At 36.4% G+C, this 115343-nt stretch carries 110 protein-coding genes and 1 pseudogene (1 of these 111 running past the window's edge); 101 read left to right on the forward strand and 10 right to left on the reverse strand.

Going from position 1 to position 115343, the window contains the following annotated elements; translation table 11 throughout:
- The 13 genes from LCM23_RS06515 to mutL form a co-directional block, all read left to right on the forward strand.
- Positions 1-199, forward strand: a 199-nt coding sequence (locus tag LCM23_RS06515) for a hypothetical protein (RefSeq protein ID WP_224936213.1), incomplete at its 5' end; no start/stop codon positions are given.
- Between the two features lie 238 nt (positions 200-437).
- Positions 438-1478: a recombinase RecA gene (gene recA / locus LCM23_RS06520; RefSeq protein WP_095369461.1), complete on the forward strand. Its 1041-nt coding sequence runs from the start codon at positions 438-440 to the stop codon at positions 1476-1478.
- A 461-nt stretch (positions 1479-1939) separates the two neighbouring features.
- A complete protein-coding gene (gene rny, locus LCM23_RS06525; protein ID WP_095369460.1) occupies positions 1940-3499 on the forward strand; it encodes a ribonuclease Y in 1560 nt (519 codons plus the stop codon).
- 146 nt (positions 3500-3645) lie between these two features.
- Positions 3646-4443: a TIGR00282 family metallophosphoesterase gene (locus LCM23_RS06530; RefSeq protein ID WP_095369459.1), complete on the forward strand. Its 798-nt coding sequence runs from the start codon at positions 3646-3648 to the stop codon at positions 4441-4443.
- A gap of 151 nt (positions 4444-4594) precedes the next feature.
- Positions 4595-4855 carry a stage V sporulation protein SpoVS gene (spoVS, locus tag LCM23_RS06535; RefSeq protein WP_095369458.1) on the forward strand — a complete coding sequence of 87 codons (261 nt, stop codon included), beginning with the start codon at positions 4595-4597 and terminating at the stop codon, positions 4853-4855.
- 134 nt (positions 4856-4989) lie between these two features.
- On the forward strand, positions 4990-5916 hold the full coding sequence (locus tag LCM23_RS06540) for a dipeptidase (protein ID WP_224936214.1): 927 nt from the start codon (positions 4990-4992) through the stop codon (positions 5914-5916).
- Positions 5917-6108: 192 nt separating this feature from the next.
- Complete coding sequence (locus LCM23_RS06545) at positions 6109-7842, forward strand: 2-oxoacid:acceptor oxidoreductase subunit alpha (RefSeq protein WP_224936215.1); 1734 nt, start codon at positions 6109-6111, stop codon at positions 7840-7842.
- On the forward strand, positions 7843-8709 hold the full coding sequence (locus LCM23_RS06550; RefSeq protein ID WP_095369455.1) for a 2-oxoacid:ferredoxin oxidoreductase subunit beta: 867 nt from the start codon (positions 7843-7845) through the stop codon (positions 8707-8709).
- 217 nt (positions 8710-8926) lie between these two features.
- Complete coding sequence (miaB, locus tag LCM23_RS06555) at positions 8927-10471, forward strand: tRNA (N6-isopentenyl adenosine(37)-C2)-methylthiotransferase MiaB (RefSeq protein ID WP_224936216.1); 1545 nt, start codon at positions 8927-8929, stop codon at positions 10469-10471.
- A 1-nt stretch (position 10472) separates the two neighbouring features.
- A complete protein-coding gene (locus tag LCM23_RS06560) occupies positions 10473-10898 on the forward strand; it encodes a RicAFT regulatory complex protein RicA family protein (protein WP_095369453.1) in 426 nt (141 codons plus the stop codon).
- Positions 10899-11936: 1038 nt separating this feature from the next.
- Complete coding sequence (locus LCM23_RS06565; protein WP_095369452.1) at positions 11937-12479, forward strand: outer spore coat protein CotE; 543 nt, start codon at positions 11937-11939, stop codon at positions 12477-12479.
- 161 nt (positions 12480-12640) lie between these two features.
- Entirely contained in the window at positions 12641-15241 is a 2601-nt protein-coding gene (gene mutS / locus LCM23_RS06570; protein ID WP_224936217.1) for a DNA mismatch repair protein MutS, read from the forward strand.
- Positions 15242-15262: 21 nt separating this feature from the next.
- Positions 15263-17122: a DNA mismatch repair endonuclease MutL gene (gene mutL, locus LCM23_RS06575; RefSeq protein WP_224936218.1), complete on the forward strand. Its 1860-nt coding sequence runs from the start codon at positions 15263-15265 to the stop codon at positions 17120-17122.
- Positions 17123-17242: 120 nt separating this feature from the next.
- Here the strand turns inward: mutL and mreBH are convergent, their stop codons facing one another.
- Positions 17243-18253: a rod-share determining protein MreBH gene (gene mreBH, locus LCM23_RS06580; protein WP_095369449.1), complete on the reverse strand. Its 1011-nt coding sequence runs from the start codon at positions 18251-18253 to the stop codon at positions 17243-17245.
- Positions 18254-18561: 308 nt separating this feature from the next.
- Between mreBH and miaA the strand changes: the two genes are divergently transcribed.
- The 3 genes from miaA (at position 18562) to spoVK (ending at position 21026) form a co-directional block, all read left to right on the forward strand.
- A complete protein-coding gene (gene miaA, locus LCM23_RS06585; protein ID WP_224936219.1) occupies positions 18562-19527 on the forward strand; it encodes a tRNA (adenosine(37)-N6)-dimethylallyltransferase MiaA in 966 nt (321 codons plus the stop codon).
- A gap of 28 nt (positions 19528-19555) precedes the next feature.
- Complete coding sequence (hfq, locus tag LCM23_RS06590) at positions 19556-19786, forward strand: RNA chaperone Hfq (protein WP_095369447.1); 231 nt, start codon at positions 19556-19558, stop codon at positions 19784-19786.
- Between the two features lie 289 nt (positions 19787-20075).
- Positions 20076-21026 (forward strand): stage V sporulation protein K, encoded by a 951-nt coding sequence (gene spoVK, locus LCM23_RS06595; protein WP_224936220.1) that lies wholly within the window; start codon positions 20076-20078, stop codon positions 21024-21026.
- Between the two features lie 135 nt (positions 21027-21161).
- Here spoVK and LCM23_RS06600 read toward each other — a convergent pair whose 3' ends face one another.
- Positions 21162-21770, reverse strand: coding sequence for a trimeric intracellular cation channel family protein (locus tag LCM23_RS06600; protein ID WP_095369445.1), 609 nt, complete (start codon positions 21768-21770; stop codon positions 21162-21164).
- Between the two features lie 241 nt (positions 21771-22011).
- Between LCM23_RS06600 and hflX the strand changes: the two genes are divergently transcribed.
- The 7 genes from hflX (at position 22012) to LCM23_RS06635 (ending at position 28346) form a co-directional block, all read left to right on the forward strand.
- Complete coding sequence (hflX, locus tag LCM23_RS06605; protein WP_224936221.1) at positions 22012-23268, forward strand: GTPase HflX; 1257 nt, start codon at positions 22012-22014, stop codon at positions 23266-23268.
- A gap of 18 nt (positions 23269-23286) precedes the next feature.
- Positions 23287-24561 (forward strand): methionine gamma-lyase family protein, encoded by a 1275-nt coding sequence (locus LCM23_RS06610; RefSeq protein WP_224936222.1) that lies wholly within the window; start codon positions 23287-23289, stop codon positions 24559-24561.
- A gap of 180 nt (positions 24562-24741) precedes the next feature.
- Entirely contained in the window at positions 24742-25152 is a 411-nt protein-coding gene (locus LCM23_RS06615) for a MerR family transcriptional regulator (protein WP_095369443.1), read from the forward strand.
- A gap of 41 nt (positions 25153-25193) precedes the next feature.
- Entirely contained in the window at positions 25194-26528 is a 1335-nt protein-coding gene (glnA, locus tag LCM23_RS06620; RefSeq protein WP_224936223.1) for a type I glutamate--ammonia ligase, read from the forward strand.
- A gap of 300 nt (positions 26529-26828) precedes the next feature.
- Positions 26829-27131 carry a hypothetical protein gene (locus LCM23_RS06625; RefSeq protein ID WP_224936224.1) on the forward strand — a complete coding sequence of 101 codons (303 nt, stop codon included), beginning with the start codon at positions 26829-26831 and terminating at the stop codon, positions 27129-27131.
- Between the two features lie 258 nt (positions 27132-27389).
- Positions 27390-27731 carry a hypothetical protein gene (locus LCM23_RS06630; RefSeq protein WP_095369439.1) on the forward strand — a complete coding sequence of 114 codons (342 nt, stop codon included), beginning with the start codon at positions 27390-27392 and terminating at the stop codon, positions 27729-27731.
- A 267-nt stretch (positions 27732-27998) separates the two neighbouring features.
- Positions 27999-28346, forward strand: coding sequence for a hypothetical protein (locus LCM23_RS06635; protein ID WP_224936225.1), 348 nt, complete (start codon positions 27999-28001; stop codon positions 28344-28346).
- 702 nt (positions 28347-29048) lie between these two features.
- Here LCM23_RS06635 and LCM23_RS06640 read toward each other — a convergent pair.
- Both LCM23_RS06640 and lexA read right to left on the reverse strand, forming a co-directional pair.
- A complete protein-coding gene (locus LCM23_RS06640) occupies positions 29049-29333 on the reverse strand; it encodes a DUF4257 domain-containing protein (protein WP_224936226.1) in 285 nt (94 codons plus the stop codon).
- A 195-nt stretch (positions 29334-29528) separates the two neighbouring features.
- Positions 29529-30176, reverse strand: a complete 648-nt coding sequence (lexA, locus tag LCM23_RS06645; protein WP_251166477.1) for a transcriptional repressor LexA — start codon at positions 30174-30176, stop codon at positions 29529-29531.
- Between the two features lie 131 nt (positions 30177-30307).
- Here lexA and yneA point away from each other — a divergent pair, with 131 nt between their 5' ends.
- The 31 genes and pseudogenes from yneA to LCM23_RS06800 all read left to right on the forward strand — a co-directional run.
- On the forward strand, positions 30308-30640 hold the full coding sequence (gene yneA, locus LCM23_RS06650; protein ID WP_224936228.1) for a cell division suppressor protein YneA: 333 nt from the start codon (positions 30308-30310) through the stop codon (positions 30638-30640).
- 14 nt (positions 30641-30654) lie between these two features.
- Positions 30655-31320 (forward strand): YneB family resolvase-like protein, encoded by a 666-nt coding sequence (locus LCM23_RS06655; protein ID WP_224936229.1) that lies wholly within the window; start codon positions 30655-30657, stop codon positions 31318-31320.
- A gap of 448 nt (positions 31321-31768) precedes the next feature.
- Entirely contained in the window at positions 31769-31999 is a 231-nt protein-coding gene (locus tag LCM23_RS06660; RefSeq protein ID WP_224936230.1) for a DUF896 domain-containing protein, read from the forward strand.
- Between the two features lie 158 nt (positions 32000-32157).
- Entirely contained in the window at positions 32158-34155 is a 1998-nt protein-coding gene (gene tkt, locus LCM23_RS06665) for a transketolase (RefSeq protein ID WP_224936231.1), read from the forward strand.
- Positions 34156-34291: 136 nt separating this feature from the next.
- Positions 34292-34726 (forward strand): sporulation inhibitor of replication protein SirA, encoded by a 435-nt coding sequence (gene sirA / locus LCM23_RS06670; protein ID WP_095369431.1) that lies wholly within the window; start codon positions 34292-34294, stop codon positions 34724-34726.
- 84 nt (positions 34727-34810) lie between these two features.
- Positions 34811-35029 (forward strand): YneF family protein, encoded by a 219-nt coding sequence (locus LCM23_RS06675; RefSeq protein ID WP_095369430.1) that lies wholly within the window; start codon positions 34811-34813, stop codon positions 35027-35029.
- 210 nt (positions 35030-35239) lie between these two features.
- On the forward strand, positions 35240-36166 hold the full coding sequence (locus LCM23_RS06680) for a tyrosine-type recombinase/integrase (protein WP_224936232.1): 927 nt from the start codon (positions 35240-35242) through the stop codon (positions 36164-36166).
- 166 nt (positions 36167-36332) lie between these two features.
- Complete coding sequence (locus LCM23_RS06685) at positions 36333-37193, forward strand: hypothetical protein (RefSeq protein WP_224936233.1); 861 nt, start codon at positions 36333-36335, stop codon at positions 37191-37193.
- 24 nt (positions 37194-37217) lie between these two features.
- A complete protein-coding gene (locus LCM23_RS06690; RefSeq protein ID WP_224936234.1) occupies positions 37218-37364 on the forward strand; it encodes a hypothetical protein in 147 nt (48 codons plus the stop codon).
- 481 nt (positions 37365-37845) lie between these two features.
- Positions 37846-38457, forward strand: a complete 612-nt coding sequence (locus tag LCM23_RS06695) for a recombinase family protein (RefSeq protein ID WP_224936235.1) — start codon at positions 37846-37848, stop codon at positions 38455-38457.
- 843 nt (positions 38458-39300) lie between these two features.
- Complete coding sequence (locus LCM23_RS06700; RefSeq protein WP_224936236.1) at positions 39301-40539, forward strand: PBSX family phage terminase large subunit; 1239 nt, start codon at positions 39301-39303, stop codon at positions 40537-40539.
- Between the two features lie 59 nt (positions 40540-40598).
- A complete protein-coding gene (locus LCM23_RS06705; protein WP_224936237.1) occupies positions 40599-41984 on the forward strand; it encodes a phage portal protein in 1386 nt (461 codons plus the stop codon).
- An 86-nt stretch (positions 41985-42070) separates the two neighbouring features.
- Positions 42071-43060, forward strand: a complete 990-nt coding sequence (locus LCM23_RS06710) for a minor capsid protein (protein ID WP_224936238.1) — start codon at positions 42071-42073, stop codon at positions 43058-43060.
- 127 nt (positions 43061-43187) lie between these two features.
- Positions 43188-43781 carry a DUF4355 domain-containing protein gene (locus LCM23_RS06715; RefSeq protein ID WP_224936239.1) on the forward strand — a complete coding sequence of 198 codons (594 nt, stop codon included), beginning with the start codon at positions 43188-43190 and terminating at the stop codon, positions 43779-43781.
- 66 nt (positions 43782-43847) lie between these two features.
- Positions 43848-44609 (forward strand): phage major capsid protein, encoded by a 762-nt coding sequence (locus LCM23_RS06720; RefSeq protein ID WP_224936240.1) that lies wholly within the window; start codon positions 43848-43850, stop codon positions 44607-44609.
- Positions 44610-44814: 205 nt separating this feature from the next.
- Positions 44815-46368 carry a polysaccharide deacetylase family protein gene (locus tag LCM23_RS06725; protein ID WP_224936241.1) on the forward strand — a complete coding sequence of 518 codons (1554 nt, stop codon included), beginning with the start codon at positions 44815-44817 and terminating at the stop codon, positions 46366-46368.
- Between the two features lie 47 nt (positions 46369-46415).
- Positions 46416-46751: a phage head-tail connector protein gene (locus LCM23_RS06730; protein WP_224936242.1), complete on the forward strand. Its 336-nt coding sequence runs from the start codon at positions 46416-46418 to the stop codon at positions 46749-46751.
- 8 nt (positions 46752-46759) lie between these two features.
- Positions 46760-47059, forward strand: coding sequence for a hypothetical protein (locus LCM23_RS06735; RefSeq protein WP_224936243.1), 300 nt, complete (start codon positions 46760-46762; stop codon positions 47057-47059).
- Positions 47059-47403 (forward strand): HK97-gp10 family putative phage morphogenesis protein, encoded by a 345-nt coding sequence (locus tag LCM23_RS06740; protein WP_224936244.1) that lies wholly within the window; start codon positions 47059-47061, stop codon positions 47401-47403. Before LCM23_RS06735 ends, LCM23_RS06740 begins: the two co-directional genes overlap by 1 nt.
- 5 nt (positions 47404-47408) lie before the next feature.
- On the forward strand, positions 47409-47801 hold the full coding sequence (locus LCM23_RS06745; RefSeq protein WP_224936245.1) for a DUF3168 domain-containing protein: 393 nt from the start codon (positions 47409-47411) through the stop codon (positions 47799-47801).
- Positions 47801-48202, forward strand: a complete 402-nt coding sequence (locus LCM23_RS06750) for a phage major tail protein, TP901-1 family (protein ID WP_224936246.1) — start codon at positions 47801-47803, stop codon at positions 48200-48202. The genes LCM23_RS06745 and LCM23_RS06750 overlap by 1 nt, the downstream gene beginning before the upstream one ends.
- 131 nt (positions 48203-48333) lie before the next feature.
- Complete coding sequence (locus LCM23_RS06755; RefSeq protein WP_224936247.1) at positions 48334-48636, forward strand: hypothetical protein; 303 nt, start codon at positions 48334-48336, stop codon at positions 48634-48636.
- A gap of 82 nt (positions 48637-48718) precedes the next feature.
- The gene (locus LCM23_RS06760; protein ID WP_224936248.1) at positions 48719-48958 is read left to right on the forward strand and encodes a hypothetical protein; all 240 of its coding nucleotides are present in this window, start codon (positions 48719-48721) and stop codon (positions 48956-48958) included.
- Positions 48959-49022: 64 nt separating this feature from the next.
- Positions 49023-51401 carry a phage tail tape measure protein gene (locus tag LCM23_RS06765; RefSeq protein WP_224936249.1) on the forward strand — a complete coding sequence of 793 codons (2379 nt, stop codon included), beginning with the start codon at positions 49023-49025 and terminating at the stop codon, positions 51399-51401.
- Positions 51394-52842 (forward strand): distal tail protein Dit, encoded by a 1449-nt coding sequence (locus tag LCM23_RS06770; protein WP_224936250.1) that lies wholly within the window; start codon positions 51394-51396, stop codon positions 52840-52842. Before LCM23_RS06765 ends, LCM23_RS06770 begins: the two co-directional genes overlap by 8 nt.
- Positions 52843-52860: 18 nt before the next feature.
- Positions 52861-54363: a phage tail spike protein gene (locus LCM23_RS06775; protein WP_224936251.1), complete on the forward strand. Its 1503-nt coding sequence runs from the start codon at positions 52861-52863 to the stop codon at positions 54361-54363.
- A gap of 20 nt (positions 54364-54383) precedes the next feature.
- Complete coding sequence (locus LCM23_RS06780; RefSeq protein WP_224936252.1) at positions 54384-55691, forward strand: hypothetical protein; 1308 nt, start codon at positions 54384-54386, stop codon at positions 55689-55691.
- Positions 55692-55768: 77 nt separating this feature from the next.
- Positions 55769-58315 carry a DUF859 family phage minor structural protein gene (locus LCM23_RS06785; RefSeq protein ID WP_224936253.1) on the forward strand — a complete coding sequence of 849 codons (2547 nt, stop codon included), beginning with the start codon at positions 55769-55771 and terminating at the stop codon, positions 58313-58315.
- A gap of 11 nt (positions 58316-58326) precedes the next feature.
- Positions 58327-58854, forward strand: coding sequence for a DUF4376 domain-containing protein (locus LCM23_RS06790; RefSeq protein WP_224936254.1), 528 nt, complete (start codon positions 58327-58329; stop codon positions 58852-58854).
- Between the two features lie 72 nt (positions 58855-58926).
- Complete coding sequence (locus LCM23_RS06795) at positions 58927-59358, forward strand: phage holin family protein (RefSeq protein WP_224936255.1); 432 nt, start codon at positions 58927-58929, stop codon at positions 59356-59358.
- Positions 59359-59580: 222 nt separating this feature from the next.
- Positions 59581-59706, forward strand: a pseudogene (locus tag LCM23_RS06800) (YneF family protein); the annotation flags it as partial.
- 199 nt (positions 59707-59905) lie between these two features.
- On the opposite strand, the gene LCM23_RS06805 reads toward LCM23_RS06800, so the two are convergent.
- Positions 59906-60085, reverse strand: a complete 180-nt coding sequence (locus tag LCM23_RS06805; RefSeq protein ID WP_224936256.1) for an aspartyl-phosphate phosphatase Spo0E family protein — start codon at positions 60083-60085, stop codon at positions 59906-59908.
- A gap of 303 nt (positions 60086-60388) precedes the next feature.
- On the opposite strand from LCM23_RS06805, the gene LCM23_RS06810 reads away from it, so the two are divergent.
- From LCM23_RS06810 to LCM23_RS06820, 3 genes are all read left to right on the forward strand, one after another.
- The gene (locus LCM23_RS06810) at positions 60389-61096 is read left to right on the forward strand and encodes a cytochrome c biogenesis CcdA family protein (protein ID WP_095369428.1); all 708 of its coding nucleotides are present in this window, start codon (positions 60389-60391) and stop codon (positions 61094-61096) included.
- Positions 61097-61279: 183 nt separating this feature from the next.
- Complete coding sequence (locus tag LCM23_RS06815) at positions 61280-61639, forward strand: response regulator (RefSeq protein ID WP_095369427.1); 360 nt, start codon at positions 61280-61282, stop codon at positions 61637-61639.
- 82 nt (positions 61640-61721) lie between these two features.
- Positions 61722-62216 (forward strand): CcdC family protein, encoded by a 495-nt coding sequence (locus LCM23_RS06820; protein WP_224936257.1) that lies wholly within the window; start codon positions 61722-61724, stop codon positions 62214-62216.
- 77 nt (positions 62217-62293) lie between these two features.
- Here the strand turns inward: LCM23_RS06820 and LCM23_RS06825 are convergent, their stop codons facing one another.
- Both LCM23_RS06825 and LCM23_RS06830 read right to left on the reverse strand, forming a co-directional pair.
- A complete protein-coding gene (locus LCM23_RS06825) occupies positions 62294-62719 on the reverse strand; it encodes a DUF2621 domain-containing protein (RefSeq protein WP_224936258.1) in 426 nt (141 codons plus the stop codon).
- Between the two features lie 71 nt (positions 62720-62790).
- A complete protein-coding gene (locus tag LCM23_RS06830; RefSeq protein ID WP_224936259.1) occupies positions 62791-62988 on the reverse strand; it encodes a hypothetical protein in 198 nt (65 codons plus the stop codon).
- 171 nt (positions 62989-63159) lie between these two features.
- Between LCM23_RS06830 and LCM23_RS06835 the strand changes: the two genes are divergently transcribed.
- The 5 genes from LCM23_RS06835 (at position 63160) to LCM23_RS06855 (ending at position 68780) form a co-directional block, all read left to right on the forward strand.
- Positions 63160-63504 carry a DUF485 domain-containing protein gene (locus LCM23_RS06835; RefSeq protein WP_224936260.1) on the forward strand — a complete coding sequence of 115 codons (345 nt, stop codon included), beginning with the start codon at positions 63160-63162 and terminating at the stop codon, positions 63502-63504.
- Between the two features lie 2 nt (positions 63505-63506).
- Entirely contained in the window at positions 63507-65030 is a 1524-nt protein-coding gene (locus LCM23_RS06840) for a solute symporter family protein (RefSeq protein WP_224936261.1), read from the forward strand.
- Positions 65020-66282 (forward strand): alanine racemase, encoded by a 1263-nt coding sequence (locus LCM23_RS06845; RefSeq protein ID WP_224936262.1) that lies wholly within the window; start codon positions 65020-65022, stop codon positions 66280-66282. The genes LCM23_RS06840 and LCM23_RS06845 overlap by 11 nt, the downstream gene beginning before the upstream one ends.
- Complete coding sequence (locus LCM23_RS06850; protein ID WP_224936263.1) at positions 66279-67628, forward strand: D-arabinono-1,4-lactone oxidase; 1350 nt, start codon at positions 66279-66281, stop codon at positions 67626-67628. The genes LCM23_RS06845 and LCM23_RS06850 overlap by 4 nt, the downstream gene beginning before the upstream one ends.
- Positions 67629-67700: 72 nt before the next feature.
- Complete coding sequence (locus LCM23_RS06855; protein WP_263624160.1) at positions 67701-68780, forward strand: nitric oxide synthase oxygenase; 1080 nt, start codon at positions 67701-67703, stop codon at positions 68778-68780.
- A gap of 47 nt (positions 68781-68827) precedes the next feature.
- Here the strand turns inward: LCM23_RS06855 and LCM23_RS06860 are convergent, their stop codons facing one another.
- Positions 68828-69700, reverse strand: coding sequence for a TetR/AcrR family transcriptional regulator (locus tag LCM23_RS06860; protein WP_224936264.1), 873 nt, complete (start codon positions 69698-69700; stop codon positions 68828-68830).
- 177 nt (positions 69701-69877) lie between these two features.
- On the opposite strand from LCM23_RS06860, the gene LCM23_RS06865 reads away from it, so the two are divergent.
- The 12 genes from LCM23_RS06865 to LCM23_RS06920 all read left to right on the forward strand — a co-directional run bounded on the left by LCM23_RS06865 (position 69878) and on the right by LCM23_RS06920 (position 84376).
- Positions 69878-71404, forward strand: a complete 1527-nt coding sequence (locus LCM23_RS06865) for an MDR family MFS transporter (protein WP_224936265.1) — start codon at positions 69878-69880, stop codon at positions 71402-71404.
- Between the two features lie 161 nt (positions 71405-71565).
- Positions 71566-72501, forward strand: a complete 936-nt coding sequence (locus tag LCM23_RS06870) for an ATP-grasp domain-containing protein (protein ID WP_224936266.1) — start codon at positions 71566-71568, stop codon at positions 72499-72501.
- A 407-nt stretch (positions 72502-72908) separates the two neighbouring features.
- A complete protein-coding gene (locus tag LCM23_RS06875; protein ID WP_224936267.1) occupies positions 72909-74903 on the forward strand; it encodes an LTA synthase family protein in 1995 nt (664 codons plus the stop codon).
- Positions 74904-75199: 296 nt separating this feature from the next.
- A complete protein-coding gene (locus tag LCM23_RS06880) occupies positions 75200-76387 on the forward strand; it encodes a CaiB/BaiF CoA transferase family protein (RefSeq protein ID WP_224936268.1) in 1188 nt (395 codons plus the stop codon).
- A 14-nt stretch (positions 76388-76401) separates the two neighbouring features.
- Positions 76402-77619 (forward strand): acyl-CoA dehydrogenase family protein, encoded by a 1218-nt coding sequence (locus LCM23_RS06885; protein ID WP_224936641.1) that lies wholly within the window; start codon positions 76402-76404, stop codon positions 77617-77619.
- 14 nt (positions 77620-77633) lie between these two features.
- Positions 77634-77948: a DUF3870 domain-containing protein gene (locus LCM23_RS06890; protein ID WP_224936269.1), complete on the forward strand. Its 315-nt coding sequence runs from the start codon at positions 77634-77636 to the stop codon at positions 77946-77948.
- 17 nt (positions 77949-77965) lie between these two features.
- Entirely contained in the window at positions 77966-78430 is a 465-nt protein-coding gene (locus LCM23_RS06895) for a hotdog family protein (RefSeq protein WP_224936270.1), read from the forward strand.
- A gap of 5 nt (positions 78431-78435) precedes the next feature.
- Entirely contained in the window at positions 78436-79746 is a 1311-nt protein-coding gene (locus LCM23_RS06900) for a sigma-54 interaction domain-containing protein (protein ID WP_224936271.1), read from the forward strand.
- 227 nt (positions 79747-79973) lie between these two features.
- Positions 79974-81137: an acyl-CoA dehydrogenase family protein gene (locus LCM23_RS06905; RefSeq protein WP_224936272.1), complete on the forward strand. Its 1164-nt coding sequence runs from the start codon at positions 79974-79976 to the stop codon at positions 81135-81137.
- A 30-nt stretch (positions 81138-81167) separates the two neighbouring features.
- A complete protein-coding gene (gene menB, locus LCM23_RS06910; protein WP_224936273.1) occupies positions 81168-81968 on the forward strand; it encodes a 1,4-dihydroxy-2-naphthoyl-CoA synthase in 801 nt (266 codons plus the stop codon).
- Between the two features lie 24 nt (positions 81969-81992).
- On the forward strand, positions 81993-83603 hold the full coding sequence (locus tag LCM23_RS06915; RefSeq protein WP_224936274.1) for an AMP-binding protein: 1611 nt from the start codon (positions 81993-81995) through the stop codon (positions 83601-83603).
- Positions 83604-83635: 32 nt separating this feature from the next.
- Positions 83636-84376 (forward strand): SDR family NAD(P)-dependent oxidoreductase, encoded by a 741-nt coding sequence (locus tag LCM23_RS06920; RefSeq protein ID WP_224936275.1) that lies wholly within the window; start codon positions 83636-83638, stop codon positions 84374-84376.
- 131 nt (positions 84377-84507) lie between these two features.
- On the opposite strand, the gene LCM23_RS06925 is transcribed toward LCM23_RS06920, so the two are convergent.
- Complete coding sequence (locus LCM23_RS06925) at positions 84508-84966, reverse strand: DUF2188 domain-containing protein (protein WP_224936276.1); 459 nt, start codon at positions 84964-84966, stop codon at positions 84508-84510.
- A 195-nt stretch (positions 84967-85161) separates the two neighbouring features.
- Between LCM23_RS06925 and LCM23_RS06930 the strand changes: the two genes are divergently transcribed.
- The 14 genes from LCM23_RS06930 to LCM23_RS06995 all read left to right on the forward strand — a co-directional run bounded on the left by LCM23_RS06930 (position 85162) and on the right by LCM23_RS06995 (position 100310).
- Entirely contained in the window at positions 85162-85965 is an 804-nt protein-coding gene (locus LCM23_RS06930) for an alpha/beta fold hydrolase (protein ID WP_224936277.1), read from the forward strand.
- A gap of 83 nt (positions 85966-86048) precedes the next feature.
- On the forward strand, positions 86049-86825 hold the full coding sequence (locus LCM23_RS06935) for an IclR family transcriptional regulator (RefSeq protein WP_224936278.1): 777 nt from the start codon (positions 86049-86051) through the stop codon (positions 86823-86825).
- Positions 86826-87439: 614 nt separating this feature from the next.
- Positions 87440-88711 (forward strand): MFS transporter, encoded by a 1272-nt coding sequence (locus LCM23_RS06940; protein ID WP_224936279.1) that lies wholly within the window; start codon positions 87440-87442, stop codon positions 88709-88711.
- 131 nt (positions 88712-88842) lie between these two features.
- The gene (locus LCM23_RS06945) at positions 88843-89370 is read left to right on the forward strand and encodes a cupin domain-containing protein (protein WP_224936280.1); all 528 of its coding nucleotides are present in this window, start codon (positions 88843-88845) and stop codon (positions 89368-89370) included.
- 138 nt (positions 89371-89508) lie between these two features.
- Entirely contained in the window at positions 89509-90423 is a 915-nt protein-coding gene (locus tag LCM23_RS06950) for a VOC family protein (RefSeq protein ID WP_224936281.1), read from the forward strand.
- Between the two features lie 27 nt (positions 90424-90450).
- Positions 90451-91242, forward strand: coding sequence for an SDR family oxidoreductase (locus tag LCM23_RS06955; RefSeq protein WP_224936282.1), 792 nt, complete (start codon positions 90451-90453; stop codon positions 91240-91242).
- Between the two features lie 26 nt (positions 91243-91268).
- Complete coding sequence (locus LCM23_RS06960; RefSeq protein ID WP_224936283.1) at positions 91269-92990, forward strand: thiamine pyrophosphate-binding protein; 1722 nt, start codon at positions 91269-91271, stop codon at positions 92988-92990.
- A 29-nt stretch (positions 92991-93019) separates the two neighbouring features.
- The gene (locus tag LCM23_RS06965) at positions 93020-94465 is read left to right on the forward strand and encodes an aldehyde dehydrogenase family protein (protein ID WP_224936284.1); all 1446 of its coding nucleotides are present in this window, start codon (positions 93020-93022) and stop codon (positions 94463-94465) included.
- A gap of 16 nt (positions 94466-94481) precedes the next feature.
- The gene (locus tag LCM23_RS06970) at positions 94482-95264 is read left to right on the forward strand and encodes an aspartate dehydrogenase (RefSeq protein WP_224936285.1); all 783 of its coding nucleotides are present in this window, start codon (positions 94482-94484) and stop codon (positions 95262-95264) included.
- A gap of 59 nt (positions 95265-95323) precedes the next feature.
- Positions 95324-96625, forward strand: coding sequence for an aromatic ring-hydroxylating dioxygenase subunit alpha (locus LCM23_RS06975; RefSeq protein WP_224936286.1), 1302 nt, complete (start codon positions 95324-95326; stop codon positions 96623-96625).
- A gap of 28 nt (positions 96626-96653) precedes the next feature.
- Positions 96654-97163 (forward strand): aromatic-ring-hydroxylating dioxygenase subunit beta, encoded by a 510-nt coding sequence (locus LCM23_RS06980; protein WP_224936287.1) that lies wholly within the window; start codon positions 96654-96656, stop codon positions 97161-97163.
- A 33-nt stretch (positions 97164-97196) separates the two neighbouring features.
- Positions 97197-97982: an SDR family NAD(P)-dependent oxidoreductase gene (locus tag LCM23_RS06985; RefSeq protein WP_095373449.1), complete on the forward strand. Its 786-nt coding sequence runs from the start codon at positions 97197-97199 to the stop codon at positions 97980-97982.
- A gap of 18 nt (positions 97983-98000) precedes the next feature.
- The gene (locus LCM23_RS06990) at positions 98001-98960 is read left to right on the forward strand and encodes a VOC family protein (RefSeq protein WP_224936288.1); all 960 of its coding nucleotides are present in this window, start codon (positions 98001-98003) and stop codon (positions 98958-98960) included.
- A 150-nt stretch (positions 98961-99110) separates the two neighbouring features.
- Positions 99111-100310 (forward strand): NAD(P)-dependent malic enzyme, encoded by a 1200-nt coding sequence (locus LCM23_RS06995; protein ID WP_224936289.1) that lies wholly within the window; start codon positions 99111-99113, stop codon positions 100308-100310.
- A gap of 214 nt (positions 100311-100524) precedes the next feature.
- Here LCM23_RS06995 and LCM23_RS07000 read toward each other — a convergent pair whose 3' ends face one another.
- On the reverse strand, positions 100525-100806 hold the full coding sequence (locus LCM23_RS07000; RefSeq protein WP_095373446.1) for a phage holin family protein: 282 nt from the start codon (positions 100804-100806) through the stop codon (positions 100525-100527).
- 294 nt (positions 100807-101100) lie between these two features.
- Here LCM23_RS07000 and LCM23_RS07005 point away from each other — a divergent pair, with 294 nt between their 5' ends.
- The 13 genes from LCM23_RS07005 to LCM23_RS07065 form a co-directional block, all read left to right on the forward strand.
- Positions 101101-101319: a DUF1659 domain-containing protein gene (locus tag LCM23_RS07005; RefSeq protein WP_224936290.1), complete on the forward strand. Its 219-nt coding sequence runs from the start codon at positions 101101-101103 to the stop codon at positions 101317-101319.
- Between the two features lie 26 nt (positions 101320-101345).
- On the forward strand, positions 101346-101564 hold the full coding sequence (locus LCM23_RS07010; protein ID WP_224936291.1) for a DUF2922 domain-containing protein: 219 nt from the start codon (positions 101346-101348) through the stop codon (positions 101562-101564).
- Between the two features lie 139 nt (positions 101565-101703).
- Positions 101704-101823: a YvrJ family protein gene (locus tag LCM23_RS07015; protein WP_263624176.1), complete on the forward strand. Its 120-nt coding sequence runs from the start codon at positions 101704-101706 to the stop codon at positions 101821-101823.
- 173 nt (positions 101824-101996) lie between these two features.
- Positions 101997-102197, forward strand: a complete 201-nt coding sequence (locus tag LCM23_RS07020; protein ID WP_095373442.1) for a cold-shock protein — start codon at positions 101997-101999, stop codon at positions 102195-102197.
- Between the two features lie 944 nt (positions 102198-103141).
- Positions 103142-104287, forward strand: a complete 1146-nt coding sequence (locus tag LCM23_RS07025) for an exonuclease SbcCD subunit D (RefSeq protein ID WP_224936292.1) — start codon at positions 103142-103144, stop codon at positions 104285-104287.
- Positions 104284-107430: an AAA family ATPase gene (locus LCM23_RS07030; protein WP_224936293.1), complete on the forward strand. Its 3147-nt coding sequence runs from the start codon at positions 104284-104286 to the stop codon at positions 107428-107430. Before LCM23_RS07025 ends, LCM23_RS07030 begins: the two co-directional genes overlap by 4 nt.
- A 484-nt stretch (positions 107431-107914) precedes the next feature.
- Positions 107915-109276, forward strand: a complete 1362-nt coding sequence (locus LCM23_RS07035; protein ID WP_224936294.1) for an MFS transporter — start codon at positions 107915-107917, stop codon at positions 109274-109276.
- Positions 109277-109327: 51 nt separating this feature from the next.
- Positions 109328-109783 carry a GNAT family N-acetyltransferase gene (locus LCM23_RS07040; protein ID WP_224936642.1) on the forward strand — a complete coding sequence of 152 codons (456 nt, stop codon included), beginning with the start codon at positions 109328-109330 and terminating at the stop codon, positions 109781-109783.
- Between the two features lie 967 nt (positions 109784-110750).
- Positions 110751-111998 carry an MFS transporter gene (locus LCM23_RS07045; RefSeq protein WP_224936295.1) on the forward strand — a complete coding sequence of 416 codons (1248 nt, stop codon included), beginning with the start codon at positions 110751-110753 and terminating at the stop codon, positions 111996-111998.
- A gap of 115 nt (positions 111999-112113) precedes the next feature.
- Positions 112114-112794, forward strand: coding sequence for a Dph6-related ATP pyrophosphatase (locus tag LCM23_RS07050; protein ID WP_224936296.1), 681 nt, complete (start codon positions 112114-112116; stop codon positions 112792-112794).
- A complete protein-coding gene (locus LCM23_RS07055) occupies positions 112791-113747 on the forward strand; it encodes a ketopantoate reductase family protein (RefSeq protein ID WP_224936297.1) in 957 nt (318 codons plus the stop codon). Before LCM23_RS07050 ends, LCM23_RS07055 begins: the two co-directional genes overlap by 4 nt.
- Positions 113731-114552, forward strand: a complete 822-nt coding sequence (locus tag LCM23_RS07060) for an MBL fold metallo-hydrolase (protein WP_224936298.1) — start codon at positions 113731-113733, stop codon at positions 114550-114552. The genes LCM23_RS07055 and LCM23_RS07060 overlap by 17 nt, the downstream gene beginning before the upstream one ends.
- A gap of 447 nt (positions 114553-114999) precedes the next feature.
- Positions 115000-115343 carry the start of an acyl-CoA dehydrogenase family protein gene (locus LCM23_RS07065; protein WP_095373436.1) on the forward strand. 835 nt of this gene lie beyond the right edge of the window, so only the first 344 of its 1179 coding nucleotides appear in the window; it begins with the start codon at positions 115000-115002; its stop codon lies off the right edge, out of view.

Genomic DNA, 115343 nt, shown 5'->3' on the forward strand with positions numbered 1-115343 from the left:
ATGTATTTATTACTTCTATCCTAACTTCGAGTGGATGAGCTCTTTTAGACATAAATATACTCCCCTTTTAGTAGCCAGATTTTATTTTTTTATCTGTCTACCTAGAGGGGAGCATATCAGATTAACGTTGTTCGGATTTCTCACTTCTAAAGAAGCAATAGATGCTTGTTATGATCGCCCAGGGGGCAAATTTAGCTAAAGGAATAGTCGGAGATTAAAAGAAATTTGAAGGTTATACTGAGGAAGAGGTTTGATTATTGGATTTCTATCTGGCAAAACGATCATTTTTCCAAAAAAACCAACCGATAAAAAAAACGAATGGATGTTCGATTTTTTCCTCGACAAAGTCATAAAAAAAAGCTATAGTATAAATATGAAATCGCAAGACCTAATGATAAATTTATCATAGATAATCGAAATTTAAAGGAGGAAATAGCATGAGTGATCGTCAAGCAGCCTTAGATATGGCGTTGAAACAAATAGAAAAGCAGTTTGGTAAAGGCTCGATTATGAAGTTAGGAGAACAAGCAGAGCGTAAAATATCCACTATTCCAAGTGGTTCATTAGCTTTAGATACCGCTTTAGGAGTAGGTGGATATCCGAGAGGACGTATCATCGAAATTTACGGGCCTGAAAGTTCGGGTAAAACAACTGTTGCTCTGCACGCTATTGCTGAAGTACAAGCAGCAGGTGGACAAGCAGCATTTATCGATGCAGAGCATGCACTTGACCCTGTATATGCTCAGAACCTAGGGGTAAATATTGATGAGCTTCTTTTATCACAACCAGATACAGGGGAACAAGCCCTTGAAATAGCTGAAGCTTTAGTTCGAAGTGGTGCCGTTGATATTTTAGTTATTGACTCTGTAGCTGCTTTAGTACCAAAGGCAGAAATTGAAGGGGAAATGGGAGATTCTCACGTCGGCCTTCAAGCAAGATTAATGTCGCAGGCACTAAGGAAACTATCTGGTGCGATTAATAAATCCAAAACGATTGCGATCTTCATTAACCAAATTCGTGAAAAAGTAGGCGTTATGTTCGGTAACCCTGAAACAACACCAGGTGGTCGTGCATTAAAATTCTATTCAACGGTACGTTTAGAAGTGCGTAGAGCAGAAGCTTTAAAGCAAGGCAATGAGATTGTCGGTAATAAAACCAAAATTAAAATTGTAAAAAATAAAGTAGCTCCGCCTTTTAGAGTAGCGGAAGTTGATATCATGTATGGTGAAGGTGTATCAAAAGAAGGGGAAATTATTGATCTCGGATCAGAGATTGATATTGTACAAAAAAGTGGTTCTTGGTACTCCTATAATGATGAACGTTTAGGTCAAGGAAGAGAAAATGCAAAGCAATTCCTTAAAGAGAATACGGAAATTCGTTTGCAAATTCAAGAGAAAATCCGCGAGTACTATGGTTTAGACGTAGATAAATCTTCTAACAGCGATGATGAACAAGAGGAATTCGAACTCATCGATTAATTGAGAGAAAGCAGAGTACAGACTACTGTTGCTCTTGTTACTTCGAAAAGAGATATTCACAACTTATAAATATAGTTGAATATCTCTTTTTGTATAGAAAAATCATGCAGTGAAAATCGTCATCTTCTTGGGCTCGTGATTATACATAATAACAGGCATTGTGGACTTATACTCTACCTTCAAGTACTTGACAATGAAATTCTGCGGCTTTACAATTAAAACTGTATAATTTACATTTTTTATATGTTAATTTGCATATTTGTTAAGGGAAGGTAGAAATTACCTTTTCAGAAGATATCTCTGTTGCAAATGGAGAATGCTTCCAAATAACTGTATTATTTGCAAACAATAAGAAGAATGAAAGCGTTGAAAAGCTTAAGTGCAGTATATTGTTAAAACGGTATACATGCCAACACTTTAAAAACGTAACAAAAAAGTTTATAGCAAGAGGAGGTGAAATGATGGAACTAGGTTATATCATCTCCATTTTGCTTGGCCTAATCGTTGCTGCTTTTGTTGGCTATTTCTTTCGAAAATCCGTTACGGAAGCAAAAATCGCTGGTGCCCGAGGAGCTGCTGATCAAATATTAGAAGATGCAAAACGTGAAGCAGAAGCTCTAAAGAAAGAGGCATTACTTGAAGCGAAGGATGAGAATCATAAGCTTCGCACAGAGGCGGAACGTGAAATTCGTGAACGTAGGAATGAACTGCAAAAACAAGAAAATCGTTTATTGCAAAAAGAAGAGAATCTAGACCGAAAAGATGAAACGCTAGATAAGCGTGAAGCGGTTTTGGAAAAAAGAGACGACTCTCTTGGCAAAAGACAACAGCATATTGAAGAGATGGAAAGCAAAGTGGACAAAATGGTACAGTCTCAGCAAACTGAACTGGAAAGAATCTCCGGGTTAACTCGTGAGGAAGCTAAATCCATCATTTTAGATCGTACTGAACAAGAGGTTGCACATGATATTGCCATCATGGTAAAAGAGAGTGAATCAAGGGCGAAGGAAGAAGCGGATAAGCGTGCGAAAGAAATCTTATCATTAGCGATTCAAAGATGTGCTGCGGACCATGTAGCTGAAACAACGGTGTCAGTTGTTAACTTGCCAAACGACGAAATGAAAGGTCGTATTATCGGTCGTGAAGGGCGTAATATCCGTACACTTGAAACGTTGACAGGTATTGATTTGATTATCGATGATACACCAGAAGCCGTTATTCTTTCAGGATTTGATCCTATCCGACGAGAAACTGCTCGTCTTGCACTTGATAAACTTGTACAGGATGGAAGAATTCATCCAGCTCGAATCGAGGAAATGGTGGACAAGGCCCGACGAGAAGTGGATGAGCATATTCGAGAGATTGGAGAGCAAACGACATTCGAAGTTGGTGTCCATGGTTTACATCCTGACTTGATCAAAATATTAGGTCGCCTAAAATTCCGTACAAGCTACGGTCAAAATGTATTGAAACACTCGATGGAAGTAGCGCAGTTGTCCGGTATGCTTGCTGCGGAATTAGGTCAAGATGAGACATTAGCTCGCCGAGCAGGATTATTACATGATGTTGGGAAAGCGATTGACCATGAAGTAGAAGGAAGCCATGTTGAAATTGGGGTTGAACTAGCGACGAAATATAAAGAACACCCAGTTGTCATTAATAGTATCGCTTCCCATCATGGTGACACGGAACCAACATCCATTATCGCTGTTTTAGTAGCTGCAGCTGATGCACTTTCTGCTGCAAGACCGGGGGCAAGAAGAGAAACGCTTGAGAATTATATTCGACGTTTAGAAAAGCTCGAAGAAATCTCAGAGTCATATGATGGTGTTGAAAAATCATTTGCTATTCAAGCGGGTCGTGAAATTCGCATTATGGTTAAACCGGAGCAAATTGATGATTTGGAAGCACACCGTCTTGCAAGAGATATAAGGAAGAAAATCGAAGAAGAACTCGATTATCCAGGTCATATAAAAGTAACGGTTATTAGGGAAACAAGAGCCGTAGAATATGCGAAATAAGAGCCGTAGAATATGCGAAATAAGAGCGATGCCTTTTAGGCATCGCTTCCTTTTTTGAAGGGTAAAAAATCTTAAAGAGCTAACAATCTAGCTTAGAGCTTGATTGGCGTATGTATGAATACAAGTATTTTTAGAAGGGGAATTTTATGAGAATTTTATTTGTAGGGGACGTTGTTGGATCATTAGGCCGTGAAATGGTAGAAGAGTATTTACCGAAGTTAAAGGAAAAGTATCGACCGCAAATAACCATTATTAATGGGGAGAACGCTGCTGGTGGTAGAGGAATTACCGAAAAAATATACAGGGAATTTTTATCTGCTGGGGCACAAGCGGTGACATTAGGTAATCACACATGGGATAATAAGGAAATATTTGATTTTATTGAGGAAGCAAAGTATTTAGTTAGGCCTGCTAATTTCCCTGATAATAATCCAGGGAAGGGTTTAGTTTATTTAAAATATAATAGTGAAGAAATAGCTGTTATCAATCTACAAGGTCGAACATTTATGCAACCAAGTGATTGCCCTTTTGAGAAGGCAGAGCAACTTATTGAAGAGGCAAAGCAAAGAACTCCGGTTATTTTCGTCGATTTTCATGGTGAAACAACAAGTGAGAAACAAGCGATGGGCTGGTATTTAGATGGTAAAGTGTCAGCAGTCATTGGCACTCATACACATGTGCAAACAGCAGATCAACGCATTCTGCCAAATGGGACAGCATTCATGAGTGACGTAGGTATGACTGGACCATACGATGGTATTCTTGGGATGGAAAGAGAAGCTGTATTAAAGCGGTTTATTACGAATATGCCGGTTCGTTTTGAAGTACCGAAAAGTGGCAGAGGAATATTGAGTGCCGTAACCATTGACATTGATATGAAAACAGGAAAAGCGAAGAAGATAGAAAGCGTTTTAATTAATGATGATCACCCATTTTATAGCTAAAAAAAACCTCCTCATTTTCTAATTTTTCTGGTCAAGCTGGAATATGTCTTTTTCATTATGAATATAGTAGCAGTGGAAACATTTATTGAAACCTGATGAACTCTTTAAAAAAAGAGCATTCAGGAGGGGGAAAAATGAGGAGGAGCTAGGAATGGAAATATTAAAAGTTTCAGCAAAATCTAATCCTAATTCTGTAGCTGGTGCGCTTGCTGGTGTTCTACGTGAAAGAGGAGCAGCAGAAATCCAGGCAATTGGTGCGGGTGCATTGAATCAAGCGGTTAAAGCAGTAGCAATCGCAAGAGGATTTGTAGCGCCTAGCGGTGTAGACTTAGTATGTATTCCTGCGTTTACAGATATTTTGATAGATGGGGAAGAGAGAACAGCTATAAAGCTGATCGTAGAACCTAGATAATGGCTGTCATTGTCCCATCAGAAAAAGTAAAAGCTCATTTGATTATCAAATGGGTTTTTTCTCTTTGTAGGACGAAAAAACAATAGAGAATGAATGAAATATTTTGTATATTTAAAGAATAAGGGAGTGAGAAAGTGAAGATAGTTGATGGTCATTGTGATGTATTAGCAAAAATGTTTTTGGACCCTTCCATTGAGTTTCAGTATTCGCAGCAGCTTCAGGCTAATCTTAATCGATTATTAGCCGGCGATGTGAAAGTCCAATTGTTTGCTATTTATGTACCAGAGAAAATTCATCCAGAATTAAAGTTTAACGCAGCACTACAAATGGTTGATATTTTTTATGAGAAAATAGTTAAACCTCATCCTCAAGTGAAGGTAATCCAGTCGAGTGAAGATCTTCAAGGATTACAGGAAAATGAAATAGGGGCGGTTTTAACTCTAGAAGGCTGTGATGCAATCTACAATGATGAAGTGAAATTAAAAACGCTGTTAAGGTTAGGTGTAAAATCGGTCGGCTTAACTTGGAATTACGGAAACTTTGTTGCCGATGGTGTATTAGAGGAGAATGCAGGAGGACTATCACGATTTGGCAAAAAGGTTATAGATATATTAAATGAACGCAATATATTATGTGACGTGTCTCATATAGCAGAAAAAGGGTTCTGGGATGTAATGGATATAGCAAAGAGACCGTTTGCTTCACATTCTAATTGTCTTCATTATTGTTCACATCCAAGGAATTTAACCGATGATCAAATTCGAGCTCTTATTAAGAAAGATGGTTTGATTGGATTGACTTTTGTTAGAGAATTCTTAAATGAGCCACATAAAGCGTCAATCAATGATGTATTAAAACATATTGATCATATCTGCTCCCTTGGTGGAGAAAACCATATTGGCCTTGGTTCAGACTTTGATGGCACTGAACCACCACTAAGAGGACTTGAGCATGCGGGAGAATATCAATATTTGATTGACGCATTATTACAGCATTTTCCACACGATGTCGTAGAAAAGATTACCTATTATAATTTTAAAAATGTGTTATGTAGTAGATAAATAGATGAATTTTTCTAAACTATCTAAAAAAATAAACAAATCTATCAATTATTTAATCTTAAAGGCTTGCATTTTTACATTGTTAGGTCTAGAATTGAAAGCGTTTAGTACGTTAAATGGTGAAATGGATGTATAAAAAGAGATTATACAAGTTATTTACATATTTCTCATGTAATAAAAGGGGTGTAGGACATGGTGAAACAACTTTCGTGGAAGGTTGGCGGACAACAAGGCGAAGGAATTGAAAGTACTGGTGAAATATTTTCTATTGCATTGAATCGCCTTGGCTATTATTTATACGGATACCGTCATTTTTCTTCTCGTATCAAAGGGGGGCATACGAATAATAAAATTCGTGTGAGTACCTCTCAAACTCGGTCTGTTGCGGATGATTTAGACGTTCTTGTGGCGTTTGACCAAGAAACGATAGATGTCAATTATAAAGAGTTACATGATGGTGGGATCATCTTAGCAGATGCAAAATTTAATCCAGTGAAACCAGAAGATACAAACGCGATACTTCTATCTGTTCCATTTACACAAATGGCGACTGATTTGGGTACATCGCTGATGAAAAATATGGTCGCTGTAGGCTCAACTTGCGCCGTTTTAAATTTGGATGTGGAAGTTTTCAAAGAAGTAGTAGAAGAGATTTTTGCTCGCAAAGGACAAGCCGTTGTAGATAAAAATATGGAAGCGATAAAAGCTGGCTATGATACAACAGTTGAACAATTAGGTAAAACAGAAGGCTTGATGCAGTTGGATGAAGCGGATGGTAAGAAAAGAATGTTCATGATCGGAAATGATGCCATTGCTCTGGGCGCATTAGCTGCAGGAAGTCGATTTATGGCTGCTTATCCAATTACACCAGCCTCGGAAATTATGGAGTATTTAATAAAAAAATTACCTGAACTTGGTGGTACTGTTATTCAGACGGAGGATGAAATTGCTGCTGCAACTATGGCGATTGGTGCCAACTATGCAGGAGTACGTGCTTTCACAGCCTCAGCCGGTCCAGGATTATCTTTGAAAATGGAATCGATTGGTCTAGCGGGTATTACAGAGACACCATTAGTTATTGTTGATACTCAGCGTGGTGGTCCGTCAACAGGTCTACCAACAAAACAAGAACAGTCAGATTTAATGGCTATGATTTATGGAACACATGGAGAAATTCCAAAAATTGTTCTTGCACCAAGTACAGTACAGGAAGCGTTTTATGATACTGCTGAAGCATTTAATCTAGCTGAAGAATATCAATGTCCTGTTATTGTTTTATCAGATCTACAATTATCATTAGGTAAACAAACAGTGGAACCATTGAATTTTAATGAAGTAGAAATTCGCCGTGGGAAGCTACAAGGCGATCTACCTGAAATAGATAGCAAAGAATATTTTAAACGTTATGAAGTGACAGAGGATGGCGTATCGCCAAGGGTAATCCCAGGAATGAAATATGGGATCCACCATGTTACAGGTGTAGAGCATGATCAATCTGGAAAACCATCGGAATCAGCAGCAAATCGTATTCAACAAATGGATAAACGGTTCCGTAAAATTGAAAATGTGAAATTTAATACACCAGTATATAAAAATGCCCCTCATGAAGAAGCAGACTTGTTATTAGTTGGTTTCATTTCAACAAGAGGTGCAATTGAAGAAGCGATTACTAGATTAGAAGCAGACGGTTTGAAGGTCAATCACGCACATATTCGTTTGATTCATCCATTCCCAACTGATGAGTTAATGCCGTTAGTCGCATCTGCTAAAAAGGTTGTGGTAGTTGAGAATAATGCCACTGGACAGTTAGCAAATATTATCAAAATGAATGTTGGACATGCGAATAAAATCATTAAATATAATAAGTACGACGGGAATCCTTTCTTGCCGCACGAAATCCATACAAAGTGCAAGGAGTTGTTCTAAATGGCTACGTTTAAAGACTTTCGAAATAATGTAAAACCGAATTGGTGCCCAGGCTGTGGTGACTTCTCTGTTCAAGCTGCTATTCAACGCGCATCAGCTAATGTTGGTTTAGAACCTGAAGAGTTAGCTGTAGTATCTGGAATTGGCTGTTCTGGACGAATTTCTGGCTATATTAATTCATATGGATTTCACGGAATCCATGGACGTTCATTACCGATTGCTCAAGGTGTTAAAATGGCGAATAAGGACTTAACTGTTATTGCTTCTGGTGGTGACGGGGATGGCTTTGCTATCGGTATGGGGCATACGATTCATGCTATTCGCCGTAATATAAATGTTACGTATATCGTAATGGATAACCAAATTTATGGCTTAACAAAGGGGCAAACATCTCCGCGTTCATCTACCGGCTTTAAAACAAAATCAACACCTGAAGGTTCCATTGAACAAGCGATTTCACCAATGGAAATGGCTTTAACGGCAGGAGCTACTTTTGTTGCACAAAGTTTTTCAACCGACTTGAAAGATTTAACTGCTCTCATTGAACAAGGAATTCAACATGATGGATTTTCACTTATTAATGTGTTTAGTCCATGTGTCACTTATAACAAAATCAATACGTATGATTGGTTTAAAGCGAATTTAACTAAATTAAAAGATATTGAAGGATACGATTCTTCTAATAGAGAACAAGCAATGCAAACCTTAATGAAACACGAAGGATTAGTAACTGGACTTATTTATCAAGACACTGAGCGTAAGTCTTATCAGGAAATGCTACATGGTTATTCAGAGACACCGTTAGCAAAGGCTGATTTAAACTTAGATCAAGCCTACTTTGATAAATTAGTAGAAGAATTTATGTAAATTAAATAAAAGACTTAAGAGAATCCATTGTTGATTTTCTTAGGTCTTTTTTATTCTTCATAGAATGTAAGCCTATTTTTAATACTTGCCTACGAAAAAGAATAGATCAGGTGCATTGCTATTGTGTTCAATAGAAATACGCTTTATACTATAGTAATGTGTATAGAAATAATGGATAGAAATCGCCTACAGTATCATAGAAAGGGGCATGTCGTAAATGAATGAAAAACAAAGATTAGAAAGTCAACAAGTAAAGGTCGCAAATCCTGCGGACAAAAAATCCGAAAAGGATTACAGTAAGTATTTTGAACATGTGTATACAGCTCCATCTTTAAAGGATGCGAAGAAACGTGGAAAAGAAGATGTCGAATACCATAAGGATTTTGAAATACCAAGTGAATTTGCCGGCTTAGGGGAAGGTCGTAAGTTCTATATCCGTACATATGGATGTCAAATGAATGAGCATGACACGGAAGTAATGGCAGGGATTTTTATGAATTTAGGCTATGAACCAACTGAATCCGTAGATGATGCCAATGTGATTCTTCTAAACACTTGTGCAATCCGTGAAAATGCGGAAAATAAGGTGTTTGGGGAACTCGGACATTTGAAACATTTAAAACAACAAAATCCTGATTTACTTATCGGTGTTTGTGGGTGTATGTCACAAGAAGAATCTGTTGTTAATAAAATTCTTAAAACATATAACCAAGTAGATATGGTGTTTGGAACACATAATATTCACCGCTTGCCAAATATTTTACAAGAAGCTTATATGTCTAAGGAAATGGTACTTGAAGTTTGGTCTAAAGAAGGCGATGTGATTGAAAATTTACCTAAAGTGAGAAGAGGTAATATCAAGGCTTGGGTAAATATTATGTATGGCTGTGATAAATTCTGTACGTATTGCATCGTTCCTTATACAAGAGGAAAAGAGAGAAGTCGCAGACCAGAAGATATCATTCAAGAAGTTCGTCAACTAGCGGCAAAAGGCTATCAAGAAATTACTTTATTAGGACAAAATGTGAATGCTTACGGTAAAGACTTTAAAGACATGAAGTATGGTCTTGGGGATTTAATGGATGAAATTCATAAAATTGATATTCCTAGGGTCCGTTTTACCACTAGTCATCCACGTGACTTTGATGACCATCTCATTGAAGTGCTGGCAAAAGGCGGCAATCTTGTAGAACATATTCATTTACCTGTGCAATCAGGTTCTAATGATGTATTGAAAATTATGGCTAGAAAGTACACGAGAGAACAGTTCCTAGAGTTAGTACGCAAAATAAAAGAAAACATACCAGGAGCAACTTTTACTACGGATATTATTGTTGGTTATCCGAATGAAACTGAAGAACAGTTCGAGGAAACGATGTCGCTCTATCGTGAAGTAGGTTTTGAAGCGGCGTATACTTTTATCTATTCTCCTCGTGAAGGTACACCTGCTGCGAAAATGAAGGATAATGTACCAATGGAAGTGAAGAAGGAACGCTTACAAAGATTAAACGCGCTAGTAAATGAAATATCTGCTGAATCTATGAAGAAATACAAAGATGAAATAGTTGAAGTGTTAGTAGAAGGGGAAAGCAAAAATAACCCTGATACATTGGCAGGCTATACAAGAAAGAACAAGTTGGTAAACTTTAAAGGACCGAAGACAGCAATAGGAAAAATCGTCAAGGTGAAAGTGACGGATGCTAAAACTTGGTCACTTAATGGTGAGATGATTGAAGAAAAAGAAAATCTTGAGGTGAGCTAAGATGGCGAAGTATTCTAAAGATGATATTGTAAAACGTGCAAGGGAACTAGCTGTAATGATTGCTGAAACGGAAGAAGTAGATTTCTTTAAACGTGCGGAAGCACAAATTAATGAGAATGAAAAAGTTTCAAAGATTATTACGCAAATTAAAGGTCTACAAAAACAAGCGGTTAATTTACAACATTATGGGAAAGAGGAAGCTTTAAGAAAAACAGAAGCAAAAATTGATTCTCTTGAAGAAGAGCTAGATGCAATTCCTGTTGTTCAAGAGTTTAAACAATCTCAAGTGGATGTAAATGATTTATTACAAATTGTCTCTTCAGCCATTTCTAACAGAGTAACGGATGAGATTATTTCGTCAACTGGTGGCGATTTACTATCTGGTCAAACCGGTTCACAATTGAAAAATTCAGGCTGTCAACATTAAGAATGAAATGGAAGGGTGATCACAAGTCGATGTGATCACCCTTTTGATTTTTTACTATTGATATCAGCAGCTTTTAGAAACTCGTTTTTATAAGTTTAATGTTCTTTTAAGGAAGGAAATGTTTCTTATTGATTACTTAGGTTTCAAACTTCTTATTATTGAATAGATATGGATAGACAAATTGTAGTGTGGAATGATTAACAAAATAGGTTAAAAATATGGATTTACCATCTTTTCCTTCGTTGTGTGAGATGAAAATATGGTCTTTTTTTGCTTGTTAAAATAAATCCATCACATTCAATGCAACTGTATTTACACCAATTTCCTCCAATCCATAATCGTCCTTTCTAAAAACAATACTTTTACTATTAATTTGAATATACATCTGCATCGTTGTCGTTTTGGGCAATGATTGAATCGATTGCAGCTGCAGCACCTTTGTTGATGAAAAACTGAAAAGTGATAAAGATATAGTTAAAAAATAGCCTAAAGACCAGCAATAATACCCAGCGCTGCCGTTCTGTGTGTATTTAAACGGCTAATCTCACTTATATATGAAACTTATTTGGAGTAAATTTATATCACTAATTATACGCCGTTTTGTGAGAAATGAAAAAGTGGACTATAAGAAAACAATATAATTGAGAACAAACCATACAGTAAGGTGAAATTTGAGAATTCAAATTTTCAACAAGTAAAGATGTGTTTTCAACGTTCTATTTAACTGACCAATAAATCCTTTGTTAGACAACTCTCCCAATAACACCACTTCCATCCTCTTATAATTAATTTAATAGCTACGTGACAATCAATACAGGCAGTTGCACCAAAAGTGAGAGAAAATGTTATAAGAAGTTGATGAAAAATCTTTCCTAGATTGGGCCCTTGCCCACCTCAGTCCGTAACACTCGCCCGTATGCGGCATATGATAAAGCATGCTAATGGATTTGGCTAATTGCCCACAAGAAAATATGTCGCACACTAGTCTAATATCCCGCATAGGATGAATTGAAAATGAATGAGGAGGGTTCGCTCGCAATGGGAGACTATAGAGAGATAATAACGAAGGCAGTCGTTGCGAAAGGACGTAAGTTTATCCAGTCCAATCACACGGTTTGTCCTCAACACCACCCATCTAGTATTCTTGGTGCTTGGATCATTAACCATAAGTACAAAGCGAAAAAGGTGGGAAATACTGTAGAGGTTAGCGGAAGCTTTGATATCAATATCTGGTATTCTTATAAAGATAACACGCAAACTGAAGTAGTTACAGAGTGCGTGGAATACAAAGATGTAATCAAAGTGAAGTATCGTGATGAAGAAATCCTTGACGATATTGAAGTTGTTGCACGGGTCGTTCAACAACCAAACTGTATTGAAGCAACAATCTCTAAAAATGGCAATAAAATTATTGTACATGTAGAGAGAGAGTTTATTGTTGAAGTCATTGGAGAAACAAAGATTTGTGTAGCAGTTGCTGATGCTGGTGACTGCGAAGATGAAGATTGGGGATTAGAAGCAGAAGATGAGGAATTTGAAGACTTAAACCCAGACTTCATCATTGGAACTGAAGAGGAATAAAAACTAACTAGGAGGTTTTACTTCCTAGTTTTTTTCTTTTTTCAAAGTGTTGAAGAGTTAAGGCGGGTAAGAGTATGAAGCATTTCTAATCGTTTGTTGACTTTCAAGTATGATATAATGAGATAAGAAAATAATAGATTATGAATTATGTGGAGGAAATTATGGCAGCAACATATACGCCGATGATACAACAATATTTAAGGGTAAAGGCAGATTATCAAGATGCCTTTTTATTTTTTCGTTTAGGCGATTTTTATGAGATGTTTTTTGAAGATGCGATTTCAGCATCAAGAGAGTTAGAAATTACATTAACAAGTAGAGACGGAGGAGCTGAAGACCGCATACCGATGTGCGGGGTACCTTATCATTCAGCCCCGAATTATATCGAACGCTTAATTGAAAAAGGCTACAAAGTAGCCATATGTGAACAAACCGAAGATCCGAAACAGGCTAAAGGTGTGGTCAAAAGGGAAGTTGTTCAATTAATTACACCTGGGACTCGGATGGAAGGTAAGGGGTTAAATGAAAAGGAAAATAACTATATTGCTACAGTAAGCGCATTTGAAGATGATACTTATGGTTTTGCATATAGTGATTTATCAACAGGAGAAACAAAAGCGACCATTATAACTGATGGTTTTACTTCCATTTTGAATGAGCTTTCAGTTTCTAATGCGAAAGAAATTGTCGTCTCTTCGCAGTTCTCAGATAAATGGCTCAAAAAGATGAAAGAGAGAATGGTACTGACCATTTCTATTGAAGACGATATCCAAACTCGGGAAGTGTTTCAGGAAAGTGTAGCAAAGTTAGTAAATGATCGTCTGCGTGAAACAGTAATGAGATTATATAATTATTTATACAAAACACAAAAACGTAGCCTTGACCATTTGCAACTAGCTGAAGTGTATGAAGTGAACCAATTTATGAAAATTGATTATTTCTCGAAGAAAAACCTAGAACTAACTGAAACGATGCGTTCAAATGGAAAGAAAGGTTCACTTCTTTGGCTGCTGGATGAAACGAAAACAGCGATGGGTTCGAGAATGTTAAAACAATGGATAGATCGTCCGTTAATTAATAAGGATGCCATTATAGAACGACAATCAATGGTGGAAACTTTCATGAATCATTATTTCGAACGAGAAGAGCTAAGAGATACTTTAAAAGAGGTATATGACTTAGAGCGACTTGCAGGTAGAGTCGCATTCGGTAATGTCAATGCTCGTGACTTATATCAATTGCAAAAATCATTACAGCAAGTACCCAAAATAGGTCATGTAGTGAATCAGTTAACGAATAACGTAGCTAAACAGTTGGCAAATGAACTTGATCCTTGTGAGGATGTAACCGACTTGTTAGAAAGAGCCATTACCGATAATCCCCCGTTAACCATCAAGGAAGGGAATATTATTGCTGATGGTTTTAATGAAGAACTCGATCAATATCGTGACGCAACGAAAAACGGTAAAAATTGGATCGCTCAGCTTGAGAAGAAAGAGAGAGAGAAGACAGGGATTAAGTCATTAAAAATTGGATACAATCGTGTCTTCGGATATTATATTGAAGTGACAAAGTCTAATCTTCATCTGTTAGAAGAAGGTTTATATGATCGAAAGCAAACCTTAACAAATGCTGAAAGGTTTATTACTCCAGAGCTAAAAGAAAAAGAGGCATTAATTCTACAAGCGGAAGAAAAATCGGTTGAACTAGAATACACATTATTCTTAGAGGTAAGAGAACAGGTAAAAGAGCATATTCCACGCATCCAGAATCTTGCCAAGCTTATAAGTGAATTGGATGTATTGCAATGTTTCTCTGTGGTTAGCGAACAGCGACAATACCATAAACCGACCTTTTCTAGTGAACGGAAAATCGTCATTGAGGATGGGAGACATCCGGTTGTTGAAAAAGTGATGAATGCGCAAGAATATGTAGCAAATGATTGTTATATGGATGAGGAAAGAGAGTTGTTACTTATTACTGGACCTAATATGTCAGGTAAAAGTACATATATGCGACAAATTGCTTTAACCTCAATTTTGGCACAAGTTGGTTGTTTTGTTCCTGCTAAACAAGCGGTGTTACCTATTTTTGACCAAGTGTTTACTAGAATAGGTGCGGCAGATGATTTAATCTCTGGACAAAGCACATTTATGGTCGAGATGTTAGAAGCAAGGAATGCCATTGTTCATGCCACAGAAAATAGTCTTATCCTATTTGACGAAATTGGTAGGGGAACGTCAACCTATGATGGAATGGCCCTTGCTCAGGCGATTATTGAATATATTCACCACCATATTGGGGCGAAAACATTGTTCTCAACGCATTATCATGAGCTTACTGTTTTGGCAGAGGAGTTACCCCATCTAGAAAATGTGCATGTAAGTGCAGTTGAACAAAACGGGAAGGTCGTATTTCTCCATAAGATTAAAGAAGGCTCAGCAGATAAAAGTTATGGTATACATGTTGCCCAACTTGCAGAGCTACCGGAGACATTGATTCAAAGAGCAAACGAAATCCTTACGCGACTAGAAGCAAAGGATTCAACAAAAATAAATGCAACAGCAACAAAAATAGACGTACAAGAAGAAGCGGTTGGCCAATTGTCATTCTTTGAAGAAGAAACGCAAGCGAAAAGAGGAACAAATATTGCAACAAAGGAAAGAAAGTTGCTTGATCAGCTAAAGAAACTAGACATTCTAGAAATGACACCGATGACGGCATTAAATACCTTATATGAGATACAAAAAAAATTAAAATAAAGATTGAAAGGGTGAATCCTAATGGGTAAAATCAAGCTCTTAGATGATTATCTATCAAATAAAATCGCAGCAGGAGAAGTCGTTGAGCGTCCAGCATCTGTTGTAAAAGAATTAGTAGAAAATGCAATTGATGCTGGCAGTTCTGTCATTGAAGTGGAAGTAGAAGAAGCTGGCCTTTCAAGTATCCGCATCATCGATAATGGAGAAGGAATAGCAGAAGATGACGTTCTCCATGCGTTCCATCGACATGCGACAAGTAAAATCCAAGACGAGAGCGACCTATTTAGGATTCGCACATTAGGATTTAGAGGGGAAGCGCTGCCCTCTATTGCTTCCGTTTCCAAAGTCGAATTGAAGACTTGCCATAGTGATATAGGTACGAGAGTGGTGCTTGAAGGCGGCAAAGTTATAACGATGGAAAAGGCAGCTAGTCGTAAAGGTACAGATATTACCGTGTCAGATTTGTTTTACAATACGCCGGCTAGACTTAAATATATGAAAACGATTCATACCGAATTAGGTAATATTACAGATGTCATGAATCGCTTATCTTTATCACACCCGGAGATCTCATTCAGGTTACTCCATAATGATAAGCAATTGTTAAAAACAACAGGTAATGGTGATGTTCGTCAAGTTTTAGCGGCGATCTATGGTTTAAATATTGTCAAAAAAATGATTCCCATTCAAACTCAGTCCCTTGACTTCAAGGTTTCTGGTTATGTAGCGTTACCAGAAATAACGAGAGCTTCGAGAAATTATATTTCAACGATGATCAATGGTCGGTTTATTAAAAACTACCCTTTAGTGAAAGCGATTCAGGAAGGTTATCATACATTATTGCCGATAGGACGGTATCCCATTGTTTTATTAAACATTGAAATGGACCCATTATTAGTAGATGTAAACGTTCATCCTTCTAAAATGGAAGTTCGGTTAAGTAAAGAGCATGAATTAAACGAATTAGTAACGGCCACCATTAAACAAGTCTTTAAAAAAGAAGAATTAATTCCAAGTGGCTTTACCGAAAAGAAAATAATTAAGCCAAAAGATGAACAAACATTCCTTCACCTCGATCATTTACCTGAAAGAAAACCATTTAAAGAGATCGAGCGAGAAAGGAAAGCAACAGAAGTACAATTCATCCAAGAAGATTCAGTAACACCAAACGAACAGGTAAAAAATACGATCTTTGAAACGGCTCCTGCAATAGAAGTTTATGCTCCACCTAAAGAAGTGGACTCACAAGAAGAAGAAAATATAACGCTTGCAGAAGAAGAGGAATTCGTGCTTCCTTCAAGAGTCCCAGCGATGTATCCGATAGGTCAAATGCATGGTACGTATATTTTTGCACAAAATGATAATGGTTTGTATATCATTGATCAGCATGCGGCTCAGGAAAGAATCAAATATGAGTTTTTTAAGGAAAAGGTTGGGAAAGTAGAAAGTGAATTACAGGAGCTTTTGATACCAATGACCTTTGAATATGCGAATGACGATGTGATAAAGATTGAAGAATATAAAGACGAACTTGAAAAAGTGGGGGTTTTCTTAGAGGAGTTTGGCCACAACAGTTATATCGTTCGTGCGCATCCACAATGGTTTCCTAAAGGAGAAGAACAAGAAACGATCGTGGATATGATAGAACAATTGCTGAATATGAAGCGAGTGGATATAAAAAAACTGAGAGAAGAAGCGGCTATCATGATGAGTTGTAAAGGTTCCATAAAAGCAAATCGCCATTTACGTAACGATGAAATTCAAGCATTACTTGATGAGTTACGACAAACGAATGATCCTTTTACTTGTCCTCATGGTCGCCCAATTATCATTCATTATTCTATATATGAAATGGAAAAAATGTTTAAGCGTATTATGTAAGACCAGCTTTAAAGAGACCTTTGTTTTAAGTAGGATATAGGAAATCAACTCTAAAACGCTTATGGTCACATAAAAAGAGAGAACCGCAAAATTAGTGATACGCGGTTCTCTCTTTTTTAATTATTTCGCATTGGCTGTTTGTAATTTGTCCATGTATTTTAATGATTTTCCTGTTCCAATTGCGACGGATTCTAACGGATTTGGAGCAAGGTGAACAGGCACATCAATCTCTTGACTGATCCATTCTTGCATACCGTTAAGTAAAGCTCCACCGCCAGTTAAAATGACTCCACGGTCAACGATATCACCGCTTAATTCAGCAGGGCTATCTTCTAAAGTTGCTCTTAGTGCTTCTAAAATACTGAGTAACGCTTCTTTCATCGCATCCCTAATTTCAAATGAAGAAAGCTCAATGGTTTTTGGTAAACCAGTAACTAAATCTCTCCCACGTATCTCCATTTTTAATTCATCATGATTAATCAGCGCATGGCCAATTTCAATTTTAATATTCTCTGCTGTTCTTTCACCAATAAGTACGTTATATTCTTTACGCACATACTGAATAATATCATCGTCTAAACGGTCTCCGCCAATACGGACGGAGTGGCAAGCAACTACACCACCGAAGGAAATAATCGCCACTTCAGTTGAACCGCCACCTATGTCAACTACTACATTTGCGACTGGCTCATCGACTGGCATACCCGCGCCAATTGCTGCTGCAACAGGTTCCTCAATAACGAAAACTTTTTTTGCACCGGCGTTTCGTACGGCGTCTTGAATCGCTCTTCTTTCAACACTTGTCGACCCGGAAGGTGTACAAACAACGACACTCGGCTTTCTAATTGAGAAGCCACCAGCTTTTGCAGCTTTTTTCATAATATGACGTAACATTTCTGTTGTTGTATCGAAATCGGCAATTACCCCATCTTTTAGTGGGCGTATGGCGACAATTCGTCCCGGTGTTTTACCAATCATTTCTTTTGCTTCAGAGCCAACTGCAAGCACTTTTTTTGTTTCTGTATCAATCGCAACAACAGAAGGCTCATTGAGAGCGATTCCTTTTGCCTTACTATAAACAAGTATATTAGCTGTTCCTAAATCGATTCCAATTTCAGCATTTCCTATCATTATCAATCACCTAATTTCCTATAATTCTGCTTCGTCTCAATCCATTTTCATAAGACCATATTCATAAGACATCTTATCTTAAACTCCGCTTTTTATAAGGTAACATGAAACGACTATAGAAGCCTGAATGTAAATAAAACGTTATAAAAATGTAATCTCTACTGTAAAAAAGAATCGAATCCGCAATAAAAAAGGTTTAATTTGTAGAAAAAGGGTGAATAATGTTTGAGTATTGATTGTCTTTTTTCCTTCCTATGCTTATGGTACGATAAGGTAGAAATTGAAAGACTAAAAGGCAGTGTGAGTGAATGACAAATCAAAAAGAAAAAATCATTATTCTTATAGGACCTACTGCTGTAGGGAAAACAAAAACAAGTATTGAACTGGCAAAAAAATATAATGGTGAAATTATTAGTGGTGATTCCATGCAAGTTTACAAAGGTATGGACATTGGTACAGCTAAAATAACGAAAGAAGAGACAGAAGGTATCAGCCATCATTTAATTGATATTAAAGAGCCAGATGAAAGTTTTTCGACAGCTGAATTTCAAACAATTGTCAGAGAAAAGATAACTGAAATCAGTAGTAAAGGGAAGTTACCCATTATTGTAGGGGGGACGGGACTATATATACAATCCGTTCTATTTGACTATCAATTTTCAAATGCCCCCTCAGATGATGATTTTCGATATCGCTTAGAGGAAAGGGCGAAAGTTGAAGGGAATGTTTGTATACATAAGGAATTACAGGTGGTCGATCCGGTATCTGCGGGAAAAATACATCCTAATAATATTCGAAGAGTGATTCGGGCTCTCGAAGTATACCATTGTACGGGAAAAACGATGACAGAGTGGCAAAGTAAACAAGAACTTGAATCGGTATATAATGCCGCTGTAATCGGTTTAACAATGGATAGAGATCTTTTGTATAAACGGATTAATCAGAGAATAGATATGATGATGGATAATGGCCTATTGGAAGAAGTGAGAGGGTTTTGTGATAAAGGATTGCAAAACTGTCAGTCCATGCAAGCGATAGGATATAAGGAATTCTACCCTTATTTTGATGGTTTGATTACTTTAGACGAGGCTGTTGATCAGCTAAAGCAAAACTCACGAAGATATGCCAAAAGACAGCTAACCTGGTTTCGTAATAAACTGGATGTTAGTTGGATAGATATGAGTGAAGCTCTCGATTCAAAGGGTTTTCATAAAAAAATAAATGAAATTTATGTAACGATTGAAGGAAAGCTGAAAATTAAATCGAATACATAATATTAGAGATAAAAGAGGAGGATTTGTAATGAAAACATCAATCAATATCCAAGATCAATTTCTAAATCAATTGCGAAAAGATAATGCCAATGTGACAGTTTTCTTATTAAACGGTTTCCAAATTAGGGGGCAAGTAAAGGGATTTGATAATTTTACTGTCCTATTTGAATCAGAAGGAAAACAACAACTTGTTTATAAGCACGCGATTTCAACATTTGCTCCTCAACGAAATGTATCGCTAGATATGGAACAAAAATAATAAAGTTGCTTCGTCGAGTCCGCAAATGATGCGGGCTTTTTCTTATACTTTGACAATCTTGTTGGAAGAAATTCGGTTGATCTATAATTTATATTTAATTATTAACAATTTTGTTTTCACTAAAAAAACTTTAATGATTTTCCTCCAAATTGAATATATATGAACAAGAAGACTCTAACTTCTAATAATAGAATAGGCTAAATAACGACTTGAGATAACGACTAGGCTTTTGTCACAATTAAGGCAATCTTAGCGTATACTGGTGCAAGAGAATGTGAGGTGAAAGCTATTGGATCAGCCGATTCGTTTGAAAAATAATGGACAAATCAGTATTGTACTAAATTCTCAAAAAAGAAAAGCCTTAACAAAGGAAATACCCGAACCGAATGTTGTACAAAAAACCTTACAATCAGAGCATCTTGCTCTTAGAGAAATTGAAGAAGAATTAGCTGCCTTAGTTGGCATGGAAGAAATGAAGAGAATGATTAAAGAAATCTATGCTTGGATCTATGTGAGCAAGAAGCGAGAAGAAGCAGGACTGAAAGCGGGAAAGCAGTCCCTTCATATGATGTTCAAGGGAAATCCTGGTACAGGGAAAACAACGGTAGCAAGGTTAATAAGTAAGCTATTTCAAAAAATGGATGTTTTGACAAAGGGGCATTTGATTGAAGCTGAAAGGGCTGACTTAGTAGGAGAATATATTGGCCATACAGCTCAAAAAACGAGAGATTTAATTAAGAAAGCAATCGGAGGCATACTTTTTATCGATGAAGCTTATTCCCTCGGTAGAGGAGGGGAAAAGGATTTTGGTAAAGAGGCAATCGATACATTAGTGAAACATATGGAAGATAAACAGCATGATTTTATACTGATTTTAGCCGGATATTCAAAAGAAATGGACTATTTTTTATCTTTGAATCCGGGTTTACATTCTAGATTTCCGCTTGTTATTGATTTTCCAGATTATTCAATTGAACAACTAATGGAAATCGGGCAAAGAATGCTGAAACAAAAAGAGTACGTACTTAGTAGAGAAAGTGAAAGGAAATTAAAAGATCACTTACTTTGGGTGAAAACAGTCTTAAATCCACAAACATTTTCTAATGGAAGATATATAAGAAATATTATCGAAAAGGCAATACGTGCACAATCCATGAGGCTTTTAATGCAAAGTCATTATGACCGCCATGAATTAATGACCATTAGAAGCAACGACTTAGTTTTTGAAGAAGATGATTGACTTTGTTTTAGCTCCGATTAATTTAGGAGTTTGTTTTTTGTTATTAGTAGAGATGCAAATTGAAAAAAAGCAGAGCACGTCTCCTACCTCTTATCGTGGGCTGAAACGTGGCTCTGTTTTTTTACTATTTTATCTTTAATTTAACTTGAATTGTTTTGTAGGAAGTTTCCATTTATAAGTGTAAGATAATACTCTAAGGGCGGTAATTGTTATGAATAATATAATGAGTTCTACTGCAGATGTGAAAATGTTTAATCCGATTAATAGCCCAGTAATAATCGCCCAAACCGCATAGATTTCTGATCGTAATACCAAAGGTTTTCTTTGTGCTAATAAATCACGAATCATTCCACCACCACTACCGGTTAATACTGCGGCAACGATAATTGCGCTTAATGGATGATTCATATCAGCAGCATAAAGTGCACCTTGTATAGCAAATGCTGATAATCCGATGGCATCAGTGAAGTTCCCCCATTTATGCCAATGCTTCAATAAGTGATGGGGAAAAATAATAATCAATGTAATAGACAAGAGGGCGATTTGAAAAAAAGTTCCCTGTTCCCACAATGTTGAAACGGGTACCCCAATTAATAAATTACGGATGGCTCCCCCACCAAAGGCCGTGACAATACCTAAAATATAAATGCCTAATATATCATAATCTTCTTCCATTGCTACGATAGCACCGCTAATGGCAAAAGCAATTGTACCAATCATACTTAAAAAATCCCAAGTTAACATCACATATCACCACACGTTCTTAAAATCCTGCAAAAACACAAACATATAGATTTTAACATGAAAAAGCATGAAATCAATGATTTTCAATAAATAAATTTTTGTGGTAAACAATATTTATTGATAACTTAGCAGGGACATTTTGGATAACCGGAAATTTTCTCCCTTTAACGTAAAGAATAATTAGTGAATTACAAAAGAATTTGATATGATAATGATATGTTAAAAAGAAAGTAGGGCTTTAATGGAACAACAGTCTTTTAAAGAAAAAGCGATACTTGTCGGCTGTCAAACGACTGAAGACGATTTGCAATATAGTTATTCAATGGATGAGCTTGTGTCACTAACAAAAACAGCTAAAGGTGAAGTGATTACAAGTGTTGTACAAAAAAGAGAGAGAATTCATCCATCTACATATATAGGAAGAGGGAAAGTTGAAGAAATATCACGCCTACAAGAAGAGACCGAAGCAGATGTGATTATTTTTAATGATGAACTATCTCCTAGTCAAGTTCGTAACTTATCCGAAGTCATCTCGGCAAGAATTATTGATCGAACCCAGTTGATTCTTGATATTTTTGCGGGCAGAGCTCGTTCAAAAGAAGGGAAACTGCAAGTTGAACTAGCTCAATTAAAATATTTACTACCGAGATTATTGGGACAAGGAACAGCACTTTCACGACTAGGCGGGGGAATTGGGACAAGAGGTCCAGGTGAGACAAAGCTTGAATCAGATCGCCGTCACATACGAAGGAAAATTGATGATATTGATAAGCAATTGAGGGCAGTTGTTCATCATAGGAAGCGTTATCGCGAAAGAAGAAAGAAGAATCAAGCACTGCAAATCGCCTTAGTAGGTTATACGAATGCGGGTAAATCGACACTGTTTAACCGCCTAACCGAAGCTGATTCCTATGAAGAAAATCAATTATTTGCCACACTTGATCCAATGACAAGAAAAATGTCTTTACCAAGTGGATATACAGCCCTTTTAACCGATACAGTTGGATTTATACAAGACTTACCGACTACGTTAATTGCAGCTTTTAGATCTACTTTAGAAGAAGTAAACGAAGCGGATCTCATTTTACATGTAGTTGATATGTCTAATCCGGACTACACCCAACATGAACAAACCGTACAACAATTAATTGATGACTTAGAGCAGGAAGAGATTCCACAATTGATTGTTTATAATAAAAAAGATGAAGCACATGAAAGGTTCATTCCAACAAAAGGTAGGGACACGTTACAAATGAGTGCATTAAATGATCGTGATCTCTATTTGCTAAAAGAAGCAATTGAACGAGCGATCACCCAATTAATGGACTCGTATACTGTTGCAATCCCTGCTTCAGAAGGAAAGTTATTATCGCTCCTAAATACGGTGACTATTGTGCGGAGTAGTGAGTTTATAGAAGAAAAACAAATGTATTTGGCTAAAGGTTTTTACTTCAAAGATCATCCAATCACACAAATGCTAAATCATTATAGAGTATAGAAAGTAAAGGTGTAGATCATGTTCCAAAGCTTAATAAATGGAGAATCTCTTTCTGAGATTGTTCAAGAAGTAGAAAAAAAAATTTCTTGTGTGACACATAAAATAGAGGAAAGAATAGATGAGAATCAATTTCGGGTTCTGCAGAGTTTTCAAAAACACCGTGTAAGTGATAGCCACTTTATACCCTCGACGGGATATGGTTATGACGATGCGGGTAGAGATACTTTAGAATTAATCTATGCAGATGTCTTTGGTGGCGAAGCCGCATTGGTTAGACCACAAATCATTTCTGGTACTCATGCTATATCCACTGCGCTATTTGGTATTTTACGACCGGGGGATGACCTTTTATATATTACGGGTAAACCTTACGATACGTTAGAAGAAATCGTCGGTATAAGAGGTAAAGGGGTAGGGTCTCTAAAAGAATTTCGTATTGGGTATGATGCGGTTGAATTGCAAGCGAATGGTACTGTTGATTTTGAGGTAATCAAAGAAAGAATGACATCTTCAACAAAGATGGTTGGTATACAACGTTCAAAAGGTTATGCGGAAAGACCATCATTTACAATAAATGAAATAAAAGAAATGATTCATTTTGTTAAGTCCATCAACCCTGAAGTCGTTATCTTCGTAGATAATTGTTACGGTGAATTTGTTGAAGAGATGGAACCTTGTCATGTTGGTGCCGATTTAATGGCCGGTTCCCTTATTAAGAACCCTGGCGGTGGATTGGCGAAAACGGGTGGTTACATTGTTGGAAAAAAAGCCCTTGTAGAAGCCTGCTCTTATCGATTAACTTCCCCTGGCATTGGAGCGGAAGCTGGAGCATCACTATATAGTTTACAGGAGATGTATCAGGGATTGTTCTTAGCCCCTCATGTAGTGGGACAGGCTTTGAAGGGAGCGGTTTTTACAGCAGCAATTCTCGAATACTTTGGGATGAAAACTAATCCAAGATGGGATGCAGAGAGAACAGACCTAATACAATCAGTACAATTTGGTGAAGCTAAAATGATGGTTGCCTTTTGTCAAGCGATTCAATATGCATCCCCAATCAACTCTCACGTTACTGCTTATCCAGCATATATGCCAGGATATGAGGATGATGTCATTATGGCTGCGGGTACTTTTATACAAGGAGCAAGTATTGAGCTAACAGCAGACGGTCCTATTCGGCCCCCGTATGAAGCATATGTTCAAGGTGGATTAACCTATTCACATGTAAAAATCGCCATTTGTACGGCCTTAGACCAATTATTAGAGAAAGACCTCATTCAAAAGTATCAATAAATATAGAGAAAGGAGACGGATATACGCTGCCTCCTTTCAGTATTAGGAAAAAAGTTTGAAAATTTCATGATTTCCATGTGATAAAACATAACATTTTGTTGACAGATTATCTAACACGACATATAATAGGATATAAGATACAAAGAAATTAAAAGTAAAAGAATGAAGGAGGAGAGATGGTTGACTGGAAGTGAAATACGTCGTTCCATGCCGCTCTTTCCAATTGGCATTGTGATGCAGCTGACTGAGCTAACAGCAAGACAGATTCGCTATTATGAAGAACACCAATTGATTACTCCAGCTAGAACGGATACGAATAGAAGGCTATATTCATTGAATGATATTGATAAATTGCTAGAGATCAAAGATTTAATTGATCAAGGTGTCAATATGGCGGGAATAAAGCAACTATTCACAGTGAAACAACAACAAGAGATGGATGAACAAGCATTTAAGAAGCAAGAAGAAAAAGTGAGACACGATTTGTCAGATGACGAATTGAGAAAGCTTTTGCGTAAAGAATTTATGCAAGCAGGTAGGTTTACTCGATCGTCTTTAAGGCAAGGTGATTTATCACGCTTTTTCCATTAAAATAAAAAATCTTTTCTTGACTTTAAAGGAGGAAACACAAGGTGGCAAAATTCACTAAAGAAGATATCAGACGTATTGCTGAAGAAGAAAATGTTAAATTTATTAGATTGCAATTTACTGACATTCTAGGAACAATTAAAAACGTAGAAATTCCAATTAGTCAGCTTGAAAAAGCTTTGGACAATAAAATGATGTTTGATGGTTCCTCAATTGAAGGTTTCGTTCGCATTGAAGAATCAGATATGTATTTATTCCCAGACCTAGACACATGGGTTGTATTCCCTTGGACAGCGGAAAAAGGAAAAGTAGCTCGTTTAATCTGCGATATTTATAATGCAGATGGTACGCCATTCGCAGGAGACCCTCGTAATAACTTAAAAAGAATCCTTAAAGAAATGGAAGACCTTGGTTTTACAGACTTCAATCTTGGACCTGAACCGGAATTCTTCTTATTTAAGTTAGATCAACAAGGTGAACCAACTTTAGAACTTAATGATAATGGTGGTTATTTTGATTTAGCTCCGACTGACTTAGGTGAAAATTGCCGTCGTGATATCGTTCTTGAGCTTGAAGAAATGGGCTTTGAAATTGAAGCTTCTCACCATGAAGTGGCTCCAGGGCAACATGAAATCGATTTTAAATATGCTGATGCACTTACAGCATGTGATAATATCCAAACATTTAAATTAGTGGTTAAAACAATTGCACGTAAACACGGTTTACACGCAACATTTATGCCAAAACCATTATTCGGTGTGAACGGATCAGGTATGCACTGTAACGTTTCATTATTTAAAAATGGTGTAAATGCATTCTATGATACAAAAGGTGATTTAGAACTTAGTGATACAGCACGTAATTTTATTGCAGGTATCATTAACCATGCACCAAGTTTCACAGCTGTAACAAATCCAACCGTAAACTCTTTCAAACGTTTAGTGCCTGGATATGAAGCTCCTTGTTATGTTGCTTGGTCTGCAAGAAACCGTTCACCACTAATTCGTATCCCTGCATCACGTGGTGTCAGTACACGTGTAGAAGTACGTAGTGTTGACCCAGCTGCCAATCCATACCTTGCAATGGCTGTTCTTCTTAAAGCTGGATTAGATGGTGTGAAAAACAACCTAACACCACCAGCTCCAGTAGATCGTAATATCTATGTTATGAGCAAAGAGGAACGTGAAGCTGAAGGTATTAAAGATCTTCCAGCAACACTTTATAGCGCGCTAGAACTTCTCAAACAAGATGAAGTAATGGTTGCTGCACTTGGTGAGCATATTCTTGAACACTTTATTGAAGCAAAAGAAATTGAGTGGGATATGTTCCGTACGCAAGTTCACCCATGGGAACGCGAGCAATATTTACAAATGTATTAATAGATAATACCAAAGTTTTTTTTTCAGACTGTAGGTAAACTCGGTGTAATCGAGGTACCTACAGTCTTTTTGTATTTAAAAATAGAAGAAAGTAAAGCGGTGAGGATCATCCTTGAGGCGTTTATTATGAACCTCTTTACATTTAATTTATAGAAGTAGCCTTAACATCTGATTTTTTATAAAACTTAAGAAGATGTCATATCAAATATAAAATGGTCTTTTAACAAGGTAATATAGCCCGTACAACTCTTCATCTTCCACATATAGTATTAACATAATCAGAGAAAGGAGGATGAGAATATGGGATATAATAATCAAAACTATTCAGACTCATACGGATATGATCATAACGATTGTGGATGTGATGAGTTCTTTAGGAACATTTCCCGTGGTGAGGATGTGAAAGTATTCCTTAAAGGTGGCGGCCATGTGTTCGGAGAGTTTATCGATGTTCGTGGAAATTTAGTTTTCCTAGCAAAAGCTAACTGTAATCGTCACGATGATCGTCATGATGATCGTCACAAAGATTGTTGCGACAAAAAAGATCGTGTAAGAATTACTACGATCTGTTGTGATGATATCATTGCAGTTGAAACTCGATAGTAAGAGTCCTTTTTATGAGTCTAAAAGAAGTTAATGCAAGGGTTATAACTGCTTTGTATCATCATTCAACTAATTAATAGAAACTAAAAAGGGTCTCAGTTAAAAGCAGCCATAATGGCTGCTTTTTTATAGGTTTGAAAAACAAAAAGATGGTCCACAGAGAAAATAAAATGGTCTTTCAACAGGGGGATATAGCCCGTACAACTCTAAGACCATCCACATATAGTATTAACATAATCATAGAAAGGAGGAAGAAAAATGGGATGTAATAATAATTTCTATGGAAGAGGCTCAAGATATTCAGACTCATATGACAACAACAATCACGGTTGTGGTAATTACAGTAAAAACGACAACAAGGATTGTGGTTGTGATGAGTTCTTTAAGAATATCTCCCGTGGTGAGGATGTGAGAGTATTTCTTAAAGGTGGCGACCATGTGACAGGAGAATTCGTTGATGTTCGCGGTAATTTAGTTTTCTTAGCAAAAGCTAACTGTGATCGTCACGATGATCGTCACGACGATTGTTGCGACAAGAAAAATCGTGTAAGAATCACTACGATCTGTTGCGATAATATCGTTGCAGTTGAAACACGATAGTTAGGAGTTTCTTTATTGTGTCTTAGCGGATGCAAGGGCTATAACTGTTTAGTATTAACATTCAACTTGGTATCTATTTAATAGATACCAAAAATCGAGTCCAAAGCAGCCATAACGGCTGCTTCTTTATTTTATAGTTAGGTTTGACAAACAAAAAGAAGGTTCACAGAGAAAATAAAATGGTCTTTTAACAGGGGGATATAGCCCGTACATCTCCAAGACCCTCGACATATAGTATTAACATAATGATAGAAAGGAGGAAGAGATATGGGATATAATAATTGTTTTTTTGGAAGAAGACCAAGATATTCAGACTCATATGGATATGACAACAACAATCATGGTTGTGGTAATTACAGCAAAGATGACAATAAGGATTGTGGCTGTGATGAGTTCTTTAAGAACATTTCCCGTGGTGAGGATGTGAGAGTATTTCTTAAAGGTGGCGGCCATGTGTTCGGGGAGTTTATCGATATTCGCGGTAATTTAGTCTTCCTAGCTAAAGCAGACTGTGATCGTCACGATGATCGTCACGATCATTGTTGTTGTGACAAGAAAGCTCGTGTACGAATTACTACGATCTGTTGTGATGATATCGTTGCAGTTGAAGTATAAGGAACTTAGGAAACCCGTAAGTTGAAAGTGCTTTTACTTTGTTTTAATGGAAGCTAATATATGGGAAAATAACTATTGCTGATACTAAAAGGCATATTAAATGCAGTTTTAGCGGCAGCTTCAGACTGTAGACAAACTCCTTATATGAGTTTGTCTACAGATTTATTAATATTAGGAAGAAAATTTATAAGTATTGATGCGGATAATCGAAATCAATAAGAAATAGTATTTTAAGCGATTCTATACTTGTGGATTATGGGGTATGTAAAATCAAGGGTGCAAATGATTCATTTATGAACCGAATTTAAGGTGTAAGTATTAAGAAGTAAGTGGTTCTAGTTACCAATCAATTGAATAATTAGCATTTAATCCATTTAGCCATCTGTTTTTCATGAAAAATGCTTTATTTTTTATTTACCCATAAAACATCATGTTTAAAAACATTATTTCGTATCGAATTGATGAACCGTACTTCAGAAGAGTGGTTCTATGTGCTGTGTAAGACATACATATGACAATTTAAGAAGCTACTCAAAGTTAAACGAAACGGTAATGTGTTATATCCCTTTCATTAAGGTGAAACAGACTGTTTAAGCGGGTATTTCTAGCGCTTGAATAAAAGGTAAAAAGTAGAAGTTGGCTAGATATAATTTGTTCTTGTTATAAACAACAAAAAACCGTTCATAAGAACGGAATAAAATTTTATTCTTGATCTTTTACTTTTAGGGTATCTAATAATTTTAAGATACCCTCACCTCCCATACCAGATACGAGAGAGATGATGAAAACAGCAGTGGGGGAATCCGGTGTTGTTGTCACAATGACAAATACGGCCGCCAGTCCTCCTAGTAAGATGTCTTCTAAGAACCCTAAATAAATGAATTTTTTTGTCATCCGTGGCTTGACTAGTTTGCCTAATCTCTGCAAATGTCCTGCAACACCGACAATTCCACCAATCAACGCAGCGAAGAGAATGTTCATTAACATTTTTCCTTCACACTCCTAAAGCCGAGATTTTTTTGCGACCTTAGGTTGATTCTTGGTGTAAATTTCATTATAATATATTTTTGTCTCCATGTAATGATTCTATTTTACTGAATTTTTCAAATTTTATAATTGTATGAGTAACATATAAAGATAATTGCAACTATTAAAAAGGAGTGTCAATAATGACACTCTTTTTTAATGTATTTGGCGATAAACACCAATTACTTTGCCTAAAATAGATACATTGTGCAGGATAATCGGCTCCATGGTAGGGTTTTCTGGTTGCAAGCGGATAAAGTTCTTCTCTTTAAAGAATCGCTTAACGGTGGCCTCATCATCTTCTGTCATAGCAACCACGATTTCTCCATTATTTGCTGTTTGTTGCTGCTTGACTATGACATAATCACCATCTAATATGCCAGCTTCAATCATGCTTTCTCCCATAATTTCAAGCATGAAGATATTTTCATCACTCGGAGCCATTCTTTCAGGTAAAGGAAAATATTCCTCAACATTCTCAATCGCAGTAATGGGGTGACCAGCAGTAACCTTACCGATAATAGGAACATTCACCGTTTGCATTTTAGGAATTGGGTTGCTTTCTTCTAAATTTAATACTTCAATGGCACGGGGTTTTGTCGGATCTCGACGAATAAGTCCTTTACTCTCTAGTCTGGCTAGATGGCCATGTACGGTTGAACTTGAAGCAAGTCCAACAGCTTCACCTATTTCCCTAACGGAAGGTGGATAACCTTTTTGTTTTACTTCATCTTTTATAAAATTCAATATATCTTGCTGCCTCTTAGATAATTTCACGCTATCACGCACCTTCGTCAATTTCATTAAGATTATTATACCATCAGTAGTAAATAGATACAAACATAAGTTCGAATTTTCTTATTGACAGAAACAAACGTTCGCATTATACTAAAATTATCAAATCGAACATATATTCTATTCAGGGGTGGCAATTAATGATAAAACAATTGTGGAATTCTTATAGTTATGCTATTATTCTTATCGCTTTTAGTTTCGGTATGGCTTTCTTATTATTTTTGAACACTGGTAATGCAAATCAGGTGGAATATGTAAAAGTTGAAGTAAAACAAGGAGATTCTTTATGGAAAATGGCGGAGGAATTTAAAGATGCCCATAATATGTCTTCTAAAGACTTTGTTGCTTGGGTAGAAGAATTTAATCATATACATTTAGGTAAAATACATCCTGGTGATAAGGTGTATCTTCCCATTACAGATGGTGAAATAATATCTGAAACAAATTTAGCTAGTGTGATATTAGAAGACTAAAGGAATGAAAGAGAATGAATGTAATTATATATTGCAGAGTGAGTACGACGAAAGATACCCAGGAAACGTCTCTTGCTAGACAAGAGGAAGAACTTTTACATTTAGCGAGAATGAAGGATATGAATGTGGTTGAAGTCATACGTGAGAAAGCAAGTGGTTATGATTTAGAAAGAATTGGTTTGTTGCAATTATTGGAGTTACTTAAACAAAATCAAGCAGAGGCTGTTCTTATTCAAGATGAAACCAGGATTGGAAGAGGAAATGCTAAAATTGCCATCTTACATTGTATACTTAAGGAAAATGGGAAAATTTATACTATTGCCCATAATGGAGAATTGCAACTTTCAGATTCTGATTCTATGGTATTACAAATTGTTAGCATGGTTGAAGAGTATCAAAGAAAACTACATAATGTAAAAATAAAAAGAGGGATGCAAAAAGCTGTTCAAAAAGGCTTTCGACCTGAAAAGAATTTAAAAAACCAAGGAAATATAAACGGAAGAGAACGAATAGAGGTACCAATAGAAGAAATAGTAAAATTGAGACAAAATAACCTTACTTTTGCAGAAATTGCTGCAACGTTAAGAGGCTTTGGTTATAAAATATCTAAAGCGACAGTAAACCGTAGATATAATGAATATATAGCTGATATAGAGCAGGTGGATAATGAATCATCATGATATAGGCCTAATAAGTTAAGTTGATTAGTTGTAATTTAACTTAAAGACTAAGAAATTCTGGTACTGATTCCAAGATAAAAGCATACTGAAAGATCCTTCAATCGTTCATGAGTTCAGACATGTAAATTGTGAATGGTTATTTGTTTGCCGAGGATTCATCCATGTTTTTTCATTTAACGTTAGTGAAAGTATTATTCCCTTATTCCCCTTATTTACATACGCTCCCTACATTAAATAAGTCTCACATTTTTAAGTTGAGAACACTGCTACATTGCTATACCTAATAATAAAGCAATACGATACCAACTTATTGTCCTCTGAAATGATAGTGAAAAGCATGAGTGTAAAGCTGCTTTCTTGTAAAATCCATTCATATTTAGTATTATGGCTATTAAGTATCTTCTCCATATGGAATGAAGACTTTTTGGATGGGAAGGAGTGTAACACAATGATTTCAAAAGAAAAATTGGCGAGAATTAATTCCCTTGCTAAGAAAGCGAAAACAGAAGGTTTATCAGAATCAGAGGCAAAGGAACAATCTAAATTAAGAAAAGAATATTTAGAGAAGTTTAGAGCTTCTATGTTAAATACATTAAAAGGTGTTACTGTTATTGACCCTGAAGGTAATGATGTTACACCAGATAAGTTAAAACGTGAACAAAATAAACCACTTCACTAAGATTGTGTTTATAAATTTTTAAAAGGAAACTGTCACGAACAGTTTCCTTTGTTATTGTTTATATGACAATTATATAATTTTTTACCTTTCTGGTTGTAACTGAAGGTGAAAGTCTATTATATTTAATTTGTAGGATATATATTGAAAGGATGTCGTTCATGTTCAACAAAACAGATGCTTTATCAATTAGTGCCATAAGAACATTGTCTATCGATGCAGTCGAGAAGGCAAACTCTGGTCATCCAGGAATGCCAATGGGAGCTGCGCCAATGGCGTATACCTTATGGACAAAGTTTATGAATCATAATCCCAAAAATCCTGATTGGTTTAATCGTGATCGCTTTGTGTTATCTGCAGGTCATGGGTCTATGCTTTTGTATAGTCTCCTTCATTTATCGGGATATGGTCTTTCTTTAGATGATATTAAAGAATTTCGTCAGTGGGGTAGTAAAACACCAGGACATCCTGAATATGGCCATACACCAGGTGTAGATGCGACAACAGGTCCATTAGGACAAGGAATTGCCATGGCAGTAGGGATGGCAATGGCAGAAAGCCACCTATCAGCTGAATATAATAAAGATGGCTACAATGTAGTAGACCACTATACATATAGTATTTGCGGAGATGGAGACTTAATGGAGGGAGTGTCTGCAGAAGCAGCTTCTCTTGCTGGTCACCTTCAATTAGGAAAGCTGATCGTAATGTATGATTCTAATGACATCTCATTAGACGGAGATTTAGATCAATCATTTTCTGAAAGTGTAGCCGATCGTTTTAAAAGTTATGGCTGGCATTATCTTCGAGTAGAAGATGGAAATAATCTCGATGAAATTGCCCAGGCAATTGACAGCGCTCGTCAAAATACTACACAACCGACGTTAATAGAAGTTAAAACTGTAATTGGTTACGGATCCCCGAATAAGGCAGGCTCATCTGCTTCTCATGGATCACCACTAGGCTCAGCTGAATTAAAATTAACAAAAGATGCTTATGAGTGGACATTTGAAGAAGATTTTCATGTACCTGAAGAAGTATATGCACACTTCAAACAAAATGTAGCTATTAACGGTGAAAAAGCAGATAGTGAATGGAAAGATCTTTTTGCTGCTTACAAAAAAAATCATCCGGAATTAGCAGAACAGTTAGAAGGTGCAATCAAAGGTGAATTACCAAATGGTTGGGATAAAGATATTCCTGTATATGAAGAAGGCAAAAGCTTAGCCACTAGAGCGTCTTCAGGGGAAGCTCTCAATAGTATTGCGAAGAACTTACCATCTTTCTTTGGTGGTTCAGCTGACTTAGCAGGTTCGAATAAGACGATGATTAAAGATGCAGAAGACTTCTCAGCAACTAATTATGCTGGTAAAAATATTTGGTTTGGCGTACGAGAATTTGCTATGGGTGCCGCTTTAAATGGTATGGCATTACACGGTGGCCTAAATGTTTTTGGAGGGACATTCTTTGTATTCTCTGACTACTTAAGACCAGCTATTCGACTTGCCGCATTAATGAAGCTACCTGTTACTTATGTTCTTACACATGATAGTATTGCTGTAGGTGAAGATGGGCCTACACATGAACCAGTTGAACAATTGGCAGCACTTCGTGCCATGCCAAATTTAGCAGTAATTCGCCCTGCTGATGGAAATGAGACTTCAGCTGCTTGGAAGCTAGCGATTGAGTCAAAAGATCAACCAACAGCACTTGTGTTAACTAGGCAAAATATTGCTACCCTACCAAACTCAGCAGAGTTAGCCCCTGAAGGAGTTCAAAAAGGTGCTTATGTGATTGCAAAAGCAGAAAAAGAGCAACCAGATGCGCTTCTTTTAGCGACAGGGTCAGAGGTAGAATTAGCGGTAAAGGCTAAAGCTGCTTTAAAAGAAGAGGGCTTTGATGTGGCAGTAATCAGTATGCCGGATTGGAAACGATTTGATGCTCAATCAAATGAATATAAAGAATCTGTATTACCTAAAAATGTAACCAAACGTTTAGCCATTGAAATGGCAGCATCATTTGGCTGGCATAAATACGTCGGTCTAGAAGGCGACGTTTTAGGAATTGATCAATTCGGTGCTTCTGCACCAGGAGATATTCTAATAAAAGAGTATGGGTTTACTGTAGAGAATATCGTAAGCAAATTAAAAAGTTTATAAGCATGAGCGAAGAGGGAATTTCCCTCTTCGTTTTTTTTCGACAAAAAAAGTAGAAATTTATAACAAAAAGAGACAGAAAATACTGAAATAAAATTTTATAATAAGAAAAAGACTTGTCTAAAAAAGGAGTAATTCTATGAGAACGTATCAGCTATATTTAATAGATGAACCTTTTGCGTCTCATTATTTTGGTAGAGAGCAAATGTTTTATCAGCTGTTCAAGGAATATGAACAAGCGACTGGAACGATCCAATTTATTTTGGGAAAACAAATTGCCTTTATCACCAAGAATATTCCAAAAGATAAAGTAAATAATGATCTATATAGAGAATTATATGCAGAGAAAAAAGTTTCTTATAAGAGCAATGCGTTTTATATTAAAGAGAAAAATAGTCAAGCTAAGTTGATGATCTATGATCGTTTTCTTAGTTTAGAGGCTCAAGGAAACTATGATGCAGAGACGGTGTTCTTTGAAGTCCTACGAAAAGAAGAAAGTTCTTATTTAGCAATCGACCTTTTTCATAATCGATTTGGCTGGTTAAAGCCAATAAAAGAAAGAAAGTTTGTCTAAATTAGAGAAAATCATCAGCAAATATTGTATAATAACCTTTGGTCTAGTACACTGTATGATAGACAACATGAAGGAGGAAGTAGTATGTGGACATATATTCTAGTTGGTATATTAGCATTACTTGCTGGTGTAGCACTAGGATTTTTCATCGCTCGTAAATATATGATGAGCTACCTAAAGAAAAATCCACCAATTAATGAACAAATGCTTAAAATGATGATGATGCAAATGGGAATGAAGCCGTCTCAAAAGAAAATTAACCAAATGATGAATGCGATGAATAAGCAACAACCTGGAAAATAACTTACGAACGTCAGCATATCAAGGGATTGAGCCATTTTTGGAAGACAAATTTTAGTGAAAAAATCATTAAAAAAACAGCTTAGACTGAAACCTTCTCCCTAAAAAGCGCTCAAAAATGCTTAATCCTTCTCATCTATTTTGCCATTTTTAACCAAAAAGTCATTTTTCTGTGAGAGTTTAACCACAAATTCACAGAAAGGTGGCTTTTTTATGTTGTTTGAAGAGGCATTAGATGAGTATATAGTCCATTGTCTTGCTAGAGGATATACTCCTAAAACAATGAAAAACAAGAAACAGGAGTACAAACATTTGAAGATTTTCCTAGTAGAAAAGAGGGGTATCAGAGATCTAAAAAACATTACTGACCATGATTTGAAATCCTACTTTAGAAAGAAACAGAAGGATGGCTTACAGCCACAAAGTATTGTTTCAATGTATAAGATGATAAATGCCTTCTTCAACTGGTGCGTAAAAGAAGAGTACATAGAGAAGAATCCGATGGTGAAGGTTGAAAGACCTAAAGAGCCTAAGAAGGTGCTAAATGGGTTCACTGATGATGAAGTCATTGCCATGATTAACGCATTCACTACTAAGACCTTCTTAGAGGCTCGGAATAAGGCAATAATCATGATGTTAGCTGATTGTGGACTTAGAGCCATTGAGATAAGAACATTCAAATTGAAGACCCTTCTAGACAAAGACAATATTGTTGTCAACGGCAAAGGTAATAAGGAACGGTATGTGCCTATTACTCCTGCGTTAAAGAAGGTTTTAATCAAATATGAGCGTATGAAAGAGAAGTATTTCAACGATTGGGTATCTACAGCAGATAACTACTTCCTAAACTACCAAGGGGGAGAAATCTCACACACAGCCTTGTACAATGTCATTGTGAAAGCAGGCAAGAGGGCAAAGATAGAAGATGCTAGATGTTCACCACACACATTTAGGCACTACTACGCTGTAAAAGCCTTATCCAGTGATAAGACTGACCTATATTCTTTATCAAGGCTATTGGGGCATTCGGACGTGTCCACAACACAGAGGTATTTACGGACACTAGATGACAAGACATTGACAGAGAAGGCAATAGATATCAGTCCATTAATGAACATGGGCAAGAAGCTTAAAATCTAATACAAATAGAAAACGCCCTAACCTTTTCAACTTTGGCGAGATGGAAGGTTAAGGCGTTCGGACAAGCCCCAAGTGAACCTTGAGAGCATATGAGTATTATAACATATCCTCTCATTGGCGTTAAGCGCTTGTGTGCTTTCTGTTCTAATATAGGGGGATATTATTCATGGCATTGGTCAAACGTATACAATTAGATGGCAACTTTTTAATCGTACCAAATGAAACTGCTAGAGCATCAGAGGACAGGATTTCTAATGGTGCTTTAGGATTACTTGTCAATATCATGTCCTATTCTGAGGACTGGGAACTACATAAGACTGAATTGTATAAGCGCTATGCTAAAGATGGCAGAACATCAGTTAAGAATGACTGGAAAGAGTTGACTGAATCAAATTACATTGTTGAATATAGATACCGTTCGGGAAAAAAGTGGGAGTATGTTTATTATGTTCGGTTACTACCATTTTCCGAAGCAGAAAAGTCTGAGATACTTGATACAGCACGTTCGGAGCATTCGGAAATTTGGGATGTTGATTTTGTACATCACAATATGGACAGCCCAAAATCAACAGCTACTAAAGAAGAATTAAAGAAAGAAGAACTAACTAAAGAAAATAATAATAATACATATATAAATAATATTGATGATGATAAACGAACTCCCCCTTCGGAGGGTTCAGCCGTACATAACGAAGAAAATATTAATATGGTCATTAGTCTATTCCGAGAGCAAACCAAAGACGAAATCACAGACAGAAGCTTCAAGTCAGTTGTACGTAAAGTGATAGACAAATATAATCAAGGCAAGGTTGTTAATTTCAGAGATTACTTAGCTACGTCTCTAGCAAACAAAATTGAGGCTCTGGAGTTGAGGAGAATTAAGGAAGGTGCTAAGTCGGCTTTGGCAGAATCTAAGCGCATTAGGGCATCTGAGAAGTCTGAGGCATATATCAAGAAAGTTGAGAGACTAGAATCTGATTCAGATTATGTCCGCAGAGTACCATTTTATAATTGGTTGGAAGAATAAAATTTTTCTAGGAGGTATTTTAAGATGAAGAATGTTCGCAAGATTACAGGTGACCAAATGGATGATCTCATGGATTATTTATCCCATGAAGAAGAACGTACTGGATTATCCTTAGAAGAAACTGGTCTTTATGCAGTAATTAAATTCAAAGGTGGTACAATTTTTCTGTAACAGAGGATATTATCACACTTGCAAAAGAATTAGATATACCTATCTTCAAATAAGCCTCTAGAAGCCGTTTTAAGCCATGCTAGGTTGAAAGGGAAATGTTCTAGGAGTTTCGTAGAAGCGATCTGAGAGCGATTCTAGAAGTATGAGAGGTATTTAACGAGCCTTATAAACACAAATAACGAGTATTTGTAAATCAATTTATGAAATTATCGTGTAAAGTAGGTGTCGTGGGAAAGAGTGTCTGAAATGAGACACTTCTTCCCACGCCTCAAGAAAAAGTGTCTGAAATGAGACACTTCTTCCCACAGGTTATGGGAAAGAGTGTCTGAAATGAGACACCATTGTAGACTATTAGGAAATGATTAAATTAACGTCTATAAATTGTGTGTAAATGTATTTTACGAACGTCTACTTAATAATTGACTTTTATAGACGTTTTTTATTATAATCTTCTCAGATAGTAAATGAGAGGATGATTCAAATGACAGGAATTAATTTTGGATATGTTCGTGTAAGTTCTACAGGTCAACACTTAGACAGGCAGTATGAAGCACTCACGCAATACGTTACAGAAGATAGGTACATATACAGTGATAAGGCAAGTGGTAAGGATATGGAGCGTGAAGGATTTCAGCAAATGCTTAAGGCTATGAGAAAAGGTGATACATTATATATTAAGTCCATAGATCGCCTAGGTCGTAACAAAGAACTGATTAAGCAGTACCTAGAGTACTTTAAGCAGGAAGGTATAAGGGTTAAGATACTGGACTTACCAACTACAATGCAGGATGTGGCAGAGGGTCAAGAGTGGGTCATTGACATGATTAACAACATTATCATTGAAGTATATACATCTATTGCACAGCAGGAACGTGAGACATTATTGCAGAGACAATCAGAAGGCATTGCATCAGCGCACAAAAGAGGCGTTAAGTTTGGTCGTCCAGTTCTTGAGTTACCTAATGATTGGGCAAAGTATTATAAGCAATGGAAAGCTAAAGAGATTAAAGCTGTGGACTTTATGAAGCTTGTTGATATGAAGAAAGCAACGTTCTATAAGAAGGTAAAAGAATATGAAGATAGTTTGAAATGATTGTTGGAGAAAATTTTTCTTCAACTTTTTTATTTTGTTCTGGAAAAAATCTGGGGGTATATTTCAAAATTTCAAAAAAATCCAATGGGGAGTACAACAATTATTTTTATCCCATATTCCCTTGTAACAATTTACGCAAACTTACTGGAGGGACACGATGTCTCTATAGTAACAGATCAGTATAGATGCTATATTTTATTTAATAATAACCCTCCGAAACATTCGCAACTGACTTCTGAAACTTACTACCAAAACCAATTTTAATCCGAGTTTCTTCTATTATATATACCACCAAATACTACACAAATCATTAGCCCATCACCCACAGCCAATTAACATTCTTTAGTGGGTCAACCACTCTTTAAAATATGACGATCTTCATAATATAAATATGTCTAAGACACAATTAGAAAAACAACATAAAACACCTGCTGAAATTTGCAATGAATAATAAATCACCCATAAAATCAAATCTAATTTCGCCACAGAGCCAATCTCAAGCATGAGGTTTGTTCTTTTTGCCTTCCGAATCATTCGCAACCTCTAAATGTAGACCATCTATATTAAAAACGCACATCTTACGCCTCGCATTCGCTCACATATCGTACAACCTTTTACAGACACTATTGTCCAAAACTTTGTCCAAAACATAGCCATCTCTCCCCCCTTCCGAATCACTCAGGACTACTTTTGTCCAAAGTATCGTTCAATAGTGGGGTAAAAACTCAAGCCAAAAAGTGTTTCTCTATGTCTTCAACCTCATTCCGTTTCTCAATCAGTATTAAGTAATAGCGAATTACAAGTTACTGAATTATTGAGACGGAAAGAAGGTGGTTTGTTGCCATGAAGATCAACATTGGAAAAGAGTTCTTTAACAATGTCTATATTCCTTATCTGAAAACCAAAACAACAATGAATGTTTTTATGGGCGGTGCAGGTAGTGGAAAATCTAAGTTCTTGGCTCAGAAACTCACCATTGACCTATTAAAAGAGAAGAGAAAGCTTCTATGTGTTCGTGGAACTTTAAATACTATGAAGGATTCAGTTCATGCTGAATTTCTAGCAGTTTTAGAGCAATTTGGAATAAGAAATCAATGCAAAATCACTAAGATGCCATTGGAAATCATCTTTCCTAATGGTTCGCAGATTATCTATCGTGGAGCAGATGATCCAGAGAAGCTTAAATCTATTCAAGGCGTTACTGATATCTGGATTGAGGAAGCTACAGAAGTTTCTAAAGAGATTTATGACCAATTAAAGCTACGTTTACGTACTCCTAATGTGAAAATAAGATTCTTCATCTCTTACAACCCAGTGTCAAAAGAAAACTGGGTTTACTCAGAGTTTCACGTTAATCCTCCTACAGACTGCACTGTACTTAAAACAACATACAAAGATAATCGTTTCTTGCCTCAAGAGTACATTGATAACTTGATGGAAATGAAAGAGCGCAATCCACTGTATTTCAAAATATATGCGGATGGAGAGTTTGGAAGCCTTGGAGATAGGATTTATGAGAACTGGCGAGTGGAAGAGTTTGATGCTAATGAATTAATTAAAGTGAACTTGAATTTACAGCATAGAATTGGCTTGGACTTTGGCTTTAAGGCAGATCCAACAGGAATCATTGAGGTCATTGCAGATATGCAAGAGAAGAAGTTATGGATCGTTGATGAAGTTTATGAAAGAGGCTTACTTAACTCTGAAATAGCCGAGAGAATCAAAAACAAGAGATGGCATAAAAGCCTCATTACTGCAGACTCAGCAGAGCAAAAGTCAATTGCAGAACTCAGAACACATCACGGTATATCAAGAATTATTCCTGCAAAGAAGGGCAAAGGTTCAATCATGGCAGGGATTCAATTTATTCAACAGTTTGAAGTGATTGTTCATCCTCGCTGTGTAAATACCAAGATTGAACTAGAAAACTACTCGTATAAAAAGGACAAGTCCACAGGGCGAACAATTAACGTGCCACAGGATAACTTTAACCATATCTTAGATGCTCTACGTTATTGCCTTGAGGAATGGCAACGAATTAATAGAGTTAAAGGCGTTAGTAAATCGCTTTTTGGATTATAAGCAATCCACCTTCAATTAGAGGGTGGGTTTATTTGTATTTATAAGGAGATGAAACAATAGTGAACTATAAAAAAGATGAAGTTCTTTTTAAAGCAGGCAAGAGATATCGTTTGCCAATGGATAGTATTGAAAGTCCTAATATGGATATCGTTGAGAAACTAATTGAAAAGCATAAAATAGATGATGTTCCACATCATAAGAATCTGCAAAAATACTATGTTGGTAAACATGACATTCTTAATCGTAGATTCCGAGATCCATCAAAGCCTAACCAGAAGCTAGTAAATCCTTTTGGTAAATTGATTACGGATCAGTTAACAAGCTATTTTGTAGGTAAGCCAGTGAGATACACTGCTGAGAAGGAAACTAAAGACTATCTTGAACGACTACAGTTTATTTTTGATATCAATAATGAATCAGCACACAATTCAGAGATGGCTAAGACAGCTTCCATTAATGGTGTAGCTTATGAATTACTTTGGGTTGACGAAAAAGGTATTCCTAGGTTTAATCAAGTACCAATAAATGAAATGCTTGTTGTATACGACAATAAGCTTGATCCACAACCTTTAATGGCTGTTCGTCACTATACAGTGTATAACTATTTAACTGAAAAAGAAGAAATTATGGTTGAGATTTACACCAAAAATGCTGTATTCAAATATGTCAAAGGTGAAAAAGACTTTGTAGAACAAAGTGTTGAGCCTCATTACTTTGGTAACGTACCAGTCATTCCATACTTTAATAACCAAGATGGATTAGGCGACTGGCAAGTTGTTACACCATTAATTGATGCCTATGACACTATGCAATCAGACACAGCAAATGATTTTGAATACTTTGCAGATGCTTACTTGGCGTTGAAGGGTGTAATTGACACTCAGCCAGAAGATATCAGCGAGATGAAAGAAAATCGTGTAATGCTCTTAGGTGAGCAAGGGGATGCTCAATGGTTAGTCAAACAAACTGATTTTACTAGTATTGATGGATTCAAGAAGCGTATTACTGACGACATCTTTAGGTTCAGTGGAACTGTTGATATGGCTGAGATCGCTAATGTGAGCAATATTTCTGGTGTAGCCATCCAGTACAAGCTATTGTCTACAGAAGCCTTGACGGCTAATAAAGAGCGACAATTCCGTAAATCGTTAATGAAGAGAATTGAATTGATTACTGCTATTTTGAACCTTCAAGGTCATAACTTCATTCATACTGACGTTGAGATCCAATTTATCCGTAACATTCCTCAGAATATCCAAGAAAATATTCAATTGGTATCTCAATTATTTGGTACTGTATCTCATAAAACCTTATTGTCACAACTTCCGTTTATCGCAGACCCCGAAATGGAATTACAAATGCTCAATGAAGAGAAGCAGAATCAAGTAGCAGAAGACTATGAGTTTCCTTTAGAAGTGAATACAGAAGGTGAGAGTGCTGAATAAAGCACTCTTCTTTTTATTGGAGGTGAAATGGATTGCCAGAAGACATTAGAAGCTTGCCTACTCGGGAATATTGGGAAAAGAGAGCCATGCTCTTAGACAAAAAGGTATATAAGAATGAAGCACAGTACGAGAAGAAGCTTGCCAGAGTATATCAGTCTCAAATATCTGAAATGAGCAAGAGTGTTGAAGCGTTTATTTTTAAATATGCCAAAGACAACAAGCTTTCCTATAAAGGTGCAGAACAGGCTCTTACTGGCGTTGATCTAGACGATTACAACGAAAGAATCAAAGGGTTATCAATGAAGTATAAGCAAACTGGTGATGAAAAGGCTCTAGAAGACCTTGAATTAATTGGAAAACAGCGTTCTATTACAAGATTAGGTGGCTTAATCAATGAACTTACAGTAATGCTCGGATTACTTTCTGTTGATACTCAAATGTCAATGGATGAACTGCTTGGTGAGACATACCAAGAAGCCTACTATCAGACTGCATTTAACATTGTTCAAGGAGTTGGCATGGCGCTTCCAGTAGCAAGGGTGAATAAAGATGCTCTAGACACAATTCTCAAGTACCCTTTCTCTGGTAAACACTATTCTGATCGTATCTGGACAAATAAATCTAAGATGATTGAGGCTTTGAGAGAAGAATTAATTCGTGGTGCTGTACAAGGTACTGAGGTTAGAAAACTAGCTAAGAACATAAGATCCAAACTTGATGTATCCAAATTTAACGCAATGAGACTAATGAGAACTGAGACGGCATTTGTTGTTGGTGAAGGCACTGCTAAAGGGTATGAACAAATGGGAGTTCAGAAGTATCAAATTCTAGCAACACTAGATTCCAAGACTTCAAAGGTGTGTCAACATCAAGATGGTAAGGTTTATTTGCTTTCAGAACGTGTACAGGGGCGCAATGCTTCGCCATTTCATCCAATGTGTCGCTCCACAGAAGTTCCGTATATTGAAGCTAATAAAGATGGTGGCTCTAGGTTGGCTAGAGGTAGCGATGGCAAGAACTATAAAGTTCCTCGCAATATTACTTATAAGGAATGGGAGAAAAAATACGTCAAATAAACTTTTGTGCGTAACAATCGGTATGTAGTAAATGAGGGACATTAAAATTTTCCCAAAATATCATATCACACCAAATAATGAACTGGAAGGGTCTTTAGGAAACTTACAGGGCATGGAGGTTAAGAAGATGGAAAATCAAGAACACAATCAACAAGAACAAAATTCTCAAGAGGCAGTTAAGACATACTCCCAAGAGGATTTAGATAAATTACTTCAAGCTGAGACGGATCGCAAGGTGTCCAAAGCACTTGAAACTGCAAAGGCAAAATGGCAATCAGAATTTGAAGCTAAATTAGAGCAAGAAAAAACAGAAGCTGAGAAGCTTGCAAAGATGTCTGAATCAGAACGATTACAGGCTCAATTTGAATCAGAAAAAGAGAAATTTGAGCAAGAGAGACAACAGTTCATGCGTGAGCGCTTAGAACTTGAAACTGTAAAAGAATTGTCTACACGAAACTTGCCGACTGAATTCAGTCGTTTTGTACTTGGCAATGATGCCGAGGCGACTAAAAACAATCTAGATTTGTTCCAAACACAATTTCAGCAAGCTGTTGAAAAAGCAGTTAATGAAAAACTAAAAGGTCAAGTACCTAAGAGTTCAACTGGAACAGGACTTGAAGGCACTATGACAAAAGAACAATTTAACAAATTAGGCTACAAGGACAGATTGGCTTTATATCAATCAAATCCAGACCTATACAACCAATTACAAAACGGTTAACTGAGCAAGGAGCATATGCTTCTTGCTTCTTTATATTTCATTTAAGAAAAGGAGATTCAACCTATTATGGCTCAAACGAAACTTACGAATTTAATCAATCCAGAGTTATTTGCTCAAGCTATTCAAGCAAAACTTGGAGATGCCATCAAATTCACTCCAGTTGCATTCCAACAAGACCTTGAAGGACAAGCAGGAGGCACTATTTTAGTACCTAAGTATGAATACATTGGTGATGCTGAAATTATCGGGGAAGGCGTAGCAATTGATCCTGCATTACTTTCTCAAACATCTGTTGATGTACCAGTAGTTAAAGCAGGTAAAGCTGTAGAACTTACTGACGAAGCTTTAGGTAACTCTTATGGAGATGCTATGGGCGAAGCAGAAGCACAAATTACTCGTGCAGTTGCTAACGGTGTAGAAAAAGAAGTTGTTAAATCACTAGCTAATACTACATTGGTGCATGATGCTTCTACAGTTGGAAAAGTAAATGGTGATGTTTACTTAGAAGCTATGAATCTATTTGGTGAAGACCAAGAAGGAGAAAAATTCTTGTTCGTTAACCCTAAAGAACTGGCTTCTATCCGTAAAGACCCAGGCTATGAAGATGGGAAACTATTTGAAGCTACTGTAGTAGTTTCAAACCGTGTAGGTGTTAAAGAAGCATTTGTTATGAAAGCAGGCGCTATCGGTCTTTACTTGAAGAAAGAACTTGAAGTAGAAGCTGATCGTAACATCTTGACTAAGTCAAATGTTATCTCTGCAGATCAACACTTCGCTACTCACCTTCGTGATGCTTCTAAAGTCATCAAAGTTACTGTAACTGCTTAATTTTAAATAACTAAGAGGGTGGGTGCTTTGTAAGCGCTTGCCCTCTTTTTACTATAAGGAGTGTTGCTTGTGTTAATGCACATGACAATGATGAAGCTTCGTGAGGAAAAAGAGGCAGAAGCTACAAAATCTGCAAAGAAGAATGTAGTCAAGGTAGAAAATCCAAAGAAGCCAAAAAAAGCTAAATAGTAAGGAGGGTTACTAGTTGGCGCTCTATATAAAACGTAATGATACACATGATGTTATTCAATACAAAATTGAAGGCATGGATTTAACAGGTGCTACTACACGCTTCTTCATGGAGCATATCAAGAGTGGCAAGGTAGTATCAAATGCAAATGCAGAAATTGTAGATGCGAAAAATGGCTTGATACAGTATACCTTAACTGAAACTGACACAGTTTTAGCAGGAACTCATCGTGCTGAGTTTGAGGTTGTTTTTGATGATGGTAAATTCAAGACATATCCAAGCAAAGGATACATTCGTTTAGAACTAGAAGCGAATATCAACAAAGACAAGTCAACTCACATAGAAGAAAAAGTAGCCTTACATGTCTCTGAAATTAGTGTTTTTAAACAAGAGGTAAATAAAGTCTTAGATGAGAAATTAAAAGTTGTTTTAGAGGCTAAGCGAGGATATTCCAAAGGATACTTGATAGAGAACTTCTCAAATTTTACTGAATGGAATCTGCAAGGTGGCACAGCCAAGGAGATTGATTCTGTAAATGTTAAATCAAGCAAGTCTTCTATTAAATTAATAGCTGATGGAGTACCTACATTTATCAGAACAACCAGAGCATTTGACTTTAAGGGAACTAAGATGTTCAAACTTTCTATTTACGTTGATAATCCTAGCGCAGTTAATAAGATCTCTCTGTATCTTGCAAATGACACAACATATGAAAACTTCTTTATGAAGGTTATAAAAGGAACAGGTTTAAACAAGGGTTGGAATGAGATTCTGATTGATACTGCTCATATGTCTGCAACTGGTGCGCCTTCTCTTGACAATAAGGTTCAATCCATTCAGGTAAGGATTGACCCAACAACAGGTATGAATGCATCTTTGACCTTTGATGCATTGATTAGAGATGAGAAGCAACGTCCTAAAATCATCTTTACAATGGATGATAACTGGATTAGCCAGTATACAGAAGCATATCGCATTATGAGAGAAAAGGGTTTCAGAGGAACGATTGCAGTTATTCCTACAAAAGTAGGAGAAGCAAACTACATGAACCTTTCTCAACTTCAAGATATATACAACAGTGATTGGGATTTAGTAAACCATACGAATACACACATCAGACTCGGTGATTCAACACGAAAAGTGCAGGAATCAGAATTATCTATTACTACTCAATGGTTAGATAACAATGGTTTCACAAAAGCATCTGATATCGTTGTTTATCCATATGGTTCATTTAATGATGACACTATAGATATTATCAAAAATATATATCGTGCAGGTCGCTCAATAGTAGATCAAATAGAAACTACGCCACCACTTGATATAACCAAGGCGAAAGTCAGAAATTTAACGCAATCTATCACTGCCCAACAGGCTAAAGATTGGATTGATGAGGCTATAGCTACAGGAGGCACTGTAATCTTCTTGAATCATAGATTTGGAGATGAAGTTGACTCTATGTTCTTTGGCGTAAGTAAGTTTCAAGAATTAGTTGATTATGCTTTTGAACGAAAGTCTGATATTGACGTAGTTACCTATTCTGAATGGCTTGATAGCTTTGGTGGATGAGACAAAGGACTAATAACACTAAGAAAGATATAAGGTGATGCGAAGTTATGAATCTAGAATATATCAAACTTGCACTAGGTTTAAATGACGATAGCAAGGATATTTTACTATCTCGTATCCATGCCAATGTAGAGAGAGCCGTTTGTCTATATTTGAACATTTCCACTAATGTAACGCCTCAAGAACTTGAATGGATTGTAGAGGAATGTACGATTATTCGCTACAACAGAGTTGGTAGTGAGGGTATTGTACAAGAATCTATTGATTCTCTGTCTATGACCTATCAAGCTGATTTCCTTAAAGAATACTATCCATACCTAGATGCTTATAAGTCTAGAAACATGCCTGCTGAACAAAATAAAAATCGTTTAAGAATGATTTAGGTGATTACATGAGATTTGATAAAACAATGACTCTCATTGGAGAAGTACAAATTGATGATGGTATGGGTGGATATGAAGTTCAAGATAAGGCAATTAGAACTGTAAATGTGTTTACAACTCCTATTAATGCCGAGGTTGCTAGAAGAGAGTATGGTATTGTCACTAAACAATCTTTGAAAGCGTTTACAAAAGAAGATATCCCATCAGAAGTTGGGAGTGTTGAGTTAAATGGCGCTGTTTACAGTGTTGTTTTATTCAATGACTTCGGAAGAAAAATGAAAATGCTTGTCATAGCTAGAGAGAGCTAATGAAAGCAAGATTAGATGGTGTTGGGGCATTTAGAAACCTTGTAAACAGTATGACCGTAGAGGTTCAAGAACAGACAAAGGAATTGGTGAGAGAAACTACTCTTGCAATTGAGGCTGATGCGAAGAATCTTGCACCAATTGATACTGGATACTTGAGAAGAAATATCAAGAGCAAGATTGAAAATGGTGGACATATTGGGGTTGTAACCAGTAATGCAGAGTATGGAGACAAGGTTGAGTATGGGACTAGTAAAACTCCTGCACAGCCTTATTTTAACCCTGCATATGAGAGAAATATAGTGGAATTCAAATCTAGATTAAAAGACATAGTAGAGGGCAGGTGATTATCTTGGCTATAGCAAGTATTGAACTTCAAAAGGCTGTATTTGCAAATCTATCAAGGCTTTCTTATCCAGTATATGATGCTTTGCCAAAGAATCAACCTATGCCTTATATACTCATTGGCGAAGAAAATTTACTCAGAAATGATACTAAATCAAGTGTCATGACTGAGCATGTATTAACCATTCATGCCTTTTCTAAGGCAAATGGAACTAAACAAGTTAAAGAAATGACTGCTTACATCATTAATAGTCTTGTAGATACAGACTTGATTGTAAGTGGCTTTGACACTGTGGTACAGAAACTTCAAAATGTCGTCAATATGAAAGAATTAGACGATCTTGGAGTTATTCAACACGCAGTAATTCAAATTAAATATACTCTTACGGAGGTAAAATGATGGCAGAAAACGGTATTAATTTTACTATTTCCATTGATGGAACAAAAGTAGCAGGGCAACGTGGCGGTTCACTTTCACGTTCTGCAGATACAATTGAGACTACTAGCAAAGATGGAGCAGGATGGAAATCATTCATTCCTTCTTTCAAAGAATGGTCTGTTGAGGGCGATGGTGTAGTGGTTTTCTCTGATGAGGGCTTTGCACTAATTGAGCAAGCATATGTAAGCGGTGATGCAGTTGAGGTTGACGTTCAAATGAACGGTACTAAATCAATCTACAATGGTGAAGCAATCATCAATGATTTCAGCGTTGAGATGCCCTATGACGATCTAATGTCATATAGTATTTCACTGCAAGGTACAGGTGCTTTAACGTTCGTCAATCCTTCAACGCTTTTATAAGTATTAAGTAATACTGAAACGTACTTATAATCGGTATTAAACAATGTAGGGGTGATGTATTTCACCCATACATATTATTAAAAACTAAAACTATTAAAATAAATTGAATCTTATCATGGAGGGTTTACTTGATGTCAACAAAAATCGTAGCTGTAGAAGCTGATAAAAATAGACACTTAAAATATGGTGTCAACCAATTAATTGAGATTGAAGAAATGCTAGGTCGTTCTGTAACAGAACTTGGAACATCAACAGGCATTAAAGATTTACGTACTATCATGTACGTTGGGTTACGTTGGGAAGACAAAGAACTTAACGAAGAAAAAACAGGGGACATTATGGATTCCATGATTGAAAAACATGGTATGGATTATGTTTCTGAGAAGCTTGCGAAAGCTATGGAGAAGGCATCAAGTAAATCCTTTCCCAGTTAAGAATGGGAAGCTAGATGTAGATGAAGTTATTAAGACAGGAGCAAGCGTTGGTATCCCTATTTCTGATATAGGAGAACTAACCTTGGCAGAAATTCTAGCTTACTCAGAAGGTTACCAAGCAAGGCAACGTGACCATTATGAAACGATGGAGTATGTCATTGCCATGGGATATGTTTCTGCGAGAAAAGGTAAAATACTCCCTCTATTCAAAAAGGACGAGGGCGATAAACAAGGCAACTCTGGTAAATCTAAAACAAATAGAATTACAAAAGAGCAAAGAGAAGCTGAGATTAATGCCTTAACTCAAACATTTGGAGGGTGACTACAGTAATTGTAGTTGCCCTTTTTTTATTGCTCAAATTTTTCCCAAAGGGGTGAACTAATTAGTGGCTGAACAAAGATTAACCGCAGTCATTGGGGCTAATATACGACAATTTGAAAGAGCCATGAAAGATGTACAGTCCAGAATGGAAGATGTACAAGGTTCATTTCAGTCAATCTCTGATGGACTAGCGCCTGTATCAGCAGGGTTAGGTGCATTCGGTGGCGCAGGGATTCTAGCTTCTGAGAATGTCACCAACGCCTTTAAGCAATTCCAAACAAAGCTAGGTGCTACTGGTTCTGATCTAGGTGTTTATAAAGGTGAATTAGAACAGCTAGCTTCAACTGGTGTAGGTTCATTTGAGGAAATGGCAGGCTCTATGGTTTCTGTTAAACAGAACATGAAAGGCTTGAATAACGGTGAACTAGATGGAATGACAGAACAAGCTATGCATTTAGCGAATGTTATGGGTTCTGATGTTGGAGAGGTATCTAAGACAGCAGGTATCATGATGAAAAACTTTGGTATTTCTGGTCAAGAAGCAATGGACTTGATTTCTAAAGGTTATCAAAATGGTATGGATTATGCAGGCGACTACCAAGATACTTTATCAGAATACAGTGTCTACTTTGACAGCATGGGATTCTCTGCAAATGATATGTTCAATATTTTAGCAGAAGGTGCTGAAAATGGTGCATTCAACTTGGACAAAGTTGGGGATGCCATGAAAGAATTCGGTATTCGTGCTAAAGATGGCTCTGATACAACTAAACAAGCATTTACTGACCTAGGTTTTGATGCTCAAAAGATGACAGATACATTTGCCAAAGGTGGCGAGGGTGCTAAGAAAGCATACGCAGACGTAGTTACTGAATTGTCTAAAGTTAAAGATGAAACCAAGAGAAATGAAATTGGTGTAGCACTTTTTGGTACTCAATATGAGGACATGGAAAAGGATGTTATTGCTTCCACAGGAACTATTGTTGACCACATGGGAGATGTTGGTGGAACAGCAAAACAAATGGCTAAAGACAATCAAACATTTGGACAACAAATGCAGGGTGCTTGGAATGATATCCAAGTGGCAATAAAGCCAGTAGGGGAAGCTTTAAAAGGCGCTATTCTTGCTGTAATGCCAATGGTTGTTAGTGCAGTTCAAGGACTGGCTACAGCATTCGGCAATCTAAGTCCTGCAGGGCAGAAAGTTGTCTTTGCAATAGGTGGAATTGTAGCTATTGTTCCTATATTACTAGCAGGATTAGCAGGATTCATGGGTATGATTAGCACACTTAGTGGTGGATTCGCACTACTAACTAGTGGCTTTTTGAAAGTTGGCGCAGGAGTAATGAAGCTAGTTTCTGTCTTCAAGACTGTAGGACAGGCTTTCATGTGGCTAGGCAGATTATTCATGGCGAACCCATGGATGATTATTGTCACAGCGTTAATTGCAGTAGGTGTCTTGATTTATCAGAACTGGGATGCTATCCAAGCATGGTTAACTAATGCTTGGAATGTTTTGAAGCAAACAGTAGCAAAAGTGTTTAACTGGATCGTTGAATTCTTCAAGAAATGGGGATTAACGATTCTAGCAGTAATTCTCGGACCGATTGGAATATTGGCTCTAGCAATTCACAAGAACTGGGATTCCATTAAACAAGGTGCTGTTAATATCTGGGGTAAAATCAAGTCTTTCTTGGCAAATCTCTGGAATAACATTGTTTCTATTGCCAAAACAGTCTTTAACACATTGAAAAATGCTATCTCTAATGCGTTTAACACAATTAAATCAACAGCAATTGGAATTTGGAATGGTATCAAATCATCCATAGTTGGCGTGTGGAATGGTTTGAAATCTACAGCAACATCAGTCTTTAACGGTATCAAGAATGGTATTTCCAACGCCTTTAATAGTATCAAATCCACTGCATCAAATACTTGGAATGCTATTAAAAATGCAATGACGAAGCCAGTTGAAAGTGCCAAAAACGCTATCAAGAGAGCGATTGATTCAATCAAGGGATTCTTTAGTGGATTGAAATTAAAATTCCCTAAAATCTCAATGCCAAAACTTCCTAAATTCACAATGAGTGGGAAGTTTAGCTTAAAGCCTCCAAGTGTACCTAAATTGGGTATTTCATGGCATGAAAGTGGTGGTGTTTTCAGTGGCTCTAAGGACGGTAGAGTAGTAGGTTTAGCCGAAAACCACGGTGACGAGGCTATCTTGCCATTATCTAAACGTTCTAAGTTCAAACCATTCGCAACTGCATTAGCAGGAATGATTGGCAAGGATGAAGAGTCCTCTAATGGTACTACTGTTAACAATAACTTTAACATTTCAAGCTTAGTTGTTCGTGAAGAAGCTGATATCAAGCGAATCGCACAAGAATTACAAAAGCTTTCAATGCAAAAAAATAGAGCAGGAGGTGTAGTGCTTCGTGGCTAACATCAAATTCAATGGGATTGAAAATCCTTCATATATGCTAATTCACAGTATTACAGATTCATTATTACCAAAAATAGAAACAAGAACACTTAAAATTAGTGGTCGTAAGGGACTATACAATATTGGCAGTGAGATTGGAGAGAGACTAATTAAAGTCTCTCTTTCTATTTTAGGTCAAGATGAAGCTGATTTAAGAACTAAGATTAGAGCCGTTGCAAATTGGCTGTGTACCGAAAAACCTGCCAAATTTGTAAACCTTGATGAACCAGACAAGTATTATATGGCTCAATTAACAGGTGATTCAGAATTAGAAGAGATCCTTCGTAAAGGCAGTGTGGAATTAGAGTTCATTTGCACAAATCCATTTGCATACGAAGATCCTTATATTGATTCACTCCCTAAACTACCATCTGATAACACTCTTAAATTGTTAAATGATGGTGGGCTAGAAACACATCCAACACTTAAGATGGAATTTACAAGTAATACTCCCGAATTCTCCATTGTCTCAAGTGATGAATTCCTTCTATTTGGCACTTCTCCAAGTGGCGATCAGCTTCCAATGGATAGAGAACAGCTTGTATTTCAAGATGAGATGCACTCTATTACAGGATGGACAAATGCGAGTTCTATTGATGGGGGTATCATTACAGGTACTTTAAGTGCTGATGAAAATGGTATGTTACAAGCAGACTCTGATTATGGGACTGGATCAAGTTGGCATGGCGCTTCTATGGTAAAAGATCTGGGTGTTCAGCTTCAAGATTTTAAAGTAGTCGCAAGGATCGGACTTCGTGGAACAAAAGCTTTGCAAAAAGGTAGAGTAGAAGTTTACCTAAGAGATATTAACGGTGCTGTACTTGGTAAAATGGCATTTGTAGATAATGCTGTAACAGGATTTCATCCTAAAGCAGAAGCAAGGGCAGGCACACTCAATGATGGTCATTACTTTGTAAATTCCTATGGTTCTTACCCTGGGGTTTGGAAAGATTTGACCAATGGACACATGGAGATTGAACGCCATGGCAATGAATGGAGAGCATATTTTGCTATTTATGAGAATGGTAAATATCATACAAGACTAACCAAAACATGGATAGATGCTAGAGATGAGTGGACAACAGGGAAATTAGCACAGGTTCAAGTTCATGTTGGTGCTTCTGGTAGTGCAACGCCTGCTAGTCTGATGAGAATTAATGACTTAAAAGTTTACGGCTCTCAATCAGTATCTGAAATAGAGATAGCTAATGTATTTACAGAAGGAGATATTTTAGAGATTAATAATGCAACTGGTGAAATCCTTAAGAATGGTAAGCCTTATTACAGTACTCTAAATCCTGCAAGTAATTTCATTAAGCTTAAGAAGGGTGTTAATGGCATTGCTATTAATCCACCAATCGTGAAAGAGATTTCGTATACTATTCCGAAAAAATGGTACTAGAAAGGGGATGTCCTAGGCGTGTTATTTATATTAGATAAAAGATATCAGACGGTTGGAACTATGTCTAATGACATCCCCCGTGGATGTCCATATTTCACAGATATCCACCATGAAAGTCTAGATAACTACATGCTTTTATTTGACTTTGAAACATTTGCTGACCATCCTACAGCCTCCCTCATAGAAGTTGAGGGAGGTATTTTATATCAGAATGATGATGGAAAACATCAACTTTTCAAGGTTAAAGAAATTCAAGATACGCACTCTGATGGTCAGTTGGTTCGTAGAGTATACTGTGAAAATGTTGCTATATCAGAACTAATTGGGGCAATTGTTAGACCTGTTACATTTACTTCTCAGAACATGGAGCAGATAGGCACATACATACTCGCTCATACAGGGTGGGAGATTGGAGAATGTGAGTATTATGGTGTTAGAGATATTGAGTTCAAGGATCACATAACTGCTCTTCAAGCATTGCATCAAGCTGTTTCAGAGTTTGGAATGGAGATTGAATACGAAGTTATATTCAATGGAACAAGAGTGTCTAAGCGCCTTATCCATATTAGAAATCAGCGTGGAGAAGTAACAAAGAAAATATTCTCTTATGGCAAGGATCTAATTCAAGTTGAGAGAACTGAGGATTCAAGAGAGGTTGTCACTGCCTTAATTGGTGTTGGGAAAGGCGATAACCAAGGTAATCTGTTAACAATAGTGAATTATGATGGATCTGCATATTTGGACAAAGGGTATTTTCAAGTAGATGATTACATTTACTCTGATGAAGCGTTTCAGAGATACAATATGAATGGTCGTCACATTTTCGGCATCTTCAAGGATGATAAAGCTACAAATAAACGCGAGTTACTGGATAATACTCTTGCAAGATTAAAAGAGATATCAAAACCTAGATTTACCTATAAATTATCAGTCACTCTTCTAGAGAAGTTAACTGGATATGAACATGAAAAAGTTCGCCTAGGTGATACAGTCATTGTCAAAGATGAGACTTTTAAACCTGTGCTTATTTTAGAAGCTAGGGTAATAGAGTTAAAGAGAAGTAAAACTGATCCTACCACTGATGAAGTTACTCTTGGCGATTTTATTCCAATTGTATTCACTGAAAATGATTACATCAATAAAGTACAGCAAACTCTCTTTGAAAAAGAGAAGCAATGGGATTCAGCTTATAAGCTTGCAGAAGGCACAAAGGAAGAGTTGGATCAAGTTAAAAATGATATCGTTTACAAGGTAGAATTACATTCTTCCAATGGCATAGTGTTTAGAAATGGAATTATAGATTCAACACTTACTGCAAGGGTGTATAAAGGAAAGTCTGAAATTACTAATTCATTGGCATTTGATGCTTTTATATGGAAGAAGTTTGACAAGAATGGGATTTTAGATGTTGATTGGACTAATTCTCATAAAGGCTTTGGCAAGCAAATAAAAGTAACAGAATCAGATATTGTTACAAAAGCTACGTTCACTTGTGATGTGGAGGCAAGCAAAATTTTATAAGCAGAAAGGAATGATATTTTGTGGCGATAGTTGCTAGTGGACAATTAACTCTAGTGGATCTTAATGATGCTATTATAGCAGGCATAGCACCAGCTAATCCTACAGTGGGAACTCTGTGGATCAAAGAGATTACAGATGCTCCTGACGAATTATATAAATGGGATGGCAATGCATGGATTCCGCAATCTTTGTCATTGGCATCACTTGATCCAGATCAAAGCGACAAATTAGACAATGCATCCGATACTGTTGATGACCTAAATATTAATATTGTTCCTGCGCTAGATGTAAGATTGAGCAATGCAGAGATAGAAATTGATCCAGATAAAATCATATCTACGGTAACTAATCACGATACTTTCAAAGGCGTATTAGATCAGAAGGCTGATTCTGAATCACTAGGCGACTACGCCACTCTTGAACAATTAGGCACTGCAGAAGGTAATCTTAGAGATGAAATAGCCGACAAGATTGGACAAATTGATTTATCGCATTATATAACACAGGCAGATCTAACTCAAACATCTGATAGTTTTACAGCAATGTTTAAGGCAGGCGGTGGGGTTAACCTCCTTAAAAACTCTATTGGATTTGGAGGGTTTGAATCTTGGCAAGGTGTTATTGGAGGCAGGATATCAACGACTACCAATAATACACTAAATTCACTAGGGTTTGGCAGTGCTTTCTTTTTCAAGTCTACTCCAACACTTTCCAAATATATATATCAACTCATAGACGTTGTTGCAGGACAACCATACACGTTTTCATGGAATGTGAATAAGATAGGCTCAACAGGAACAGGGGACTCACTACATTTCCAGTTTAAAACAGAAGATAATGCAACTACCTTACTTCAAAAAGTTTACCCAAATAGCAGTTCTACGAATGGATACGAACAGGATTCAATAACTTATACACCAGACTTTACAGGAAGGGTTTCTGTAAGGATATATGCTTTTGGAGATGTAGAAGCAACTATTACAGGTCTTATGGTTAACCTAGGAAGCGTTCCATTGCAATGGACTATGGCTACTGGTGAAATCTATAATACTAACGTTCGTATGGACATAAATGGGATCAAAGTATTTCAGCTTGAGAACGGTGTGGAAAAAGGTTTTACTCAAATCAGTTCGGAAGAGTTCGCAGGGTTCTATGATTCTGATAACAATGGGACTTATGAAAAGGTATTCTATCTAAAAGAAGATGAGACAGTGTCTAAGAAGTTCCGAGCAAATAATGAGTTTACTATGGGTAATATAAAGATCATTAAAATAGATAAAAGTTCAAACAGTGGTAAAGGATGGGCATTTGTTCCAACAACAGAATAATAATTGAAGCATAGGCGAGGTCAGTTGAATCTGATCTCGCTTTTATTGGATAAATTTATTGTAAGGAGTAGATTATTTTGGCTCTTAGTGGCACTTTTTATAAAAATGTAAATTCACACTGGAGGTTACAAGGCGAGTGGTCAGCTTCACAGTCTATAAGTGGTAACTATTCCAATGTTACTCTTAAAGTATATTGGATGTGTCTAGATAAATATGGTACAACCTACACCAGTGTAACTAAAAGTGGATCATCAACTATCAATGGTTCTAGTGATGCTTTTTCTGCATCAGCAAAATTAACAGGTTCAGAGAAAAAGCTAGTGCAAACACATACTGTCAAAGTTAATCACAATTCAGATGGTACTAAGTCATTTTCAATGTCTGCTTATTTTGATATTAAGTTAGACCTTTCTCCATATGTAAGCAGAGTGTCTATAAGCGATACTGTTACTCTTAATACAATTCCTCGTAAATCTAGTCTAACAGATTCTACGCCAAACTTTACTGCAGGTAGTGATATCGCACTAGGTATATCAAGAGCATCTTCATCATTTACTCACTATGTACACATTGATGTCAAAAATAGCAGTGGTACTTATGTTAATGTGAAAATGCTTGACTTTGGATCGTCAACATCAAAATCAACATCCTTTACAACTGCTGAAAAGACAAAAATATTTGATCTATTGGCAGGTAGATCTTCAACAGATGTTAGATGGAACTTTCATACGGAAAGTGGAGGAAGCAGTATTGGATATAACACCTATTACAGTACGGTTACTGCTCCAAGCGCTTCTACTATTTCAAGTGGTACAGATAGAGATGTGTATATTGACCAAGCGATTAGTATTGGCATTACAAGGCGTGATAGTGAATTTACTCATACATTGAAGATCTATTCGGGTGGCAATGATCCTGCAACTGCCACGCTCGTAAAAACAATTACAGGAGTTACAACAAGTGTATCTTGGACACCTACACAGGCTGAAATGGACAAGATGTACGCTACAACTCCTAATTCAAAGGTTGTAGATGGGAATATTGAAGTTTATACCTATTATGGCTCTGAATTAGTAAGAAGCCATACAGATAATGATATCAATTTCCATGTAAGGAATAGTAATCCTACGTTCGCTGACAGTAATGTTACCTATGAGGATACTAATGCTACGACATTGGCGCTTACTGGGAATAAATCTTACATTATTCAGAATAAATCAGATCTCAAAGTAACTGTTACTGCTCCTGCCACAGCAAAAAATGGTGCGACAATCTCTAAATATGTAATTTCAGTCAATGGCGTGGAAAAGACAATCAATACAACTGGGTACGCTACAATCGGTGCTGTAAATGCTACTACGAATCTAACGCTAACCGTTGAGGCTATTGATAGTCGTGGTAATTCGGCTAAGCTTAATAAGCCAATAACAATTGTACCTTATGGAAATCCTGTAGTGTCAACCTCTGCAACAAGATTAAATAACTTTGAGAATACTACTACATTAACTTTGAATGGTAAAATTTCTCCTTTAACAATCGGTGGAGTAGATAAAAACTCCATAAAGACAATTCAGTACAGGTTGAAAGAAAGTACATCATCAACATACCAAACACCAGTATCTTTCACCTACACTATGAGTGGCTCTTCTTATACAGCTACCAATAAAAGTCTTAACCTAGATAATGGCTTAGCTTGGGATATTGAAGTTACTGTTAAAGATGCTCTTAATACAACAACTGTTGTAAAAAGAGTGGCAGTTGGTCAGCCAATATTCTTTATTGATGGCGACAATAAGGCTATTGGAATTAATGCATTCCCTAAAAGTGGGTATGCGTTACATGTTGAGGGTAGCGTTCTTATTGATGGAAAGTCTGAATTGCATTTTGATAGAGATAGGACTAACACATCTCAGATATATTGGAATGCCTCATCTTCAGTAGATTATGGGTTAACATTCAAGGTTGATGGCAATACATCAATGATATTAGATACAAGAAGTGGAGTATCTTCTAAGATATATGGTGATTTAGAATTAACAGGTGGATTAAAACTGCCTGCTAATAAATACGCATCAACAGGTGGAGGAATAGACCTCAACAATTCAGACATGATTGGTCTTAATCAATTGTTCTTCTCAGATACTATGACATCAGACACAGAAGCTTTGCAATTCCCTAAGTCAAGCAGACCAACTGGAAGCCTTGACCCTGCACACCATGACAGCTTTAGGATTTATAATGGTGTTGGCTATCTGAATGGCACTCCTATATTCTTGGATGGAAGAGATGTGCTGTGGGATGGGGCATCTTTTATGTATGATGGGCAATATTGTGTTCCTTCTAGAAACCTTATAGACTGCCCTAATGGATGGATTCTTCATTGGTCTGATTATGATGATAGCACTAATACAGAAAATCCATTCAATAGTGTGTATTCAGTAGTACCTAAACATCATTTTGATGGTTTTAATGGACAGGGGATATACATACTTGTGCCTGCAAATGATACTGAAACTGTAACTAAGTATGTATATGTTAATAATGAAAGGGTTATAGGATATGCAGGAAACAACTCTAATGCCACCCATAGAGATATTGTATTAAGCAGGGTGTTAGCATGGTAGGAGATGTGATTATGAAAGTAATTTATATATTAGTAGATGAAAATGGTGTATTGCAAAGTTTTGGCTATACAAGAAGTATGGATTCTGAGATTGAATTAGAGGTTGAAGAAACTCATCCTTTGCTGAGCAAGGAATTCACTCCGAGAGTATTCTTGTATCAAGATGGGCAGATTGTCAAGAGCGATGTCCTTGAGTTAGAGAGGGCAAAGAGTGGTAAAAATAGCAAACTGAAAAAGGCTTGTGAGGAATCTATCCTTGCAGGCTTTTCTTCTGCAAATGGTCACTTCTATAGAACAAACAGAGACGACCAAACTAACATGATAGGACAAAAGGACATTCTAAACTCAGATGAATCCATTTCAACAGTACAATGGAAAACTGAAGATGCAGGCTATATTGCTCACACTAGAGAAGAATGGCTCAAGGTTTATAATGAAGCGTTTATGCACAAGCAAAAGCAATTGTTCAAATATGACAGCTTAAAAAGTCAAGTCCTGTCAGCTACGACACAGGAAGAACTGGATTCAATCAATTGGTAACTATATAAAATAGAAGGACTAGGGAAGATGGCTAAGAGGCTGTCTTCTTTTCTGTTCCAAAAGGAGAATAAAATGTTTAAATTAGGAATCGCATCAACGGCTATTGGAGTACCATTATCATTTATATTTGGAGATTGGACACCTTTAATGGGTGTTTTAATGGTATTGACTGCACTAGACATAATTACAGGAATCGCAAAAGGATTCTACGACAAAGGATTAAGAAGTAGAAAAATGTCGCAGGGCATGGTTAGAAAAGGGATGATTTTTGTTGTCATTATCCTTGCCAATATGATTGACGTTGCAATGGCTAGCACATTCAATGAACTGCCAATCGCTAAAATGAGTGCAATAACATTTTATCTCGGAATGGAGGGACTCTCAATTGTTGAGAACCTCGCACAGATGAATATGCCAATGCCTGCATTCGTGAAGAATTATTTGCTTGTGTTAAAGGAAAATGGTGAGAATGTGGCAGATAAGAAAACCTTTGGCAAAAAATAACTCTTGACAAAAGTAAATAAGAAAAATTCAACCTCATTTTCAAGCAAAAATCTAGGGAAGGATTAACCACAACTCTACTAATCTGGTTAAAAATCATTGACAGATATGGTGAAAATATGATTAACTTTTCTCATAGATTTCTTACAGAAAATATGACTTGAAAACGGTTAAAAATAATGGTTGGATTTTTCTTTTACATAACACTCAAACCCTTGGGAGAGTAAGAAAAATCCACCAATTAATGAACAAATGCTTAAAATGATGATGATGCAAATGGGAATGAAGCCGTCTCAAAAGAAAATTAACCAAATGATGAATGCGATGAATAAGCAACAACCTGGAAAATAACTTACGAACTATAGTTAGATAAAGTTACTAGGTTCAATTGCATATAGATAGAAACAGAGCAAACTTTATTTTTCGGTTCTTCATTGCAACTAAGAAATAGACCAAAGCTAAACTTTAGCTTTGGTCTATTTCTTTAGTCGGTATCATATTGTTGAATTCTTTGATATCAAGTTACTTGATAAATCCAAGTGTTAGCCTTTTATGCTTGTCTATTTAATGTGAGTCTGCTCTCGTAAAGACGATTATATTCATTTAATAGAGAATCTAACTCCTGACTATATTTTATGGCAGAAGTAGAGTTGAGGCCGTTTCTCATAGCAGTTTGAATCAGTTCTCGTCTTTTTTGTTCAATTAATAATAGTAAGTCTTGTTTGTTCACGCACCTAAAACTCCTCTGCGATTTTGTCTAACCATGAAGTAGTTTCTATTTTGTCCCAAATATACTTTTATTAATTATAGCGAATTATGGTAATTAATTCAAAAGAAACTTATGTAAAACTTTTTACATTCATTATACATATCACTAAATGATTCAACGAAATTGATACAATGTCGAAATAAAACTGGTGTTTACCATGTGTGTTAAATGTTAGACACAAATTATTCAAAAAGATTAATTTCTTTTCTCATAATGTTTTGATAGAATGGGGAAGGAAAAAGGGGAAGGTATGGAGGTGTTGGTATGACTGATGTGAATTTTATTATTGCTCTTGGTGCAGGTTTTTTGAGTTTCATCTCGCCATGCTGCTTACCATTATATCCGGCATTTTTATCGTATATCACTGGAATGAGCGTAGGTGAATTAAAAACGGAGAATGCACTGCTACAAAAACGTAGTTTGATACATACGCTATGCTTTTTATTAGGATTTTCAATAGTGTTTATTGCCATCGGCTTTGGTTCTTCTTATATAGGTAACTTTTTTTATGAATATGCTGATCTCATCCGTCAAATTGGAGCCATTTTTATCGTTATATTTGGTCTAGTGATCTTAGGTTTACTTAAGCCAGCATTCTTAATGAAAGAAAGGAGATTTGATTTTAAAAATCGACCGACTGGTTACTTCGGTTCAGTTTTAATAGGTTTAGCCTTTGCTGCTGGTTGGACACCTTGCTCTGGACCTATTTTAGCTTCAGTTATTTTACTTTCAGCGACAAATCCCGGATCTGGTTTATTTTATATGATTGCCTATATTATTGGCTTTGCTGTGCCATTTTTAATATTGTCTTTCTTTATCGGTAAAATGAAATGGATTAAAAAACATAATGTAAAGATTATGAGAATTGGTGGGATTTTAATGATAGTAATGGGTGTCGTCTTGTTTTTTGATTGGATGACTGATATAATCTCCCTCCTCACTATGTTGACAGGTGGTTTTACTGGTTTTTAACAGTGATAATTGGATTAAAAAGTGAGGATAACTCGCTTTTTGATCCTTGCGAAAATTGTCGTTGGGTTTAAATTGAAATTATTAGAAAAATTAGATATATTGTAATGAGGATATTACTTTGAAATCAAAGTAGTTCTGTAATATGAGATGTTGTAGCGGATGTGTTTGGAGGAGGAATAATAGGTGGCAAAGATACTAGTAGTAGATGATGCGAAATTTATGAGGCTGACTTTAACAAATATATTAAAAAAAGCCAATCATGATATTGTGGGCGAAGCGGAGAATGGTAAACAAGCCATTGCTTTATATGAGGAGTTAACACCAGATCTTGTGACAATGGATATTACAATGCCAGAGATGAGTGGATTAGAAGCAATGAGAAAAATTAGAGCTGAATACCCAACAGCTAGAATTGTTATGTGTTCAGCCATGGGTCAACAAAAAATGGTAGTAGAAGCAATCGAAGCTGGGGCAAAAGATTTTATCATCAAACCATTTGATGAAGTTAGAGTAATAGATGCAGTATCACGAGTGTTATCTTAATATCATACATATAATTTACTATTGAATAGGAATTAGCTATAATAATAAGTGTCATTGATTTTATTGTAAAAGGATGTTTTTTATGGACATGGTGTTGTTGACATCAATTGGAGCTGTTTCTATGGCAGTATTAGCTATGTTCATCCGAATGAAGGCAGCTAATCATCCAGTCACGATCAAGAAGATAATTTTACCTCCCGTGTTTATGAGTACGGGGGCATTAATGTTTATTTTTCCCTATTTTCGCGTTACGCCAATTGAATTATTGGAAGCTGCTATAGTAGGGGCGTTGTTTTCCTTAATATTAATCAAAACGACTAAATTTGAGAAGAAGGAAGACGAAATCTATTTAAAGAAATCGAAAGCGTTTATATTTATCTTAATAGGTTTACTCATTATTCGCCTCGTTGCCAAACTGATGCTAAGTTCGACTATAGATGTAGGTGCACTTGCAGGAATGTTTTACTTATTAGCATTTGCGATGATTGTTCCATGGCGTATGGCGATGTTCGTTCAATTTCGCAAAATGGACAAAGCGGTAAATGTTAAACAAGTAAGATCGAGGCCAACTACTTAATAATGAAAAGAAGCACCTTTAAGAGTGTCCAACTTTTAAAGGTGCTTCTTTATTATTGTGCAATTTTTTGCTTCGTTTTAAAAAAGATGTTCATATGGTGTCATGTTGATTTCTTTTTGTACCAATTTTTTTCTTAGAAATTTATGATCTTTTTTTGGAGTAGCAATTATGTAGCCGCGGATGAGAATTTCTTCTGTTATCTTTGTTGCTTTTTCCTTTACAGCTAATTCCCCAATTTTTCCAGCTATCTTTTGTCGAGCGACATCACGAAAGAGTTCTGGTACTGGACTAACGAGATCATTCAATAACTCTTTTTCTTGTTGTCCCCATAAATGCTGTGTTTGTCTTACATAATATTCTTCCCAATCCATATCAGATTTACCGTCAGCTTTAGGCAGCCGTTTTAAAAACTTTCGGAACATAAAGAAACCACCAATGGACATAAGGATTACTAATATGACAACCCAAAAAAGTATAAACCACATAAACCAACCATCGAGCATGTTCTTTTCACCCTTACCGTTCTTATTCTCTCATTATTATAAGGCTTCTTATTCAATCAGACAAGCAAGCGTCACAGAAGAGGTTCGTTTTTCCCAATTTGTGAAAACAGTGTGGCGTATTCCTTGTCGGTGATGAGTAATCGATGATGTAAATCATATGTTCTCAATACATATTCTTTTACACCAATAAATTCAGATTCAGTAATGACGAGAAAAGGAGTACCTTTTTGAAAATTTTGATAGTCTTTTAATAGACGTACTTTCTTCATGATTTCCCTCGCAAACTATAGTAAATAATTTACTTTCTATTATATTAAAATTTCTTGTTATTGTCGAAACTTGTCTAAAAATAAATCTTTTCTTTTAGTACAAATACTATTGCATATATTTATTATATTTTTTAGAATATACATATATTTCAGAAAATGGGAGGGGATCCATTGGATAACTTAGCGAAAGCACATGACCAAAAGGAAGAGAATGTAGATTATGAGGTTGTGGCAAGTAGTTCAGCTTTTAAAAGATTATTAAGTGCTAAGAAAGCCTTTTTAGTACCAATGATTATTTTTTTCATGCTCTTTTATTTTATGCTACCGATACTGACTTCATTTACGAATGTGCTTAATCAACCGGCAATTGGTTCTATTACTTGGACTTGGATGTATGCGTTTGCACAATTTGTGATGACTTGGGTTTTATGCATGATTTACGTTAAAAAAGCTGCAAAATTTGATAAAGATGCAGAACAAATCATTGAAAGTCATAAAACACAAGGAGAACGTTAATTATGAGTGGGATTGGCTTAACTTTATTCGTATTAATCGTAGCGATGACATTGGTGGTCACTTATTGGGCAGCAAAACGCACGAATACAGCAAGTGAGTTTTATACAGCTGGAGGGGGATTAACCGGTTGGCAGAATGGCTTAGCGATTGCTGGTGATTATTTATCAGCCGCTTCCTTTTTAGGTATTGCGGGCGCGATTGCATTATTCGGGTTTGATGGTTTCTTCTATTCTATTGGATACTTAGTAGCCTATTTAGTCGTATTATATATTGTTGCTGAACCACTAAGAAATTTGGGTAAATATACAATTGCTGATATGATTAGTGCCAGGTTTAGTGAAAAGAAAGTTCGAGGAGTAGCGGCAATTAGTACGATAACGATTGTAATTTTCTATATGATTGCTCAATTAGTTGGAGCTGGTGCACTTATACAATTATTGTTGGGTATTGATTACTGGATTGCTGTTGTAATCGTAGGTGTAATGATGACAACTTATGTTTTATTTGGCGGAATGACGGCAACTAGTTGGGTTCAAATTATTAAAGCAGCACTATTAATGATAGGAACAGTTATTATTTCATTCCTTGTATTAAAAGAGTTTAACTTTAATATTATTGGTATGTTTGAGCAAATGAAAACGGTAACATCCCACGGTGAATCGTATTTAAACCCAGGTGTGAAATATACGAACGGTGTTGACACGTTGTCAATGATGGTCGCTCTTGTATTAGGTACTGCTGGACTGCCTCATATTTTGATGAGATTTTTCACAGTAAAAGATGCTAAAACAGCGAGAAGTTCTGTTGTCACAGCTACTTGGATTGTAGGAATATTCTATATCTTAACGATCTTCCTAGGATTTGGAGCTGCAGCGTTTGTAGGCTCACAAGATATCGTTGCAGCCAATGCAGCTGGTAATATGGCAGCACCTCTATTAGCTGAAGCACTTGGTGGAGACTTCCTAATGTCATTCGTTTCTGCCGTTGCTTTTGCAACCATTCTGGCCGTCGTTGCTGGGCTTGTGCTTTCAGGAGCTTCAGCCTTTGCACATGATATTTATGGGCAAATTATTAAAAAAGGTAAAGCAACTGAGAGAGAGCAAATGCTAGCTGCAAGATATGCCTCCATTGGTGTTTCTGTACTTTCGATTATTCTTGCCCTATTTGCGCAAACGTTAAATGTTGCCTTCTTAGTTTCTTTAGCTTTCTGTGTGGCAGCAAGTGCGAACCTTCCAGTTATCATTTATACAATTTACTGGAAGAAGTTCAACACAGCGGGTGCCATTTCAGGAATGGTTACCGGTCTCGTTACTGCACTTGTTCTAGTAGCTATTAGTCCAAGTGTATTGAGCCCTGAAGGAACAGCAATCCTTGTTGGTGATCCAATATTCCCATTAACCAACCCAGCAATCATATCAGTTCCAGCAGGATTTCTAGCAGCTTATATTGGTGCAGTTGTGTCAAATAAACGAGATGAGAAGAAATATAATGAAGTAACTGTTAAAGCGAATACAGGTGTTAAATAATATTTTTAATACAACGAGCAGGAGCGGCTTTCCACTAGAAAGTCGCTCTTCTTATATTTTGCGAAATAATGGTGGTGGTGAGAATTTAATGGATATGAAAAAAATAGAAAATGTATTGAAGCCTGCACTTTTATTAGATTTAGATGCTCTTGATCGAAACTGCCAGGTCATCGCAATGCATGCAAAAGGAAAAAAAATAAGAGTAGCAACAAAGTCTATTCGTTCCATTGAAGTAATCAAGCGTATTTTGGCTTCAAATGAATGCTATCAAGGTATTATGACTTATTCTGCTGATGAGAGCTTAGTATTAGTGAAATATGGTTTTAATGACATTTTGCTTGGATACCCAAGTATGGATGAAAATTCTCTAATGCTAATTGCTCGAGAGCACCCGAGAGAAATAACTGTCATGGTCGATTCTTTAGCGCATGTTGATTATTTAATAAAACTAGCAAAGTCTGTTAATGGCCAGTTTTCAGTTTGTATAGATATAGATATGAGTACAAATATTTTTGGATTTCATTTTGGTGTTCGCCGATCTTCTTTAAGAAGCTCCTCTGAGGTCCTAGCTATAGTAGAAGCTGTTCATGCTAGTGATGTGCTTCACTGGAAGGGACTCATGGGATATGAAGCACAAATTGCTGGCGTTGGTGATAACGTCCCGCATTCATATGGGAAAAATACCATTATTCGTTTAATGAAACAAAAAGCAAAGCGAGAAGTAAAACGGAAGAGGGAAGAAATCATTACAGCTTTACAACAAAAAGGTTATACACCTGCTTTAGTGAATGGTGGCGGGACTGGTAGTATCCATTATACGGCGACAGACGAACAAGTGTCGGAAATTACTGTCGGGTCAGGCTTTTATTCACCACTTCTTTTTGATTATTATCAAGAGATAAAATACGAACCTGCTCTCTTCTTTGCCATACCTATTGTTCGTCAAGCGAAAGCGAATATATATACATGTCTCGGAGGAGGTTACATTGCTTCCGGTGTTACTGATCAAACGAAGATGCCACATCCCGTATATCCACATGGCATGAGACTTTTATCTATGGAAGGTGCTGGCGAGGTGCAAACACCATTGTCTTATTCAAAAGAACGTTTATCCATAGGAAGTGCCGTTGTTTTTAGAGCTGCGAAAGCTGGGGAGGTATGTGAAAGGTTCACAGAGATTCATTGCTACTCGGAAAATCAATCCACATCAACTGTAAAAACGTATAGAGGAGAAGGGATGTGTTTCCTATGAGAAAAACTTCGCTCGCATCTATCCGTAACTGGGCAGAAAATGTACAATTTAATGCTGAGCAACTATTTTTTCCACAAAGCATAGAGGATGTCATAAAAGTTGTAAATAATGCAAGAAAGGAAGAGAAGAAGATTAGAGTGATAGGATCTGGACATTCTTTCACAAATCTAATTCAAACCGAAGAGTGGTTCGTTTCATTAGACCGTTTATCAGGTATGATTTCTTTTGATGAGGACCAAGGTTTAGTAGAGGTATATGGTGGTACCAAATTATATGAAATCGGCAAATACTTAGGTGAGAAAGGTTGGGCGCAAGAAAACCTCGGTGATATAAACACGCAAAGTATTGCCGGCGCAATATCAACTGGTACACACGGGACAGGTATGAAATTCGGCAATATTTCTACACAAGTTGAAGAATTAGTGCTGATTACAGCAGGAGGAGAGGAACTGCTAATCTCTCGTCAAGTAAACTCACAATTGTACGATGCCTCGCTCGTTTCGTTAGGGTTGTTGGGCATCGTTGTAAAGGTGAAATTAAAAGTCATTCAAGCGCCGACCTATGTTTATAAAAGTAGGAAAATACTTTATAGTGATTTAAAGCCTCATATTAGTTTATATATCCATAACAATCGCCATTTTGAATGCTTCTTATTTCCCTTTTCTAACCATGTGCAAATAAAAACAATGAATATAACAGACAAGAAGCCGAGGACAAGAAAATGGCGTAAGATGGAAAGTATGATAATGGAAAATTATATATTTGGTTTTCTATCTGTCTTATGTCGCAAGTGGCCAAATCTATCGAAATCAGTTAGTCGTATAAGCGCAAAAGCCATTAGTAATAGTGAGCAATATGCGCCAAGTTATGATTTATTTGCTACTCCACGAAAAGTAAAGTTCGTTGAAATGGAGTATGCGATTTCATTAGAGCATATGGTTGCTTGTCTCGATGAAATAAGGAAAAAGATAGAAGAGCAGCAATATAAGGTCCATTTTCCTATCGAATGTCGCGTCGTGAAAAGAGACAATATTTGGTTAAGTCCATCTTTTGGGAGAGATTCAGCTTATATTGCTTTTCATATGTTTAAAGGTATGCCATATGAAACCTATTTTAACGATATGGAAGCAATTATGAATAAGTATAATGGGCGTCCTCATTGGGGGAAGATTCATCAAGCAAAGCTTTCAGAGTTGACTAGTAAATACAGCCACCTAAGAGAATTCCTCACATGGAGAGCAAAACTTGATCCAAACCATTTATTTGTCAATCCGTATTTGGCGAAGTTGTTAAATATTGAAAAGGGCAACATGTACGGGAAAGAAACAATGACAGAAAAGCCATGATTTTTCTAATATACAATAGGGATATGGTAAGATAGTATTATCGAATCTACATTCAGGAGGATTCAGTCTATCTTGTCTAAAGAACTATTTCAAAAAGCTCAGGAATTTATTTATCAGTTTTACGAAGAAACAAGGCAATCAAAAGAACAAGCGGATAGAAGATTAAGTATGATATTTGATGAAATAGAATCAACTGGAACATATACGCAATTACAGGAAGAATTGGCTTATGGTAGCAAACTTGCATGGCGTAATAGTAATCGTTGTATAGGGCGTTTCTTTTGGGAAACACTTCAAGTCATCGATAAGAGATTATGTAACACAGAAGAGGAAGTAGCAAAGGCGCTTTTTGAGCACATAAAACTAGCGACGAATAGTGGGAAAATTAAACCTTTTATTACTGTATTTCCAAGTAACGAGAGTGATACAACCTTTCGTCTATGGAATCACCAATTAATTAGGTATGCTGGATACGACACCAAAGATGGTATATTAGGTGATTCATCTTCTATTGAATTTACAAAAAAGTGCATCGAGCTAGGTTGGGAGCCGACCTATAGTCGTTTCGATATATTACCGCTTGTTATTCAAAAGAACAATGAAGAACCCAAATGGTTTACGATCCCAACAGAATTAATTGTTGAGGTAGAAATCGAACATCCCGAATATACTTGGTTTAAAGAATTACAGTTAAAATGGTATGGAATCCCCATCATTGCTGATATGAAAATGGAAATAGGCGGTCTTATTTATGAAGCTGCACCTTTTAACGGTTGGTATATGGGGACAGAAATAGGTGCTAGAAATTTAGCAGATGAAGAGAGGTACAATCAGCTACCTATTATAGCAGAAATGTTAGAGTTAAATATTCGCTCGAATGCTTCACTTTGGAAAGATCGTGCATTAATTGAATTAAATTTAGCTGTCATGCATTCTTTCCGACGGGCAGGAGTTAGTATTGTAGATCACCATACGGCTGCGGAACAATTCAAACAATTTGAAACGAAGGAAAGAAAACATAAGAGAGAAGTCACTGGAGAGTGGACTTGGCTTATCCCCCCTTTATCACCAGCTACTACTCACATTTTTCATAAACCTTATAAAAATGTAAGTAAGTCACCCAATTATTATTATCAGCATAAACCTTATTAAAAAAAGATAGATACTCTACCCTAATGGTTAGAATATCTATCTTTTTTTTATGATTGGGAAAAAGTTTTGTGAACAATAGACTGAAGCCGTATAATACTCCCTTTATTACAAATTGAATCTGTCCGTTTTAATGTCTCTAAGGCACTATCAATAAGAAACTTCCTTGGTTTTTTTCTTAAAAGGAGTTCGTCTTGAATAAACTGTATCAATAATTCTTCGTCCTTAGTTATTGCTTCCGTTTCCAAGATAAGTTCACATAAATACTTAATTTCATCCTGTGTTTCAGTACCTAATAAATCGTTGATCTCTGTATCGATTAAAGAAGGTGAGAATAGTTGAACTTCTTTTGTCGCAACTTGATTTGTCATTTCTACAATTCTCTCAACACTATATTGAACAACCTTAGTAATACTGACCGATGATTGAAATAATTCAGTATAATATTTGCTCAACTGATGAAGAATACCAAGGAAGATAATAGACATATCAAGAAGGTATGCTCGCCGATTCTCTCCAAACAGATCAATAAAACGGTAATAAATCCACTTAACTGTCTGGAGCTGACCTTTTCTTATAAATGCTTTAAGTTCTAAGTCATCTGATATGAACATTTCATCAAATAAGGAGACAAGCTGGTGTTTATGATTAAACATGACTTGCTGTTCAACTTGCTGCTTGAAAACATCAATACTTTGTGGGCTTTTTCCGATAAGTAAAGCATCTCTCTCCTTTTCCATCAGTTTGTAACTATCTTTAAAGATGGCCATCAGTAATTCTGATTTTGATGAAAAGTAATTGTAGAATGTACCTTTAGATATACCTGTATAAGATAATATATCTTGGATAGAAGTAGCTTGAAATCCCTTTTCAATAAATAATTCATGAGCTAAATGAATGACATGTAATTTTCTGTCCTTCAAAAAATATCACCTTATTTTTAAGTTTTAAATAATTAGTATCATAACATAAAATTCTACTAAGAAAAAATTCGCAAAGCGAAATATAATGATTGCATTCACTAATCATATCAGTTATGATAAGTCCTACGTGAAATAGTGGTATAAACAATTGAACAATGTGTATAGGGAGGGGAACCAATGACCGCAAATCACCAAAACTCAAATACACCACCCTATGGATTATTAGCAATCCTAATGGTAGGTGCATTTATTGCGTTTTTAAACAATACTTTATTAAATATCGCCTTACCATCAATCATGGAGGATTTGAATGTAGATACAGCTACTGTCCAGTGGCTAACAACTGGCTATATGTTAGTAAATGGGGTCTTAATCCCTGCAACGGCGTTCTTAATCCGTAAATATAGTGTTCGCATTTTGTTTTTATTTGCGATGCTTATGTTCACATTAGGAACATTTGTAGCTGGATTTGCCGATATTTTTAGCATGTTACTTATAGGAAGAATGATGCAGGCATCCGGTTCGGCTATATTAATGCCTGTTCTAATGAATGTGATGCTCGTTTCTTTCCCTGTTGAAAAGCGTGGTTCTGCGATGGGGATATTTGGTTTAATATTAATGGCAGCCCCAGCGATAGGTCCAACATTGTCAGGTTGGATAGTCGAAAATTATGATTGGCGAATGCTGTTTCATTTTATTTCTCCAATTGCAATTATCGTTTTACTATTAGGCTTTATATGGTTAAGAGATAAAAAAGAAAAGCAATCAATTAAATTAGATTTTCTTTCATTATTATTGTCTAGTATTGGGTTTGGTGGAATTTTATATGGATTCAGCTCAGCAGGTAATGATGGATGGAGTGCTGCGAACGTTTATTTAACTATCATTGTTGGTGCTATTTCTCTATTCATTTTTATTTTTAGACAAAACAAGCAAAAAGAACCAATGTTAAACTTTGGTGTTTTTCAATTTCCAATGTTTACTCTCTCAACGATTATTACAATGGTTGTGAATATGGCGATGTTCTCAGGGATGCTACTCATTCCTATCTATGTACAGAATATCCGAGGTATTTCCCCTTTTGATGCCGGTTTAATGATGCTGCCAGGTGCATTAATAATGGCAGCAATGTCACCCCTAACTGGAAAGTTATTTGATAAATTCGGTGGGAAAATATTAGCTTTAACCGGCTTAAGCATTATGACTATCTCGACTTACTTTTTTAGTCGTCTTGGTATGGATACAGGGGTAATTCATATTATGGTATTACATACGATTAGAATGTTCGGTATGTCAATGGTCATGATGCCTGTATCGACAAACGGTTTGAATCAATTACCACCACGGTTTTATCCCCATGGTACGGCGATGAATAATACACTTAACCAAGTATCTGGTGCCATTGGTACAGCATTACTTATTACAATTATGTCTAATAAAGCAAACGCTGTCGGAGAAGATTTAGCAAAAACTACTCTACGTGAAAATGGTGGAGGAGAATTATCTCAAGAAGCGATGATACAAATTGGGTTGCAATCTACATTAGACGGGATTAATTTTGCCTTTTTCGTTTCAACCTTTATCTCGGCTATTGCGTTGATTCTCGTCTTCTTTATGAAACGCTCAGTACCTGCAAAAGATCCTGAAGAACAGACGGAAGCATTAGAAACAGAACCTTTAAATGAAACAGAATCGTCAAGATGATAGAATAAAGTGACTGGAGATCCTCATCTCACAGTCATTTTTTTATGATTTTTTAAAAGGAAGATTAGTTGTATCTTTATACGAAATAATTGCGAATTTCTGATACCCGTGAAATAATAGGTACAATACATAATAGTTTTTATTAAAAGGAAGTGTTTTCTTTGGAGAAAATATATATTATTCACGAGAATGATGAATGGACAGACCATTTGACAAGTAGATTAGATGAATTACAAGTACCTTATGAAACATGGCACTTGCATGAGGGATTAATCGATTTAACTTCTACACCACCAGAAGGTGTGTTTTATAATCGCATGAGTGCTTCATCTCACACGAGAGGGCATCGTTTCGCTCCAGAATTAGCAGCAAGTGTGATTGCATGGCTAGAAAGTCACGGTAGACAAGTGTTAAATGGGAGTAACGCACTTTCGTTAGAAGTGAGTAAAGTGAAACAATATGCTCTACTAGAAAAAAGCGGGATTAAAACACCAAAAACAATTGGAGCAGTTGGGAAAGAAAATATTATAACTGCAGCTGAAAGATTAGGAACCACTCCTTTTATAACGAAACACAACCGTGCAGGAAAAGGTTTAGGTGTGCAGTTATTCCAAACAATCGATTCTTTAAGAACATATGTTAATAGCAATTCCTTCGAAGAACCTGTTGATGGGATTACTCTTATTCAGCAATATATAAAATCGGAGGATCAGATAATTACAAGGGCAGAGTTCATTGGCGGGAAGTTTTATTATGCTGTAAATGTTGATACTTCGGAAGGGTTTGAATTATGTCCGGCAGATGCTTGTCAAATTGGCGATGCTTTTTGTCCGGTGGGAGAAGAGCCACAGATACGTCCTAAATTCGAAATCACTGATGAAGTGGATACCGAACAAATGGTTAAATATGAGAAATTTCTTGAATATGCAGGAATTGATGTAGCAGGGATTGAATTTATAAAAGATGGTGAGGGTAACGTTTATACGTATGACATCAATACAAATACGAATTATAATCCAGACGCTGAAGCAATTGCAGGTAAATATGGTATGTTACAACTAGCAACGTTTTTGAAGGAACAGTTGAAACGAGCATAATTCATGTTAGCCATCATATACTAATGAAGCTAGTCCATTTTTCTATGAACAGTTCTAATTAGAGTGACATATGCTAATTCAAAATGTGTATGTGAGTAATACTGAAATGTTAGCTAATACATCTAAGGGCTGCTTAGTTTTAAGCAGCTCTTGATTATGGAGGTTTTTAAGGTTATTTCTTGACATTTGCTCAAAAAAGAGTATATTTATAACTCGTGATAGCGTTAATTTTAAAGAAAAATTTACATTGTCATAGAACGTTCATAATTATCGACTATAATCATAATATGCTTCTGTTCAATACAAACAGGGAAAGTAGTTGGTAAGAAAAGGGTTTTTATTACCAATTGCTTATAGAATTTTTTTAAAAGCATGTTATAATAATGTGCTAGAAGGTAGGTGCAATAATGGATAATTTATCTAAAAAAGGTCAAAGTTTATTCTTCGATAAATATATTGGCTTCTTTATGTTAGCTGTATTCTTCCTTTGGATGAAAACGTATATAACACAATTAACTCAATTTAATCTCGGGGTTGACAGCCCAATACAGCAATTTCTCTTATTTTTAAATCCTTTAGGATCATCGTTGATTTTTCTTAGTTTAGCTTTATTCTTTAAAGGAAGACGAAAGTATATTGCAACATTAGTGATATACAGCATAATGTCATTCTTGTTATATGCGAATGTGGTATATTATCGTTCATTTACGGATTTTATTACATTACCAACATTAACAATGACACAGAACTTTGCAGATGTTAGTAAGAGTGTAACCACTCTACTACGCCCATATGATTTCTTATTCTTCATAGACATCCTTTTCTTAATTGGTCTATTAGCATTTAAATTTGTTAAGATCGAGAAGAAAGATTATGGTAAGAGACGCATGGTTGCCGTATTATCTTTAGGATTAGCAATCTCATGTGCAAACCTAGGACTGGCTGAAGCAGATCGACCACAATTATTAACACGTGGGTTTGATAGAAACTATATTGTTAAATATCTCGGTATGTACAATTATACTATTTATGATGCAGTACAAAGTACGAAAGCATCAGCTCAAAGGGTTATGGCAGATAGCAATGATACAACCGAAGTCGTGAACTTTACGCAATCAAATTATGCTGAACCAAATCCAGAAACATTCGGTATTGGGAAGGATATGAATGTGATATATCTTCACTTGGAATCCATTCAAACCTTCTTAATGAACTATGAATTGCATGGAGAAGAAGTTACACCATTTCTCAATTCATTAATTGAAGAAGAAAACACAACTTATTTTGATAACTTCTTCCATCAAACAGCTCAAGGAAAAACAGCTGATGCAGAATTTATGCTTGAAAACTCCTTATACGGGTTACCGCAAGGTTCTGCTTTTACTACAAAAGGAATGAATACATTCCATGCAGCACCAGCCATTTTAAAAGAAGAAGGCTATACGTCTGCAGTATTCCATGGAAATAATGGGACATTCTGGAATAGGAATGAGATATATAAAGGATTTGGTTATGACCGTTTTTATGATTCAAGTTATTTTGATATGAATTCAGATAACTTAACTGACTATGGATTAATGGATAAACCATTCTTTGAGCAATCAGAAGCTTATTTGGATGAATTACCACAACCTTTCTATACGAAGTTTATTACCGTAACACATCACTATCCGTATCCATTAGATGAAGAAGAAGCGACAATTGATAAACATACAACTGGCGATCCATCTGTGGATAATTATTTCCAAACGGCAAGATATGCGGATGAAGCACTTGAAGAGTTCTTTAATTATCTTAAAGAATCAGGACTCTATGATAATTCAATTATCGTTATGTATGGTGACCATTATGGCATTTCAAGTAGCCATAAGAAAGCAATGGAACAAGTATTAGATACAGAGTATAGTGATTTTCTTGATACAAGTTTACAACGTGTGCCGTTATTTATTCGTGTCCCAGGTATGGAAGGTGGAACGAACCATGAATATTCCGGCCAAATTGATTTAAAACCAACGTTATTACATTTACTTGGTATCGATTCGAAAGAGTATATCCACTTTGGAACTGATATTTTCTCAAAAGAACATGATGATTTAATACCGTTCAGAAATGGAGATTTTGTTAGTCCAACAATTACAGCTATCGGTGGAAAATATTACGATTCAAATACAGGTGAACTTATAGAAGATGAAGAAGTGATTGCTAAAGGCGATGAGATGAATGAAAATGTTGAGCAAAAGCTCGCATATTCAGATAAAGTCGTCAATGCTGATTTACTTCGATTCTATGAACCAGAGAATTTCACTCCTGTAAATCGATCAGATTATGATTATGCCGACTTTAAAAAGTTGTTTACTGACACTGAATCAAGTACAAACTCAAACGATATGATTAGAGAATAAAAAGAGGAGCCATAAGCGCTCCTCTTTTTATTATTTTACGTTATTTTTTCAAAAACTATTGAATTTTTTAAAAATTTTAATTATTATATAATGTATAAACCAATGACAGTAATTACCTTACTGCAAAAATGGTTTCCCTTTTTGAAATGTGAATATGAAAATCATTGACAATGATTCACTTGATTTTTCTTGCCGAAAAACAAGCCGTGAATAGGAGTCAGTAGAGTAAACTTTTCGGAGGAAAGTTTACTCTACTGACTCCTATTTTATTGTTGTAGAAATGGAGTGTATAAAAGATGAGGCTTGCATTAGAAGGGGTTAAGATTATCGACCTATCACGGGTGTTAGCAGGACCATTCTGTACGATGATACTGGGTGATTTAGGTGCAGAAGTCATCAAAATTGAACATCATCAGAATGGAGATGAAACAAGATTCTGGGGACCTCCTTTTGTTGAAGGTGAAAGCGCTTATTATTTATGTGCAAACAGAAATAAAGAGAGTATGACATTAAACTTAAAAGCTGAAGAAGGAAAGGAGATTTTTCGTCAATTAGTAAAAGATGCTGATATCGTAGTACAGAATTTCAAAACAGGTACATTAGATAAATGGGGACTTGGATACGAGCAGTTAAATGAATGGAACAGTAAAATTATTTTAGCTTCTATTACAGGGTTTGGTCAAAGTGGGCCATATAAAGATCTACCTGGGTATGATTACATCATTCAAGCAATGAGTGGTTTAATGAATATTACCGGAGAGGAAGCTGGCTCACCAATGAAAGTTGGTGTTGCCATTTCTGATGTGATCACAGGTTTATATACTTGTATTGGAATATTAAGTGCATTACAACACCGTCAACACACTGGAGAAGGTCAAGAAATTGATATAGCATTATTAGATTGTCAAATATCGGCCTTAGTTAATGTAGCGAGTAATTATTTGGTCGGTCAAACAGAACCTAAGCGGTTAGGTAATCGCCATCCAAATATAGCCCCTTATCAAGTATTTACGGTGGCTGATGGAGAAATGGTCATTGCTGTTGGCAACGATCAACAATTTGCCCGTTTCTGTAATATTTTAGAATTAGCTGAGTTGATAAACGATAATCGGTATGCCACCAATCGTAGTCGCGTTGAAAATCGTAGTTCGCTAATACCAATTCTTCAACGAGAGTTATTAAAAAATTCAAAACAAAATTGGAAGCGTTTATTTGATGAACATGCGATTCCAAACGGTCCAATTCATACAATTAGCGAAATGTTTAATGATCCACAAGTTCTTGCAAGAGAGATGGTGATAGAGGGCAATCATCCTCATATACCGTCTTTGAAATTAACAGGTTCTCCATTAAAGCTGTCAAAATCTCCGGTCAAAGTAAGACATCATCCGCCGCTTTATGGGGAGCAGACAGCCGAAATATTACAGAGAGTGGGATATACCAGAGCGGAAATAAAAGAAATGAAAAAAAATCAAGTGATATAGGAGGAATTATAATGATGAATTTCGAATTAACAGAAGAACAAGAAAGTGTAAAAAAATTAGTGAGACGGTTCGTTGACAATGAAATTATGCCAAATATTCAAGAGTGGGATCGTAAACAACATTTTGAACCTCGTATTTTAGAAAGGCTGTCAGAACTTCAATTAATGGGTGTATGTATTCCTGAGCAATACGGCGGGGCGGGGATGGATTATAACACCCTAGCAATTGTATGTGAAGAATTAGAAAGAGGAGACACAGCATATAGAACAGCAGTGTCTGTTCATACAGGGTTAAATAGTATGACCTTATTGCAATGGGGAACTGAAGAACAAAAGCAAAAATATTTAGTTCCTCAAGCAAAAGGTGTAAAAGTAGGTGCTTTTGGTCTTACTGAACCGAATGCTGGATCAGATGTAGCAGCAATGAATTCGACAGCGAAAAAAGATGGTGACTATTATATTTTAAACGGATCAAAGACTTGGATTTCACTTTGTGATGTTGCTGATCACTTTCTTGTATTTGCTAAAACAGATCATGATGCAGCTCATAAAGGTATCACAGCTTTTATCGTAGAGAGAACATTTGCAGGTGTAGAAACAAAGGCTATTAAAGGAAAGTTAGGTATACGAGCGGGTAATACTGGTGAAGTGTTCTTATCTGATGTAAAAGTACCAGTAGCCAACCGTTTAGGTGAGGAAGGGGAAGGCTTCAAAATTGCCATGTCAGCTTTAGATAATGGTCGATTCACAGTAGCTGCTGGTGCAGTAGGCTTAATCGCTGCTAGTTTAGAAGCGAGTGTGAAATATTGTCATGAAAGGAAAACATTTGGTAAAGAGATAGGAAAGCATCAACTTGTTCAACAAATGATTGCTAAGATGACTGCTAACCTAGAAATTTCACGCCTACTTGTTTTCAAAGCTGGATCGCTGAAAAATGCTGGTAAGAGAAATACAAAAGAAACATCATTAGCCAAATGGATTGCGTGTGATGCTGCGTTTGAGGCGGCAAATGATGCGGTACAAGTCCATGGTGCTTATGGTTATTCAGATGAATACCCCGTAGAAAGGTACTTGAGAAATTCAAAAGCTCCGGTTATTTACGAAGGAACGAGAGAAATTCATACCGTTATGCAAGGTGAATATGCACTAGGCTATCGTGAAGATAAGCCATTGCGTAACCCACTGCCATCTTGGCCGTTTGAAGAAGAAGAGGTGGCAATTCAACAAAGATAAGGAGAGCAACTATCATGAATACATTTTTTCTAGCAGGACACGCTAAGCTTCCTCAAGGAATGGCGGCAAGGAACCTATATGATTCTATTACAATTACATTAGAATTGGATCAAAAGTATGGTGTAATCATTGATGCATCATGCACGTTAGCAACAGAGCATGGAAGAGAATTTATTCGCCAGTTATTAAGAGGATATAGTTTAAATGATGGTTTGGAACCTTTGATACAGAGAGTAAAAGATCATTATAAGGGCAAAGCGGGTCAAGCAATATTAGCTGCTTTAAAAGATGTACACACACAATATGAAATGGTTTTATCTGTGAAATAAGGAGGGGGGCTGCTTTCATGCAGACCCCTTTTTCTTATCATCGTGTAAAAAAGGAGAAGAGTGATATGGATACCATTCGTTTTAAAATCGGAGACAGTGCAGCCATTGCAAGAAAATTTACGGAAGAAGAAATTTTGAGTTGTCAGCAACTAACAAATGATTATAGCCCTGTTTACCAATTACACAAAAAGAAATGGGATGAACCTTTTCACAAACCAATCGTACCCGCATTGTTAATTGAAGGACTGATTCATCAAGTAGTTAGTGAGAAATTACCAGGTTGTCCATGTGTGCTCCTTCAAAAAGAACTGTTATTTTATGACCCTGTTTACCGTAACGAAACCATCACAGCTAAGTTAGATTTGCTAGACTGTCATAACGAACGTCATTGGTTGACGATAAAAGTATCATGTACAAACGAAGATCATCATGAAGTCATTAGAGGTCAGCTCGTGGTACAATTACTCGAGCCTAAAGGTTGAATAAGATGAAGGATATAACATTGATGGAACAATCTCATCAAAATCCTATATTAATCGTAACTGAGCACGGAAGAATGGTTACTGCTAACCCTATATTTACCCAACGGTTTGCGATTACAATACAAGAATTGAAAGATCAGTTGATTGAGGTTAGTAATTTTCCTTATTTGATTGGCAAGCTTCATTGTCTAACGATTTTATCGGTTCTCTGTATCGTCAAAGTTAATAAGGAAAATGGGCATTATCGTTTAACTATTTTTTTAAAAGCAGATGAAATTTCTCTCCCTGTTTTAAAACAGTTTCTTTCTTTATTACAAGAAAAAGAGCAATATACACCTAAGAATCATACAGCTAATTATGAATTTGCGCATATTATCGGTGAAAGTCAAAAGTTATTAGAAGTGAAAGAACTAGCTGCTCGTATAGCTGTTAGTTCATCCACGGTTTTAATTACCGGTGAAAGTGGTACTGGTAAAGAATTATTCGCTCAAGCGATTCATCATGCCAGTCCAAGGAGAAGAGGTCCTTTTATTGCAGTCAATTGTGCAGCCATTCCATCAGAATTATTTGAATCTGAAGTATTTGGTTATGAAGAAGGCGCATTTAGTGGAGCGAAAAAAACAGGTAAACCAGGAAAAATTGAGCTAGCACAAAATGGCACATTGTTCCTTGACGAAATTTCTGAATTGCCTAAAGCGGCTCAAGGAAAGCTATTAAGGGTATTGCAAGAGAGAGAAGTTGAGAGGCTTGGATCCATAGGAAAAAAGCGAGTGGATATTCGGATTATAGCCGCCACGAATAGAGATTTATTTGAGCTCGTCTCGGCAGGGGAATTCAGACAAGATCTATATTATCGTTTATTCGTATTTGATCTACCTATCCCCCCTTTAAGAGACAGAAAAGAAGATATATTACCGCTTGTTCACTATTTTTTAGATAAATATAATCAACAACTAAATAAAAACATAAATCAGATTCATCCCCATTTGCTAAAATGCTTAATGGATCATGAATGGCCAGGTAATATAAGAGAATTAAAAGCTGTGGTAGAAAGAGGGGTAACACTTTCTTTAGGAGAAGAGTTAGGTGACAATGCAATGGTGAAAAGAATAGCGACTCAAACTAGTCAAACCCAGTGTTTACCAAGCAATAATAATTCAAAAACCTTAGAAGAGATCGTGAAAGAAACAGAGAAAAAAGCTATTGTTGAGGCTTTAGAAAAATCGGATGGAGATAAAACGATGGCTGCTGTCAAATTAAATATTCATTTGGCCAGTTTATATAGAAAAATGGCTAAATATCAAATCAAGACCTAAGTAAGTAGAAAACGTAAGCAGATTTTGGCAGGGAGCCAATTTGTTTACGTTTTTTTGTTGATAACACTCGTTCATTTACTGTATGATGACACATTTTTGCAAATATAATTCGCAAAAGTGAGATAAATTCGCAATGGTAAGAAGAATGAAACCGAATAAACAGCTTCAAACAAATAAATTAATTTGGCATGGTTCTTGCTTATTAGTAACTGAGAGGAGGATGGATGATGTTACAATTTTCATTTACTGAAGAGCAAGAGGACTTTCGAAAAACCTTAAGACAATATTCTAAAGAGGTATTATTACCTCAATATACAAAATGGGACAGGGAAAAAAAAACGCCGAGACATTTATGGGAGGAGCTAGGGGAGTTAGGTGTAACAGGTCTGCGTATTCCAGAAAAATATGGTGGAAGTGCTGCAGATTGTATCACGACAGGTATTGCTGCTGAAGAAATAGGCAAAGGTGATTTTAATTTAACTTATTCAGTAATGTTAAATGCATTAATAGGAGAAATTCTCTCTATTCATGCAAATAATGCTATGAAATCAGAGTGGCTACCGAAAATTGCACAAGGAAAATCAATTGTTGGGATTGCAATTACTGAGCCACAAGCAGGTACCGATGCAGGTGGAATACAATCAACAGCTATTAGAAAAGGGAATCATTTCATTCTAAATGGTGAGAAATCCGGGATTAGTGTGGCAACAGTGGCGGATGCATTTATTCTTTTTGCTAAAACTGACCCAACTGCCGGAAATAGAGGAATATCCGCTTTTCTTGTACCTAGTGATCTACCAGGAGTAGATTGCAGAGGTTATGAAGATATGGGAAATATCCCAATAGGTAGAGGCTCCGTTTATTTAACTGATGTGAGGATTCCTGAGCAATACTTGATTGGTAATCTAAATGAAGGCTTCTCTCAAGTGATGAATGGCTTTGATTTAAGTCGACTTTTAATAGGACTTCAATGTATAGGGACAGCCACACAAAGTTTGGATGAAACAATAGAACATGTGAAAACAAGACATTCTTTCGGCAAACCACTAGCTGTGAATCAAGCAGTCTCTTTTCCGATAGTACACCATTATACTCAACTGGAGCTTGTTAAATGGCAAGCTTATCGAGGACTGTGGCTGCGTGATGAAGGTTTACAACATACGAAGGAAGCAGCATCTGTTAAGTGGCTTGCACCTAAATATAGTAGTGAAGCGATTCATGAATGCCTCCTATTAAATGGGCACTATGCTTATACAAAAGAAATGCCATTTGAACAAAGATTAAGAGATGTCATTGGATTAGAGATTGGTGATGGAACAGCCCAAGCAAACCAAATGGTAATCGCCAAACATCTTATAGGGAAAGAATTCCGATCTTATCAAAAAATATAAATACAAATCAGAAGAAAAGGAGAATCACTAATGGAATTAATAGATACGATACTAGAAAAGAAAAATGGCGTAGCGAAAATAACTATTAACCGACCAGAAGTTTATAATGCCTTTCGAGCACAAACAATTAAAGAATTAATTTGGTGTTTTCGTGAAGCTTGGGATGATAACACAATTGGTGTGGTGATTTTAACAGGTACAGGAGAAAAAGCATTTTGCACAGGTGGCGATCAAAAACAAAAAGATGGAGAAAGTGGCTATGATGGTAAAGGTGGTCTAGGAAATGGAATTGGCCTTGAAATAGAGAATCTCCATCAAACGATAAGAAACATCCCTAAGCCAGTTATTGCTGCGGTTAATGGCTATGCAATCGGTGGGGGCCACGTATTACATGTAGTGTGTGATTTAACAATTGCCGCTGATACCGCAAAGTTTGGGCAATCAGGGCCAAAGGTTGGGAGCTTTGATGCAGGATATGGATCTGCCTATTTAGCAAGAATCGTTGGTGAGAAGAAAGCGAGAGAAATTTGGTACTTATGTGAACAATATAGCGCTGATGAATGTAAGGAAATGGGACTAGTGAATAAAGTAGTACCATTACAAGAATTACAGCAGGCGGCTGAAGACTGGGCACAAAAAATACTGCAAAAAAGTCCAACAGCAATTAAAATGTTGAAACTGTCCTTCAATGCAGATAGTGCAAATATCCAAGGGATTACGCAGTTGTCAATGGCCAATTTAGCATTATTCTATCAATCTAATGAATCAGCGGAAGGGAAAAATGCTTTCCTAGAAAAACGGCCAGTAGATTTTTCTACGTTTAGAAGTTAAATGAAAGATGAAGGAGTGTTTATTGTGGAACAATTAGATGGATTAACATCATATTCTTCACAATGGCTCAATAAAACGATGATTGATTACTTAGATGAAGCAATCACACGTACACCAAATAAAACAGCGATTATCGATAGTAAAAGTCGATACACATACAAAATGTTAGGTTCAGTGGTCGATCGCGTCGCACTAGGTTTATTGGACTTAGGTATAAAAAAAGGCGATGTCATTTCTATTCAGCTTCCGAATTGGAATGAGTTTGTTATTCTGCATTATGCTGCTTCAAAAATTGGGGCGATTACGAACCCTCTTGTACCTATTTACCGAGAAAGAGAACTTACTTATATGGTTAAAGAGGCAGGGGCTAAATTATTAATTATTCCAGATTGTTTTAGAGGCCATGATTATATTGAAATGGTAGGAAAATGTCTAAACGAATGGCCGGAACTTGAGAATGTTGTTGTTGTAGGAAATTCGTTACCAATACCGAAAAAAATGAAATCGTTTGCATCAATAGTCACTTCTATAGACATACTTCAAAAACGTAGAGATGAGCTAAACATAGAAATAGATCCTAATGAAGTGACTGAGATCATCTTTACATCAGGCACAACAGGTCTTCCTAAAGGTGTCATGCATACTCATAATACTTTATGTATTACTTCCCATTATTGGATTGATCATTTGCAATTAACGAATGAAGATGTGTTATTTATGGCTTCAACCTTTGCCCATCAAACTGGGTTTGCATACGGTGTAAGGTTACCAACACAATATGGTGGTACAGCCGTCTACCAAGATACTTGGAATCCAGATTCATTCTTAAAGCTTATAGAAACAGAGAAAGTGACTTTTACGGCTGGAGCTACACCTTTTCTAAAAGACACAATCGCAGCGGCTAAAAAAAGCACAGCAGATATTAGTAGTTTGAAGTATTTTATTGCTTTAGGCGCCCCTATTCCGAGAAACTTAGTCAAACAAGCAGAAAAGGTTGTATCATTCAAAATATTGGCCGGTTGGGGGCAAACAGAAAATGGGTTAGTTACCTTAACAAAGAGAACTGATTCCATTCAAAAATTGACGGAAACAGATGGTGTTGCTTTCACTGGCATGGAAGTAAAGGTTGTCAATCAAGAAGGGGAGACTTGCCAGGCAGGAGAAGAAGGTAATATTTATTGCCGTGGACCGGCTTTATTTCGCGGTTATTATAAACAAATAGAGAAAACGCAGTCTGAATTCGATCGAGATTGGTTTATTACTGGTGATAGAGGCGTGTTGGATGAGGATGGTTATTTAAGAATTACTGGTAGAAACAAAGATATTATTATTCGAGGTGGGGAAAATATCCCCGTATCTTATATTGAAAATGTCCTATATGAGTATGAGTTGATCAATGATGTGCAGGTTGTGGCAATGCCAGATGAACGATTGCAAGAAAAAGCATGCGCATTTATTCAATTGAAACAAGGGGCTACTACGCTTACTTTAGCGATGTTACAACAGTTTTTACTGGAAAAAGGGGTAGCGAAACAATATTGGCCCGAACATTTTGTTCTTCTAGAGGAATTTCCACGAACAGCAAGTGGAAAAATCCAGAAGTTTAAATTAAGAGAATCGTTACTAAAGAATTGAATGTGACTTAAGTAAAAAGGAGTGTTTGAATAATGAGTAAAATTGCCTATATTACCGGTGGCGGTAGGGGGATGGGAAGAGCAATTTGTTTAGCCGTTGCAAATAATTATCAAGTGGTTGCCAGTGATATCAATATAAATAATGCGAAAGAAACTATTGAACTTGTGAAAGAAATAGGTGGAGAGGGGTTTGCTGTACATTGTGATGTTACGAGTTTAGAAAGTGTAGAACGATCAGTAAAGGAAGTGCAGCAGAAGTATGGGCGTATTGATTTACTTGTAAATAATGCGGGATGGGATAAAATTGAACCATTTTTACAAAGTGAACCCGATACTTGGAGAAAGGTAATAGACATTAATTTAATGGGTCAAGTACACACATGTAAAACGATCCTGCCATTAATGATAGAAAATGGGAAAGGAAAGGTAGTCAACATTGCTTCAGATTCTGGGAGAGTAGGTTCAAGTGGAGAAGGAGTTTACTCTGCTGCTAAAGGTGGTGTAATTGCATTTACAAAGACGATTGCAAGAGAAATGGCCAGATATCAGATTAATGTGAACTGCATTGCGCCAGGTCCAGCCGATACGCCACTTTTCCAGGAGATAGGATCTTATAATAAAGGGATTGCTGCTGCACTAGAGAAAGCCATTCCATTCCGAAAATTAGCCCAACCAGAGGATATTGCTGGGGCAGTCGCTTTTTTTGCTTCGAAGGAAGCGGATTATATTACCGGGCAAACACTTTCTGTTAACGGTGGTTTAACAATGTGTTAAACAAGATAAAAAAAAGGATAACCTTTTTCCTAAGTTCTTAAGGATAGAAAATAAAGAATAAGAGCATGCAAACAAGCCGAAACCTTATTCGGCTTGTTTGTATTTGTGCTTGAATAGGCAGTAATATATTGTTACTCTTCTATATCATAAGAATGTTTCTCGTCAATGGTCCCATCTTTTTTATATATTACAAGATGTGTATTTTTATTTTGAGCGATTTCCTTTGCTCTTTTGACTGCTTCTGCCTTCGTAGGAAGGATCTCAGATGGTTTTTTTCCTTGATCAGTTGTAATTGCCCAACCATCATCGTGTGGTAGTACATGTTGTCCTTCTTGAACGCGTTTACTCTTTTCTTTATCCCCTTTTCCTTTGGGTTGTAACTCACTGTCAGTTGCTTGAATCATTTGGTTTCGTTCTTTCGTTGTTGCATTGCTATACCATTTTTTACTTTGTTCAATGGCAATTGGGATAGCACGACTTTCATTATAGCCATCACGTATGAGGCTGTTAGCTATTTCAATGGCTTTTTTCTTCATCGCTGTTTCTAAGTTTTTGAATGAATCGGGATAATCTGTCGTATGCCAGGGCATGTTCTCCACCTCCTAGTTTATTATTAAATGCATACCCTAGTTTGATAAAGATTACTCATAAAAATAAAAGTAAGAGTAGTACATAACAATAGTGAAATATCTAAAAATTTAGAATAATGATTGACAAATGATGGGTATCTATTTAAAATTAAAACAATGTTTTGTTATAGAAACATAATGAAGAGGAGGAGTAAAATGCCTACCATAAGAGTAAGTAAAGAAATGAAGATTCATTACAGAGTGAAAGGTGAGGGAAAGCCGCTTATTATTTTACACGGGTTAGGTAATAATTCTCAGTCGTGGACAAAACAATTGGATGATTTATCAAAAGACTTTCAAGTATTCGTTTGGGATGCACCAGGTTATGGTCAAAGTAGTGATCCGGAGGAAGAGTTTACAAGTTTTCGGCAATTTGCTGATGTACTAAAGCAATTTGTCGATGCACTAGAATTACAAAAATTTTACTTACTTGGTCATTCAATGGGTTCTGCCATAGCTATAGATTTTACCTACCGTTACAAAGATAGAGTTGAATTACTTATTATTGCTGATCCAACACGAGGGGCTGCTGGGAATAGTGAAGAAGAGAACAGGAAAAAGTTAACTAGAAGAGTTTATAATGTGACAAACCTGACAGGAGAAGAACTAGCAAAACAAAGAGTAAGAGAATTGTTGGCGCCAGAGGCGAATCTGGAGGTTGTGAAAGAAGCAGAAAGAATTATGGCACAAGTTCGACCGAAAGGGTATATCTCGGTTGCTAACTCATTATATTCCTTGGATCACACAGACATTTATGGGAGTATAACAACGCCAACTTTAATATTATGTGGTGAATTTGATAAGGCAACTCCTGTTGAAGAAGCAGAAATATTTCATCATGCGATTGCCGAATCACAGTTGGTGATCATTCCTAAGACAGGCCATCTATGCTATCAAGAGGATCCAGCATCTTTTAATGAAGCCGTTCGGACATTTCTGCAAAATCCTGTAAATATATAAATGAAAATGATTCTTAATATCTTTTTCATCGATTTTTTGTTAAAATAGTAATATAGCATTTACTGGGAAAGTGGGGTGATGGAGTGGCTAACGGTGAAAAAGAGAGATATAATGCCAATTCATTAGTCAGAGGATTAGAAATTTTGAAATTATTCAACGGTGGACGTCCAACGATGTCTCTAGCTGAAATTGCGAAGGAACTAAATGTAAGTCGTACAGTACCATACCGTTTACTTTATACATTGCAAACGTTAGGTTACTTACATCAAGATGAACATACAAAGCGCTATAGCTTAACACCAAAAGTGCTTGAGCTTGGGTTTGCTTATTTGAATAGTTTAAACTTACCTGAAATCATTCAGCCTTATTTGGATACACTCCGTGATACAACTGGAGCGTCATGTCATTTATCGATATTAGATGATTATGAAGTCGTATACATAGGTAGTGCACCTGTTCGCGGGGTATCTGCCATAAATGTAAATATCGGTTTAAGATTGCCTGCACATGCAACAGCTAATGGCAAGCTTCTATTAGCTATGCAACCAGAAGGGAAGCTACGTGAGACAGTGTATGGATCTAACTTAAAACCGTATACAGAAAAAACGCAAACTGATTTACCTGGGTTCTTTGAAGAATTAGAAACAATCAGGAAAAACGGTTATGCGATATCTTTAGGTGAATTCCATCAAGGGATTCAATCTGTGGCTGCGCCAATCTATGATCGTAGTGGAAAAGTGGTAGCAGCCATAAATATTGTCGCCACTGATGTCACATATCAGAATGATTTTATCGAAAAAGTAGCTTTACCGAAAATCCTTGATATATCCAAACAATTATCCGGACTTGTTGGAAATTGATTCACTAGAAGACACGAACTACTCACTATCAATTGTTGTACCCGAATCTTATTGATTCGGGTTTTTGTATTGGATTTACCTTTTTCTTTACCATGAAACTTAGTTCTTTCCAGTTTATGAAAGAGTAATTGTTTGGTTCATTTATGTACAATCTTTCCCCTGGTGTTGCACTCATAGTTATAACTCTACAATCTAATCTACTAGATTAACCATTACTATTTCAACTCTTCATTTGTCTTTCCTTTGACTCTCTTTTTATAAATCGTTCACGATAAAAAACGTCAATAAATTGAATAGATTCTAAAAAAATAAATGAAATCACCTGATAAAGTGACATTTATCTCTTAATTTTCGAAACTTTATGGGATTCTTTAAAATAATACGCATTCACTATTAGAATAAGCGAACTCACTTGAGATGTTCAATTTTCATTATAAGTATAGTGAAAATAGTTTTAATTTATAACAATCTGTATTGACAAAATTTTTTAAAAATTTTAAGATTATATAAACTTTGTTTTGTATAAAAAACAAAGTTTTGGATGAATAGACATTTGAATGGAGGTGATTTTTGTTAATTAGTGATTTTTTCCACATATGATAGGAGGGTAAAGGATGTTAACAGGAAAGAAAAGATGGTTATATATTGCTGTACCGATATTTTTCTTTTGGTTTTTTGGCCAAATTGACAAGCTCGGTATTTCTATTATTCAAACAGATGCTGATTTTCTTAGTGACTTAGGGATTGCTGGTGAAAATGCCAAGATTGGTTTCATCACTTTTATATTCACAATTGCTTATGCGGTTTCAAACCTATTTTGGGGTGTAATTATTGATAAACTAGGTGCCAGAAAAACAGCAATGTTAGGTTTGGTTGTTTGGACCATTACTATGATTACTGCTGGCTTATCGACTACATATGAAATGTTTATCTTATCAAGAATCGTTCTTGGATTTGGTGAGGGAATGATGATTCCTGTATGTGGAAAATTCATTGCTAACTGGTTCCATTATAAAGAATTAGGAAAAGCACAAGCTTCATGGTTATCTGGTAACTATTTAGGCCCGGCTGTTGGTGCATTAATGTTAACCGCTATCATTGCTAGTCTCCATTGGCAAGCTGCATTTTTCTTACTCGCTGCTTTTAATTTATTGCTTGTACTGCCACTTTTTTATTTTCTTACAAGAGATATACCAGAAGAGCACAAAGGGATTACACATGATGAGCTTTCCTATATACGTGAGAAAAACCCGGTTGATAAAAAAGATGGATCGAAAAATTTTGCCCAAGACTATCGGTACTGGATTGTATGGTTTGGAATGCTGATGTCTTCCTTCTTATTTTTTGGTATTAGTATATGGTTACCTACTTATTTAATCGAAGCGAAGAGTTTTTCTAGGGAAGCAATGAGTAGTATTACATCCTTATCTTGGTTATTTGCCTTAGGATTTGTCCTTATTTGTGGTTACTTATCAGATAAGACAAACCGTCCAAGCCTGATGGCGACCATTTTATTTGTACTAACAACAATCTTTTTATGTGGTGGTATTATGTCACCTAACGCGATAGTTGCTGGTATTTGCATGGGGTTAGCTATGGGTACACAAGGTGGAGTCTTCCATCTAAGTAATTTATTTATTGTGAAATTCTCTACACCTGAAACCGCTGGTAGAGCAGCAGGTATGATGGGGTTTACTAATATTATGGGTGGTTTCGCCAGTTATATTATGGGATATTTACGAGATCTATCAAACGGAGACTTTGGGACATCAATTATTGTGTTAATTTTTGCCTCCACGTTAGGTTTTGTTGCATATTTATTTACTCTTAAGCGTGAATCAACTGAGTTAAGGGTTGTTCATAATAACCAGTCAATAGTGGGGTAATCGTTTTATTTCAACTATTTATCTTTTTAAAATTTTCTCAAAATTTGTTGACTTTTTTGTTAACAGATTTTAAAATTGATTTATAGGAGAAACAGTGTTTCTAATATAAAACATAAAGGAGTGTTTTTAAAATGGCAATTGATGTTAAAGAATTTGAAAAGAAGCATGTAGCAAGATTACAGGATCGTTCATTAGATTGGAATGTTCTTAAATTCCAAGAAGAAATTGACCCAAGATTTAAAAGAGCACAAATGAGATATATTGGTCGTGGAGCCACTGCAAATGCTGATTCTAATGTTATTGCAGCTGAGCACTTTACATTAAGCACAATGGTATTACCTGCAGGTTGTATTGGACCATTGCATTTACATGATGATGTTGAAGAAGTTTTCTTCATTATTAAAGGAAGTGTAAAAGCGTTGATTCAAGAAGTAGATAGTGATGAGGTTCATGAAATTCGTTTAAACGAGCGTGATTGTATCAGCTCCCCACCTGGCGTATATCGTGGGATTCATAATGATGGTGACGAAGAAGCATTAATGTTGGTTATGCTTGGTGCAGTTAAACCGAATTTGCCAACTTACGTTAAAGGGAGCGAATTAGAAGAACTTCGTCTTCAAAGAGCGAAAGAAAGAGAAGCAATTATTGCAGATAAATAATTAAGTGAGGTAAGGAAGACCAATCTCATATGGTCTATCCTTACCGATTTTTATTAACATTCTATATTTACCAATAATTTGTAACGAGCGAAACATTTACCACGAACTTTCGCTTTATTTATAGAGGAGGTTTTCAAAATGATTGGTATTACCCATTTAAGACATATCAGTCTTATTACTCCGAACATTGAAGAACAAGCAGCCTTTTATGAAAAAGTTTGGGGATTAGACAAAACGGCTGAGGATGAACAAACGGTTTATTTCAGAGGAGCAGGACCTGAGAACCATATTCTTAGTTTGCACAGTGGAGACAGAAGTGCTCTTCATCATATCGCATTTGGCATGGTGGATAAGCATGCTGTTGACCGTGCTGCAGAATATTTACAAGAAAAAGGCGTACCGATTGTGCAAGCACCGGGCTATTTAGATGAGGAAGGTAAAGGTTATGGTCTCCGCTTTGCTGATCCAGAAAATCGTGTAATCGAATTATCGACGTGGGTTGAAATTCATACATCTATTTGGAATCAAAAAAATGTAGATCCAGTCAAGCTTAATCATGTAGTCATGAATACCGCTGATTTACAAATGATTACAGAATTTTATACAGATATTCTTGGCTTTAAAGTGACAGACTGGAGCGAAGATAAAATGGTGTTCTTACGTTGTAATCGAAAACATCACTCCATTGCTTTTAATCAAGAGGGTCATGCATCTGTCAATCATATTGCTTACGAAGTTGACACAGTTGATGAGGTAATGCGTGGCATTGCTAATGTGCGGAAAGCTGGATTGAGTGAACTATGGGGACCAGGTAGACACGGACCAGGAGATAATATCTTTTGCTATTTCAAAGACCCAGGTAATTTTGTTATGGAATACACTTGTTATCTTGAAACGATTGAGGATGAAGCAGAATGGAAAGCAAGAGTATGGAAACGTGTACCACACTTAATGGATCAGTGGGGGATTGCTGGGCCACCATCCAAAGAAGCACGTGCAGCAATGGGGGGAAAACCAGATCCAGGCTGGGCAAAATTACAATCTTTGATTTAATGCCTAACTTAAGAAAGGAAGAGTGTAATGGATTTAGGATTAAATAATAAAGTAGCAATTATTATGGGAGGGACTTCAGGCGTTGGATTGAAAACGGCTGAGATGTTCCTAGCTGAAGGTGCTAAAGTTGCTATTTGTGGTAGAGATGAAACAAGAAAAAATACGGCAGAGAAGTATTTAACTGATTTAGCATCTGCTGATCGCATTTTTGCCGAAACATGTGATGTAACGAATAAAGAAGATGTACAGCGTTTTGTCAAAGGTGCGGCAGAAAAATTTTCAGGTATTGATATTTTAGTTAATGCAGCAGGGCAAAGTGTAATGGGACATTTCTTTGATGTTACTGATGATCAATGGGAACAACAGATTCAATTAAAGTATTTTGCTATCATCCACGCTGTAAAAGCTGTTCATCCCTACTTAGTTAAGCGTGGCGGCGGTCGAATAATAAATATAAATGCTACGCTCGCGAAAGAACCGGAGAGGCATATGATTGCAACAGCTGCGACAAGAGCAGGATTACTTAATTTAAGTAAAACATTATCGCAAGAACTGGCGAGTGATAATATTCTTGTGAATTCTGTAAGTCTTGGCTTAATTAGAACGGATCAATGGGAGAGAAGAAGGAAAAAAAATGCACCCGAGATGGATCCAGAAAGTTATTATGCAGACTTAGCGAAGAAAAGAAATATCCCACTTGGTCGTGTTGGAGAAGCAGAAGAAGTAGCTAGTGTGATTTTATTTTTAGCATCCAAGCATGCAAGTTATGTCGCTGGCTCAACTATTGAAACAGCAGGTGCATTAGGAAAGGCGTTATAAATACACAAAAAAGGTAGGAAGATACTATGACAGAAACAAAGCAAATGGAGACAGCGGGGGTAACAGATAACTCGGAGATGAACTATACGGTTGCTGATGCGATTGTTCAAGAGCTTGTTAAAGCGGGCGTTACGACAGCATTTGGAATTGTAAGTATACATAATATGCCGATTTATGATGCCATTCTACGAGAAGGAAGCATCCATCTTGTTTGTGCACGTGGCGAAAGTGGCGCGGTAAATATGGCCGATGGCTACGCACGTGTTACAGGAGAGTTAGGTGTTGTCATTACAAGTACAGGAACAGGCGCAGGTAATGCAGCTGGCGCACTTGTTGAGGCTTGGGCAGCAGGTGTACCACTTCTGCATCTAACTGGTGAAGTAGCATCCCCCTATTTAGGTACTGGCCGTGGCTATATTCATGAATGTAAAGATCAATTATCAATGTTAGAAGGATGTTCTAAACAAGCGATGCGCTTAAGAGTGCCACATCAAGCAAAAGCAGTGGTAAGGCAGGCGGTTGTAACTGCTCAAACTGCGCCGGCAGGACCTGTTTCGTTAGAAATCCCCATTGATTATCAATCTGCGATTATTCCTGACCTGCATTTACAAGACTGGTCGGTAAAAACTCCGGAAGCTAACTCAAATACATATATTCCTGAAGATATTCTCTCATTGGTTGCTAAAGCGAAACGTCCTGTGATTTGGGCTGGTGGAGGTGTCATTTCAGCAAATGCATCCCAAGAGTTAACAAGATTGGCCAATCAGCTAGGAGCTGCTGTTATTACGAGCCAATCTGGAAAAGGAAGCATCCCTGAAGATCATCCTCAATGTATTGGTCATTTTGCTGCCTATCCAGATACGAAAGAAATGCTCAAGAATGCGGATTTGTTAATTAGTGTCGGTGTGAGATTTAGAGGAAATGAAACGTCCAATTGGAAGGTTGAAGTGCCGAATAATCATATTGCAATTGATGCCGATTGGCAAGGAATGAATCGAAATTATCCTTGTAGTTATGGACTGGTTGGAGACGCGAAGGATATTTTAAATAACTTTGTCACGCAATTACAGACAAAAGACGTTCAAGATAAACCATCGTATAAGGCTGAAGTAAAGCAACTAAGAGAAAAATTACGAGCTAATTTACGTGCAACTTTAGGTCCATATGAGCAAATAATGGACGAAATGAGAGCAGCATTACCGAAAGATACAGTGCTCGTACGAGATGTAACAGTACAAGCTAATGTATGGGGCAGCAGATTATTCGAGATTCTTGAACCGAGAACATCTATTCATGCTTCCGGTGGTGGAATAGGTCAAGGGTTACCGACAGCGATTGGCGCTCAAATGGCTGCAAAGGATCGCAAAGTAGTTTTAATGGCTGGTGATGGGGGCTTTATGGTCAATGTTGGTGAAATGCCGACTGCTGCCGAGGAAGCACTCCCACTTATTGTTATCTTATTTGATGATGGTGGTTATGGCGTTCTTCGTAATATTCAACAAAATGCATATGGTCGTCAAGTAGCTGTTGATCTACTAAGTCCTGATTTTGTGCAATTGGGAGAGTCTATGGGATTTGATGCGGTACGAATTCATTCAAGTGATGAATTTGCGGTAGAAATTAATAAAGCGGCAAAAAGTGTTAATCCGACAATCATCGTTGTAGATATGGAAGCTGTAGGACCAATGGCTAAACCTTTTGAGGGACCTCCTGGTGCTGCTGATGCGTTTAAACCGAAGAAGTTATAAGTAAACATCTGAGTATAGGAGGAAGCAAAATGATTTCAACATATCCTAAAGTTTCAGGAAAATTTTTAATTGATGGTAAATGGTTGGAAGCGGAAAATAAAAAAGAAGTCATTAATCCAGCAAATACGCAAGAAGTAGTTGGAGAAGTTGCCCTTTGTACAAAGGAGCATGTTGATAAAGCGATAACATCAGCAGTGACGGCATTCGAATCTTGGTCACAATCAGATATTCACGAACGCGCAGAAAAAATGAAGCTAGCAGCAGGAGCGATTGAAAAAATCGTTGAAGAGAATGTGAATTTACTCGTAAGGGAAAATGGTAAAATATTAATTGAAGCAAAGAAAGATCTACTTCGATGTGTCGACATTATGAGAGAAGCGTCCGATGAATTATTAACTTGGTGGCAACCAGAGTCATTAGATGGAAAACAGAAAGTGCAAATTCGGAGAAGGCCGAGAGGGGTAACTGCGGTAATCTCACCATGGAATTCACCGATGATTTTAACCTTTAAGCGTGTTATTCCTGCTATCTTAACAGGTAATACAGTTATCGTTAAACCGGCTACAAGTTGTCCGCTAACGATTATGACATTTCTAGAAAAAGTGGCTTCATACTTTCCAAATGGTGTATTGAATGTTGTAACAGGATCAGGTTCAATAATAGGAGATGCACTTTGCAAAGATTCTAGTGTACGCACAGTTGCCTTTGTTGGTAGTACGGAAACGGGTAAAGAAATTATGAAAGCGTCAGCTAGCAATGTGAAAAACATTTTCATGGAATTAGGCGGGAATGATGCAGCCATTATCTTGGAAGATGCGAAACTCGATGATGAATTAATAACTAAGTTAAGATTTGGTATCTTACGAGCAGCTGGTCAAGTATGCTCAGCAGTTAAAAGGGTATATGTGCATGAATCTCGTTATGAAGAGCTTGTAGAAAAATTAAGGAAAAAGTTCCAATATATTCGTGTTGGTAGTGGGATTCAACCAGATGTAGAGATGGGGCCGTTAAATAATCAATCACAATATGAATATGTGAAAGGGTTAATTTCGAGAGCGAAAGATGGAGGGGCAGAAGTCCTTACAGGTGGAATCAAAATTGATCCAGAAGGTTGGAATGATGGATACTTTATTGAACCTACCATTATTACTGGTGTTAATCAAAATAGCGAAATTGTTCAAGCAGAACAATTTGGACCAGTAATTCCGATTCTCTCATTTCAAACAAATGAAGAAGCTTTAAAGCTTGCAAATGATAGCCATTTTGGTTTGCGTGCGTCTGTTTGGACAGAAAATGAAAAGAAAGCGATTGCTTTTGCTGATCAATTAGAAGCCGGTGCTGTATTTATCAATAACCATACCGTATTCCAGGACCTTCATTTAGATTTTCCTGGTTTAAAAGAAAGTGGTATTTCACGCGAAACGAGACACTGTAGCTTGGAATTTTTTGCAGACACTTATGGATTCGCGAATTAGAAAGTAGGGTTAAAAAATGAAGCTGGGATTAATAGGTGGAGGAAATATCGGAAAATTTTTGCTACAATCTATCAATAGCGATAAATTGGTAGATGGCGCACAATTCGTTGGATTGTATACAAGAAATCAAGAGAAAGCAAATGAGCTGGCAGAAGAGTATGATTTGCGAAGCTACCAATCCATCGATGAGTTGATTGCTTCAGATATAGATGTGATAGTTGAAGCAGCTACTGTAGAAGTTGTTCGAGCTCATGCCACATCGGTTCTCACACATGGTAAAGATCTCGTTGTGAGCAGTGTTGGCGCATTTTCTGATAACGACTATTTTCTCCAATTAGAAACAATTTGTAAAGAACAAGGGACAACGATTCATTTACCTTCAGGTGCGGTAGGAGGCTTGGATATATTAAAAGCTGCTAAAGCTATTGGTGCTTTACAAGAAGTATCGTTAACAACAACAAAGCCACCGCATGCCTTAAACGGTGTTACTCTCGAGAATAAAACAGTCTTATTTGAAGGTAATGCCTATGAAGCGATTAAACAGTTTCCTAAGAATATTAACGTATCAATTATTCTATCGTTAGCTGGACTTGGTTCAAAAGAGACAAAAGTGAAGATTATTGCTGATCCAAAAGCAACGAAAAATAGCCATGAGATTACAGCTAAAGGGGCGTTTGGAAAAGTGAAACTATTGGTTGAGAATGACCCGATGCCAAACAACCCAAAGACAAGTTACTTAGCAGCTTTAAGTGTTCTCTCAACATTGAAACATAAGGATCAATCTATCAAAGTGGGGTAAGAATTAGTACAATAATCTTTGTGACATCGATGAATCAATTGGTAAGAAGGGGGATTATTATGATTAAAACGGTAAAAGACATAGAGGATATGACAAAATCGGAACTATTGGAACATTTGAATGATACGGTCAAACCGGAAGTAGGAGAAATACCTGCATACGTATTGGCCGATCCGAAAGTTTATGATCTAGAACATAAAAAAGTCTTTATGAAAACATGGATATTTATTGGTCATGAATCAGAAATACCTAATAAAAATGATTATATGCTGAGAGACTTAGCCGGATATTCAATTATTGTATCTAGAAATCCAGATAGCAGCATCAAGGCATTTTACAATATGTGTACGCATCGTGGGATGAAGTTGTGTCGTGCAGACAAAGGGAATAAATCTGCTTTTGTTTGTCCATATCATGGATTTAACTTTAAAAACAATGGTGATTTAATTGGTGTTCCATTACAAAAAAACATTTATGGCGAAGAGCTAGATAAATCTACTATGGGTTTAACAGAAGTGCGAATTGAATCCTATAAAGGATTGTTATTTGGTACTTGGAATGATGAGGCAGAATCATTAGATGATTTTTTAGGAGACTTTAAATGGTATCTTGATATATTAGTAGGTCGAGCTGAAATGGAAGTGCTCGGTGCTCCACAACGTTTCGTGATTCATTCGAATTGGAAAATTGGTGCTGATAATTTTGTTGGTGACTCCTATCATACAATGGTGACACATGGCTCAATTGCTAAATTAGGAATGGTACCCTCTGCAACGTATTCCAAAATGGGTTATCAAATTCATAGTGAAAATGGCCATGGTCTAAATCTTGGGACACCAAACCCTGATTTTGCTTTCCCAGAAGAATTAATAGAAGAATATAAATCGAATTTATCGTCAGAACAGTTCGAAGTGTTAAGTAACTTGAAGAATATGATCGGGAACATCTTTCCACATCTATCTTTCTTAATTTCTCATACGAAAGTAAAAGGGCAATTAATTTCCAATACCACTGTTAGGTTATGGCGACCAATCGATCACGACAAAATGGAAGTGATTGCTTGGTTTTTAGTGGAAAAAAATGCACCGGAAGATTGGAAGAGACGTTCACGTGAATCCTTTGTCCTTACATTCAGCCCATCAGGCATTTTTGAACAAGACGATACGGAAGTATTTACTGACATTACTGCCGCAGCAAAAGGTCCTATGCCAGTAATGAAAAATTTAACTTATAACTACACAATGGGACTGCATAGAAAACCAGTAGACTTTATTGGTCCTGGAGTTGCTTATGATGATAAATTCTCTGAAGCGAACCAAAGAAATTTTTATAAATACTGGTTGGAGCTAATGAATAGCTAAATATTCTTGAAGAAAGGAGATAGATGAAATGAGTATGGAAAAAATGCTTGCAAACTATGAATTTGAACAATGGCTATATAAAGAAGCACAATTATTGGATGATATCGATTTTGATGGCTGGTTCAGTTTGATGCATCAAGATTTGAAGTATCAAATGCCAGTCCGTATAAATAAGGAAGGAACAGAGCGACCTGATTATACGACAGATATGTTTTGTTTCGATGATGATATTGACTTGCTAAAACTCAGAGTGGATCGATTAAAAACAGATTATGCTTGGGCGGAAATTCCACCTTCTCGAACTCGACGTTTTGTCAGTAATGTAAAACTGGATGATTATAAAGAGGGAGAATTTGCGTCAGTGAATAGTTATTTACTTCTTTATAGAAGTAGAAGTACAGATATCCATCACGATATTATTTCAGGAGAGCGTCGTGATGAATTCAAGTTCGAGAACGGCAAATGGAAGTTATCGAAACGGGTATTTATCGTGGATCAAACAACAATCAATACTCGAAATCTAGCAATCTTTATTTAATTTATTCACAAGGAAGAGAGGAGGACAACTAGAATGGCAGAGTTTAGTGGTCGCTCGCTTTATGTAACTGGTGGGGCATCAGGTATTGGGAGAGCTGTGGTGGATTCATTTCTGAATGAAGGAGCAAATGTGACGATTCTTGATCGCTCAAAAGACGGATTAGCTGCTATCAAGGCACAATATGGTGAGCAGGTGATTTGTATAGAAGGAGATGTGACTATTTTTGAAGACCACGAAAAAGCGGTATATCAAGCTGTTGAAAAATTTGGGGGACTAGATGTCTTTATAGCTAATGCAGGGGTATTCGATGGATTTGCAAAATTCGAAAATGTGACCGCTGAAGCAATGAATGATGCTTATGATTTATTAATGAACATTAATGTTAAAGGGTATTTCAACGGTGCGAAAGCTTCCCTTCACGAATTGCAAAAGACAAAAGGTAATATCATTTTCACCGTTTCAGGTGCAGGATTTTACCCTGATGGTGGTGGGGTATGGTACACCGCTAGTAAACATGCGCAAATTGGTTTAATGAGACAATTAGCTTTTGAGGTTGCCCCAGACGTAAGAGTGAATGCAGTTGCCCCTGGTGGGACATTAACAGCACTTAATGTCATCCCACCTTTAAAACCATTTGTGAAGGAAATCGACAATGATACGAAAGCGAAAAGCATAAAAACGAGAAATCCATTAAGAATCGCAATGAATGCTGATGATCATGTTGGTCCATATTTATTATTAGCTTCGAGTAAATCACGCGCCATTACTGGTGAAGTCATTTCGAGTGATGGAGGCCTAGCCATCAGAGGGCTTAGTTAAGAAAGGGGATAAATGATTATGGCATCGAATACGAAAATACAGCCACTTCTTGGTAGTACAGAGGTCAATCAATTAGCATTTGTTGTTAATGATATTGAAAAAGCCTCGGCTGATTTTTCAAAACTGTTAGGTATCGCTAATCCTGGCTGGTTCTTAACAGGTGATGAGGAAGTCTCTAAAGTAATTTATAAAGGAAAGCCGACCGCTTCACAAAGTAAACTAGCATTCCTAAATACACCGACTGTTCAATTTGAACTTATAGAACCTAATATGGAGCCGGGAACAATGCGCGAATTTCTCAATGAGACAGGAGAAGGAATCCATCATATTGCGGTTGATGTTGATATGATTCAAAATCATTTGTCAAACCTAGAAAAAAATGGTTATCCACTTCTTCAATCAGGTGAGTTTACATCAAGTGATGGAAGGTACATTTATGTTGATACAGCGAATGAAACGAAAACTTTGATTGAATTATTAGAGAGTGCCGAACCTAGGGATACTACATACAAAGCGGGAGAAGAAAAGCCACTTTTAGGTACAAATGTTGTTGAACAACTTGCTATCGTGGTTAAAGATTTAGATAGAGCAGCAGATAAGTTTTGTCAATTGCTAGGTGTGAAAAAATCAGAAGTGATTCAATCAGGTCATAGTGACATAACAAAAGTTGTTTATAACGGTGAAGCAACGGAAGCGGATAGTCGCTATATGTTCATTCGAACACCATTATTAGAAATTGAGTTAATAGAGCCTGGAAAAGCGCCAAGCACATGGAAGACACATTTAGAATCATTTGGAGAAGGTGTTCACCATATATCCTTTGTTGTAAAAGATATGGATGAAAAGATTACACTTCTAGAAGAAATGGGCTATCCTGTTATTCAAAGAGGTAATTTTTATAACGGAAAAGGCAGATATGCTTATATGGACACAACTTCAACTTTTAAAGTCATCATTGAGTTGTTAGAAAAATATTAAACAATATTGGGAAGCGCTTTGTAAATGAAGAGGTATACAAGGTTGCTTCTCTCAATTTTTTAAGGAAATACTTATCAGGTGATTGCATAACAATAGTTGATGTTTTTATTATCTGAATTTTCAAATAAAAAAATAAGCGAGGGTTATATGATGGAATTAAAGGAGAAAGCACTAGCGCTTCATCGTTTGCATAAGGGAAAACTTAGTATTAGCACAAAGGTGCCAGTAAAAACGAAAGAAGATTTAAGTTTGGCGTATTCTCCAGGTGTAGCTGAACCTTGCTTAAAGATTGCTGAGCATGAAGAGTCAGCCTATGAATATACGAGTAAAGGCAATATGGTCGCAGTCGTTTCAGACGGTAGTGCCGTTTTAGGCCTTGGAAACATAGGTGCACAGGCATCTTTACCTGTAATGGAGGGAAAGGCGATTCTTTTTAAAGAGTTTGCCAATGTCGATGCTGTGCCAATCTGTCTTCAGACCAATGATGTAGATGAGATTGTCCGTACGGTCAAATTATTAGAGCCCTCATTTGGAGGGGTGAACCTTGAAGATATTTCTGCACCTAGATGTTTTGAAATTGAACAAAGATTAATTGAAGAATGCGGAATTCCTGTCTTCCATGACGATCAACACGGTACGGCAATTGTAACAGTAGCTGGTTTAATCAACAGCTTGAAGGTTGTGGGGAAAAAGCTTGATGAAATAAAAGTAGTCGTTAATGGTGCAGGTGCAGCAGGGATTTCAATTATTAAATTATTAAGAAAATTAAATGTTGGCGAAATGATTCTTTGTGATACAAAAGGAATGATTTATAGCGGAAGAGAGGAAGGGATGAACGCGATTAAAGAAGAGGTAGCCAAAATAACAAACAGTAAGTCTCTATCGGGTACGTTAAAAGAGGCAATTAATGGGGCAGACGTGTTTATTGGAGTCTCTGCAGCAGGTGTATTATCTAAAGAAATGGTACAAACAATGAATCGTGATGCGATAATTTTTGCGATGGCTAATCCTAGTCCAGAAATTATGCCAGAGGAAGCCAAAGATGCTGGAGCAGCCATCATTGGTACCGGCCGGTCTGATTTTCCTAATCAAGTGAACAATGTATTAGCTTTTCCAGGGATTTTTAGAGGTGCATTAGATGTAGGAGCCAAAGTGATTAATGAGGAAATGAAGATTGCGGCTGCTTATGCAATAGCAGGTATGATTAACGAAGAAAAACTTACTAGAGACTATATTATCCCAGATCCATTTGATACCAATGTAGCACATAATGTGGCGAAAGCAGTTAGTGAAGCAGCCATTTCTACTGGTGTCACTAGAAATGCATATAGAGAACCAATTTTTATATAAAATAATGAATTCGCCGGGGATGTTTGTCCAAACAAAATAAAGATGTGGACATACTATAATTGTGTAAGATCTCCTCCCTATTAGATCTTTTGATCTACTTTGGCCACAAGTCATTTAAACTTGTGGTCTTTTTTATGTCCAATTAGAAACAAAATAAAAGCTACCAAACATGCCGGTAGCCTTTACTCTCACGAACACCATACCTCCTCAAATATCAGCCCTCGTTATCTGTTTTTTTATTTATCACTATCCCTTCCTTTGTTTGTTTCAAAACCTGATGACCAAAAACAGCGATACCAGCTGCAATAATACCGTTAACAATCGCCTCTAATGAAAAACCATATCCGATGCTCCCAATACCGATAGAACAAATAAACAAAATCCAAATGATTGTCCAATCAGGGATAATAGGGGTCTGTTTGAGTGCATGTCCAATGAGCCAAAGCGCCGGTATTAATACAAAATAATTTTGGTTCAAAAATTGCACAAGGTTCATGTCACCACCTCCTTATTCCGGCTATTAAATATAGTATGAAAACCGCATAAGATTGCTTGTTCGCTTGCACTAAGTTTAGAAGCAGAAAGGTATTATTTTTGAAAAATACTAGAAATAGTAATAAATAAATGCTTATTTTTAGGTGATCTGCTGTGTGTAATAGGAGTGGAACAATCTCAAAAGTTCTAATAAATGAAAGCACCTTGTGAGTAGCTCAGTATTAATTTATCTGATGATAGCCTGTCTCTTTTGCATTTTAACTTTTATATAAGAAGTGAAAGGGGGGAAGAGAATATGGCACAAACAATTTTAGTTGATTCAAAGCTACGATTAAGTTTTGAAACAGGTGTAAATGAAAAGGGAGAAGCGGAGTATAAGGTGAAAACTTTTAGCCACGTGAGATCAGAAACTACGGCTGACCAATTATATCGATTTGCTGAGGCGTATGGATCTTTAGCACAATCACCACTCGTTTCTATCCAAAGAAATGACAACCATGATATTTTACAATAATACTATTTGAAGGGGGAGAATAAAGAATGACGAAAAAATTAGAGTTAACTTTTGGAACGGCAGATGGAAGTGTTTCGACCATTTCAGTTGATGAGCCTAAAGAACCTATTGACATCGCTGAAGTCATTACTGTAATGGAAGAAATGATTGCTTCAGAAGCGGTTCAATCAACAAAAGGAAAGCTTACAAATGTTAAAGGTGCAAGACTTGTAGAAAGAACCGTTACTGATTATGAGATAGTGTAATATAAGGTCATTGTTACCAAGTTGTAATTTTAGGTGAACCTCTATCTTTTGCAAGGAAAGAGGTTCATCTTTTTAATTATCTTCTATATTCTTATTACGCTAAATTTAGGAGGGAACGAATGTGAGTGAGCTTGTTAAAATGATCAGTGAAGTCGGCTTTCCTATCATTGTGACATTGTATTTACTTTACCGCATTGAGGCGAAGTTAGATGTCGTTGTTCAATCGATTCAAAGCTTGCCTGAGAAGCTAAAAGATTAAAAGCGTAATTTGTTGACAGTGATGGGGATAGATGCTAAATTTAAATTAACCGTTACTCATTAGTGGTATATGAAGAAAGCTTTTCCTTTGATTGGATAGGTCTTTGTAAGTACAATGATTAAAGGTGAATTTTTATATGGTTGTTTTTTTAACCATAAGGAGGATTTTTTGTTATGAAAAACGGTAAAGTAAAATGGTTTAACGCAGAAAAAGGTTTTGGATTTATCGAAGGCGAAGACGGAAATGATGTATTCGTACATTATTCTGCAATCCAATCTGAAGGATTCAAATCACTAGATGAAGGTCAAGAAGTTTCTTTCGAAGTTGTTGAAGGTGCTCGTGGACCTCAAGCGGCTAACGTTAATAAAATATAATTCGATGATAAACAGTCTAACATTTGTTAGGCTGTTTTTATATATATAAATAATAGTTGATCTTTTCACTTAATGAGATGCTGAACCCACTTACGAAACATCTCATCAAAATCAGTCATTTTAAAGGAATAGGAGGAATGATGCTTCAATATATTTTAAAAAACATTTGTAAAGTATTACCTGCTGACTTCGTACTTGCCCACTTTCATTAATAATCTCTTGAGTCACATGCTTGCAAGGTTTTGCCCTCATATCATCATTGCTTCTTCATTTTTGGAATCTTTCATATGTATAACAATTGGTTGATTTTGACGTACACGGTTCATTTTTTGCACTCGGTAGGAGTAATCATCGAGATGATTACTCAATCACTATGATGAACCAATAATCATCCCCGTTCACTCCCTAACAAGCAGTACACCTTTTATATGATAATCTGATGATCCTTCCAATCATTGCGTTATTGTCCGTTCTAGCCCATCTTTTTCCTTAATAAATTATTATGCTCACTCCTTTATTTGTTTTTATTTAAAAATATTCAAAAAATGAAATGGAATATATTAATCTTTGTATGAAGAAAATGTTATTAAGATATAGCTTGTAATTATAGTAGATTATTTGTGATAATATGGTGAGAAAATTGGTTACAGAGTTAATGGTTCGATTATGGGAAAAGGAAGGCTTCGTCATTACTAACAATAAGACCTTACGAATCGATACTGTATGATTGATTGCAGATATGGGATGTAAGGATTACCTATGTGCCGCAGCATTCGCTTGCTATGAAAGTACGACTTTATTAAGATATATGGTTATTGAAGATAAGATAACATCAGTAGATGTTTTCACAATGTGGAAGAAAAGCAATATGAAGGCAGATTTGCCTCATTTTTATAAAAGGTTAAAGTAGGCAAACAAAGATACATAGAAGAGAGGGAAAATAAGTGAAATTTATTCATACAGCTGATTGGCATTTAGGAAAGCTTGTTCATGGGGTTTATATGACAGAGGATCAATCATATATGCTAAAGCAATTAGTTAAGCTTGTTGAGGAGGAACAACCAGATTGTTTAGTTATAGCAGGTGACCTTTATGACCGATCTGTCCCGCCCGTTGCTGCGGTAGAATTATTAAATGAAGTATTATTCACAATCAATGTAAAATTAGGTGTCCCCATTGTGGCAATTGGTGGAAACCATGATAGTGCAGAACGATTATCATTTGGCAGTTCGTGGTATCAACAAAGTGATTTTTACTTAGCGGGAAAGCTGAAAGACACGGTTGACAGTGTAAATATTAAGGGAGTGAATTTCCATCTTGTTCCCTTTGCTGAACCAGGTCTAGTAAAATATGCTTTCAATGATGATCGGATTATCTCACATGAAGAGGCAATGAAAGCGATTATCGAAAAAATAGAAAAGAAGATGAACCATAATGAGCCAAATGTGCTCGTCGGTCATGCATTTGTACTTGGGGGAGAAACGACAGATTCAGAGCGAATATTATCTGTAGGTGGTTCGGGCTGTGTAAGTGCCCGTAACTTCGATTTATTTGATTATACAGCTCTTGGTCATTTACATAGTCCAGATGCGATATCTCATAACAAAATTAAATATGCGGGATCTTTGATGAAGTATTCTTTCTCAGAGGCAAAACAACAAAAATCGGTTTCAATTATTGAGATGAATGATAATGGTACTTTTCAATTAGAGAGAAAAAGTTTAATGCCGCTCCGAGATATGAGGGAAATTGAGGGCTATTTAGACGAGTTATTAGACGAGCGTTTTTATAGCGAGCAGAAGAAGGATGATTATATAAAAGTAACCCTATTGGATGAAGGCGCGTTGATTGACCCCATCAATAAATTAAGACAAATTTACCCTAATATTCTTCATTTAGAACGAAAGCGTACTTTGCAAGATATGAAAAAGAAGACGAAATTAAATGTTTTAACTGATGAGAGAAAAAGTGAACTTGAACTATTTTCGCATTTTTATCAAGAAGTAACAACAGCTGAATTCACTGATGATAAGCAAAATATTATTGTTGATGTAATAGAAAAAATGAGAAGGGAGGGAGTTGGCCAATGAAACCACTGTTATTAACAATGCAAGCGTTTGGACCATATGCCGGTAAAGAAATGATTGATTTTACTCAATTAGGTGGTCGTTCAATGTTTGTTATATCCGGAAAAACAGGAGCGGGAAAAACAACTATTTTTGACGGGATAACATTTGCCATTTATGGGAAGGCGAGTGGGGAAGATCGAATGGGTGCAGACTTACGTAGTCAGTTTGCAGAAGAAGAGTTAATAACGGAAGTATCGCTCACATTCACAATTAAAGAGAAACGATTCTATATTGTTCGCTCTCCTCAGCAATTGAAGAAAAAAACGAGAGGGGACGGCTTCACAACCCTTGGTGCAAAGGCCGAATTATATTCGATTTCTAATGATGGTACAAAGCAACAATTAGCTGCGAATGTTCGAGATGTAGATGAAAAGATTAAAGAAATCATGCTTATTGATAGCAACCAATTCAGGCAAATACTGATGATTCCACAAGGAGAGTTTCGTAAATTACTCACTTCAGATAGTAAAGAAAAGGAAGTCATACTGCAAAAACTATTTCATACAGAGGTATATAAAAGAATAGAAGAAAGATTAAAAGATGAAGCAGCTGAACTGCGCAAAAATGTGGAAGTGAAATTTGAGCAAAAGCAGAGAATCGCGCAGCAAATTCATGCTGTTATGAATCAGGAGTTACAGAGCGTACTAGAAGAGGATAAGCTTGAGTCTATCAATCATCATCAGTTTGTAAAACTTTTATCAGAAGAATTAGCACAAATGGAAGAAAAAATAATTGACTGGTCAAAAAAAATAAAAGAGCTTGAAAAGAGAAGTTTAGAATTTCAGCAAAAGAAAATAGAAGGAAACCGGATTATTGAACAATTCACATTAAAGGAAAGATTAACTGAAAGGTATGAACAGCTAAAAGATACTGAGGAAATAATAGCGAAGAAAGAGAAAGATTTATCATCGGCGTACAAAGCAGCTGTCTTATTCGAACAGGAACAAAATTGCCACCGTTTAAAAAAAGAAATGAATCATATTTCCGAGCAAATGCAATCAGTCCAAAGTGAAGAAAAAATCCAAAAGGAACGGCTATTACATGCAAATAAAGCATTAGAGATGGAATTGCTTCGGGAGAAAGAAAGAGAATTAGTAGAATCAGAGTGGTTGTCATTAAAAAATTTACACGATGATATCCACATCTTTGCTGACACAGAGAAAAAGGTTTCATTATTAGATCATGCAATGACTAGTAAAAAGAAAGAGATTGATAAAAGCCAACAAAAACTTCATCATTTACAGCAAGAATTAAAAAAAGTAAAAGAAGAAAAGCAAGAGCTTGAGAAAAATCAAGAACATATGCTATCAATAGAACAACAACTTCATCAACACAAATATGAAATCAAACAATTACAATCACTTATACACTCAGAGCAAGAATTAGTTATTGAAAAGCAATCTTATGAAGAGAAAGATAAATATCTGCAGAATGCAATTGCGCGCTTGAATGATAGTAAATCACTTCAGCACGAACTCGAGAAGAAGTGGATAGAAGGACAAGCAAGTATTCTAGCAAGGCAGCTTCAACAAGGTGAACCATGTCTTGTTTGTGGTTCAATTCATCATCCATCAATTGCTAATGGTCATGAAACCATTCCAACTGAGGAGGATTTAAACGCAGCTAAACATCAAGTATTAGTCGTTGAAAAGGAAAAAATAGCGGCAGAGCAAGCTTTCTACCTAGTACAATCTAAATTACAACATATCGAAAAATCAATTGCGAAACTATTAACAGAAATACAATCAGAGCATCTACATCATTTAACATTAGATAATGCAAAAGAAGTTTTAGCAGAAGTGGAAGAAAACGAAAGAAAAAAAAGGCAACAGAAAAATCAACTAGAAAAAGAAAAATCAAAGCTAAAGCAATGTCAAGAAAAAATCATTTTGTTAGAAGAAGAGGTAAGTCAGTATGCAGAAAAAACAGATACGCTTAAGCAATCTGTTGTTGATTTAAACAATGAATATATAAAGCATCATACCTCGCTGCAAAGATTGATTAAGATTATTCCAGAGGATTTACGTTCTTTACCGCAATACAAAATGGCTTTGCAAAATAAACAGGACAAATTGCAGACATTAAAAGACCAATTAAAGTTGGCAGAAGAACAGAAAGATAAAGTGGCTAAACAATTAACCATTTTGAAATCGCGTTATGAAACATTCACCCAACAACATGACCATTTACAAGGACAATTACATCAGGAAAGAACGGACTTTGTTAATCGAATGCAGGAGCAAGGCTTTCAAAGTTATAGTGAATATGCCAATGCGCAAATTTCAGAAGAGCTTAGGGAACAAATCGCTCAAGAGATACGTTCGTATCGTGAAGAATTTCGTTCTGTTAATGACCGCTTAAATGAGTTGACGAAACAATTAAGAGATATAATGAAACCAGATCTAGAGCAAATTGAATTGAAAATAAATGAACTCGCTAATAAGATGCAATTTGAAAATGAGCAATACAATCAACTTATGTATAAGAAAAGAGATAATGAAAAGGCATATACACGTTTAGAAAGTCTTCATGAAGAAATTGCCGATTTAGAAGAACGTTATCGCCTCATTGGTCATTTATCCGATATTTCGAAAGGGCAAAATACGTATAGATTGACGTTCGAACGGTTTGTTTTAGCGGCTTTCTTAGATGATATCCTTATTCAAGCCAATGTACGTTTATATAAAATGACGAACGGAAGATATGAATTAACGAGAAAAACAGATCGTTCCAAAGGAAATGTACAAAGTGGATTAGAACTACTTGTATTTGACCAGTACACAGGACAGGAAAGACATGTTAAAACATTATCAGGTGGGGAGAGTTTCAAGGCTTCTCTTGCCCTTGCATTAGGTCTTGCTGATGTGGTTCAATCACATGCAGGTGGCGTTTCGATGGAAACCATGTTCATAGATGAAGGTTTCGGTACACTTGATCCTGAATCATTAGAACAAGCCATTGAATCACTCATCGAAATACAGAGTAGCGGAAGATTAGTGGGCATTATTTCCCACGTGCCCGAGTTAAAAGAAAGAATGGATGCACGCCTAGAGGTAGAGTCATCTAAAGGGGGCAGTACAACCAAGTTTATTTTTACAGCCTAAGTAATTTTGGACTCTCTTCATTGATAAGGGAGTCCTTTTTACGTAACAAAAAAGGTTTGGATTATGTAGAAACGACATCACTTCGTTTCGAATGATTTTTTTCGAGCGATTATTCACTATTATTAGGAATTTTCGGGCGAATAGAAGTGTTTGTCTATAGTCACTTTTTCACAAAAAGAAAATACTTGTGCGAAAGCAACAGACAGATAAGAGCAAGGTAAAAAAGTAAGTGCTTCACTCAGAAGCACAAAAGGTGAAAAAGGGGAGCATATGATGTTTGACCTTTACTCCGAACGAAAGATAGAAATGAAAGCTGTGCCAACAAACAAGGCTAGCCTGAGTGAATTAGGTTCAAAAACTCCTAACAAGACCCCAGCAAAAATTGTTTAATGTTTTCTTTCGAAAAGCGGAATAATAGGAATCAAAGTTTAATTATTGTATAATTATTAATAATCAGAAAATAATTAAAAGGAGGTGAAAAGGCATGGCCGTTGCATCCTTCACTCGAACGAGCGCTCATAAGCAAGAAAACCCACAATATAAAAAGTTAATTTTAGCACTCTGTTTTTGTAGCTGGTTTGTCGTTATGAACACAACAATGTTTAATATAGCCTTGCCCAATATAATAACAAACTTACATATTACCCCGATTATCGGTTCGTGGATGGTTTCTGGATACTCCATCGCTTTTGCCATTTTTACACTCACATTTAGTCGATTATCCGATTATATTTCTATAAAAAAATTGCTCCTTATTGGACTTAGTATATTTATAAGCTCTTCGTTGGTTGGATTTTTTGCTGAAAATTTTATTATCCTTTTATGTTCACGAATCTTACAAGCGGTGGGTGCTGGGGCTGTTCCAGGATTATCTATGATCATTGCTAGTAGATATGTGCCGATATCAGAAAGAGCAAAATCAATTGCCATGATTGGTTCAGGTGCAGCATTAGGTTTTGGTTTAGGTCCAGTAGTAGGTGGGGTGGCAACACAATTCTTTGGTTGGAATTACTTATTTCTAATACCGCTAATGGTTCTTGTCTTTTTGCCTATACTAATGCAACTGTCTCCGGAAAATGAAAGAAGGGAAGGGAGCTTTGATATATTTGGTTGCTTACTTACTAGTTGTACAACTATTGCCGCCCTTTTAACTATCTCGCAAACATCTTATTTATTCGGCGCAGTATTTGTAGGTTTAGCAATCCTTACAATGTTCTATTTGATGAAGCAGAATCACCCATTTATATTTCCGCAATTACTATTCAATAAACACTATATACGATTATTAGTCATTGGTTTATCAGGTTTTATTTTCCATTTTTCAAATTTATTTATGATGCCACTTATTTTAGGGAATTTGCATCATAGAGACCCAATTATTATGGGCCTATTGATATTTCCCGGTGCCATCATCGCTATGTTTGCTGGACCCTATATTGGTAAGTTGATAGATTTATATGGAAGCAAGCGTTTTATTTCTCTTGGCCAATTAACATTACTGATCGCCTCCTTACTGTTTGCTTTTTTACAAGCGTACAATTCGTACTTTATTATGGGTGCTTACATTTTTGCAAGTATCGGTTTTTCTATGCTAAATAGCAGCGTTGCCAATGAAACAGCCTATCTATTATCAGCAGAATTGAACAGTGCAGGTATGGGTCTGTTACAACTACTTCAATTTATTGGTGGAGGAATTGGAGTGACAATATGTGGATTATTAATGAATCTTCAGGAGGAATTGCCACTATATATTCAGTATGAACGCGTCTACTTTATGCTTGCATGTATACTCGTACTCGCTTTTAGCTATCAAATCATCTTTCGGAAAGTAGATATTGAAACTTAATAGTTCAAAACAATATAATAATAGAAAAAGAATTCAAGGGGACAATAGATGATGGAATTGATGATCGATGATTTATCAGGTACAGATATTCAACAATTGATAATGGAACATTTAGCGGATATGAGCAGTCAATCACCTCCTGAAAGTACACATGCTCTAAATTTAAATGGTTTAAAACATCCTTCTGTGACCGTTTGGAGCTGCTGGGAATCTGGTTTGCTCGTTGGTTGTGCGGCATTAAAAGAGCTAGACAACCAACATGGTGAGATCAAATCGATGAGAACAGCAAAAAACGCTTTACGAAAAGGGGTAGCAGGAAAACTATTAGATCATTTGCTTCATGAAGCAAAGGAGCGGGGGTACTTACGTTTAAGTTTAGAAACAGGTTCGATGGAATCTTTCGAACCAGCTAGAAAATTGTACGAAAGTAGAGGGTTTCAATATTGCCAACCATTTGAACACTATAAGGAAGATCCCAATAGTGTGTTTATGACACGAACAATTTAGAATAAGAAAATTATTCTTGTTAGGTGATGCTAGTTAAGAACAGCTACAATAAAAAAGGGTGCAAACCGAATGTGATTTGCACCTGTTTTTCTTCGCATTATGGAAATATTTTTTTAAAGGACAAAGGTGAAAATGAAAAATAAAATGTAAATGAAGATTAATAAGCCGATAATTGTAAAGGCAATAGTTGCTATTTTACTACTAGAGTATTTATTAAGAACAAACACCATCACAATATAGAGAATAAAAAAGATTAGAGCTGGTAAGAAAATAAAGAATGTTGAACTCAATTGGAAAACCCTTTCTTTTGCAATATATGTACATTCTCTACTATCTTAAATGAAAGCTAGTAGGACATGCAATATTTCATAAAGAGCATAACCTTTTTGGGTTATTTTTCAAGCGTATGATAGGTATATTAAAACGGTAACAGAAGGAGATATGTAAACGTGAAAAAATAGAAAGATGGAACAGCAACCTCCCTTTCAATTGTTTGCTATCTTCTCTTTACTAGTGCGAGGGAAGCTATACATACAATAAAAATATGACAATTACATAAAATAAACATTCTTTGTGGTAGAAAACGATGTGATACTGAATAATTCCCCCCCTTATAATGAAAAGTTTCTGTGATCTCCTTTAAGCAATTGCGACTTCTTAACACACTAATTAAGGAAGGGGTGTATCTTTTTTGGAGCGCCACTCGTTTGTCGGTTCACACCCACATCCTCAGTCAATTGTAGTTCTGTCCACTTTTTTCGCTACACAACAGATATGGAATCCTTGAGCAATTCCTTTCCCTCTTTTCATACATGTGGATTTTTACAGTATTATTTAAAATGTCAAAATGAAATGTAAAAAAATTTAGATAATTATTAACCTTTTTATTTTGTTGAGGATATTTATGGTATCATTTGTAAATAACAAAGATCCTAAATTCTAGTGAAAAAGGAGATTTGCGCGACAATTGATATCATTACATAATTTGAAAGAATGGAAAAACCCCATCATTTTATTTATCTCACTTTCTAGTGCCCATATTGGTAGTTTTGTATATTTAGCAGCCATTAATGTATTGGTGTACAAAATAACAGATGGTTCAGCAGCGGCTGTCGCTGGTCTATGGATGATTTCACCAATAATCAACATGATGACAAAGTTGTGGACAGGTAGTTTTATAGATTATCGTAGTAAAAAGAAAATCGTGATGATTACTTATGTTTTACGTGCTTTATTAATTGTAACCATGTTCTTCGCAACGAATATAACCTACTTGTATCTTATTTTAATTGCTTTAAGTGTGGCGCAATCATTTTTTGTCCCTGCGTCAGTAACCTATACAACGATGATAGTCCCCTTTGAGAAAAGAAAAAAGTTCAATACATTCCGTTCGGTCACATCATCTAGTGCTTTTATAATTGGGCCAGCGATAGCTGGTGTATTTATCTTGTTGACAACCGTTGAGGTGACTCTTTTATTAACTAGTTTGTTTTTTGTCATTGCAGCCCTCTTTATTTGCTTTCTACCTGATGTTGATAAGAAGAAGATGGAGGTCCCTCGATTAACAGTTAACAGAGTAAAAGGAGATTTTACCATGGTTTTTACCTTCTTAAAAAAAGAGAAATATGTCAGCTTTGTCTACTTAGGTTGTTTATTTCTGGTAATCATTGCCTATGTTATGGATGCGCAAGAGGTCGCTTTTATTCAAACAGTAGTCGGCCTTTCTGAGACTGATTATAGCTTTCTTTTGAGTATTACAGGTATAGGATCGGTTGGTGGCGCTTTAGTATTAACCATAATGGCAAATAGACTAACAATCCGATCAATGATTACTTGTGGAATGTTCATGATGGCTATCGGATATGTTATCTACTCATTATCCTCATCATTTACGGCTGTGATGAGCAGTTTTATTCTATTAGGTTTTTTTAATAGTTTCTTAAATGCTGGAGCCTTAACTTTTTACCAAAATAATATCCCGGTAGAAATGATGGGCAGAGTAACAAGTATCTTTCAATTGCTGCAAAGTATGCTTCAAGTAGGATATTTAAGTATCATTATACTAATGACTCATCTCATTCCATTAAAAAATATTATCATTACATTGAGTCTGCTCCTTTTTGCATTCACTTGTCTTTATGTTGTAGTTATTTTTCGCTATTCTTTTCAACGTTATTTTACAGAAAAAGGGGAGGAGATGTCTTCTGATGAATAACAGCAAATTGCCATGTTTGCATACGACTTTTCTGCAAACAGTTTTATTTGCTACCTAAGAGTGAAAGGAGTATGATGTGTTATAAGAATATTCAGTTTATTGAAAGGGGGATTATATGGGAAAAACGGCTTTATCATGGAGTGGGGGGAAGGACGCTTGTTTGGCATTAGACTACTTATTGGCTAATGGAATAAGTGTTGAAGTATTGATTACAACAAAACAACCATCTGCAAAAAGGACATATGGTCATGGAGAAAAAACAAATCTGTTAGTAAAACAAAGTGAATCATTAGGTATACCTATCCATTTTATTGACACAGACATAGATAACTATACAGATAGATTTGTAGAAGAATTAAAGCAAATGAAGATAAAATATGATTTAGAGGCAATTGCATTTGGGGACATTTATTTTACGCCCCATAAAGATTGGGGAGAGAAGCTTGCTTCAACAGTCGGGTTACAGGCTATTTATCCATTATGGAGAAAAAAAGAAGAAGTAGATGCACTTCTAAAATCGTTTATTCAGCGTGGTTATAGAGCTAAAGTGATAAGAGTCCGTCCGGATTGTTTATCTGATAGTTGGCTAGGCAGAGAGATAGATGATGAGTTTTTTCAGAAGATTAAGTTAGAAGAAGTCTGTCCGATGGGAGAAGCAGGAGAATATCATAGCTTTGTTTATGATGGACCGATTTTTTCTAAAGCGGTTTCACTCCTTACTAAGGAAACAGTGTTATGGGAAGGATCTAAGAAGGTTGATTACCATTTAATTCATGATGGGGAGGTAGAAGTATGAAAATAGGTGTGGCCGGGGCAGGAGCAGTTGGAAGTTTGTTTGGGGCATTACTTGCAAATGCTCATCATGAAGTGACCTTTCTAGCCAGAGGTAAGCATTTAACTAGATTGCAAGAGAGGGGCATAAAAGTAGTTAGTGAGCAATATCCTATCCTTAACTTAAATAATGAACATACGATTTTCACTAATGACATACATGCGTTAGCTTCAGTAGACATCCTTCTATTTTGTGTAAAGTCTACTGATACGAAAAAGTTAGCTGATAGCCTTAAGGGTGTTATTAAAGATGAGACAATGATTGTAACGATGCAAAATGGGGTGGATAATGAAGAAGTATTGGCACGAAGTCTAACGAATAATAAAATTTTTTCTTGTGCGACTTATGTGCAAGCAAGTATAACTGAACCAGGCATTGTGAAAGAATCGGGATCACATCAATTATTAATAGGTGCATTACAAAAAGAAGATAGCAATCAAGCGAGAAAAATAGTTGATTTATTTCAAAGAGCAGGAATAAGTGCAAAATTCACAGAAGAAATCCTTAACCATAAGTGGAAAAAGCTTCTTTGGAATATTACCTTTAATCCGTTGTCGGCTATTACAAAAGCAACAATTGGCGAAATATTAGAAAGTGTGGAATTAAGTGCTTTGGCGAAAAACGTGGCGGCAGAAGCCGTTTCTGTGGCAGCAAGACAAGGTTATCCATTTGATAAAGAAAAAGTGATTCAGTCTATTTTTAAAAAAGCGACCTATGCCAAAGAACATCAGACATCTATGCTACAAGACCGGTTAAATGGTAAGGCCATGGAATACGAATCGATGTGTGGGTATGTTCTTAAACTTGCCCATGAAACAAAAATAGAAGTGCCAACGATTATGTTTTTATATAGTATTTTGAAATTTTGGGACGAAAAAGAAAAAAGAAAGGACTACGGATATGCTGAAACCTTATAAACATGAAGGTGTGATTTGCGCCGAAGGAAATTTATTGAAGAATAGTAAAATTTCAAGAAAAATATTCTCTTTTATTATCGACGGTTTGGTGATTGATACTGGGCCGTATTCGATGTCATCTGCCTTCACTCAATTTTATCAATCCTATTTTGTTGATCAGGTCGTTTTAACACATAGTCATGAAGATCATTCTGGCAATGCCTCGTGGTTTGCTAAACAACAAATTCCTATTTTTTGTCATCGGTTAGGGGTAGAGATTTGTTCTGAAGAGGCGCCGTACCCCTTGTATAGGCAAAAAACATGGGGAGCAAGAAAAGCGTTTCCTGCCTATCCGTTATCGCAAAAAGTTTCGTCAAGACAGCTTGATTGGGAGGTAATAGAGACACCCGGTCATGCGGATGACCATGTTGCTCTATTTTGCCGCAATAAAGGGATAATGTTTACAGGTGATTTATATGTTCAGCCTCATACAAAGATTGCGATGGATACAGAATCCATTCCGGAAATTATACAATCAATAAAAAAATTGTTAACTTATGATTTTGAGGCAATGTTTTGTTCTCATTCAGGGTATTTTCCTCATGGTAAAGAACAATTGCAAGCGAAATTGAATTATTTAGAGAATCTCAGTGGTGAAATCATGCAATTGTATCTTGAAGGAAAAAGTGTTTTAGAGATTCAACAATTACTTTTTCCAAAGCACTATCAAATGATTGCGTTATCAAATGGTGAATGGGATACCCTTCATATTGTTACTTCGATCATTAATGGCAATCAAGAAAAAATCAAAAAATCATCGGTTTAGTCTTGGCAAGAGAAACAATCTCTGATATTATAATGAATATTAAAAACATACTGACTAGTCAGATAATATTTGATGTTTTTATTACTCCATGATACATTTCCATTCAACTACTAAGAACTTTGCAAAATTACTGCGTGGTTTGGCTGTAGACACTTCTATGTTTTTAGTTCCATTACTACCTCTGCCAAACGTTTTTATCAATGAAATGAAAGCGTTTCCTAACTATTACGTTCAAAGAAATTTAACATCATTGTTCTAAGCCAGTTGTAAAATGAATACATTCATAATGTCATTTAGAGGTGGCTACTCTATGCTTCGCAACAGGCAAGAGTAAAACAAAATTGATCATGTTGTTATTAATAATGTGAAAAAACTAACCGGTTAGTATGTAAAAAAGTTCTAACATACTAACTAGTTAGTATAAATAAATAGATAGAGGTGAAAAGAATGGATTTACGGTTAACAGAAGAACAAAAAATGGTACAACAAACCATTAGAAAGTTTGTGGAGAAAGAATTAATTCCGTTAGAAAATGAAGTGTTAAAGAATGAACGAGAAGGAAAACCAAGTCTTTCTAAAGAAGTGCAGAAGAAACTACAGTTAAAAGCAAAGGAAGCAGGTTTTTGGGGAATTAACACACCTGAGGAATACGGTGGAGCTGATTTGGGACAAATGATGCAAGCCATTGTTTGTATTGAAGTAGCTAAAACGTTTGTGCCATTTAGTTTTGGTGGATCTGCTGACAACATTCTTTATTATGCTAATGAAGAACAAAAACAAAATTATTTAAT

This window comes from Cytobacillus kochii (assembly GCF_020171845.1).
Classification (GTDB): domain Bacteria; phylum Bacillota; class Bacilli; order Bacillales; family Cytobacillaceae; genus Cytobacillus; species Cytobacillus kochii.

Coding starts and splice junctions, on each gene's coding strand:
- recA (WP_095369461.1), top strand. CDS start 438: ATGAGTGATCGTCAAGCAGCCTTAGATATGGCGTTGAAACAAATAGAA.
- rny (WP_095369460.1), top strand. CDS start 1,940: ATGGAACTAGGTTATATCATCTCCATTTTGCTTGGCCTAATCGTTGCT.
- LCM23_RS06530 (WP_095369459.1), top strand. CDS start 3,646: ATGAGAATTTTATTTGTAGGGGACGTTGTTGGATCATTAGGCCGTGAA.
- spoVS (WP_095369458.1), top strand. CDS start 4,595: ATGGAAATATTAAAAGTTTCAGCAAAATCTAATCCTAATTCTGTAGCT.
- LCM23_RS06545 (WP_224936215.1), top strand. CDS start 6,109: ATGGTGAAACAACTTTCGTGGAAGGTTGGCGGACAACAAGGCGAAGGA.
- LCM23_RS06550 (WP_095369455.1), top strand. CDS start 7,843: ATGGCTACGTTTAAAGACTTTCGAAATAATGTAAAACCGAATTGGTGC.
- miaB (WP_224936216.1), top strand. CDS start 8,927: ATGAATGAAAAACAAAGATTAGAAAGTCAACAAGTAAAGGTCGCAAAT.
- LCM23_RS06560 (WP_095369453.1), top strand. CDS start 10,473: ATGGCGAAGTATTCTAAAGATGATATTGTAAAACGTGCAAGGGAACTA.
- LCM23_RS06565 (WP_095369452.1), top strand. CDS start 11,937: ATGGGAGACTATAGAGAGATAATAACGAAGGCAGTCGTTGCGAAAGGA.
- mutS (WP_224936217.1), top strand. CDS start 12,641: ATGGCAGCAACATATACGCCGATGATACAACAATATTTAAGGGTAAAG.
- mutL (WP_224936218.1), top strand. CDS start 15,263: ATGGGTAAAATCAAGCTCTTAGATGATTATCTATCAAATAAAATCGCA.
- mreBH (WP_095369449.1), bottom strand. CDS start 18,253: ATGATAGGAAATGCTGAAATTGGAATCGATTTAGGAACAGCTAATATA.
- miaA (WP_224936219.1), top strand. CDS start 18,562: ATGACAAATCAAAAAGAAAAAATCATTATTCTTATAGGACCTACTGCT.
- hfq (WP_095369447.1), top strand. CDS start 19,556: ATGAAAACATCAATCAATATCCAAGATCAATTTCTAAATCAATTGCGA.
- LCM23_RS06600 (WP_095369445.1), bottom strand. CDS start 21,770: ATGTTAACTTGGGATTTTTTAAGTATGATTGGTACAATTGCTTTTGCC.
- hflX (WP_224936221.1), top strand. CDS start 22,012: ATGGAACAACAGTCTTTTAAAGAAAAAGCGATACTTGTCGGCTGTCAA.
- LCM23_RS06610 (WP_224936222.1), top strand. CDS start 23,287: ATGTTCCAAAGCTTAATAAATGGAGAATCTCTTTCTGAGATTGTTCAA.
- LCM23_RS06625 (WP_224936224.1), top strand. CDS start 26,829: ATGGGATATAATAATCAAAACTATTCAGACTCATACGGATATGATCAT.
- LCM23_RS06630 (WP_095369439.1), top strand. CDS start 27,390: ATGGGATGTAATAATAATTTCTATGGAAGAGGCTCAAGATATTCAGAC.
- LCM23_RS06635 (WP_224936225.1), top strand. CDS start 27,999: ATGGGATATAATAATTGTTTTTTTGGAAGAAGACCAAGATATTCAGAC.
- LCM23_RS06640 (WP_224936226.1), bottom strand. CDS start 29,333: ATGTTAATGAACATTCTCTTCGCTGCGTTGATTGGTGGAATTGTCGGT.
- lexA (WP_251166477.1), bottom strand. CDS start 30,176: ATGAAATTGACGAAGGTGCGTGATAGCGTGAAATTATCTAAGAGGCAG.
- yneA (WP_224936228.1), top strand. CDS start 30,308: ATGATAAAACAATTGTGGAATTCTTATAGTTATGCTATTATTCTTATC.
- LCM23_RS06655 (WP_224936229.1), top strand. CDS start 30,655: ATGAATGTAATTATATATTGCAGAGTGAGTACGACGAAAGATACCCAG.
- LCM23_RS06660 (WP_224936230.1), top strand. CDS start 31,769: ATGATTTCAAAAGAAAAATTGGCGAGAATTAATTCCCTTGCTAAGAAA.
- tkt (WP_224936231.1), top strand. CDS start 32,158: ATGTTCAACAAAACAGATGCTTTATCAATTAGTGCCATAAGAACATTG.
- sirA (WP_095369431.1), top strand. CDS start 34,292: ATGAGAACGTATCAGCTATATTTAATAGATGAACCTTTTGCGTCTCAT.
- LCM23_RS06675 (WP_095369430.1), top strand. CDS start 34,811: ATGTGGACATATATTCTAGTTGGTATATTAGCATTACTTGCTGGTGTA.
- LCM23_RS06680 (WP_224936232.1), top strand. CDS start 35,240: ATGTTGTTTGAAGAGGCATTAGATGAGTATATAGTCCATTGTCTTGCT.
- LCM23_RS06685 (WP_224936233.1), top strand. CDS start 36,333: ATGGCATTGGTCAAACGTATACAATTAGATGGCAACTTTTTAATCGTA.
- LCM23_RS06690 (WP_224936234.1), top strand. CDS start 37,218: ATGAAGAATGTTCGCAAGATTACAGGTGACCAAATGGATGATCTCATG.
- LCM23_RS06695 (WP_224936235.1), top strand. CDS start 37,846: ATGACAGGAATTAATTTTGGATATGTTCGTGTAAGTTCTACAGGTCAA.
- LCM23_RS06700 (WP_224936236.1), top strand. CDS start 39,301: ATGAAGATCAACATTGGAAAAGAGTTCTTTAACAATGTCTATATTCCT.
- LCM23_RS06710 (WP_224936238.1), top strand. CDS start 42,071: ATGCTCTTAGACAAAAAGGTATATAAGAATGAAGCACAGTACGAGAAG.
- LCM23_RS06715 (WP_224936239.1), top strand. CDS start 43,188: ATGGAAAATCAAGAACACAATCAACAAGAACAAAATTCTCAAGAGGCA.
- LCM23_RS06720 (WP_224936240.1), top strand. CDS start 43,848: ATGGCTCAAACGAAACTTACGAATTTAATCAATCCAGAGTTATTTGCT.
- LCM23_RS06730 (WP_224936242.1), top strand. CDS start 46,416: ATGAATCTAGAATATATCAAACTTGCACTAGGTTTAAATGACGATAGC.
- LCM23_RS06735 (WP_224936243.1), top strand. CDS start 46,760: ATGAGATTTGATAAAACAATGACTCTCATTGGAGAAGTACAAATTGAT.
- LCM23_RS06740 (WP_224936244.1), top strand. CDS start 47,059: ATGAAAGCAAGATTAGATGGTGTTGGGGCATTTAGAAACCTTGTAAAC.
- LCM23_RS06750 (WP_224936246.1), top strand. CDS start 47,801: ATGGCAGAAAACGGTATTAATTTTACTATTTCCATTGATGGAACAAAA.
- LCM23_RS06755 (WP_224936247.1), top strand. CDS start 48,334: ATGTCAACAAAAATCGTAGCTGTAGAAGCTGATAAAAATAGACACTTA.
- LCM23_RS06790 (WP_224936254.1), top strand. CDS start 58,327: ATGAAAGTAATTTATATATTAGTAGATGAAAATGGTGTATTGCAAAGT.
- LCM23_RS06795 (WP_224936255.1), top strand. CDS start 58,927: ATGTTTAAATTAGGAATCGCATCAACGGCTATTGGAGTACCATTATCA.
- LCM23_RS06810 (WP_095369428.1), top strand. CDS start 60,389: ATGACTGATGTGAATTTTATTATTGCTCTTGGTGCAGGTTTTTTGAGT.
- LCM23_RS06820 (WP_224936257.1), top strand. CDS start 61,722: ATGGACATGGTGTTGTTGACATCAATTGGAGCTGTTTCTATGGCAGTA.
- LCM23_RS06825 (WP_224936258.1), bottom strand. CDS start 62,719: ATGCTCGATGGTTGGTTTATGTGGTTTATACTTTTTTGGGTTGTCATA.
- LCM23_RS06830 (WP_224936259.1), bottom strand. CDS start 62,988: ATGAAGAAAGTACGTCTATTAAAAGACTATCAAAATTTTCAAAAAGGT.
- LCM23_RS06840 (WP_224936261.1), top strand. CDS start 63,507: ATGAGTGGGATTGGCTTAACTTTATTCGTATTAATCGTAGCGATGACA.
- LCM23_RS06850 (WP_224936263.1), top strand. CDS start 66,279: ATGAGAAAAACTTCGCTCGCATCTATCCGTAACTGGGCAGAAAATGTA.
- LCM23_RS06865 (WP_224936265.1), top strand. CDS start 69,878: ATGACCGCAAATCACCAAAACTCAAATACACCACCCTATGGATTATTA.
- LCM23_RS06875 (WP_224936267.1), top strand. CDS start 72,909: ATGGATAATTTATCTAAAAAAGGTCAAAGTTTATTCTTCGATAAATAT.
- LCM23_RS06880 (WP_224936268.1), top strand. CDS start 75,200: ATGAGGCTTGCATTAGAAGGGGTTAAGATTATCGACCTATCACGGGTG.
- LCM23_RS06885 (WP_224936641.1), top strand. CDS start 76,402: ATGAATTTCGAATTAACAGAAGAACAAGAAAGTGTAAAAAAATTAGTG.
- LCM23_RS06890 (WP_224936269.1), top strand. CDS start 77,634: ATGAATACATTTTTTCTAGCAGGACACGCTAAGCTTCCTCAAGGAATG.
- LCM23_RS06895 (WP_224936270.1), top strand. CDS start 77,966: ATGCAGACCCCTTTTTCTTATCATCGTGTAAAAAAGGAGAAGAGTGAT.
- LCM23_RS06900 (WP_224936271.1), top strand. CDS start 78,436: ATGAAGGATATAACATTGATGGAACAATCTCATCAAAATCCTATATTA.
- LCM23_RS06905 (WP_224936272.1), top strand. CDS start 79,974: ATGTTACAATTTTCATTTACTGAAGAGCAAGAGGACTTTCGAAAAACC.
- menB (WP_224936273.1), top strand. CDS start 81,168: ATGGAATTAATAGATACGATACTAGAAAAGAAAAATGGCGTAGCGAAA.
- LCM23_RS06920 (WP_224936275.1), top strand. CDS start 83,636: ATGAGTAAAATTGCCTATATTACCGGTGGCGGTAGGGGGATGGGAAGA.
- LCM23_RS06925 (WP_224936276.1), bottom strand. CDS start 84,966: ATGCCCTGGCATACGACAGATTATCCCGATTCATTCAAAAACTTAGAA.
- LCM23_RS06930 (WP_224936277.1), top strand. CDS start 85,162: ATGCCTACCATAAGAGTAAGTAAAGAAATGAAGATTCATTACAGAGTG.
- LCM23_RS06940 (WP_224936279.1), top strand. CDS start 87,440: ATGTTAACAGGAAAGAAAAGATGGTTATATATTGCTGTACCGATATTT.
- LCM23_RS06945 (WP_224936280.1), top strand. CDS start 88,843: ATGGCAATTGATGTTAAAGAATTTGAAAAGAAGCATGTAGCAAGATTA.
- LCM23_RS06950 (WP_224936281.1), top strand. CDS start 89,509: ATGATTGGTATTACCCATTTAAGACATATCAGTCTTATTACTCCGAAC.
- LCM23_RS06955 (WP_224936282.1), top strand. CDS start 90,451: ATGGATTTAGGATTAAATAATAAAGTAGCAATTATTATGGGAGGGACT.
- LCM23_RS06960 (WP_224936283.1), top strand. CDS start 91,269: ATGACAGAAACAAAGCAAATGGAGACAGCGGGGGTAACAGATAACTCG.
- LCM23_RS06965 (WP_224936284.1), top strand. CDS start 93,020: ATGATTTCAACATATCCTAAAGTTTCAGGAAAATTTTTAATTGATGGT.
- LCM23_RS06970 (WP_224936285.1), top strand. CDS start 94,482: ATGAAGCTGGGATTAATAGGTGGAGGAAATATCGGAAAATTTTTGCTA.
- LCM23_RS06975 (WP_224936286.1), top strand. CDS start 95,324: ATGATTAAAACGGTAAAAGACATAGAGGATATGACAAAATCGGAACTA.
- LCM23_RS06980 (WP_224936287.1), top strand. CDS start 96,654: ATGAGTATGGAAAAAATGCTTGCAAACTATGAATTTGAACAATGGCTA.
- LCM23_RS06985 (WP_095373449.1), top strand. CDS start 97,197: ATGGCAGAGTTTAGTGGTCGCTCGCTTTATGTAACTGGTGGGGCATCA.
- LCM23_RS06990 (WP_224936288.1), top strand. CDS start 98,001: ATGGCATCGAATACGAAAATACAGCCACTTCTTGGTAGTACAGAGGTC.
- LCM23_RS06995 (WP_224936289.1), top strand. CDS start 99,111: ATGGAATTAAAGGAGAAAGCACTAGCGCTTCATCGTTTGCATAAGGGA.
- LCM23_RS07000 (WP_095373446.1), bottom strand. CDS start 100,806: ATGAACCTTGTGCAATTTTTGAACCAAAATTATTTTGTATTAATACCG.
- LCM23_RS07005 (WP_224936290.1), top strand. CDS start 101,101: ATGGCACAAACAATTTTAGTTGATTCAAAGCTACGATTAAGTTTTGAA.
- LCM23_RS07010 (WP_224936291.1), top strand. CDS start 101,346: ATGACGAAAAAATTAGAGTTAACTTTTGGAACGGCAGATGGAAGTGTT.
- LCM23_RS07015 (WP_263624176.1), top strand. CDS start 101,704: ATGATCAGTGAAGTCGGCTTTCCTATCATTGTGACATTGTATTTACTT.
- LCM23_RS07020 (WP_095373442.1), top strand. CDS start 101,997: ATGAAAAACGGTAAAGTAAAATGGTTTAACGCAGAAAAAGGTTTTGGA.
- LCM23_RS07030 (WP_224936293.1), top strand. CDS start 104,284: ATGAAACCACTGTTATTAACAATGCAAGCGTTTGGACCATATGCCGGT.
- LCM23_RS07035 (WP_224936294.1), top strand. CDS start 107,915: ATGGCCGTTGCATCCTTCACTCGAACGAGCGCTCATAAGCAAGAAAAC.
- LCM23_RS07040 (WP_224936642.1), top strand. CDS start 109,328: ATGGAATTGATGATCGATGATTTATCAGGTACAGATATTCAACAATTG.
- LCM23_RS07050 (WP_224936296.1), top strand. CDS start 112,114: ATGGGAAAAACGGCTTTATCATGGAGTGGGGGGAAGGACGCTTGTTTG.
- LCM23_RS07055 (WP_224936297.1), top strand. CDS start 112,791: ATGAAAATAGGTGTGGCCGGGGCAGGAGCAGTTGGAAGTTTGTTTGGG.
- LCM23_RS07060 (WP_224936298.1), top strand. CDS start 113,731: ATGCTGAAACCTTATAAACATGAAGGTGTGATTTGCGCCGAAGGAAAT.